General features: G+C 49.7%; 110 protein-coding genes, 2 tRNA genes and 4 pseudogenes (1 of these 116 cut by a window edge). 54 read left to right on the forward strand and 62 right to left on the reverse strand.

The annotated features are described in order from the left end of the window. The 3 genes and pseudogenes from aztB to R9X49_RS03700 form a co-directional block, all read right to left on the reverse strand. Positions 1 to 658, reverse strand: the 5' portion of a protein-coding gene (gene aztB / locus R9X49_RS03690) for a zinc ABC transporter permease AztB (RefSeq protein WP_319847271.1). It extends 233 nt beyond the left edge of the window; only the first 658 of its 891 coding nucleotides appear in the window; the start codon lies at positions 656 to 658; the stop codon falls past the left edge of the window. Next, positions 658 to 1,383, reverse strand: a complete 726-nt coding sequence (aztA, locus tag R9X49_RS03695; protein WP_319847272.1) for a zinc ABC transporter ATP-binding protein AztA — start codon at positions 1,381 to 1,383, stop codon at positions 658 to 660. Before aztA ends, aztB begins: the two co-directional genes overlap by 1 nt. Positions 1,384 to 1,573: 190 nt before the next feature. Beyond that, positions 1,574 to 2,568, reverse strand: a pseudogene (locus R9X49_RS03700) (IS3 family transposase); the annotation flags it as partial. Between the two features lie 66 nt (positions 2,569 to 2,634). Between R9X49_RS03700 and R9X49_RS03705 the strand changes: the two are divergent. Next, entirely contained in the window at positions 2,635 to 3,657 is a 1,023-nt protein-coding gene (locus R9X49_RS03705) for an IS110 family transposase (protein WP_319847273.1), read from the forward strand. Positions 3,658 to 3,879: 222 nt separating this feature from the next. On the opposite strand, the pseudogene R9X49_RS03710 reads toward R9X49_RS03705, so the two are convergent. Together R9X49_RS03710 and R9X49_RS03715 are read right to left on the reverse strand one after the other, a co-directional pair. Next, positions 3,880 to 3,996 (reverse strand): annotated as a pseudogene (locus R9X49_RS03710) (transposase); the annotation flags it as partial. Between the two features lie 131 nt (positions 3,997 to 4,127). Further along, on the reverse strand, positions 4,128 to 5,222 hold the full coding sequence (locus R9X49_RS03715; protein WP_319847274.1) for a hypothetical protein: 1,095 nt from the start codon (positions 5,220 to 5,222) through the stop codon (positions 4,128 to 4,130). A gap of 284 nt (positions 5,223 to 5,506) precedes the next feature. Here R9X49_RS03715 and R9X49_RS03720 point away from each other — a divergent pair, with 284 nt between their 5' ends. Beyond that, entirely contained in the window at positions 5,507 to 5,743 is a 237-nt protein-coding gene (locus tag R9X49_RS03720; RefSeq protein WP_319847275.1) for a type II toxin-antitoxin system CcdA family antitoxin, read from the forward strand. Positions 5,744 to 5,745: 2 nt separating this feature from the next. After that, on the forward strand, positions 5,746 to 6,060 hold the full coding sequence (locus R9X49_RS03725; protein ID WP_039508990.1) for a CcdB family protein: 315 nt from the start codon (positions 5,746 to 5,748) through the stop codon (positions 6,058 to 6,060). Positions 6,061 to 6,093: 33 nt separating this feature from the next. Here the strand turns inward: R9X49_RS03725 and R9X49_RS03730 are convergent, their stop codons facing one another. Both R9X49_RS03730 and R9X49_RS03735 read right to left on the reverse strand, forming a co-directional pair. Beyond that, positions 6,094 to 6,360: a hypothetical protein gene (locus R9X49_RS03730; RefSeq protein WP_319847276.1), complete on the reverse strand. Its 267-nt coding sequence runs from the start codon at positions 6,358 to 6,360 to the stop codon at positions 6,094 to 6,096. Between the two features lie 568 nt (positions 6,361 to 6,928). Next, the gene (locus R9X49_RS03735) at positions 6,929 to 7,114 is read right to left on the reverse strand and encodes a hypothetical protein (protein WP_319847277.1); all 186 of its coding nucleotides are present in this window, start codon (positions 7,112 to 7,114) and stop codon (positions 6,929 to 6,931) included. A gap of 512 nt (positions 7,115 to 7,626) precedes the next feature. On the opposite strand from R9X49_RS03735, the gene R9X49_RS03740 reads away from it, so the two are divergent. The 4 genes and pseudogenes from R9X49_RS03740 to R9X49_RS03755 form a co-directional block, all read left to right on the forward strand. Continuing rightward, positions 7,627 to 8,853: a DUF2235 domain-containing protein gene (locus R9X49_RS03740; RefSeq protein WP_319847278.1), complete on the forward strand. Its 1,227-nt coding sequence runs from the start codon at positions 7,627 to 7,629 to the stop codon at positions 8,851 to 8,853. Continuing rightward, positions 8,840 to 11,155, forward strand: a complete 2,316-nt coding sequence (locus R9X49_RS03745) for an AAA family ATPase (protein ID WP_319847279.1) — start codon at positions 8,840 to 8,842, stop codon at positions 11,153 to 11,155. The genes R9X49_RS03740 and R9X49_RS03745 overlap by 14 nt, the downstream gene beginning before the upstream one ends. Then, positions 11,152 to 12,081 (forward strand): HNH endonuclease, encoded by a 930-nt coding sequence (locus R9X49_RS03750; protein ID WP_319847280.1) that lies wholly within the window; start codon positions 11,152 to 11,154, stop codon positions 12,079 to 12,081. Before R9X49_RS03745 ends, R9X49_RS03750 begins: the two co-directional genes overlap by 4 nt. 103 nt (positions 12,082 to 12,184) lie before the next feature. After that, positions 12,185 to 12,536, forward strand: a pseudogene (locus R9X49_RS03755) (JAB domain-containing protein); the annotation flags it as partial. Positions 12,537 to 12,560: 24 nt separating this feature from the next. Here R9X49_RS03755 and R9X49_RS03760 read toward each other — a convergent pair. Together R9X49_RS03760 and R9X49_RS03765 are read right to left on the reverse strand one after the other, a co-directional pair. Beyond that, a complete protein-coding gene (locus R9X49_RS03760) occupies positions 12,561 to 15,962 on the reverse strand; it encodes a DEAD/DEAH box helicase (RefSeq protein ID WP_319847281.1) in 3,402 nt (1,133 codons plus the stop codon). Further along, the gene (locus tag R9X49_RS03765; protein ID WP_319847282.1) at positions 15,949 to 16,722 is read right to left on the reverse strand and encodes a Hachiman antiphage defense system protein HamA; all 774 of its coding nucleotides are present in this window, start codon (positions 16,720 to 16,722) and stop codon (positions 15,949 to 15,951) included. Before R9X49_RS03765 ends, R9X49_RS03760 begins: the two co-directional genes overlap by 14 nt. Before the next feature lie 394 nt (positions 16,723 to 17,116). Here R9X49_RS03765 and R9X49_RS03770 point away from each other — a divergent pair, with 394 nt between their 5' ends. The 8 genes and pseudogenes from R9X49_RS03770 (at position 17,117) to R9X49_RS03800 (ending at position 26,515) form a co-directional block, all read left to right on the forward strand. Next, on the forward strand, positions 17,117 to 18,304 hold the full coding sequence (locus R9X49_RS03770; RefSeq protein ID WP_319847283.1) for an ABC-three component system protein: 1,188 nt from the start codon (positions 17,117 to 17,119) through the stop codon (positions 18,302 to 18,304). Next, positions 18,304 to 18,807: a three component ABC system middle component gene (locus R9X49_RS03775; protein WP_046622944.1), complete on the forward strand. Its 504-nt coding sequence runs from the start codon at positions 18,304 to 18,306 to the stop codon at positions 18,805 to 18,807. The genes R9X49_RS03770 and R9X49_RS03775 overlap by 1 nt, the downstream gene beginning before the upstream one ends. Further along, positions 18,804 to 20,747, forward strand: a complete 1,944-nt coding sequence (locus tag R9X49_RS03780; RefSeq protein WP_319847284.1) for a DUF3732 domain-containing protein — start codon at positions 18,804 to 18,806, stop codon at positions 20,745 to 20,747. The genes R9X49_RS03775 and R9X49_RS03780 overlap by 4 nt, the downstream gene beginning before the upstream one ends. Positions 20,748 to 21,279: 532 nt before the next feature. After that, a complete protein-coding gene (locus R9X49_RS03785) occupies positions 21,280 to 23,097 on the forward strand; it encodes a hypothetical protein (protein ID WP_319847285.1) in 1,818 nt (605 codons plus the stop codon). A 491-nt stretch (positions 23,098 to 23,588) separates the two neighbouring features. After that, entirely contained in the window at positions 23,589 to 23,777 is a 189-nt protein-coding gene (locus tag R9X49_RS23120) for an IS66 family transposase (RefSeq protein ID WP_354532089.1), read from the forward strand. A 582-nt stretch (positions 23,778 to 24,359) separates the two neighbouring features. Further along, positions 24,360 to 24,431, forward strand: a pseudogene (locus R9X49_RS23125) (hypothetical protein); the annotation flags it as partial. An 80-nt stretch (positions 24,432 to 24,511) separates the two neighbouring features. Continuing rightward, positions 24,512 to 25,623, forward strand: a protein-coding gene (locus R9X49_RS03795) for an IS3 family transposase (protein ID WP_319847286.1) whose coding sequence is annotated in 2 segments (ribosomal slippage) — positions 24,512 to 24,773 and positions 24,773 to 25,623 — 1,113 coding nt in all. Because the reading frame shifts where the segments join, the coding sequence is not laid out codon by codon here. Then, positions 25,610 to 26,515 carry an ArdC family protein gene (locus R9X49_RS03800; protein WP_319847287.1) on the forward strand — a complete coding sequence of 302 codons (906 nt, stop codon included), beginning with the start codon at positions 25,610 to 25,612 and terminating at the stop codon, positions 26,513 to 26,515. Before R9X49_RS03795 ends, R9X49_RS03800 begins: the two co-directional genes overlap by 14 nt. A gap of 162 nt (positions 26,516 to 26,677) precedes the next feature. Here the strand turns inward: R9X49_RS03800 and R9X49_RS03805 are convergent, their stop codons facing one another. The 24 genes from R9X49_RS03805 to R9X49_RS03920 form a co-directional block, all read right to left on the reverse strand. Beyond that, on the reverse strand, positions 26,678 to 26,965 hold the full coding sequence (locus R9X49_RS03805) for a hypothetical protein (RefSeq protein WP_319847288.1): 288 nt from the start codon (positions 26,963 to 26,965) through the stop codon (positions 26,678 to 26,680). 99 nt (positions 26,966 to 27,064) lie between these two features. After that, positions 27,065 to 27,811, reverse strand: a complete 747-nt coding sequence (gene mobC / locus R9X49_RS03810; RefSeq protein ID WP_319847289.1) for a MobC family replication-relaxation protein — start codon at positions 27,809 to 27,811, stop codon at positions 27,065 to 27,067. Positions 27,812 to 27,822: 11 nt separating this feature from the next. Further along, positions 27,823 to 29,697: a type IV secretory system conjugative DNA transfer family protein gene (locus tag R9X49_RS03815; RefSeq protein WP_319847290.1), complete on the reverse strand. Its 1,875-nt coding sequence runs from the start codon at positions 29,695 to 29,697 to the stop codon at positions 27,823 to 27,825. Further along, positions 29,694 to 29,894 (reverse strand): hypothetical protein, encoded by a 201-nt coding sequence (locus R9X49_RS03820; RefSeq protein ID WP_319847291.1) that lies wholly within the window; start codon positions 29,892 to 29,894, stop codon positions 29,694 to 29,696. Before R9X49_RS03820 ends, R9X49_RS03815 begins: the two co-directional genes overlap by 4 nt. 550 nt (positions 29,895 to 30,444) lie before the next feature. Then, positions 30,445 to 30,750: a hypothetical protein gene (locus R9X49_RS03825; protein WP_319847292.1), complete on the reverse strand. Its 306-nt coding sequence runs from the start codon at positions 30,748 to 30,750 to the stop codon at positions 30,445 to 30,447. Between the two features lie 18 nt (positions 30,751 to 30,768). Next, positions 30,769 to 31,071: a TrbM/KikA/MpfK family conjugal transfer protein gene (locus R9X49_RS03830; RefSeq protein WP_319847293.1), complete on the reverse strand. Its 303-nt coding sequence runs from the start codon at positions 31,069 to 31,071 to the stop codon at positions 30,769 to 30,771. Between the two features lie 49 nt (positions 31,072 to 31,120). Next, positions 31,121 to 32,149 carry a P-type DNA transfer ATPase VirB11 gene (gene virB11, locus R9X49_RS03835; protein ID WP_048284485.1) on the reverse strand — a complete coding sequence of 343 codons (1,029 nt, stop codon included), beginning with the start codon at positions 32,147 to 32,149 and terminating at the stop codon, positions 31,121 to 31,123. Continuing rightward, a complete protein-coding gene (gene virB10, locus R9X49_RS03840; protein ID WP_048284486.1) occupies positions 32,139 to 33,443 on the reverse strand; it encodes a VirB10/TraB/TrbI family type IV secretion system protein in 1,305 nt (434 codons plus the stop codon). The genes virB11 and virB10 overlap by 11 nt, the downstream gene beginning before the upstream one ends. After that, positions 33,440 to 34,327: a P-type conjugative transfer protein VirB9 gene (virB9, locus tag R9X49_RS03845; RefSeq protein WP_064367704.1), complete on the reverse strand. Its 888-nt coding sequence runs from the start codon at positions 34,325 to 34,327 to the stop codon at positions 33,440 to 33,442. Before virB9 ends, virB10 begins: the two co-directional genes overlap by 4 nt. Further along, complete coding sequence (locus tag R9X49_RS03850) at positions 34,327 to 35,010, reverse strand: virB8 family protein (protein WP_064367705.1); 684 nt, start codon at positions 35,008 to 35,010, stop codon at positions 34,327 to 34,329. Before R9X49_RS03850 ends, virB9 begins: the two co-directional genes overlap by 1 nt. Beyond that, positions 35,003 to 35,143 carry a hypothetical protein gene (locus R9X49_RS03855; RefSeq protein WP_015696803.1) on the reverse strand — a complete coding sequence of 47 codons (141 nt, stop codon included), beginning with the start codon at positions 35,141 to 35,143 and terminating at the stop codon, positions 35,003 to 35,005. Before R9X49_RS03855 ends, R9X49_RS03850 begins: the two co-directional genes overlap by 8 nt. Before the next feature lie 89 nt (positions 35,144 to 35,232). Then, on the reverse strand, positions 35,233 to 36,264 hold the full coding sequence (locus R9X49_RS03860) for a type IV secretion system protein (protein ID WP_064367706.1): 1,032 nt from the start codon (positions 36,262 to 36,264) through the stop codon (positions 35,233 to 35,235). Between the two features lie 73 nt (positions 36,265 to 36,337). After that, positions 36,338 to 36,613 (reverse strand): EexN family lipoprotein, encoded by a 276-nt coding sequence (locus tag R9X49_RS03865; RefSeq protein ID WP_064360497.1) that lies wholly within the window; start codon positions 36,611 to 36,613, stop codon positions 36,338 to 36,340. A gap of 10 nt (positions 36,614 to 36,623) precedes the next feature. Further along, positions 36,624 to 37,343 carry a type IV secretion system protein gene (locus R9X49_RS03870; protein ID WP_064367771.1) on the reverse strand — a complete coding sequence of 240 codons (720 nt, stop codon included), beginning with the start codon at positions 37,341 to 37,343 and terminating at the stop codon, positions 36,624 to 36,626. A gap of 23 nt (positions 37,344 to 37,366) precedes the next feature. After that, a complete protein-coding gene (locus R9X49_RS03875) occupies positions 37,367 to 40,114 on the reverse strand; it encodes a VirB3 family type IV secretion system protein (protein ID WP_048284492.1) in 2,748 nt (915 codons plus the stop codon). A gap of 11 nt (positions 40,115 to 40,125) precedes the next feature. Then, a complete protein-coding gene (locus R9X49_RS03880; RefSeq protein WP_048284493.1) occupies positions 40,126 to 40,404 on the reverse strand; it encodes a TrbC/VirB2 family protein in 279 nt (92 codons plus the stop codon). Further along, positions 40,404 to 41,051, reverse strand: a complete 648-nt coding sequence (locus R9X49_RS03885) for a lytic transglycosylase domain-containing protein (protein ID WP_048284494.1) — start codon at positions 41,049 to 41,051, stop codon at positions 40,404 to 40,406. The genes R9X49_RS03880 and R9X49_RS03885 overlap by 1 nt, the downstream gene beginning before the upstream one ends. Before the next feature lie 68 nt (positions 41,052 to 41,119). Continuing rightward, the gene (locus R9X49_RS03890; protein ID WP_024359933.1) at positions 41,120 to 41,341 is read right to left on the reverse strand and encodes a hypothetical protein; all 222 of its coding nucleotides are present in this window, start codon (positions 41,339 to 41,341) and stop codon (positions 41,120 to 41,122) included. A 394-nt stretch (positions 41,342 to 41,735) separates the two neighbouring features. After that, positions 41,736 to 41,945, reverse strand: a complete 210-nt coding sequence (locus R9X49_RS03895) for a TraR/DksA family transcriptional regulator (RefSeq protein ID WP_032693551.1) — start codon at positions 41,943 to 41,945, stop codon at positions 41,736 to 41,738. Next, positions 41,935 to 42,522, reverse strand: coding sequence for a DUF2857 domain-containing protein (locus R9X49_RS03900; RefSeq protein WP_048284495.1), 588 nt, complete (start codon positions 42,520 to 42,522; stop codon positions 41,935 to 41,937). Before R9X49_RS03900 ends, R9X49_RS03895 begins: the two co-directional genes overlap by 11 nt. 14 nt (positions 42,523 to 42,536) lie before the next feature. Continuing rightward, positions 42,537 to 42,731: an AlpA family transcriptional regulator gene (locus R9X49_RS03905; protein ID WP_009635172.1), complete on the reverse strand. Its 195-nt coding sequence runs from the start codon at positions 42,729 to 42,731 to the stop codon at positions 42,537 to 42,539. Between the two features lie 138 nt (positions 42,732 to 42,869). After that, on the reverse strand, positions 42,870 to 43,796 hold the full coding sequence (locus tag R9X49_RS03910; RefSeq protein WP_064367709.1) for a hypothetical protein: 927 nt from the start codon (positions 43,794 to 43,796) through the stop codon (positions 42,870 to 42,872). Between the two features lie 219 nt (positions 43,797 to 44,015). Further along, positions 44,016 to 45,209, reverse strand: a complete 1,194-nt coding sequence (locus tag R9X49_RS03915) for an MFS transporter (RefSeq protein ID WP_064367710.1) — start codon at positions 45,207 to 45,209, stop codon at positions 44,016 to 44,018. 3 nt (positions 45,210 to 45,212) lie between these two features. Continuing rightward, positions 45,213 to 45,917, reverse strand: a complete 705-nt coding sequence (locus R9X49_RS03920; protein ID WP_048284456.1) for a type 1 glutamine amidotransferase domain-containing protein — start codon at positions 45,915 to 45,917, stop codon at positions 45,213 to 45,215. Between the two features lie 142 nt (positions 45,918 to 46,059). On the opposite strand from R9X49_RS03920, the gene R9X49_RS03925 reads away from it, so the two are divergent. Together R9X49_RS03925 and R9X49_RS03930 are read left to right on the forward strand one after the other, a co-directional pair. Continuing rightward, on the forward strand, positions 46,060 to 46,977 hold the full coding sequence (locus R9X49_RS03925; protein ID WP_048284455.1) for a LysR family transcriptional regulator: 918 nt from the start codon (positions 46,060 to 46,062) through the stop codon (positions 46,975 to 46,977). Positions 46,978 to 47,401: 424 nt separating this feature from the next. After that, entirely contained in the window at positions 47,402 to 48,304 is a 903-nt protein-coding gene (locus tag R9X49_RS03930; protein ID WP_015689822.1) for a LysR family transcriptional regulator, read from the forward strand. Positions 48,305 to 48,342: 38 nt separating this feature from the next. Here the strand turns inward: R9X49_RS03930 and R9X49_RS03935 are convergent, their stop codons facing one another. From R9X49_RS03935 to R9X49_RS03950, 4 genes are read right to left on the reverse strand one after another with little or no spacing between them, the layout of a single operon-like run. Beyond that, positions 48,343 to 49,224, reverse strand: a complete 882-nt coding sequence (locus tag R9X49_RS03935) for a polysaccharide deacetylase (protein ID WP_319847294.1) — start codon at positions 49,222 to 49,224, stop codon at positions 48,343 to 48,345. Positions 49,225 to 49,267: 43 nt separating this feature from the next. After that, a complete protein-coding gene (locus R9X49_RS03940; RefSeq protein WP_232689076.1) occupies positions 49,268 to 49,945 on the reverse strand; it encodes an HAD family hydrolase in 678 nt (225 codons plus the stop codon). 58 nt (positions 49,946 to 50,003) lie between these two features. Then, on the reverse strand, positions 50,004 to 50,579 hold the full coding sequence (locus tag R9X49_RS03945) for a DJ-1/PfpI family protein (RefSeq protein WP_024359927.1): 576 nt from the start codon (positions 50,577 to 50,579) through the stop codon (positions 50,004 to 50,006). A 21-nt stretch (positions 50,580 to 50,600) separates the two neighbouring features. Beyond that, a complete protein-coding gene (locus R9X49_RS03950) occupies positions 50,601 to 51,320 on the reverse strand; it encodes a cupin domain-containing protein (protein ID WP_024359926.1) in 720 nt (239 codons plus the stop codon). Positions 51,321 to 51,780: 460 nt separating this feature from the next. Between R9X49_RS03950 and R9X49_RS03955 the strand changes: the two genes are divergently transcribed. From R9X49_RS03955 to R9X49_RS03965, 3 genes are all read left to right on the forward strand, one after another. Further along, on the forward strand, positions 51,781 to 52,338 hold the full coding sequence (locus R9X49_RS03955; protein ID WP_048284453.1) for an OsmC family protein: 558 nt from the start codon (positions 51,781 to 51,783) through the stop codon (positions 52,336 to 52,338). Between the two features lie 183 nt (positions 52,339 to 52,521). Beyond that, positions 52,522 to 53,091, forward strand: a complete 570-nt coding sequence (locus R9X49_RS03960; RefSeq protein ID WP_024359925.1) for a TetR/AcrR family transcriptional regulator — start codon at positions 52,522 to 52,524, stop codon at positions 53,089 to 53,091. 16 nt (positions 53,092 to 53,107) lie between these two features. After that, a complete protein-coding gene (locus R9X49_RS03965) occupies positions 53,108 to 53,449 on the forward strand; it encodes a carboxymuconolactone decarboxylase family protein (protein WP_032693558.1) in 342 nt (113 codons plus the stop codon). A 127-nt stretch (positions 53,450 to 53,576) separates the two neighbouring features. Here R9X49_RS03965 and R9X49_RS03970 read toward each other — a convergent pair whose 3' ends face one another. Next, a complete protein-coding gene (locus tag R9X49_RS03970) occupies positions 53,577 to 54,479 on the reverse strand; it encodes a LysR substrate-binding domain-containing protein (protein WP_032693559.1) in 903 nt (300 codons plus the stop codon). Between the two features lie 142 nt (positions 54,480 to 54,621). Between R9X49_RS03970 and R9X49_RS03975 the strand changes: the two genes are divergently transcribed. Continuing rightward, the gene (locus tag R9X49_RS03975) at positions 54,622 to 55,941 is read left to right on the forward strand and encodes a 6-phospho-beta-glucosidase (protein ID WP_319847295.1); all 1,320 of its coding nucleotides are present in this window, start codon (positions 54,622 to 54,624) and stop codon (positions 55,939 to 55,941) included. Between the two features lie 121 nt (positions 55,942 to 56,062). On the opposite strand, the gene R9X49_RS03980 is transcribed toward R9X49_RS03975, so the two are convergent. Continuing rightward, a complete protein-coding gene (locus R9X49_RS03980; protein WP_319848575.1) occupies positions 56,063 to 56,392 on the reverse strand; it encodes a thioredoxin family protein in 330 nt (109 codons plus the stop codon). A 288-nt stretch (positions 56,393 to 56,680) separates the two neighbouring features. On the opposite strand from R9X49_RS03980, the gene R9X49_RS03985 reads away from it, so the two are divergent. Next, positions 56,681 to 57,526, forward strand: a complete 846-nt coding sequence (locus R9X49_RS03985; RefSeq protein ID WP_051597164.1) for a helix-turn-helix transcriptional regulator — start codon at positions 56,681 to 56,683, stop codon at positions 57,524 to 57,526. Here R9X49_RS03985 and R9X49_RS03990 read toward each other — a convergent pair. Beyond that, positions 57,510 to 58,073, reverse strand: a complete 564-nt coding sequence (locus tag R9X49_RS03990; RefSeq protein WP_032693561.1) for a YbhB/YbcL family Raf kinase inhibitor-like protein — start codon at positions 58,071 to 58,073, stop codon at positions 57,510 to 57,512. The two genes, R9X49_RS03985 and R9X49_RS03990, sit on opposite strands and share 17 nt — an antisense overlap. A gap of 368 nt (positions 58,074 to 58,441) precedes the next feature. On the opposite strand from R9X49_RS03990, the gene R9X49_RS03995 reads away from it, so the two are divergent. From R9X49_RS03995 to R9X49_RS04010, 4 genes are all read left to right on the forward strand, one after another. Next, positions 58,442 to 59,548, forward strand: coding sequence for an alkene reductase (locus R9X49_RS03995; RefSeq protein WP_048284449.1), 1,107 nt, complete (start codon positions 58,442 to 58,444; stop codon positions 59,546 to 59,548). Positions 59,549 to 59,629: 81 nt separating this feature from the next. Beyond that, on the forward strand, positions 59,630 to 60,331 hold the full coding sequence (locus R9X49_RS04000) for a DsbA family oxidoreductase (RefSeq protein ID WP_032693563.1): 702 nt from the start codon (positions 59,630 to 59,632) through the stop codon (positions 60,329 to 60,331). 62 nt (positions 60,332 to 60,393) lie between these two features. Further along, a complete protein-coding gene (locus tag R9X49_RS04005) occupies positions 60,394 to 61,167 on the forward strand; it encodes an SDR family NAD(P)-dependent oxidoreductase (protein WP_044265962.1) in 774 nt (257 codons plus the stop codon). Positions 61,168 to 61,252: 85 nt separating this feature from the next. Then, a complete protein-coding gene (locus R9X49_RS04010) occupies positions 61,253 to 62,005 on the forward strand; it encodes an alpha/beta hydrolase family protein (protein WP_007374395.1) in 753 nt (250 codons plus the stop codon). A gap of 244 nt (positions 62,006 to 62,249) precedes the next feature. Here R9X49_RS04010 and R9X49_RS04015 read toward each other — a convergent pair whose 3' ends face one another. Continuing rightward, positions 62,250 to 62,744: a thioredoxin family protein gene (locus R9X49_RS04015; RefSeq protein WP_032693565.1), complete on the reverse strand. Its 495-nt coding sequence runs from the start codon at positions 62,742 to 62,744 to the stop codon at positions 62,250 to 62,252. A gap of 187 nt (positions 62,745 to 62,931) precedes the next feature. Between R9X49_RS04015 and R9X49_RS04020 the strand changes: the two genes are divergently transcribed. The 12 genes from R9X49_RS04020 to hxlB all read left to right on the forward strand — a co-directional run bounded on the left by R9X49_RS04020 (position 62,932) and on the right by hxlB (position 73,641). Next, complete coding sequence (locus tag R9X49_RS04020; RefSeq protein WP_048284448.1) at positions 62,932 to 63,780, forward strand: DMT family transporter; 849 nt, start codon at positions 62,932 to 62,934, stop codon at positions 63,778 to 63,780. Positions 63,781 to 63,910: 130 nt separating this feature from the next. After that, entirely contained in the window at positions 63,911 to 65,134 is a 1,224-nt protein-coding gene (locus tag R9X49_RS04025) for a PatB family C-S lyase (protein WP_319847296.1), read from the forward strand. 34 nt (positions 65,135 to 65,168) lie between these two features. Further along, positions 65,169 to 66,521: a glutathione-disulfide reductase gene (gorA, locus tag R9X49_RS04030; protein ID WP_032693568.1), complete on the forward strand. Its 1,353-nt coding sequence runs from the start codon at positions 65,169 to 65,171 to the stop codon at positions 66,519 to 66,521. Between the two features lie 90 nt (positions 66,522 to 66,611). Continuing rightward, complete coding sequence (gene dsbG / locus R9X49_RS04035) at positions 66,612 to 67,373, forward strand: thiol:disulfide interchange protein DsbG (RefSeq protein ID WP_032693652.1); 762 nt, start codon at positions 66,612 to 66,614, stop codon at positions 67,371 to 67,373. A gap of 223 nt (positions 67,374 to 67,596) precedes the next feature. Next, positions 67,597 to 67,908, forward strand: a complete 312-nt coding sequence (locus R9X49_RS04040; protein ID WP_046373124.1) for a hypothetical protein — start codon at positions 67,597 to 67,599, stop codon at positions 67,906 to 67,908. 198 nt (positions 67,909 to 68,106) lie between these two features. Beyond that, positions 68,107 to 69,075 (forward strand): sugar-binding transcriptional regulator, encoded by a 969-nt coding sequence (locus R9X49_RS04045; RefSeq protein WP_015697025.1) that lies wholly within the window; start codon positions 68,107 to 68,109, stop codon positions 69,073 to 69,075. A 419-nt stretch (positions 69,076 to 69,494) separates the two neighbouring features. Then, the gene (gene gatA / locus R9X49_RS04050) at positions 69,495 to 69,944 is read left to right on the forward strand and encodes a PTS galactitol transporter subunit IIA (protein WP_020439342.1); all 450 of its coding nucleotides are present in this window, start codon (positions 69,495 to 69,497) and stop codon (positions 69,942 to 69,944) included. Positions 69,945 to 69,962: 18 nt separating this feature from the next. Further along, positions 69,963 to 70,256 (forward strand): PTS sugar transporter subunit IIB, encoded by a 294-nt coding sequence (locus R9X49_RS04055; protein WP_024359913.1) that lies wholly within the window; start codon positions 69,963 to 69,965, stop codon positions 70,254 to 70,256. Between the two features lie 24 nt (positions 70,257 to 70,280). Then, complete coding sequence (locus tag R9X49_RS04060) at positions 70,281 to 71,534, forward strand: PTS transporter subunit IIC (RefSeq protein WP_020439340.1); 1,254 nt, start codon at positions 70,281 to 70,283, stop codon at positions 71,532 to 71,534. Between the two features lie 24 nt (positions 71,535 to 71,558). Then, positions 71,559 to 72,203, forward strand: a complete 645-nt coding sequence (gene rpe, locus R9X49_RS04065; protein ID WP_048284445.1) for a ribulose-phosphate 3-epimerase — start codon at positions 71,559 to 71,561, stop codon at positions 72,201 to 72,203. A 109-nt stretch (positions 72,204 to 72,312) separates the two neighbouring features. Beyond that, positions 72,313 to 73,065 (forward strand): SDR family NAD(P)-dependent oxidoreductase, encoded by a 753-nt coding sequence (locus R9X49_RS04070; protein ID WP_032693571.1) that lies wholly within the window; start codon positions 72,313 to 72,315, stop codon positions 73,063 to 73,065. Between the two features lie 15 nt (positions 73,066 to 73,080). Continuing rightward, positions 73,081 to 73,641: a 6-phospho-3-hexuloisomerase gene (gene hxlB / locus R9X49_RS04075; protein WP_024359910.1), complete on the forward strand. Its 561-nt coding sequence runs from the start codon at positions 73,081 to 73,083 to the stop codon at positions 73,639 to 73,641. Positions 73,642 to 73,861: 220 nt separating this feature from the next. On the opposite strand, the gene R9X49_RS04080 is transcribed toward hxlB, so the two are convergent. From R9X49_RS04080 to mtfA, 7 genes are all read right to left on the reverse strand, one after another. Then, on the reverse strand, positions 73,862 to 75,370 hold the full coding sequence (locus R9X49_RS04080; RefSeq protein WP_020439335.1) for a sugar ABC transporter ATP-binding protein: 1,509 nt from the start codon (positions 75,368 to 75,370) through the stop codon (positions 73,862 to 73,864). Positions 75,371 to 75,392: 22 nt separating this feature from the next. Beyond that, positions 75,393 to 76,373: a substrate-binding domain-containing protein gene (locus R9X49_RS04085; RefSeq protein ID WP_024359909.1), complete on the reverse strand. Its 981-nt coding sequence runs from the start codon at positions 76,371 to 76,373 to the stop codon at positions 75,393 to 75,395. A gap of 41 nt (positions 76,374 to 76,414) precedes the next feature. Next, the gene (locus R9X49_RS04090; protein WP_032693575.1) at positions 76,415 to 77,440 is read right to left on the reverse strand and encodes an ABC transporter permease; all 1,026 of its coding nucleotides are present in this window, start codon (positions 77,438 to 77,440) and stop codon (positions 76,415 to 76,417) included. Then, entirely contained in the window at positions 77,437 to 78,885 is a 1,449-nt protein-coding gene (xylB, locus tag R9X49_RS04095; protein ID WP_038423128.1) for a xylulokinase, read from the reverse strand. Before xylB ends, R9X49_RS04090 begins: the two co-directional genes overlap by 4 nt. Positions 78,886 to 79,643: 758 nt before the next feature. Continuing rightward, positions 79,644 to 80,894 carry a tyrosine-type recombinase/integrase gene (locus R9X49_RS04100; RefSeq protein ID WP_032693577.1) on the reverse strand — a complete coding sequence of 417 codons (1,251 nt, stop codon included), beginning with the start codon at positions 80,892 to 80,894 and terminating at the stop codon, positions 79,644 to 79,646. A gap of 161 nt (positions 80,895 to 81,055) precedes the next feature. Further along, positions 81,056 to 81,131: transfer RNA gene (locus R9X49_RS04105), tRNA-Asn, on the reverse strand. A 110-nt stretch (positions 81,132 to 81,241) separates the two neighbouring features. Then, positions 81,242 to 82,039, reverse strand: a complete 798-nt coding sequence (mtfA, locus tag R9X49_RS04110) for a DgsA anti-repressor MtfA (RefSeq protein WP_319847297.1) — start codon at positions 82,037 to 82,039, stop codon at positions 81,242 to 81,244. 110 nt (positions 82,040 to 82,149) lie between these two features. Here mtfA and R9X49_RS04115 point away from each other — a divergent pair. Further along, positions 82,150 to 82,241: transfer RNA gene (locus R9X49_RS04115), tRNA-Ser, on the forward strand. A 57-nt stretch (positions 82,242 to 82,298) separates the two neighbouring features. Here R9X49_RS04115 and R9X49_RS04120 read toward each other — a convergent pair. Continuing rightward, on the reverse strand, positions 82,299 to 82,685 hold the full coding sequence (locus R9X49_RS04120) for a lysozyme inhibitor LprI family protein (RefSeq protein ID WP_319847298.1): 387 nt from the start codon (positions 82,683 to 82,685) through the stop codon (positions 82,299 to 82,301). A gap of 242 nt (positions 82,686 to 82,927) precedes the next feature. Here R9X49_RS04120 and R9X49_RS04125 point away from each other — a divergent pair, with 242 nt between their 5' ends. Beyond that, a complete protein-coding gene (locus tag R9X49_RS04125; RefSeq protein ID WP_319847299.1) occupies positions 82,928 to 83,407 on the forward strand; it encodes a hypothetical protein in 480 nt (159 codons plus the stop codon). Between the two features lie 68 nt (positions 83,408 to 83,475). Here R9X49_RS04125 and R9X49_RS04130 read toward each other — a convergent pair whose 3' ends face one another. Next, entirely contained in the window at positions 83,476 to 84,072 is a 597-nt protein-coding gene (locus R9X49_RS04130) for a YolA family protein (RefSeq protein ID WP_319847300.1), read from the reverse strand. Positions 84,073 to 84,505: 433 nt separating this feature from the next. Here R9X49_RS04130 and R9X49_RS04135 point away from each other — a divergent pair, with 433 nt between their 5' ends. Next, positions 84,506 to 84,673 (forward strand): YqaE/Pmp3 family membrane protein, encoded by a 168-nt coding sequence (locus R9X49_RS04135; protein ID WP_319847301.1) that lies wholly within the window; start codon positions 84,506 to 84,508, stop codon positions 84,671 to 84,673. An 89-nt stretch (positions 84,674 to 84,762) separates the two neighbouring features. Here the strand turns inward: R9X49_RS04135 and R9X49_RS04140 are convergent, their stop codons facing one another. Both R9X49_RS04140 and pcaB read right to left on the reverse strand, forming a co-directional pair. Next, positions 84,763 to 86,184: a DASS family sodium-coupled anion symporter gene (locus tag R9X49_RS04140; RefSeq protein ID WP_319847302.1), complete on the reverse strand. Its 1,422-nt coding sequence runs from the start codon at positions 86,182 to 86,184 to the stop codon at positions 84,763 to 84,765. Between the two features lie 144 nt (positions 86,185 to 86,328). Beyond that, on the reverse strand, positions 86,329 to 87,681 hold the full coding sequence (gene pcaB / locus R9X49_RS04145) for a 3-carboxy-cis,cis-muconate cycloisomerase (RefSeq protein ID WP_319847303.1): 1,353 nt from the start codon (positions 87,679 to 87,681) through the stop codon (positions 86,329 to 86,331). A gap of 226 nt (positions 87,682 to 87,907) precedes the next feature. On the opposite strand from pcaB, the gene R9X49_RS04150 reads away from it, so the two are divergent. Continuing rightward, entirely contained in the window at positions 87,908 to 88,642 is a 735-nt protein-coding gene (locus tag R9X49_RS04150; RefSeq protein ID WP_319847304.1) for a GntR family transcriptional regulator, read from the forward strand. An 85-nt stretch (positions 88,643 to 88,727) separates the two neighbouring features. Here the strand turns inward: R9X49_RS04150 and R9X49_RS04155 are convergent, their stop codons facing one another. Continuing rightward, on the reverse strand, positions 88,728 to 90,200 hold the full coding sequence (locus tag R9X49_RS04155; protein WP_319847305.1) for a sensor domain-containing diguanylate cyclase: 1,473 nt from the start codon (positions 90,198 to 90,200) through the stop codon (positions 88,728 to 88,730). 273 nt (positions 90,201 to 90,473) lie between these two features. On the opposite strand from R9X49_RS04155, the gene R9X49_RS04160 reads away from it, so the two are divergent. Continuing rightward, positions 90,474 to 91,388 carry a lipid kinase gene (locus R9X49_RS04160; RefSeq protein ID WP_319847306.1) on the forward strand — a complete coding sequence of 305 codons (915 nt, stop codon included), beginning with the start codon at positions 90,474 to 90,476 and terminating at the stop codon, positions 91,386 to 91,388. 70 nt (positions 91,389 to 91,458) lie between these two features. Here R9X49_RS04160 and R9X49_RS04165 read toward each other — a convergent pair whose 3' ends face one another. The 3 genes from R9X49_RS04165 to moeA form a co-directional block, all read right to left on the reverse strand. After that, the gene (locus R9X49_RS04165; protein WP_180777101.1) at positions 91,459 to 92,058 is read right to left on the reverse strand and encodes a nitroreductase family protein; all 600 of its coding nucleotides are present in this window, start codon (positions 92,056 to 92,058) and stop codon (positions 91,459 to 91,461) included. A 105-nt stretch (positions 92,059 to 92,163) separates the two neighbouring features. Beyond that, on the reverse strand, positions 92,164 to 92,916 hold the full coding sequence (gene moeB, locus R9X49_RS04170; RefSeq protein ID WP_319847307.1) for a molybdopterin-synthase adenylyltransferase MoeB: 753 nt from the start codon (positions 92,914 to 92,916) through the stop codon (positions 92,164 to 92,166). Positions 92,917 to 92,918: 2 nt separating this feature from the next. Further along, positions 92,919 to 94,154: a molybdopterin molybdotransferase MoeA gene (gene moeA / locus R9X49_RS04175; protein WP_319847308.1), complete on the reverse strand. Its 1,236-nt coding sequence runs from the start codon at positions 94,152 to 94,154 to the stop codon at positions 92,919 to 92,921. 759 nt (positions 94,155 to 94,913) lie between these two features. Here moeA and R9X49_RS04180 point away from each other — a divergent pair. The 4 genes from R9X49_RS04180 (at position 94,914) to gsiD (ending at position 100,329) form a co-directional block, all read left to right on the forward strand. Next, positions 94,914 to 96,815 (forward strand): dipeptide ABC transporter ATP-binding protein, encoded by a 1,902-nt coding sequence (locus tag R9X49_RS04180; RefSeq protein ID WP_319847309.1) that lies wholly within the window; start codon positions 94,914 to 94,916, stop codon positions 96,813 to 96,815. A gap of 25 nt (positions 96,816 to 96,840) precedes the next feature. After that, positions 96,841 to 98,385, forward strand: coding sequence for a glutathione ABC transporter substrate-binding protein GsiB (gsiB, locus tag R9X49_RS04185; RefSeq protein WP_319847310.1), 1,545 nt, complete (start codon positions 96,841 to 96,843; stop codon positions 98,383 to 98,385). Positions 98,386 to 98,493: 108 nt separating this feature from the next. Next, the gene (gene gsiC / locus R9X49_RS04190; RefSeq protein ID WP_319847311.1) at positions 98,494 to 99,414 is read left to right on the forward strand and encodes a glutathione ABC transporter permease GsiC; all 921 of its coding nucleotides are present in this window, start codon (positions 98,494 to 98,496) and stop codon (positions 99,412 to 99,414) included. A gap of 9 nt (positions 99,415 to 99,423) precedes the next feature. Then, a complete protein-coding gene (gene gsiD / locus R9X49_RS04195) occupies positions 99,424 to 100,329 on the forward strand; it encodes a glutathione ABC transporter permease GsiD (protein ID WP_319847312.1) in 906 nt (301 codons plus the stop codon). Positions 100,330 to 100,376: 47 nt separating this feature from the next. Here the strand turns inward: gsiD and R9X49_RS04200 are convergent, their stop codons facing one another. The 6 genes from R9X49_RS04200 to bioA form a co-directional block, all read right to left on the reverse strand. Next, a complete protein-coding gene (locus R9X49_RS04200) occupies positions 100,377 to 102,074 on the reverse strand; it encodes an NAD-dependent malic enzyme (protein WP_319847313.1) in 1,698 nt (565 codons plus the stop codon). 208 nt (positions 102,075 to 102,282) lie between these two features. Continuing rightward, the gene (gene cdd, locus R9X49_RS04205; RefSeq protein WP_319847314.1) at positions 102,283 to 103,173 is read right to left on the reverse strand and encodes a cytidine deaminase; all 891 of its coding nucleotides are present in this window, start codon (positions 103,171 to 103,173) and stop codon (positions 102,283 to 102,285) included. A gap of 172 nt (positions 103,174 to 103,345) precedes the next feature. Then, positions 103,346 to 104,041, reverse strand: a complete 696-nt coding sequence (locus R9X49_RS04210; RefSeq protein ID WP_319847315.1) for a CidB/LrgB family autolysis modulator — start codon at positions 104,039 to 104,041, stop codon at positions 103,346 to 103,348. After that, positions 104,041 to 104,448 (reverse strand): CidA/LrgA family protein, encoded by a 408-nt coding sequence (locus tag R9X49_RS04215; RefSeq protein WP_015839768.1) that lies wholly within the window; start codon positions 104,446 to 104,448, stop codon positions 104,041 to 104,043. The genes R9X49_RS04210 and R9X49_RS04215 overlap by 1 nt, the downstream gene beginning before the upstream one ends. A gap of 227 nt (positions 104,449 to 104,675) precedes the next feature. Further along, complete coding sequence (locus R9X49_RS04220) at positions 104,676 to 105,470, reverse strand: GH12 family glycosyl hydrolase domain-containing protein (protein WP_319847316.1); 795 nt, start codon at positions 105,468 to 105,470, stop codon at positions 104,676 to 104,678. A 400-nt stretch (positions 105,471 to 105,870) separates the two neighbouring features. Beyond that, positions 105,871 to 107,175 (reverse strand): adenosylmethionine--8-amino-7-oxononanoate transaminase, encoded by a 1,305-nt coding sequence (bioA, locus tag R9X49_RS04225; RefSeq protein WP_319847317.1) that lies wholly within the window; start codon positions 107,173 to 107,175, stop codon positions 105,871 to 105,873. A 95-nt stretch (positions 107,176 to 107,270) separates the two neighbouring features. Between bioA and bioB the strand changes: the two genes are divergently transcribed. From bioB to R9X49_RS04260, 7 genes are all read left to right on the forward strand, one after another. Further along, positions 107,271 to 108,308, forward strand: a complete 1,038-nt coding sequence (gene bioB, locus R9X49_RS04230; RefSeq protein ID WP_263059316.1) for a biotin synthase BioB — start codon at positions 107,271 to 107,273, stop codon at positions 108,306 to 108,308. 39 nt (positions 108,309 to 108,347) lie between these two features. Beyond that, a complete protein-coding gene (gene bioF / locus R9X49_RS04235) occupies positions 108,348 to 109,505 on the forward strand; it encodes an 8-amino-7-oxononanoate synthase (protein WP_319847318.1) in 1,158 nt (385 codons plus the stop codon). Further along, positions 109,486 to 110,247, forward strand: coding sequence for a malonyl-ACP O-methyltransferase BioC (gene bioC, locus R9X49_RS04240; protein WP_319847319.1), 762 nt, complete (start codon positions 109,486 to 109,488; stop codon positions 110,245 to 110,247). Before bioF ends, bioC begins: the two co-directional genes overlap by 20 nt. Further along, a complete protein-coding gene (gene bioD / locus R9X49_RS04245; protein ID WP_319847320.1) occupies positions 110,240 to 110,923 on the forward strand; it encodes a dethiobiotin synthase in 684 nt (227 codons plus the stop codon). Before bioC ends, bioD begins: the two co-directional genes overlap by 8 nt. A gap of 473 nt (positions 110,924 to 111,396) precedes the next feature. Further along, positions 111,397 to 111,801: an aegerolysin family protein gene (locus R9X49_RS04250; RefSeq protein ID WP_319847321.1), complete on the forward strand. Its 405-nt coding sequence runs from the start codon at positions 111,397 to 111,399 to the stop codon at positions 111,799 to 111,801. A 65-nt stretch (positions 111,802 to 111,866) separates the two neighbouring features. Continuing rightward, positions 111,867 to 114,026, forward strand: coding sequence for a hypothetical protein (locus R9X49_RS04255; protein ID WP_319847322.1), 2,160 nt, complete (start codon positions 111,867 to 111,869; stop codon positions 114,024 to 114,026). A gap of 106 nt (positions 114,027 to 114,132) precedes the next feature. Beyond that, a complete protein-coding gene (locus R9X49_RS04260; RefSeq protein ID WP_319847323.1) occupies positions 114,133 to 114,372 on the forward strand; it encodes a hypothetical protein in 240 nt (79 codons plus the stop codon). The last annotated feature ends 971 nt before the right edge of the window (positions 114,373 to 115,343 follow it).

Raw genomic sequence — 115,343 nt, forward strand, 5'->3', positions numbered from 1 at the left:
GAGCGGTGACGGCTGGGAGAATCATCAAACCAACCGACAGCAGCGTACCCAGCGCCTGATATCCTGCCACAAGGTTTATCACCACCAGCGTGAGGAACAGGAAATGAACCGGCGAACTAAGCCGGGACACGGTACGTAGGAACAGTGGGTCCAGACACTCAGCAATCAGCGCGCGCCACAAGAGTACCAGTGCCAGCAAAGAGGCGGCGGAAACGCCGGCGATGAGGGTCAGTGCCTGCACATTCAGCGCCAGAACGGAGCCGAAGAGCACATGCATCAAGTCTACGCTCGATCCGCGCAGCGAAACGATAAGCACCCCGAGCGCCAGTGAAATAAGGTAAAACGCCGCCATGGAGGCATCTTCCTTTTGTACCGTTAGCCGTGACACGACCCCGGAACCTATCGCCACGACCAGCCCGGCAACCATGCCGCCGAGTGTCATTGGAATGATTTCTAGTCCATAGAGCAAAAAACCAAAGGCGGCACCGGGTAGCACGGCGTGGGACATGGCATCCCCGACCAGACTCATGCGGCGTAGGGTCAGGAACACACCCACCGGACATGCGCTGAGCGATAGCAGCAACGCCCCCATAAGGGCGCGGCGCATAAAGTTAAATTCGACAAACGGATTGATGAGTAGATCGTAAAGCCAGGCCATTACCGGTCTCCAGCCACGTACAGCGTGGTGTCATGCCGACAGAATGCTGGTGGGATTGGGCTGTGTTTCATCACCCACGAGGTTTCTCCCCAGGCGACCACGGTGCCATTGACCATTAACGTTTCTGGGAAATGACGGCTCACAAGTTCAGGGTCGTGTATCACCACAACGACGGTACGTTGCTGTGAGTGCCAGTTTTTGATCAGGGCCAGCATATCCTGCGTGGTCGCCGTATCAATGGCATTGAAGGGCTCGTCGAGTAAAATGATACTGGCGTCCTGAACAATCACTCGGGCAAATAGGGCGCGTTGAAACTGACCTCCAGAGAGTGCGCTGAGTGATTTATTTTTAAAACCCGCCAGTCCAACAGCCGCAAGCGCCTGAACGACGCGCATCCGATCCTGGCGGCGATGCCAGCCCATCAAACCTCTGTCTTGCCAGAGGCCTAGCGATACCAGATCGCTGACAGTGGCTGGAAAGCTGCGATCAAGCTCCGAGAGCTGGGGCAGATAAGCGATCCGTGCACCTGATGCGATACGGCAGATACCTGACTGAGGTTGCAGTATTCCGGCAATACCCTTCAGTAGCGTCGATTTACCCGAGCCGTTCGGGCCGACTACCGCAGTCAGAGAACCTCTGCGAACTGAACCCGTGATAGTGCTCAATACGGGATTTCCATCGTAGCCGAGCGTCAGCTCTTCGACCTGTACTGCAAAATCCGTCATCTCATTAATGTTCCATTATTTCGCTAATTTTGTGATGTTATAACATATCATTAATGGGTGTAAATATTTAAGACAGTTTTTACTGCAAAGTGAAGTTCTGTATGAAAATCAACCTAATCATAAGTGCCAGGCTGTACTGAACCCAATAATGGCGTCGTACAGGGCTTAACGTATTGTAAGTAGACCGCTTTTAGTTCCACACACTTTTTGAGATTTCCGGTTTCTCGGCCATCAGCCGGTATTCTTCCGACGTCAGGTTATTCAGCGATTCATGAGGCCGCTCGCTGTTGTATTCCGTCAGCCAGCGCTCTGTGGTTTCCCTCGCTTCATTCAGTGTTCTGAACAGATAAAAATCCAGTATTTCTGTCCGGTACGTTCGGTTAAAACGTTCGATGAAGGCATTCTGCGTTGGTTTTCCCGGTTTAATAAACTCCAGCATCACGCCATGCTCTTCAGCCCACTGCGCCAAAGTCAGCGAGATTAGCTCCGGACCATTGTCCATCCGCAGTTTCAGCGGATAAGCACGGTTTGCCACGATCCTGTCCAGTACTCTGACCACCCGCTGCGCCGGGATATTCAGATCGATTTCTATTGCGAGAGCCTCGCGGTTAAAATCATCCACTACATTGAAGGTCCGAAAGCGTCTGCCGCAGACCAGCGCATCATGCATAAAATCTATCGACCAGCTCTGGTTAAGTGCTTCCGGCGTCGCCAACGGAGTCGGATTGCGTACCGGCAGACGTTGCTTTCCCTTATGGCGAAAATTCAGTTTAAGCAGGCAGTAAATCCTGTGAACGCGTTTATGATTCCAGGCATTGCCTTGCCTGCGCAGCACCTGAAACAGCTTCTTGAAGCCGTAACGGGGATAGCGTTTAGCCACCTCCGACAGAGCCTGGATCACCGGTTCATCACGACAGGTGTCCGGCTGATAAAAATACACCGTCCTGCTCAGTGATAACGTCCTGCATGCCTGGCGTATGCTCATCGTAAACTGCGCGGTCAGGTAACTGACGAGCTCACGCTTTATCGCTGGTTTTAAAGCTATTTTTCGATGACATCTTTCAGAGCACGACACTCAAGACTCAAATCGGCAAACATCTGTTTGAGACGACGATTTTCGTCCTCCAGATCTTTCATCTTTTTGATATCAGAGGCTTCCATGCCGCCAAATTTCTTCTTCCAGTTAATGGGATGGACTACCTCCCCCCTCTGCGGTTAACTATTCGAAATATGCGCACCAGGAGAATCACCATGGGTATCGTATTTCTGGGTATCGATCTGGCTAAAAATATCTTTCAGCTCTGCGGATTAAATCAGGCCGGTAAGCAGGTTTATACAAAACGCACTGGACGAAAAGAATTACTCCAGACTGTGGCGAATATTCCGGCATGTCTGATTGGTGTCGAGGCATCCACTGGGGCATTTTACTGGCAACGTGAATTTGAGAAACTGGGACATAAAGTAAAAGTTATTAGCCCTCAGTATGTAAAACCTTTTGTCCGTGGCCAAAAAAATGACGGCAATGATGCGCAGGCGATAGCTGTGGCTCTGATGCAACCTACGATGCAGTTTGTTCCACCGAAAAGCCCTGAACAGCAGGATATTCAGGCTCTGCACCGCGCAAGACAGCGTATTGTCAATCATCGTACTGCAACAGTCTGCCAAATCCGAGGACTGCTGCTTGACCGGGGAATAACAATCGGCGCGGCAGTTTCAAGAGTTCGTCGTGCCGTTCCGCTTATCCTTGAAGATGCTGAAAATGGTCTCAGCGCCAGAATGCGGAGGACAATTGCAGAACTCTATGATCTCTTTAACGATCTTGGTCGTCGTATAAACTTTTTTGATAAAGAAATTGATGTTGTGTTCAGGCAATCAGAAGCCTGTCAGCGCATTGCCAAAGTTAAAGGCATTGGTCCTAAAACAGCCACGGCTGTTGTTGCCGCGATTGGCAGAGGAACCGAATTTAAAAATGGTCGTCACTTTGCCGCATGGCTTGGTCTGGTTCCACGACAACACTCGAGTGGCGACAAGCAGGTGTTGATGAATATGACGAAAAAAGGCGACAAGCATTTGCGGACACTTTTTATTCATGGTGCCCGCGCTGTCGTCAGAGTTGCCACAAATAACAATGATGGCTGCCTGTATCAGTGGGTTAACCAGTTGAAGGAACGGCGCGGGTTTAATAAAACGACCGTGGCGGTCGCTAACAAGAACGCGAGAATAATTTGGTCGATGCTGAGAAATGATAGCGAGTATCAGGCAGTTGGAAGTTAGTACCCAGCCAGAAGAGTTGCAGTGTACTGAAAAATGATGACAGGTTGCACCTGCACAATCGGAACCTGACTATTATATTGGCCTCAGAGGCCGTCCAGTTGTTGAGGCGATTGTGTGCGGATTACCCATTTGGGCACAGGTTAGTATTCCTGATGCCGGATAGATGTAAGCAACAACCCAAAACCAGATTCAGTACTTGCAAAACGGAGGTAGTCCATAGATGTAGTACGAGGCCTCGGATATTCCCGCTTCGCGGCAGACGTCTTTCACGGAACGTCCGGCTTCAACGGACTTCAACACGGCGATGATCTGGTGCTCGGTAAATCGGGCTTTGCGCATAGCGATCTCCTCAGGGAACATACTCAGTATGTCGGAAGATCTCTAAAAGTGAATGGTTCAGTTAAGCGGGATACTTACAATTATTGTATCCAGATATCTAAACATTTCTCTGGATACAATAACCTCAAGATCTAACAATCCTGAATTAACGCCTTCAAATCCTCTACAAAATCATTATATTCTGGATTTGTATCTTGTATTGGTTTTATATCCCCATGCTGCAACAGATATGATATGTAAATTAAAAAAACTAAAAAAATATCCGCGTAGTAAATGTTACAGTTATCCACTTTCTCTTGGTATTTTAATATTACAGACAAGGTCTTATGGACGTCCAACTCTTTAATTGCGCTATTAATGTCATGTAAAGTTTTAAAACCAAGTAATTTTAAATCGCTAACGTTATCTTTATAGTGTTCGCCGAAGCTTGCATTAGGAAGGGGTTCTCTTGTTGAAAAATTAATTCCTTTTGCTTTTTCAACATAGCTTTCATATACTTCATTTAGCAAACGATCAACTTCAATAAAAATAGCTAAAGAGCGTTCATTTATCGAGGTGTTATTTGTTTTGTTTTTCTTTATGTTTTGTCTTGTTACTTCATCATAGTTTATTATTTGGTTTTTTATATTTATAAATTCTTTATCTACTAACTCAAGTGTCCCTGACAATATGGAAAATGATCTACGTATCTCATCAGGCATAGAGTTACTTGATTTATAACCAAGTTTATGCTCTATCTCTGCCCATCCATGTTGTAATATTGTCCGAATTTGCACTTCAAACTTAAAATTTTTGAATCCTTCATATTCAGGTAAATTTGTCCTTCCTTCTTTTAAAGAAACAATATAGTGGAGAGACATATATCCAAACCTATCTGGCTCAATAGATTTTCTTTTATCAATAGAGTTTTCCTTATCGACTTCAAACTCTTCTCTTATTAATTTTTCAATCTCATCAATGTCTGTTGAGTAGAATGTTACTATTCTGAACCCTAGGATGTCAGTTATATCTCTTAGTGAAGTGTATTTATTCTTTTTATCAATTTTTTTTGATAGACTAGTTTTATCTTTTACTCTATAGGATATGGAATGAGATTCTATCCCTCTCTTTCTTAACAAGGAGCTCAATAATGCATGTATTGACAGCCCCATATCTTTGAAAGTTATTTCTTGAGATAAAAACTCGTCAATGAGGCTATCCTTCGATTGCCCAGTCCCACTCTGCATAAAATTTTCCTTCTTATGTTTTTTATGTGAAACATATACTCTCTTTGAAGATGTTAAAAAAAACTATATCAGATAAGAGTCCTCTTTTGAGATGCCTAGTTTTTCAGATGACCATTATTCAGTGACCTCGACCATGAAATCAATCAAAAATTTAGTTGCAGTTTCTGCGATTTCAGTAATGTCTTTCGGTGCTTTCGCACAAAGCATCAGCAGAGCTTGTTTTTGGTGTTATGATAAGTGTATTATGCCGTGTAACACGCACGTATTCATGCGGGAGAGAAACCATGACCGCGAAACAACGCAACACGCAGAGCGTGACCATGACAGTAGAGCGTGCCTTACTGGTAAGAGCGCGTGAGGCGGGTATTAATCTGAGTGCCACCCTGACAACCGCCCTGGATGCAGAGCTTCGCTATCGTGAAGCGAAAAAATGGCAGGAAGAAAACAGGGAGGCTCTCGCAGCACTAAATCGTTTTCATGATGAGCAGGGTTGTTTCAGCGATGAATACAGGACGTTTTAACCATGCAATTCACTGTATACGGTAATACTGGGAAGAGCGTCGTTTACCCGCTGTTGCTCGATGTCACGAGCGATATTATTGGGCAATTGAATCGTCGGATAGTGATCCCATTGCTCCCTATTGAAAAGTATCCGGCAGGCCGCCGACCGGATCGCCTTGTCCCCGTCGTCAGACTGACGGATGGCAAAGAATACGCCGTAATGACTCATGAGCTGGCAAGTATCCCTGTCCAGGCTCTGGGTGCGGTGTTTTGTGATGCGTCGCAGTACCGTTCTCAGGTAAAGGCGGCAATAGATTTCCTCATCGACGGGTTCTGACGTTTCTTTCTATTCTGTTAAACAGGCATGCCTTTAATCGTGGCTGATGGGAGCCTGTTCAAGCTCGTCTATCGTGCGGAAGAGAAACATCTCCCGGTTTTTCGCATCAAACGGAACCGAAATTGCGTTCCTTACTACAGTCCTGATACGGTCAAACATCCTGATAAGAGCGGTTTTGGTTTTGTTGTTCGGCATAACATAAGTAGGTTTAACGTGAAGATACGGACCATGAGAATCGGAAACGTTGAAGGGTTTTGCTGATGGTTTTAAGTTGCGGATTTTTGAGCCGTTAAGAGACATTTGGGGGTCACTCCGTCATCGAACTAACTTGACCCCAAATCTGACCACCAAATTCTCCCGATGCAGGGGGAAAACAGAATGTGTACCGGAAAGACTTTTCACGTGAAAGCATTGAATAAAGTGATAAAAGCAAAAATCCCGCTTAAGTTGCCTTAAGCGGGATTTTTTAAATTTGGCTCCTCTGACTGGGATCGCCTTTGCCATTAACTGGCTAATATTTAAGCTAAACCTGAATTCACTTTCTGTCAAGACCACCAGAATGACCACCAATAGTTATTGGTTATTTAAAGCAGGTTTAAACACTTCGCTTCATGTGATGATCGTTCTATGTGGCTGCAAAGCGAACTCTGGGAAAAGTTGTGTCAGGGGCCACTGTTAATGTTATCACCCTCCACCCAGTCAGGCAGGAAAGCGATCCCCAACAGTTAAACGCGGCCTGACGCATTGCGTCGAAATCGTCACAGCCAAACATGGCTGCAGGGGGGCTCTGGCCGGATGATCAATCACGTTCGACCAGCAGAGCAGATCTGCACCGTGCAATTTGTCGATTAAACGATGGGAAGCTATATCATCCAGTGAGGCAGTTTTCCAGATAGGCCAGGCTGGCACACAGTACGCGCGTTTGTATCGCTATTTTACTGGCAATCAGCGTGCTGTCGGCAATGTCGCCAATGCGAATGACACATCTATCCGCTTTCGACATGAACAGCCCACTCAATAGGCTTCGGGATGCTCTAAGAGCATAAACGGACATTCTTGGCTCCTCTGACTGGGAACGCCTTTTCCATTAACTGGATGATTATTAATATAAAGTTATGCTTTGTGGTGTCAATACCATCAGAATGACCACTAATTTTTTCTAATTTTCCTTTTCTGTACACAAGCCAAGTATTATGCTTTGTATGTCAGGTTTTTTTGTCTTCAAACCAGAAACCCATTCCAGATAACGATCCATTATTTTTCTTAGATTTAGATTCTTTCGTCATACGGTGATGATTGAATATGGCGTTATTCTGGCGAACATCTTTTTCATTGAACCTGATTCGCCTAAAAGCTGTACGAATAAATAATTTCAGCTTAACAATTTATCTCCAATAAATAAAATTTGAGTGATTATTAGGGGGGTAATGTCATTTAACAATTTTACATTGTGCTTAAAAATCATTGAATAAATACCCATAAATTAATTTAACGTGTAGATTAATAATAAAATTATTTATTCAATTCTGTGTGCTACTTTTTTAGGTCAAGCTACCGGAGATAAAAATGGACAGACGGATTGTTATTTGCTGCGATGGGACTGGTAATGAATTAAACCGGACAATGTCAAACGTACTCAAGTTTTATCGCATTCTTGAAAAAAAAACACAGCAGCAAGTTTTCTATACGCCGGGAGTGGGCACGCTGGCGCTGGATAATCCTTGGCAACGGTTTAAACAACAATGTCGTCTGTTATTAGGACTGGGGGCAGGGTATGGTCTGGATAACGACGTGCTCAAGGCATACGATTTTTTGTGTCAGAACTGGCATGAAGGAGACAAAATATATCTGCTTGGGTTCAGCCGCGGTGCTTATACGGTGCGCGTTGTAGCTGCGTTAGTTGAAACTATCGGCATCATTCCACCTGGCCAGCGTAACTTGGCCGAATACGGCCTGACGGCGTATAAAAAGGCCAGTGGCGACCGGTCTGCCACAGCTCCCTCTAATGATCTGGAGGACGCCTGGCTCTTTGGCCGTATTGCGGGCGGGCGACCTGCGAGAATTGAATTTATCGGCGTATGGGATACCGTCTCTTCAGTGATAGTGCCCCGCAGCGATCGCCTGCTGCCAAGCATACAAACGCTTCGTTTCACCCGAACCAACAAGGCGGTGAAGTGCTTTCGACAGGCCATTTCCATGGATGAACGACGGCGCATGTTTCGCCTGAACCGATGGATAGACCCTCAACCCTACCGACCTGTTCCTTACCGGAAAGAGAGCGAAATCTCTCAGGATATCCAGCAGGTCTGGTTCGCAGGAGTTCATGCTGATGTCGGAGGAGGGTATCCTGAAAGTGAAAGCGGACTCTCCAAATATCCTCTGATTTGGATGCTGGAAGAGGCGCAAAAAGCCGGTCTGACCTATGACGAAGAGTGCCGTCGTGCAATCAGCAAGGGAGGAAAACTGACTCGCGGCGGCGAAACCTTCGTTCCCCCGGATGCTACCGGAATACTCCACCGTTCCCTGAGGGGGCTGTGGTGGCTCCTTGAGTACATCCCCAAAAATAAACGCTGGCGCGAGTGGTGCACTTCGCGACCTACTTTTCTGGGACGCTACTTGCCTCTGGGCGAACCGCGCGCTATTCCACCGGGTTCGCTGATACACGCTTCGGTAAGGGAGCGAATGGCGAAGGATCCGCACTACCGTCCTATAAACCTCAACGGTTCTTACCAGTTTACCGATGACGTTGTTTCAGAGCCGCAACTCGAGGAAAGCATCGATGCAGTACATTGACAGACGGCGTGTTCCGCCACCAGAGGAGTTACGGGGCGATAGGCTTTTTAGCAACGGGGAGCGGATGTGGCAGTTTTTGCAGCTTGAACCCAATAGGCGTGCGCAAACTCGAGCCCCACAAAGCAGCGTTCAGTCTGGCAGCTATTCCAGCGTGCTGCCCGCACTTCACTCGCTGTTTCATGGCCGCTGTGCGTTTTGTGAATCCCAAACGTCAGCATTGGACATACATTATTTTCGCCCCGTGAACGGTGCAGAGCCTCATTACGGTTTGGTGGATAGCCATATTTACTATGCCTGGCTGGCAAACGCATGGCAGAACTTCTACCTGGCCTGTGCAGACTGTAACGCGCATGGCCGTAACTATTTTCCGGTGAAAGGGAGGCGGGCGCCGATCCCCACGCAAGAGATGTATATGAAGTATCTGGAAAGTGGTACAGGGCTGTGGCCAGTGTGGCCTCCTAAAGAGAGAGCTCTGTTGTTAGATCCCTGCAAACTCCAAAATTTTTACTCCCATTTTTCGGTAGAAGTTGAAGGTCGATTAGTCGCGCAATCTGAAGCGGGAAATGAAACCATCAACACATTTGGCCTCAATCGCAGCGAACTAGTTAATAAGCGGTCGATACGTTTTGGCAAGTATCTTGAAGGTGTTGCCAGTGCGATTAAGTATTCATCCTCAGGCGAACTCAAAACGTTGTTCAGCTTTTCAGAGATTGAATTTGGCGGTAGCTGGTATCTACTCTTACGGCGTCTAGCAGAAAAAATTGGCACGCGCAAAGGACCAAAACCGAATCTCTCACCCGCAAGGATTATCCGCCTGTTCTTACCGTTGCTTAAAGAGCCACGCGGTTTGGAATGGTTTACTGACGCCATAAATGAGAACCAGCGTAAAGAACCGCTATTCAACGAAGAGTTCAGCGAAGACGATATTTCTGGTGCGAAACCTGCGCGAATAAGCGAAGTTGATTTTGAAAATTTTAAATCGCTGCAAAAAATCGCGCTGAAGGTCACCCCAGTAACGGTAGATCATGATGGTGCACCGATAGCTCCTGCGGTGCTTATCCTTGGAGAAAATGCTACCGGCAAAAGTTCAATCCTTGAAGGTATTGCATTGGCGTTGGCCACCGAGGAAGCAAGAAAAAAACTCACCCTCAACTGGCGTAGCTATGTACTGGATCCGCGGTACATGGGGGGGGAACCGGGACGCGGCTCTGATACCGCTTATGTCAATATTCTCAGTTCAGAACAGCAACGCCTCAAAATGACGCTCAATAAGGGCGGTTATCAGATCAGCCGGGAACAAGGTTTTGATGTTGGACCTGTTTTCGCGTATGGCGCCTTTCGTCATTACCAGCATAAGCAGCGCCGCTATGCCGCCGATCACCCGGTGCGAAATCTTTTTGATGGCAACCTGCTCGGCAATCCACAGACCTGGCTATTGGGGCTTGAAAAAGATCACTTCAATATGGTGATCCGCGCTTTACGTGATGTTCTGGCGATCGAAGGAGAGTTTGACGTTGTAGAGCGCGATGAAGCGGCGGGGGTGTGCTATATCGTAACGCCGCTGTTTCAACAAAACGGCGAGCCTCTTCGTATTCGTACCCCGCTGAATATTGTTTCATCAGGATTTCGTTCCGTGCTGGCGATGGTATGCGACATCATGGCCGGGTTGATGAATCCGGAATATAACCCCACCTTTGGGACGCTGGATAGCGCTCTGGGCGTGGTGTTGATTGACGAGGTTGAAGCGCACCTTCATCCTCGTTGGAAAATGCAGATAATGAAGGGATTGCGTCGGGCGCTGCCTAATATGACCTTTATTGTCACCACTCACGATCCGCTTTGCCTGCGGGGCATGTGCGATGGCGAAGTGGTCGTATTACAAAAAACGGTGAATGATAATTCGGTATTGGACGATGAATTACCCACCACAGTTCAGGCCTTAACCGCTTTACCGAATATCGATACCCTGCGCATCGACCAGCTTCTGACGGCCGACTTCTTCCAGCTCTATTCCACTGTTGAGCCAAAAATAAACCAGCAAATGGCCCATGTGGCCGACCTGCTAGCAAAGGCGCAGCAAGGGGGCTCGCTAAATGACGTGGAAAAACGAGTCCTTTACACGTTCGAGAAAGATATCGCCTCAGCAATGCCCGTCGGGACGTCGGAAGCGCATCGTCTGGTGCAGGAAGCCGTCGCGAGGTATTTGCAGGACCGGCATCGAGAAACGCCGAACTCCCGCGCGGCATTGCGGGAACGCACAAAGGATAAAATTGTCGATATTCTGAAGCAGGTACTGCGATGAGAAAGGTCATCCGCACACAGGAGCAGACGTTACCCCCCGCAGCCTTGAACGCGAAGAATAAAGACGGGACCACCGAACTGGAACGCTCGAGGGCGCATTATGCCGTGGAGCAAGAGAAAAGAGAGAGCTACGACTTTGTTGCTTATAAAGCCGATGAGGTTAAATGGCGACTTAATGCGCTGTTTCATTATAAATGCGCCTATTGTGAGAGTTTCTTTTCGGCCTCCGCACCGGTGGACATTGAACATTATCGCCCCAAAAGTGCCGTCAGTGAAGACGCGTCGCATCCGGGATACTGGTGGCTGGCGATGGACTGGGATAACCTCCTGCCAAGCTGTATTGACTGTAACCGTAAGCGTAAACAGCGGCTTGTTGATGGGGCTACCGAACTAAGCGTACTGCTGGACCGCCAGACGCAATCACGTAATTCGTCAGGTAAGAAGGACAGCTTTCCTGTAGCGCGCGGCGGGCCAAGACTTTTGCCGGAAGATAAAAACTATGTGACCGAGTCGCCGCTGTTGCTCAACCCTTACTATGACAATCCCGACGAGCATATGCGGTTTGTCAGCATCGGCAATCCACCGGTGAGCCTAGCGATCCCGATTGGCGAAGGGCCAAGTGAACGCGGGGTCACCTCAATTCATATCTACGGCCTTAACCGTCTCGGTCTCGTGCAGGAGCGGACGCGCTATCTGCGTCGGCTGGTATTTTTAGGTGAAATGCTGATTTCTCTCGGTGAACTTGTCGAGGCGATTGAGGCTACGCCGCTATCTGATGAGATTAAGGCGAGTATTAATCGCAAGCTGGAATTGCTCATGACGTGGACGGGGGAAGAAATGAAGCAAATGACTTCAGCGGATCAACCCTATTCGGCAATGGCCACGGCCTGGGTGACCGAGTTTACAGCGAAGATGGCGGAGCGCTAAAGCGATGTTAGTCTGGCGTAGCCCGCATACGGGAGCAATGCCGCATTTTGTTTATCTGATTCATAATAACCCTTTGAACCGCAGAAGTAGTTTTCTGTTAGATGCCTTTGACGAATACCTGCGCAACAAGCTGGCAGGCTTTGAGCATGAAGTCTTTGCGGTGCTGTTTCTGGATACGCGCCACCGGCTGATCGAGTACCGGGAGATGTTCCACGGCACCATCGACAGTGCATCGGTGTATCCGCGTGAAGTGGTCAAGGAAGCCCTGCGGCTCAATGCGGCGGTGGTCATCCTCTTGCACAACCATCCGAGCGGGAATCCTGAGCCGTCACAGGCGGACAAGATGCTGACACAGCGGCTCAAGGAAGCGCTGGGGCTAGTTGAGGTGCGTATGCTGGCAGGTCATTGTGGCCGGAGCAGGCTCCGTGTCGTTTTCGGAGCAGTGGCTGATTTGACGTACCATCTACACAAAAAAGCTATCAGTCCTTATCCACCCAACGCGCCTCGCCTTTTCCAATACGGCGGATGGTGACACTCGTTCCGCTCTGTAGAGATTCAACTTCAAGCAGGCTCGGTAGTTCCGCCTGAAGCCTCTGTCTGATTGTTGTGAGCTGTGAAAAATCTGGCGTCGCGATCGACACTTGTCCATCTTGCGGATCAACTTCAATACGCAGAGGCACTGTTGAGTCTGTTGCCCATTGCATCGTCCACTCCTGCGACGCCCACCTGCCATCTACGCTTGACACAACGTCGTGCCGAAACTGCTGCCAGATTGCATGAGTCTCAAGCGTGGGCCATCCAGGAACATGGTCGAAGCCTGCTACTTCTTCCGATTGTAACCAGGTTTTCATTTCCGCGCGATTCGTGAAGGCGGGCGCGAGTTGCTCCACGGCTATCTTGGCGGCCACCCGCGAGGGCAGTCCGGCCCGAACAAGCATGGCCATGGCGTTGGACGGTAGTCCAGCTTCCAGGCAGGCGGCAGCAGCTCCTTCGACGGGTAGTTCTGATTCGCCTCCATTGATGCGCCGATTCATCCGGATGGCTTCAATCGCCCAAACCAGGCGATAGACAAATGCGTCGTCCACGAAGCGCATTCCCTCTTGGCCGATGGCCCCTACGTCTTGCCCTCGCACCCAAGCTCCCAGCAAGTCTCTCCAGTTCGCCGGCAGTGGGTCATCTGGAACGAAGGGACGGATCGCAAGAAGCCGCTCTCCCATTCCAATGAGAGCAGCGATCAGGGCATCTGCGTCACTGGCGAGAGCGGCTGCATCGCCACGGTCAAGAAGCTCAGTCAGCTCGACAGCCAACGCGTCGATGGCAAGGCCCGATTCTAGGCCCACTCCCATCGCGAACTGACCTTTGCGTTGCTCGACCGTTGTTTTGTTCCAAATGAGCTGTGCTCTACTGAGGAGAATCCACACTTGCTTCTGCTTTTCGGCGCCGTCAAGGTGAGCGATTTGCCTTGCCCAAAGTGAACCCGCAAGGGCTTCATCGAGCAGCCTTGGTAGATCCGCACTTTGCGCGTCAAGCGCTTCGACGAGCCCAAGGACGGTTGTATCCAACCGCTCGATGAGGCTCTCCATTGAGTCTGACTCCATCTCACCATCTACAGCATCCGGGAACCAAGCATCTTGCGTGCTAGACAGGTAATCCATGGCATCCCCACGCGCAAAAACACCCGACGTCGCGAGGCGCCGTATGACCTCGTTGACCACGACAATGATGCCGCTTGAGAGTGACCGAGCCTTGGCCGACGTGACCAACTCTCTCCATCGCTGGTGGCGCCAATTTTCTGGCTGATGCATTACGTGGATCACGAGTCCTTCGAGATCCACGAATGCGCGCCCGGCGCGGCCCGCAACGTTGGCAAACTCCTCACCCGTGATCAGAGTGCCCGCCCTGTACAGATTTGGGATCAGGAGTACCGCTGCATTGAGGTTCAGTCCCTGCGCCAAGGTGGGTGACGCCACGGTAACGCGTAGAACGCCTGCGGCAAGTAGTGTCTCCACTTCCCGCAGGAAGGGGCCGGGAAGACGACCATGATGAATCGCAACGCCGATGGCCAGACAGCGTACTGCAGGATGTTCCGCGCCTAGCCACTCCCTACCTACGGCCATGGCACGTTCAACCTCTTGGGCGTTGGCAAGCAGAGATGGCAGAAAGCCTCGTCGCTGCAGGTCCAGGGCCGTCTCGGCAAATCCTTCAACATGATCTCGTTGGGTGCAAAATACGAGAGCTCTCTTTCCTTGCTCAGAGAACTTCCATGCCGCTGCGAGAGTTAGCTCCTTGTTGTCCTTTGGAAACGCCTTTCGACGAGGGCGAATGGGTGGGACCTCTGGCACAAAGTGTCGAATGAAAGGGCCATCTGGCTCAAGGTCGAAGCTCAGCCGCGCAGAATTTCCGAGCCAAGATAGAGTGCCAAAGCGCTGACGCGTAGGGCGCCAACTGGACTGGATCGGATCGCCAGGCGCATCACTGCGAATCCACGCAGTCAGATCGTTGAGCTGATCGCCTGCCGGCAGAATTGCCGAAAGACAAACGATCCGTCGGTCGCCATGGTCAGTGCGCCGCAGCAACCGTTGCACCAGATTCTCATAGCGGATCTCGCGTTCACTTGGACCAATCAGATGTCCTTCGTCTAGGACGATCAAGCCGACATCATTGATGATGTCGGGGTCGTTCCGCAAAGCAAAATCCAACTTTTCTGGGGTGGCTATGACGATGTTCTGTTCCCGCAGCGCATCCTCGTCATTTCCTGCTACACCGCTGCTTCCATACAGCGACGAGACGGAAAATCCAAGAGGTGTGAATGTCTTGCGGAAGGATCGCTCGGTCTGAGCGGACAGAGCCCTGAGTGGCGTGACTATCAAAACGCGTTTACCACACGCCAGGGCCATCAACGCAGCGATCTCTGCAATCCGTGTCTTGCCCGCGCTCGTGGGGAGCGCGACCACTAGGTCGTCGGAGACATCGACGGCTCGCTGTGCCGCCAGAAGTTGAGAAGGCCACAATTCGACCTCAGATGACCTCCTGCAGTACAACTCAGAGACAAAAAGCTTCCGAAGTTGTGTGTAGTCTTGCGAGCCAGGTGGCCCTTCGGAGGGCAGAACCTTGTGCAGACTGCTTGCCCAAAGATCATCTATCAGGTTCACGGTGATTCGAAGAATCCACCAGAGTGACACCGCGCTGGCCGCTCCGGTCAACGAAATCGCCCGTTTCAGCAGGTTGCGAGCTTCTACAACGAGGGACTCTTGGCCGGTTTGCAGGGCAAACTCAAAGAACACCAATGCTCTGAACATAGTCGACGTCGCTACACGCGAAACGATATCGTCGGGGTCAAGCGCTCCCTCGGCCGCAGCTCTGGCGATTCCCTCATCTCGGTTCGCTGGGCTGCTAAGCCACTCCCTCGCACGTTGAACCAGGCCTTGAAGATCACGCACGATTAGGAGCGCGAGCGCATCCTCGGCAGGCGAACGATTCTGATCGGCCTGTAATTGCGACAGAAGCGAAAATGCCAGCGCAGAGTAGTTGGCCAAGTGATAGGAAGCAGCCCCCATTGTTCGATAGAACCCTCGAGATGCGTCGGCCTGTGACCCGTTCTGAACCAATGCCTCAAAAGCCCCACCTGCCTGTACGAAGCCTTTTCGCCAAGTCACTGCATCGCCTCCAAGCTCGCGTAGCGCCAAGGAAACACGTAGTACTGAGAAGCCATAGTCCGCAAGATCGGAGTCGAGCCCTTCGCTGAAGGCTGGAGCGTCTGGTGGCAAGTTTCCTTCATGGCGAATAAGAGCCCTTGCTTGACCCCGGGCCTGCAGGCGACCTCGATATCCGTCTTGTGTGATGTCGAGCAGGAATGCAGTCAGTTCTTCAGTCGTTTCCAAGTGCCAGAGCCCTCTCGTAGCAGGCCAGAATGAAGGCCTGATGGTCTTCTATGCGCAAATTTGCAGAAATATGGGGACGAACCAGATCCGCCGCTGCGAGATCGTCGTACAGTGCCTGAGGCGTGGCGTTGCCCGACAAGGTGAACAGCATGTGACTGGTTCGCCCTTGGGGCGCAGCTCGACTGGCGACTTCATTACGAATCCGTCTACCCATCTGCCGTCGTTCGCCTTCACCCTCCATGAGTCGATCCGCGACGAAGAGAAGGGATGTTGCCGTAGGTCTGCCATCGTCTCTGGACAGTGCTTTTCGCGCCTCAGAGATGGTGGCGTTGGCAAGGTTTGCACGACTCTTAGACTCGCCTTTTAAGTAGTGCAAATTTTGTTGGTCATCGAGCTTTAGACCGACGAAATCGTCGCCGCGCAGCGCCATCTCTCGACCATCCTTGTATCGCAGGCGACGGATCGGAACCTCGAATTCAAGATGTTCTTCGACCAACTCGGTCGCGAGGATCTCGCCAAGCTCTCCCGAACGTGCTCGGGTGGAGCGCGGCATGCGCTCAGCCAAAATTGCAGCCGCGCCTGGATATCCCAACTCACGGACGTCTTCAGCTATTTCGTCCAAATTGTCGTAGTGAGCTCGGATCCGAGTAGTTAGGGTAGCTTCGATAGCAGCCCTTCCTCCATCGCGTTCGGACAAGCGCCATAGCTGCTTGTTGTCTTGCTCTTGGATAGTTCTGTCGCACCAACGTGGATATAGCATTCAAAAGCTCCGTATTCTTATGCCAGGTCTTTCTGAGAGAGGTGGATTAAACCCTCAGTGCGACGGCCGCAAGCTGCAATTTTCTTCCAACCCAAAAGTTGCCTCACGTCATCACTTTAAGTTCTTCGACGTTACCCCGGCTTCAGCCTCGCGGAGAATACTAAGGATCTGTTGGTCGGAAAACGCTTCTTCATGGGGATGTCCTCATGTGGCTTATAAAGACATTACTAACATCGGGGTGTACTAATCAACGGGGAGCAGGTCAGTACTTGGACTGATTAGGCTATCTAGGGTTCCCCTCATAAAATATTTTTCAGAATCTTGGATGTTGACAGTAGTAAATTGATTGTATTTCAGTTAGAAAATATTATCGATAAATTAACGGAGTGACGGGATGAGTAACGCGCATGAGGCCAGCGCGTCGGCCACTGGCTATCTGTATCAGTGTCGCTACGCATTGCTAAAAGGACTGGAAGCTACTCTGGATTCACCAGAGTTCAGGATTTCAATTGAAAAGTTTGATGATATAGCTTTTGAGGCAAACGGCTTACCGATTCATCTTATCCAGACCAAACATCATAAAGCCAAAACTGGAAAGCTGACTGACAGCAGCGCTGACCTTTGGAAAACGCTACTCATCTGGATAAAAAGTGTAGCCACCGATAGTGGCGGTTTCTCAAGAACTCGTCACTTCCTAATAACAACTGGTTTGGCACCTTCGAATTCGGCGTCTTTTCTATTACGGACAGAAAGTCGTAACGAGGCTCAAGCCGATTTTTTGTTACTCACGACTGCAAACAGTTCAAATAACCGCGCGCTACAAGAAGCTTTCAACGCCTATAAGATCTTACCGGAGGAGGCTCGATTTGCTCTGTTAAGATCAATATATGTACTTGATAGATCTCCCTCGATTACTGATGTTAAAGAAGATATTTACCGGCAATTGCACCGTGCTGTAGGAAGACAGCATATCGAAATTTTCACCGAGCGTTTAGAAGGCTGGTGGTTCGACCAAGTGATACGTATGCTCAGCGGCAATGAGGTGGGCAGCATCCCAGTGCTGGCTATTGAATCCCGCATTGATGAACTGCGAGAGGAGTTTCGACGTTCCTCATTACCTGTAGATTTTCGGTCATTTTCTCCTCCTCAAGAAGTGATCGCTCAGCTAGATAGTCGACCCTTTGTCAATCAATTGCGTAAGATAAATCTCGGGTCGGCCCGTATTGAGTATGCCATCCGTGATTATTATCGAGCTTCAGAGCAACGCTCAAAATGGGTAAGAGAAGAATTATTGCTTAATGATGAGCTTAAAACGTTCGAGCAAGACCTGATAGAGGCTTGGCAGCCACGATTCGCCGCACAGAAAGACGATTTATTACCTGATAGCGATGAGTCCGATCGTATACGTTCTGGAAAGGACCTGTTCACATGGGCAGAACAGCAGGCATGTTTTCCTCTCCGCAGCCTACGAGAGCGGTTTCTTACCCACGGAAGCTACCATATTTTGGCTAACCGATACGCAGTGGGGTGGCACCCTGACTACATGCAGAATAATAGTGATGAACAGAAAGGAGAGGATTGATGATGGAGCCTTGGTCTTCCCGTCCCATCGAGGAGAGCTACCTCTTCAACCCAGCTTTCTGCGTATTGCTTATAGCCAATACATCGTCAGAATTCAATAAAAAGACCGGTTGCTCTTTACCCTTTGCACTAGCCTTTATAATCCTTCCGATAATTCTTCATCAGAAAACACGCAAGGCTCTGCCTGCTACAACCGTAACGTCACTAATGGCATGGTGCCAGGACAACCGAGATACGATGATTAATTTCCCCGACAGAGTCAGGCGGCTAAACGGTATTACCCGTGAGAGCATATTATTTGGCACAAGGCAAAGCGCTCTTTGCTTGGATGAAAATGGTGATTTAAAGAAAGGAGCTAAACTGCTCTCACCTACAGAAAAACGAACGCCGCTGTTTACTCAGGAAGCCGGAGAATGCATTGAGCGTGCGGCATTTCTGGGGCGTTGGCTCGCAGCAGCTGGTACAACAGCGACTATTTATGCTGCATGGGGGATAGCGCCATGAGTCTTCAGATAGCCAGCCTTGTGATTTACAACCACGGGGGAGAACGTCGTGAAATCACCCTTCATCCCGGTCAACTGAACATCTTGACCGGCGCATCCAAAACGGGTAAATCAGCAATAATTGATATTATTGATTACGTTACCGGGCGAAGCGAATGTTACGTAGCCGATGGCGTTATCCGCAAATGTACGCAATGGTATGGGATCCTTTTTCAACTGAATGATAGCCAAATCTTTATCGCGCGACGCAATCCAGATGCCGGTACACAGTCTCACGGCGACATCTATATTGCCCGCGGGAGCTCCCTGTCGATTCCCGATGGCGCAACTCTCCACAAAAACACTACAGTCAACGCTGTGGAGAAATTTCTGGGAACGGCAATCGGCATTAATGAAAACGAACACCGTCCCCCGAGTCCTACGCGACCCTCTCTGGAGGCAAATTTCCGCCACTCGCTTCTTTTTTGTTTCCAGGATCAGAACGATATTGATAACAAACAGCGTCTGTTTCATCGCCAAGATGATGGTTTTATAGCGCAGGCTATCCGGGACACCTTTCCTTATTTTCTTGGCGCAATGGATGAAGAGCGGCTCTTACAGCAAGCCCAATTGGACGATGCGCGAAAACTACTGCGTCAGCTTGAAAGGTTGGTACGGGAAGCTGAATCGCTGGATGACGCCACATTTCCGCGTGCAAAAGCTCTTCTTGAAGAAGCTAAAATGGCAGGGCTTACCGACGATCGAACCGTAGTTGTAAACTATGAGGCCTGCATGACTCTGCTCCAAAGCTTGAGCGAGCGAGGAGTATTTTCAGATGCAGTTGTAGTAAGTGATCATGATGACATATTGATGCGACTGCGCTCAGAACGTCAAGGGATGCGTACTGAGCTTGAGAGACTGAATAGCGAGATTCGTGAAACGCGGGCGTTTACCTCAGAATCAACCGGCTATGAGCGAGAGGCGCGGGAGCAGCGTGCAAGACTCAGCGTAGTGAATTTGATAAAGTCCTCAGAGGTATCGCAGCTTTGTCCTCTTTGCGAAAGTCACCTCGAAAACGTTCCTCCTTCTGTTGCTCAACTCAACCATTCACTCAATGAATTGAGCCGACAACTTGAGGCGGTAGAAGCAGAAAATCCAAGGCTCCAGAAGCGCTTAGCAGCCCTCCAAATACAGGAAAATACTCTCCTCAGTAATCTTCGAGAGAATCAGAAAAAAATCAGTGATTGCATCCAACAAGCTGAATATCTGCGAGTACAGCAGGAAAACTTTATGCTGCAGGCGCGGACTCTGGGGAAAATCGCACAGTATCTTGAAACTGTCAGCGATGCAGAGCAGTATTCGGGTCTTCGCACCCGGTTAGAAAATCAGCAATTAACTGTAAGTTTCCTTGAAAAAAAATTGGATCCGACTGCTGTACGAGAGAAACTTGCGGCCTTCCTCAATATAATCGGCCGTTATATGACTGAATATTCGGAACTTCTCGATCTAGAACATCAGGGAAGCAACCTGCGTCTAGATATCCGCAAACTCACCGTTGTGGCAGATACCTTGGACGGACCGGTACCACTTTTCCGTATGGGCAGTGGGGAAAATTGGGTCGGCTACCATATTTTGGCTCATCTGGCCCTTCATCGCTGGTTCCGTCAAAAAAAACGCCCCGTGCCAGGATTTCTAATTCTCGACCAGCCATCGCAGGCGCATTATCCACCTGAAAAAGATAATGATGGGTCTATTGACTCTCTGAAGAATGAAGATCAGAACGCTGTAAATCGGCTGTTCAGCCTAATCAACCACGCTGCTAAAACGCTCGCCCCTGATTTACAGATAATAGTTATGGACCATGCAGACCTTAAAGATGACTGGTTTCAGGCTGCAGTCTCTGATCGCTGGCGTAATGGCGTAAAACTTATTCCAACAAGCTGGATAACACCCCAGAAATAATGGCAAGACGCAAATTTGAGCCTACAGCGCACTTATTTCTGAGCGTAAGAACACTGTGCTATGTTGGCGGGGATAGCTACTATCCGGTGACTGAAGTAATGAAGGTTTAACTGGAACAACGACGTCTAGGCAGGCGAAAGATTTGTAAGTAGGTCTGGAGAAGATTAGGTTTGGCTCTGCATGAGAATGTGAACGCTGGAACATAAATCCAATTGAGGCATTAACTATAACTTGCTGCAGTGCTGTGCCAATGCAATAAATTTAGTAAAAATATGATGGCTAGATTTGATAGGTTGATTTATAGGGGTTGTTATGTGTTTTGCAAATTTAGAGATACTCAACTTTCGTGATTTTGAGACAGTTAATATCCCTCTGACGGGCAACATAGTCTTGTTGGGCGAGAACCTCGTCGGTAAGAGTAATCTTCCATTAGCGATTCGCCTGTTCAACCTTATGATAGATAGATATTAATGGTGTGATTTATAAGGGAATGTACAATCATGAAAATGTGCCAAATACTAACAGGAGTTTTATGATGATTGATAGATTAGAACTTACAAAAAACATTCAATTCTATAACTTAATAATACCAGAAGACAATCGAAACAGAACAATAACAGACGTTGAAATAACTAATATTTTGGATGCTGCAGATGACAATATTGAACCTGGTAGTGATTACCTATTAGAGGAGTTTAGAATTGACAAAAGATTAATTGAAAATAATATCCCTTATAAATATTCATTGCGAATCTTCCCAACACTCAAGCCAGTGTATTTTATTGGGGAGATCGAGGGCGGAGAGAACTACCAAGATAAAATTTATGCTTTTATATTAATTCTTGAGTTTGATAATAGTGTGGCAATAATAAAGAAAAGCTGTGCAAATATTTCAGATGATATTGAAAGAAGTTTTAATTTAGTATCGAGTAATTTATTGGCTAGCACCTTTAATGATTCTGATGTTTTATTCCAAAAAATATCCACAAGAACAATAACTAATTCAGATAAGGCAATCAGAAATAGATCTGCAGAATCAGCAGATCTTAAAGGTTCTTACTCTACTCATGCTGCTGGCAGGTCAATACCTTACTACTTAAAACTTAGGCAAGGTGCAATAATTAAGACAATCTCTGGTTCAGGACGATTGGTAGAGGCGTCACAGAGAGTTAATTTCGATGAAATTGCGACATGGTCTTATAATCAACTTTGTCTGATAAGGCAAGGTGGAGGGGTTAAGGACTTCCTCAATTCTTTTGCAAAACAAAAAGATTTAAATGATGTTTTAAGCTCTACTGTGCCAAGTGCCTTATTAATAGAAAGTACTTCATTATATGAAAAGTTAAAATCGGAAGGTGCCATACTAAAATACAAATTGCCTGATGGATCCGATTGCATTCTAAATGAAATACAAGTAAATCGGTTGCTTCGTAAACTTGAAAAAGTTTATGAAATAAAATCTGACTTGACTATTCAAGTGCCGCTTGGTAAGGCTAAGATACGAAAAAACAACAAAACACTAACGATTGACTCTACTGTTCTAAAAAAAATAAAAGTTTCGTACAACTCTAAAGATATAACTTTGCAAAGTTTTATCTTTAAAAATGGTTTCTACAGCATTACGTTTACTGACCCATGCTATATGTATTTTATGGGTAATTGTTTCGAAGACTCTTCAGGTATATCGGAAATCAATAGCATATTAGAAATGCTTGTCCCTAAAGCTAATATAAAAAACGTCTTAAGTGAGAAAGGTTTGCTTTTAAAAGGAATGGATAAGTTCTCTAATGATTCCATGTTTGATGTGGTGGAAAACATTCATAGTGGGGATGATTACATCTTTTGCGATGACTTAGGGAATGAATGGGCAGACCATATCACATTTAATAAAGCGGATTCATGCATTTGTTTCATTCATTCAAAGCATGGTGACAAAAGCACATCAGCAAGTAAACTTCATGACGTTGTTGGTCAGGGTATAAAAAATCTTGGATATATGTATTTTAATACTGCTGATTTTACTGTTAAATTAAAAACAAAATTTAATAAAAACTATACTGGAGTTTACAATAAAAAGTCAGTATCAACTAAGATAAAAAAGGTAAGAAAAGGTGACACTAAAAACATTAAAAAATACCTTGACGACCTTTTTAAGGATGTTAAATTGCATAGAAAATGCATTCTTAGCTGTTCATTTTTATCCAAAAAAGAGATAGAGCGCGAGTTCATTAATTTGCGAAGAAAAAAACCGGTTAAGCCTCATGTGATTCAACTGCTATGGATCTTGTCTTCTTTTTCTCATGCTGTAAAAGAGGCTAATGCTGTTCCAATTATTTATTGCGATAACTAGAAAATATTTTGAGAGGGGTAATAAACCTCTCAAAACAATACCGATGAATATTCCTAATTTATACTATCGATTGGAGGTTTGGAATTTGTCTGAAAGGTACATCAAACTCTATGTATTCAATCTCAATAGATTAAATTTCAAGCTCTATACAGCATGCTTTATTTAGAAGGAGACAATTGATACTACTCTTTTGATCAGGTATCAATCGCAGAGCTATAAGAATAAATAATAAAAAACTCATAAGCTGAGTTGATGAGCTTTAAGTTACGCGCCAACAGGAAGGCAACTGATCCTATAGGATAATCCCTTGAAAAGTCAGCACTTGAATATGTGGGATTTTATCATGACCTTAAATAAGGCTGAGGCCAGAAATACGCGGGCTCCCGGCATCAGAGCGCCTAGCTGCCAGGCAATCCCCGAGCAAACCGCAATTGGCTTCGCTGCATAAGTGGTTGATAGAGAAAAGCGCGACACTGTCGTAGAAATCCCGGTTGGGGGTGGCGTTCGCTTATGCGCTCAATCAGTGGGGTGCTCTGTGTTATTACTGCGATGACGGGCCGGTGGAACCTGATAATGATGATGCGGAGCGGGCGCTGAGAGAGGTCTGTCTGGGGAAAAGAATTATATATTCTTCGGTAGTGACAATGGCGGTGAGCGCGGCGCACTGCTTTATGGGCTGATAGGCACATGCAAACTCAATGTATTGACCCTGAGGCTTATCTGCACCATATCCTGGCGTACTGCCGAAGGCGTCTACAAATAAAGTGGCCGAATTGCTGCCATGGAACGTGGTTCTCACCGATAAATAACCGTCAAGACGGCGTTCACTTAACGCTTATCGATATAGTCATTCCATTTTTCTTCAAGAGATATACCCTTTTGGCGTAGCTTTATGCCTAGTGTGTACTCTCTAACGTCCGCTTTCGTTAAAGATGAGTGTCAGACTTGAGTGTGTTCTACCTCAGAACACTGCTACATCAGGTCTGAAGTTATACAGTGAAATTCAATTTCTAAATCACAACCTTCAACCCATTTCACCGCTGCGAACCAAGGGGCGCTACGCCCGGCTATGTAGGTCATATCTTTTCCTTCCGTGTGCTTTTCGTTCCCGTATCAGCTTCCGGCTAATCGTTTCCCAACACAACCCGTCCCGCAAGGGTAAATAGCACGCATTCTGCGCCCTTGCGGGCCGGAACGATGTCGGGAAAGCGAACCGTCAGGCGATTCGAAGACGAAAATCACACACTGACGGAGAAAAAACGATGACTATTTCCCTGCATACCCAGACTAGCGCCCCTAACACCGCAGCGGCGACCAGCGTATCCTCGCTGGAGCTGTAAGTATCCCACCAAAACGGCCCGTTCATTTTTAGAGATCTTCCGACATACTGATTATGTCCCCTGAGGAGATCGCTATGCGTAAGATCCGATTCACTGAGCACCAGATCATCGCCGTCCTGAAATCAGTCGAGGCTGGCAGGACCGTCAAAGATGTGTGCCGCGAGGCTGCTATTTCTGAAGCCAGCTATTACAACTGGAAAGCAAAATATGGCGGGATGGAAGCCGCTGATATTAAAAAAATCAAAGACCTTGAGGACGAGAATCGTCGTCTGAAGCAAATGTTTGCCGATCTGAGTTTGGAATGCCGGGCGCTGAAAGACGTCATCGAAAAAAAGCTTTAAAACCAGCGATAAAGCGTGAGCTCGTCAACTATCTGACCACGCAATTTACGATGAGCATACGCCAGGCATGCAGGACGTTATCGCTAAGCAGGACGGTGTTTCGTTATCAACCGGATACGCGACGTGATGAAGCGGTGATCCAGAGGCTGACCGAGGTCGCTGAGCGCTATCCCCGCTACGGTTTTAAGAAGCTTTTTCAGGTACTTCGCAGGCAGGGGCGCGTCTGGAACCACAAACGCGTTCACCGGATTTACTGCCTGCTGAAACTGAATTTTCGCCGTAAGGGAAAGCAACGTCTGCCGGTGCGCAATCCGGCTCCGCTGGCGACGCCGGAAGCACTTAACCAGAGCTGGTCGATAGATTTTATGCATGATGCGCTGGTGTGTGGTAGACGCTTCCGGACCTTCAATGTGGTGGATGATTTTAACCGTGAAGCGCTGGCGATAGAAATTGACCTGAATATCCCGGCGCAACGCGTCGTGAGAGTGCTAGACAGGATAGTGGCAAACCGCGGCTATCCGCTGAAGATGCGGATGGATAACGGGCCAGAACTGGTCTCACTGGCACTGGCGCAATGGGCCGAAGAACATGGTGTGATGCTGGAATTTATCAAGCCGGGTAAGCCAACACAGAACGCGTTTATAGAACGGTTTAACCGAACATACCGGACAGAAATACTGGATTTTTACCTGTTCAGAACACTGAATGAAGTACGAGAAATAACGGAGCGCTGGCTGGCTGAATATAACAACGAGCGGCCTCATGAATCCCTGAACAACCTGACGCCGGAAGAGTACCGGCTGATGGCCGAAAACCCGGAAGTCTCAAAAAGTGCGTGGAACTAAAACAGGTGTGCTTACAGAGCAGTCAGGCTCCTCAAAAACGAAATTATCAAGAACCAAAACAGATATTTATCAAACCGTCACCGACAACATTATCTCGGCACTTGAAGCCGGAGTTAAGCCATGGTCTTGCCCGTGGCAGCGCGTACCGGGCATATCAGGATTACCTTCAAATTATGCGACTGGCGCTGCTTACAGCGGGGTGAATATCATGTTGTTGTGGATCAGTGCGTCAGAACAGGGATTCAATGATTCGCGGTGGATGACCTACAAACAGGCAAAAGTGGAAGGTGGTCAGGTACGCAAGGGAGAACACGGCACAACAGCCATTTTCTATACCATGCTGGAAAGGGAAAATGACGAAGGAGAAACTGACTATATTCCGATGCTTAAGACTTTCACCGTGTTTAATGTTGAGCAAATTGACGGTTTGCCTCTGAGTGATGAAGCCGTTTTCCCGGCAGAGACCTTTGAGCCGTTACCGCAGGCGGAAGCGCTTTTCCGTAACAGTAGTGCAACCATCATTGAGAAGGGGCAGAACGCCTATTTCGCACCATCAACCGACGAAATCCATTTACCGGAACGCCGTCTTTTTAGCGATGCTGCCAATTTCTACGCTACGGGTCTGCATGAGCTGGTTCACTGGAGTGGAGCCAAAAGTCGGCTGAATCGTGAAATGAAAGGGGAGTTTGGCAGTGAGGATTATGCTTTTGAGGAGTTGATCGCCGAGCTTGGAAGCGCGTTCCTGATGGCGGACCTGGGGATTGTCGGAGAGGTTCAGCATGAAAGTTATATTGCTTCCTGGCTGAAAGCACTGAAGAACGACAAACGCTATATTTTCAAGGCCGCCAGCGCGGCATCCAAAGCGCATCGTTATTTGGTGGATAAAATCTGAGCAGGAAGGAGTCGCAACGGAATGCGGCTTTGCGTGTAGGGCCGCTTAAAACAGTAACGCTGTAGAGACATGAGTGAGGCGGAGCGCAGCCAGGCGAGCACCGAACAGTCATGTCGCTACAGTGGAATAAAGCAAATCACGCGGACAGGGCTGAATGGGCAGCTATTCCCGGTTATCAGCAACTACCTGAAGCGCAAGTAGCCGCTGTTCCAGGTTATTCAGTCTTTCTTCGAGGTCATGGCTCTTCTGCTCAATATCTTCCAGCGTTTCTGACAGAACATCACGCAGCAGCACAAAATTTGCTTGTAGGGCATACACAAAATCGTTGCCGCGTTCCAGTAATGCTTCGCGCGGTATGTCCTGCAATACGGAATGTGTCATCCATGTGACCAGCGCTTTTGCGCTCATTTCGGTCAGTACGTCCGAAAGTCGGTCAGTTTCTCTGTTCATTCTGGTGTCCTGTATGTTCTGATGTCGGGGGAGTATTTAGGAAGGGTATTACTCTCGGTTATTGCGCTGCGGGTTGGGGCAGTAGGTGATACAGAAGAACTATATGCAGTGGCCTACATCAAGCTGTTGTAGCTCGTCGAGCGTGTAGATGCGGAAGACATTCCGGTGACGGGTTTCCAACGGGATGTGCTGATGGTTAACGATAACGTGCCTGATGCTGTCAAACAGCCTTTCAAGACCGCGCTTTTTCTGCGGGTCTGGCACGATATAAAAAACGTAAATCCAGTCTTTACGGGTCCGGGCCAGTAAATGGCTGGCGATGATTGACTGGTATCGGGCTCTGGTTTTCAGACGACGCTCGGTCTCAATGGCGATCACGGTGCCGCTGGGCAGGGTGATCAACCCGTCCGGGCGATGACTGACCTGATACCGGCTGAGGAAGGTTGTGCGGTCGCCATTTATCCACCCGGATGCGCCTTTTTGCTCAAGGATGATGCGGGCTGCCTGATTATCAAGGTGATGCTCCAACGTCCAGCCGGTGATTTTTGAAGGCTCAAACCGCGCCGGGAAAAGCGCATCGTCTGGTGTTAATACAACGGCCAGTCCGTCACTGGTTATGCCCCATAATGAAATTTTCATCGTCCGCGATATCAAGACGTGCTTGTGGATTAAGCCCATGCCCTCGACTTTTGAAAGCAGGGAATACAGTGATTTATGATCTCGGAATCCGAACAGCAGCATCAGCGTTTTAAAGTCACTGTACGTTTCTTCCTTCAGAAAATTCAGCAGTCGTTGTATTTTTTCGCGGTGTCGCGTCTGGCGTTCGCTGTATGCGGTGATAAGCATCATTCCACCCTTTAAAAATCCAGCAATGACGGGTTTTCCTCTTGATCGGCATTCGGTATTGTCGTGTCTTTTTCGTCCGTATTATCAAAATAAAGATCGGATCGAGTTGTTGAGATATTCGGCGTTGATTCGGGGTCGGGGGATGTTTCCTCCTCGCTAAAATCCAGGGTGATGTTTACCGTTGCGGCGGTGGCGGCAATCGCGGGCGACACGGCACAGATCTCCAGTTCGCGTTTTTTCACCCTGATGGGCGAAATCAGCGAAGCAGACGGGAGTGCTTTTGTCGTGAAGATGAAGCTGACAAAATCGGGTAGGTTCAGGATCATATTGCTGTCGGTAAAGAAACGCTCGGCCTGCCTGATGGTGCGTTCACTGTCGATAGTCTCTGTCAGCACGGCGTTGGTTTTCGCTTTGCGGACCTCATCATCGACTAATATGGTGCCTGACATCCTGGCTACCCATTCAGCGGTGTCCGGATCCATGACACGATAAACCAGTTTGAATTTAGCGTTCTCAACGACCGCGCCGACAACGGCGTCACCTTTCAAATCTGCCGGACAGTCTTTTAAATCGGCAATCGACTGATGGTCCATAATAATATGCACACCTTTATCGCGTGCCGCGCCTAAACCCTCCAGCGCGGGCCTGGATAAATGGTATTTCAGTTCGGAAAGATAAATAGCAATGGGGCGGGGCACGTTTTTCACTCGCTCGCGCCTTTCTGCCAGCTGGTACAGGCGAACCAGCAACATACGTTGAGCGGTAATGATTTTGCTGTTGCGCATTGAGCCAATCACATAACAGCAACCGCCTTCCTCAAATATCGTATTAAGCGAAAATCCGGTGGGGGCATTAATGGCATTGAGCAAGGCCAGCTCTTCAATTTTCCCGAAGAAGGCTTTTATCTTATCGGCAATAGCCTGAACGTAGTCTCCGTTATACACATCCCGAATGGTTGAGGCAGTATTAAGGGTGACAAATTGTGCGGCTATCCGGGCAGCTTTCCGGTCGTCAATGCGATAAAAATCTGACTCCTGATCTTTCTCTGCCAGACTGAAACCGGCAACAAAAAGCTCTTCCAGTTCATCGGCATTAATCTCTTCAATCAGGTTTAACTGGTACTGGGGTTTTCGCAGGTCAATCAGGGCAAAGGGCTTCCCGGCATCTTCACAAGCTTTTCGGTAAAGGTGGGGTGCCCATTCATCATCCTTGGGGTCCATCACAAATACGCCTTCACCGGCCAGAATACTTTGGTAAAGCAATAACCCGGTGGCCACCCCTTTACCGGCGCCGGTGGTGCCGATGATATCCGCGTGTTGTTTTTGCCAGTCTTTTAACGGCAGGTACATCGGCTGAATATCGCGGTCCATGCCAATAAATAACCCTTTGTTCAGGTCGATATAATCCAGCGGGTCATAATGCAGTGTTTCAGGTAGCAGTGATTTCACCGTGCGGACATCGGTGCGTAATTCCCGTTCAAGCGTTGTTTTTCTGACGAGGCATTTCTTTATTTTGTCTAATTCAGGGGTTAATACTCTGCGCAGCAGAATATGAAAAATAAACCCTGCTACGGTGAAAGTAATTAATGTTGACCATTCCAGAACTGGAACGCGGGTAACTATTCGACCCTGATAAAGCCACTGGAAAATCCAGATAACAACCGGGGCCATCGAGCCGGAAAGAAAACACAGCATGGAAAAAGCAATAATCAGCCTTTGCCACAACGGGGCTTTTTGCCGCTCATCGCTTTTCATCGACGCGAAAAGCGGCATTGTCAGCCCCGATAACAGCGCCAGCATCAGCTGATGCTGTTGCATAAAAGCCATGAAGCTCAGCACGCCATTCACTATCGGCGTCAGTGAAACGGCCAGCTTATTCAAAATCACGATGCCTCCTTCGTCAGCGGTTCGCCCCATGACATCGCCCCATCTGTTCGCCCCACGGTGTCGGGCGAAAAGGCGGGGCGAACGTCAGGGACGAAGAAGGTGGCCGCGTTGCGGCCATGTACCGGGAAGCATGCTTCCCTGCACCAAACGGCGTGCGCCAGTTCATGCGGGCTGGACGCCCTTATGATATGTCGCATGGGGGTAATGTCGCGGCTGGACGCCGCGCCAAAACCCCCAACGTCAACGGCGGCCCACCGTCGCCCGCTACGCGCGACCACCCCCTTTAAGACGGTCGCTTTCGCCTTTTTATTCCCTTTGCTCGTTCCTCGCAGCGGGAATAAAAGGGAAGCTGACCTTTAAAGAGGGTGGTCGCGCCACGCTACCGGCTTTTGGCCGGAGACTTAGCCGCGACGGTGTGCGGGGCTATGCCCCCCAAATAAACCGCTGTCGTGGGCGACAGCTTTTCGCTCGCTGGGGCGGCGAAATTTATTCGGCTCCCCCCGGCTGGCAAAATCCGCGTGGGCGCGGCTGTTTGCCGGTGAGGCGCGGCGCCTGAACTATTTTCGCTCCTTAACCCGCGAAAATAATTCTGTCCGCTGCCTCATTTTTACGGCCCGCATTTTTCACTCCTTAATTCGCGAAAAATGTGCCGGGCCGTAAAAACCTGAAAACCGCCACGCCTTAAGCCGGACTCGGCTAAAATATTTTGGCACTATAGGAGACCTGCGAATAAAACTAAGGCAGGGATTAATAGTGGCTCTCACGGATTTCCCTGATGATGTCGGAATAACACTGACGACTTTCTTTAATGCTGGTTTCATCAAGCGTAAATCCACGTAGGTTAGCTTCTTCTGTCAGCGTTACTCTGTCGGTAGCGTTCAGCGTTTGCAGTAATTGCAATAACCGGCATATAACCCGGTAGTGATAAATTTCATAATAAATGCCGTATCCACGCATCGCCTCATTTTCAATGTACTCAATAACGCAGGCTGCGCGCATGGAATCCCCACGCTGATGTGTCCAGGGATGCTGAATAAAACCCGGTTTGGTCATAAAGATAACCTCCGCTAATTAACCATGCACGCGGCCGAATTTATTGATAATCTGGCTGATAATTGCCGGGGCTGCCGAGTCACATTCAAGTAAAAATGATTTTCTGGCATCGGCGGTATGGTCCGGCAGAAAACCGTGCTTGTTCTTTTTGACGATATTAAAGAATGTGCGTTCAGCAGAATGGCATTCATTGCCGCCGCCGTTACCGGTGGCTTTACCGTACATGCATAACACCACTTCACAGGCGTCAGCGGCCATGACGGAGGTTGAATATGACGCCATAATGCAGAGTAATAATGCGGAGGGTATAACTTTTTTCATTTCGGTCACCTTGATATTTAAACGAGGGTTGTGTATTTCGATAAGTTATTTATTGGAGTCCTTTACTGAATACACCTCTCATGTCATTGAGATGAAGGGGTTTAAAATAAACATCACTCATCCGGCGTATGTCACCGTGAATATCAATGCTGACTATCACATCAATGCTCTTAAGCACCTTGCGTAACAGCACGTCGAAAGGCATGTTCCTGCAGTCGGGGTTTTCATAGCAGCGGTCAATTAACCCTTCAATACATTCTTCCGGGCTGCCCGCATGCAGGGAAGTCATTAATCCCTCATGCCCGGAACCGACGATTTTCAGTGCATCCCAGGCTTCTTGTCCGCGAATTTCAGCCAGTAATATCCGGTCAGGGTTCATACGATAATTGGCGCGTATCAGTCTGCCGGGCGTGATAATGGCATTATCCCCGGCATCCGCCGGATAAAAGAGATGGACATAATTGGTGTGGTGATAGAACCGGATTTCGGGATTATCCTCAATGGTGGTCAGCCTGAGGTGCCGGGGAATCGAGTGCAGCAGCGTTTTCATATAGGTGGTTTTACCGGAGCCGGTTTCACCGACGATAAAAATCGTCTTGCCGTATTCCACCGCTTTTTCCATAAAGCGGGGCATATCCTCACTCTGATAGTAGCGGGTCAGTTCAACATCTTTGCCTTCCGTTCGCTCCTTACCGGTCACCCGGTTATAAAATCCCGCATCAATCCATGACTGATGCGTTTTCTGCCCGAATGAGGGCTTGCGCAGCGTAATAGACACGGTATTACGCTCACAGGCCGGGGGAATAATGGCCTGAATGCGCTCGCCTGATTCAAGCGTGGCGGAAAGGATCGGCGAGGTGTCGTCGATATTATCTTCCTGCCAGGACGCCAGCGCTCTGGCAAAGGCGTAACACTGGCGCAGCGTAATCGGGGCTTCATGTCTTCGCCATTTCCCCCGGATTTTGGTATGCAGTTCACCCGGCCGGTTAACGGCAATTTCCGTCAGGCCGTCCTGCGCAATAAAATCAACAAACAGCTGGTTTTTCATAAAATCCAGCGACAGGTTTTCAGCGTTCATACCACCTCTTTTTCAGTCGTAGCTGCCAGACGGATGAGAAATCAATGTCGGTGCCGGTCATGATCCCGATGACATCACCCTGATTCAGGTAAAGGGTGGGCGGGATATTGATGCTGTTGTCCAGCGTCGTTTCCGCCATTTCCGCCGTGGCGGCGCGGGTGTTTTCGGTGTAGTCGGTATTGCGGTCTTTCCCCGGGGCAGCATCCGACGCCGCCGCAGCCACGTCCTGCACGGTACTGAGCATCAGGGCATTGCCGAAGCGCTCCCAGAAGTGATTGTCGATCCAACCTGAGATCCCCGCCTCGCCGAGCGGGCCGCTGGCCTGCGTATCAGTTAGCGGGATTTGCAGGCTGCCGGGCTCAGGCGTACGCAGCTCCGTCCACAGCACAAACATCCGGCTGCGTCCGTGTTGCAGCGCCCCGGTGCGGTAGATGCCACGGGCGACCGTTCCCGCAGGGATCAGCGTCACATGGTTGCTGGCGCTGTAAACATCTTCACTGACCAGGCAGGAAATATGCCCCCCGACATCGGACACGAAGCGCCACATCATCGAACACGGGATATAGCGGTCCACCGGGATATAGAGATCAGGATCGAGGCCCAGCCGTCTGACGCCGGTGACACGGGCGACGCCCGGATTGTCGTTGTTACCCGTTTCCGGCGCGGCAGTCTCCGGGCAGCGCAGGTTGCCATCCTTTCCCCTTGACAGTACTGATGGACAGGATGTGTATGTCGTGGATGATGACGGACTGTTGGACGTTTCTGCGTTGCTACGCGTTTCACCCGGGGACGTGCGTGCATTATCACCCGGCATTGTTCGGGCGTTGTTCAGCCCGTCAGCCAGTGCGGCTGCCTTGTTCAGGGCGGGTGGGGCTGGTGGCAGGGTGGGTGCGGGAGTGACGGCCTGGCGGGCAGGGTCTGTTTTGTCCTGTGTGCGCGGCCCGAACAGGCCAAACGGGCTACTGTCCATGCCCAGATTTTGACGCTCATGCAGCGTCTTCCCGGCGGAGGGCGGCGGCGCGGTGTCGGCTTCTTTCTCATTACCCCCTTTCAATGCACTGAAAAGACGATCGCCGCCGGATGCCAGGGCGATCACCAGCGTCAGACTCAGCAGGCTGACGATCAGCGTGCGGCGACCGGATACCTTACGAAAACGGGTCACTTCCGGCTGGCCGGGCGGTGTTTTCTGCTCCGGCTCCTGATACGCCATTGCCGCCCGGGCGCGTTCGCGGGCTTCCGCTTCCCGCTCTGCGGTGGTTTTTTCCGGTTCGTCCGGGACAGGTTTATCGGTCATTTCGCCTCCAGCGTAACGGACGGTGAAACGGTGTCGCTGCGGGTTATCGGGATGCGCCCGAATCCGTCGTTTTCGATCCCCACCACCGAGGTGCCGTAACGCAACACCAGTTGTGGCGCTGCCGGAACCACCATCACAATGTAATTACCCTGCTTAACTGTCCGGGGCGTAAGCGCCTGCTCCCGTCCGTTAACCACCCGGAAAACGGAAGGCAGGGTTCTGATGGGGGAAAAACCGATATAAGCAAAACGACCATCGTCCCAGGCAAAATCCGGCGCGATGGAGGTCGAACCCGCGGCGACCCGTTTGGTGTAGCGCCAGTTGCGTGGCATGCTGGCCTCTCCGAATGCTGCTGCTATTTGCTGCTTCTCCTGTCTTTCACGCTGCTGCGTCTGACGCGCGGCGCTGGCGGCGGCGGATTGCTGGCGAACCTCGGCCGGATAGTGGTAACGGATAACGAACGCCTGCGCGGGGGAATCGTGGTCCAGCACGTTCAGCTCCAGGCTGTAATCACGCTTTGAGGTCACCACGAAGAGGTTGGTCTTCCAGTCCTTTGCCGTGGGCAGGAACACCTGGCTGACGTTGTTGCCGCTGGCGTCCGTCACCGGCTGGGTAATGGGGTTCGGGCTGATGCCTACCCGGTTATCACTCTTCGTCACCGTCCAGCCTTTGGGAAAGCCCGCTTGCGCATCAATCACAGCTTCATCGTCGTCAAACAGCAGCGTGGTGACGTAGCCAGGGCGGGTATTGACGACCGTGGCGTTCTGGCTGTTATACGATACGTTCTGCATCCGGCCGTCATAACCGCTGCCGCGCGGGGTGGCGGCACTCCATGCCGCGCATGACGCGAGTAAGCCCGTCAGGAGCAGGATGTTTTTCAGCATCATTCGCTCCTCAGTTCTTTATCGCGCTGGTAGCTGGTGACGATAAAGCCCAGCGGGTTCACTTCACGCTGACTGTCGGTCAGTTGCTGATGCGGGACATAACGATAAGTCAGGCGGATATTCCAGAAGTCCGTTTTCACTGAATTATCAGAAATACGGCGGAGGGTGCGCTTAATACGCAGTGTTGCCAGGCTATCCGGCCCGGTGGCAGGCGCATGCACATTAGAAATAATGTCGATATAGACGACGTATTCGGCTTTATTAAAAATAACGTCCGGTGCCTGGTCGCCGTTAAACCCGTCCAGATAATCCCGGTTCACGCTGTCGCTGTTAAATAACTGTACGTCGTCGTAATCACGCTGGAGGGAGAAATAATTATATCCCTCACGGAGTCTGACATAGTGTGCCGCCAGTGAATGCGCCAGCGCTTTTTCAGACGCAATATCCCGCTCTTTAATGCGGGTCATATACTCATAACGACCGGTCTGTTTATCCACCGACCACAATTCAATGTCAGTGGTTTTCAGCGGCAGCAGAATAATCATGGCCGTAATTGCCAGTGCAGCCAGAATCAGCCCGGCAGCGGCCACCCGCCAGGCGGTTTTGCGGGAACGCTCTTCCTTTTCCAGCAGGATGGATTCAAAAGAGCGCGAGACATTAATGATGCGCTGAATATCAGACATGGTGAGTCAGCTCCTGAATTATGGCGGGGGAATTAACCGGCTGGGGATCGCCGGACACCGGCGGGAGGTCGCCCTGATGCTGCGCGCAGCCCGTAAGCGCGCACAACACCAGAAGCAAGATGCTGAATTTCATGGAAGCCTCTTATCGGATAAATGCAGGAAGGCCGCACCGCTGGCAGAGGCCACGGCGTGACGGAGAAAAGAAATTAGCGATCGGGAGGATTAACGGTGACGCTGCTGATTCTGGCGTTTCATGCTTTCGATGGCGGTGGCACGTTTCTGCCAGGCGTTCACGGCTTTGCCCGCACCTGCGGCAATGAACCTGCCGGTTGTCGCGGCTGCTGCCATGCCACCTTTGGCGGTCAGTCGGCCCCCTGCCTTTATGCCGGGTCTGGCGACGTCGGCAGATTTGCTGACCAGCCCGCTCAGTCCGCTCATGGCGGCACCCTGTAACACGGCCTGTACGGCGGCACCGCTCAGCGCAGTGGCTATTTTCGCTGAAAAATACACCACGACGCCTGCGGCAATCCCGGCCAGCAAACATTGCGCCGCCAGGGTCACCATATTGCTTTCAGCAGACGTTGCTGTGGCGGCATCCAGTATTTTACTCAGGTAGTTGATGGCGATCCGGACAGACAGGGCAGAGAACATGATCGTTAAGATTGCGGTAAATATTGTTTTCAGCCAGTTATCAAACATGGGTTTAAGAAAACCGTACAGCAGGCAGAAAATAAAGAGTGGGGCGGTGGTGGTCATTAACAGAATGGTGATTTCGGCGAGCAGGTTGACAAAGGTTGCAGCCAATAACAGAAAGATTGCACCGCCCCAGACCAGCACCTCGGAAAAGCCGCCATTCACTTTAACGTAGGTAGAAGTGTCCAAATTGAACAGCGTTTGCCCCAGCGCTTGTGCCTTTTCCCACACCGTATCGAGCAGCGCCCAGACATTATCATCGCCACTGATGCCGTCCTTAAGCCCTTCAATGGCCGCAATGATGGCATTCAGCCAGCCATCGCGGTTTAAAACAAAGGTGGTGATCAGCAACATGCGGCCCACATCCCAGACAACATCTTCAACCGGTGTCTGGAGTTTGCCGCCAAGCGTCTGATACCCGCGATACGTAATAAATAGGGTGAAGGAACTGACGATAATCACACTGATTAGGGTGCCGTAGGTAGAAGACTGACCTTCTAACACGGCATTGAGTCCATCCATGATGTTTTTGTCCATACCAACAAAAATACCACCGGACATGGTGCCTCTCATTAGTCAGGAACAGACAGGGGATAAAAACAGGGAGGGATCCCTGTTTTTGTTGGCGGGGATCTTACTGAGTGACGGATTTTCTTTTTTGGGCTTCCTGCTGAAACAGTGTCTCGAATTTTTCCCTGATGCCGGGTTTGCCTGTCTGGGCAAACATGAGTGCTGCCCGGTGCGCAAACTCGCAGTTGTCGCTTGCCTCGCCATCCTTGAGGCATTGCGTATAGACTTTATAGGTTTCATCGGGATGTTCTTTATACCAGGCTTCTGATTTCGTCTCTTTACAACCGGATAAGACGAGAATGCCTGACATGACGCATAAGGTTAATACGGGTTTCAACATGTTAACCTCCCTATAGAGAGTTCAGATCGGCAATGGGCGCAGTTAACTGCTGTTGCTGAAAGGCCTTCTGTTTTTGCTGTTCCAGCAGCACTGTTCGCTGTTCAGTCTGTTTGACTGACATCTCCCACTGGCTGGTCAGCGCATTCAATTGTACGCTTTTGGCCGCGATGGCGTTAGCCAGGTCCTGTGACTCTTTCGAATCCTGCGCATTAGCAATACGGTCTGATAAATCTGATATATCGTCGAGCGTGCCCGTGATCTTATTTTCAACCTCGGACGTATTTTCTATCGCTACGGCCTGATTCAGGATCATCTGTTTGCAGCTGTCCAGATAGCGCTGCGAAGAGCTGGAGGGGTTACAGGTATCGAACGTTTTATATTTGTTATACAAGCTATTCAGTTCAGACGAATATGACCCGCTTTGGTTGCTCAGCAGGTCATCCAGTGAAATACCGTTCTGACGGAGATTATCAATATCGGTTTTCAGACTTTTGGCCTCGCGGAGAAATGCCTGAACGTCCCGCACGCCCGTTGCCGTGGCTAATTGCTGCTTGTAGGCATCAAGTTCACTTCTGTAATGGGTGACGGTTTCCTGCCATTGCTGGAGTTTCTGGATCCACTGATTCATGGATTCGGTATTCTGTACGGCGTCGAATACCGGTATTCCGGCGCTCATCGCCTGGGTGGAAATAAACAACGATAATGCCAGTATGCTATCTCTGAACCGCATTTTCATTACCTCCGTCATGATTATTACAGGGCTTGTTCAAGGAAGGCGGCTTTCCAGTCATCAGGCTGCATTCCTTCCTGATACAGGGTGTCGAACAGTTTCAGGTTGTCTTCACTCCCGCTCAGCATTTTGGTAAGTTTCCCGAGGCCCGCTAAATCCATTTTCGCCATCGCCACAAAAGGCCGGGTTTCACCTGCGCGTAACGGCGTTTTCAGGACCACCATAGAGCGCTCACCCGGATCGAGGTTTCTGACGATGTCGTACATGCTTTCCGGCACTTTCATCTTTTCCACGTAATCCGCCCGGCTGGCCTTCGGGTTGGCGAGAAAAATCTGCGTGCTGCACTGCTCGATAATCGCCGGGGCAATCGGGTGCTTGACGATTTCGTCAGGCGACTGCGTGGCGGGGACGAAGATGCCGTTCAGCTTGCGGATCACCTTCAGCATATTGAGCGAGAAGCGGGAAAATTCGACATCGGCCAGCCATTTCCAGAACTCGTCCATGAACATCACCAGCCGGCGACCGTCCAGCAGGCCGGTGACGCGGTAAAGCAGATAAAATGTGATGGGGCCGCGAATATCGTCATCATCGAGAAATTCCGTACCGTCGATACCCACGTTATCAATGTTGCTGATGTTGAAGGTGTCCTCCTCATTGTCGAATACCCAGCCGAACTCGCCGCCCTGCGCCCACTGTTTAAGGCGAATACGTAGCCCGTTGATGCGGGCGTCGGTGGTTGGCGGCTCCGGCAGGACTTCCAGCAGCCGGGTGATACCGAACTTGCGGTATTCCGGCGGGTAGTCGAGCATAATGGTATCTATGGCGGCACTGATCCGCTCCTCATCGCGCGGATCGAGCGGCTTGCCGTTGCGGCCGCACAGCATGCGTACCAGTCGTTTGATAAAGCTGATATTCCGCCGGGTTGGGGCCAGCGCAAAAGGATTGAACCCGGTAGGCACTCCGGTACGGATACGGAAGTAGCGTCCGCCCATCTGGCGTATTGCCATCTCCGCCGCCCGGTCCTTATCAAAATACACCGTGGTGAACCGCTGGATTGTGGCTGAGGCGGAGAAGGTCGCCGGATTGCGGTACTTCTGCATCAGTTGCTGCATCATGGTCATCAGCATCGTTTTCCCGGAGCCTGTTTTACCGATAATCGCCGTGTTACCCGGCGTTTTTTCGTTGAAGTCATCCCGTCCGCTCTGGCTGTCGTGCAGGTTCAGGTAATACCCGCCACCGCCAGGGGATTTGAGGATGGCGATGGCATCGCCCCAGGGATTGCCGTTTCGTTTATGAGGATGAAAATTGTGCAGGCTCGCCAGGTCGGCAAAGTTCTGGCTGCTGACGGCCACCAGACGGGGGCGCAGCGTATAGATACCCGGCAGTTGCGCCAGGTACGCGGCGGGCAGCGACAGCGTAGACAGCGTCGTCATGATGCCGAGGTCGGCGAAAGGCTGCGCCAGCGCGTTGGTGTCCTTGACCACCTGGTCGGCGCTGTCTGAGGATACGAGCAGGGAAAAGTGGTATTTTCCGCAGGAGACATGCCCGGACTGGAGCAGGTCACGCAACACAATCAGCTCTTCGCGCTGCGAAATGGCGTCGTCATCCGCCGAATTCAGGCGCTTTTCCGCCAGACGGATATGCTTCTGCGCCTCATCGCGGGCCATGCAGGTGAAGGACTGCGTCAGCACATACTCGCTTTCGGCATACAGCAGCGCGTCCAGCAGGCCGGTCGCGGTCTCCGGCGAATAATCTTTGATTTCCAGACTGCGGAAAAAACGGGAGCCGCCGACGGTCTGGCACTCGGCGGTGTCGGTGGTAAAAAAGACATCCGGCGTGCTTAATGTTTCATAAAACGCCGCACGCGTGACCGCCACCTTTTGCCACTGGCCGGTGAGCAGACGGTGATAAAAGGACAACTGGGCGGAATACACCCGCCCGTTGTCTTCATACATCCCCAGCGGCGTCGCCGTATAGCGGGACAGCGCGGAAGCCAGTGCCTCCCGGTATTCCAGCATCACTTTCAGAGCATCATCCAGCGCCGCTTTGCGTTTACCGGACGGCTGCGCCTTCATGGCCTTTTTCTCCAGCGGAGAGAAGGGCGCGTAGCAGAGGGTGAAAAACAGCCGGTGCCGCCAGAACGGTTTTTCGTTGATCGGCTGGTAATACAGCCGGGTCACTTCATCAGAAAAGGGAATGCCTGAATTCGCGTCAAAGACATCGTGGTACTTTTCCCGGATACGGTGAAGATAAAAGGTAACCGGCAGGCCTTCATACGCACGAATAACGTTATTGAGATGCGTCGCCATTAACGTCAGGTGATGTTCATCCTCGCATTCAAAAACGGTGCCCTCCAGTTCCCAGCTGGCAACCAAATCACCCTGGCGGTTTCTGATGACGTGCGGATGAATATGGGAGGAATACGGAATATATTTATCCAGCGTAACGCGCTCGTTTAATTTCATTTTTTCAATAAACTCCGAGACGTCGACAGCGTCATAGCGCTTTGCCAGCAGGGCGTTGGCACCAAAATGTTTATTGGTGCCAAACCGGCCACGGGTTTTAAAGGCCAGCCAGAGCAGCCCGAAATAGTGAATATCGGTCCTGGCCTTTGCCTTCATCTCCAGCCAGGCGGGAATAAGCAGTAATATCAGGTAATAGCTGACATAGACCGCCAGCAGGACGATGGCCCCGCTGACCATCACGAACGGCACGAGGGGAATGCCAGCTATGGCGGCAGGCCGCGTCAGTGCTTTGTTCAGCGTAGCCATCGTTACCTCCCTTATGACGCCCAGTAGGCACCGAAACCTGACGCACCGACGATAAGGATGGCGCCAATGATGACGTTGCGCATGTCATGGAGGCTCTTGCCGTCAAACAAGACTTTGTATCCCACCCACATGGTGGCCAGCGTGATGGTGACGGCGGCCAGTCCGAGCAGGCCGGTAGAGGTGTTGCTCAGCGTCTCATTGGCTTTATTAAATCCGCTGTCTGCTGCCAGCACCGGGCTTGCTATTAACAAGGAAGAGAGGACGGGCCAGTCATACTGTTTTCGTTTCATCATTGTTCCTCTAGGGGGCCGGGAATGGGTAACGCGCCGCGTATCACGGCATTGGGGTAGCGCAGGGATGTCAGAACTGGCGTGGCGTTATCGGTAAGCTCGCCACGCATGACGGCGGCGGGGTAACGGATTGCCGGCACGAGCTTTTCGGCGGGAGGTCGCTGCCGGTCTTCCCGCGTTGACGGTACGGCGTAGCCGATGCGCTGGATGTAGCTGGTCCGGTTAAACGCGGATTCCGGCTGTTGGCCGGTCGTGAAATTTCCCGAGTAGTAGCAACTGAGCGCACGTTTCAGGGAACCGCCGCGGCGGTAGCAGTCGGTGAGGATGTGCTCAAACACGGACAGGTTGGTACAGGGGTCAAGAAGGTCACGGGCGCTCACGCCGTAATGACGGAAATTTGTGCTGGTGATTTGCATCAGCCCGACCGAATAGCGTCGGCCCTGTGCCGCCAGCCGCCCGGTGAGGCTGACGGCCTCATCCCTGCTGGCGGGGAAATGTGAAATCACACCTTTGCCACCGGGCAGAATTTCAGCGATGGCATACGGATTCAAACCGGATTCGACCCGCGCCACATCAAGTGCCGTCGACGGGTGAACGCTGGCGGCGCACTGCATCGACAGCGTAAGAAAGGCTGTGGTGGATAGCATGGTGGTCTCTTAACAGTCAGCCCGGCGGGTGTATACCAAGCCCCTGCCGGAGGAAGGTCAAAAGCGGATTAAGCAGAGGCGGTATCCTGCGAAATGCCGCTATCTTCTCTGGGTTCAAGCAGCACCAGCTTGCCGGAGACAGCAATACCGGGTGTCAGCATAATATTCAGGCCAGACTTACCGTTATGAGCGAACGCCACGCCAACCCTGGTCCAATACGTGTTTATTTCGCCCTGTGCATCGGGTTGACTTTCCTGGGTGACAAATACGTGATAAATGGGTTTTCGCATGTGGCCTCCTCTACTAAAAACAACGATGAGTTAAATAAATGTCACATCCCAATTCTGCATTCCGGTTTTAACGGGTCAGCGAGAACATTCAGCGGCACCCTGAATTGTGGTTATGTGACAGCCCGAACCTTATTTTTAAAGAACAATACCCGTTCCAAGCGAATTAACGTCAATACGGGTAACTATTATGTAATGACGTCTTCATGATCAGATATCCGGGGCGGTATATAAACGATAAATTCAAAGTTAAAATGAGAGATAAATTAACGGTGGAGAGGCTAAAACTCTGCGAGGAATAAAAGGAAGTGAAATAGTTAATAAAGACGGCTGTGGATTTATAGTTAATGATAGAGACATGCAGGGGAAATATTCCTGCATGTCTCTGTGACCATTATTAACGTCTTCGGCGTTCAAGTTTTTCCTGACATTCCGTGCAGGTGGTTATGCCCGGCAGTGCCTGCCGTCGCTTTTCAGGAATGGGCTTTCCGCACACACGACAATGGAATAATGATGGTGTAGACCCTGGCTTAAAACGACTCTGTTCAATCATCTCTTCCAGTCGTTGCTCATTAAATTCCTGATCGCGGTCGATCTCATCCGGCATGTGTGGCCCTCCGGTCTGACGCCTCCCGTTCGCAAAGTGCGATACGCTTCCAGACGATGGTCAGTGACAGCCCTTCGACTTTCGGCAGCAGGGTTTGCGTTACCTGCATCATGGCGGCCAGCGCATCGGTCGATTCCAGGTTGGCCACCCGGCATTGTTGCCATTGCCGCCAGATGTCCGCATCCGTCTCTTCGTCCGGCTCTGGCGTCCGGCCATAAGGCACACGGACGCCCAGTAACCGGCGGCGAAGGCAAACTTCGTTGGAGGTGAGGCCAAAATACTTGTTGAGTAGCGCAATTGACCCCCCGAGCCGGATGGCATGATCGATACGTTGCTGCTGCAGAACCTCCTCACGGGATTTAGCCAGAAGCAGGTGTAATGCGTCGTGATGAACCGTCACAGCCAAAAACTGCGCAGACTCCCGACTGATGATAAACAGCTCGTCTAGTGATAATTGGTTGAGGGCATTCATTTCCTCGAAAGTGAATCCTAGCGATTCACAGTAACGAATGTTGCCATCCTTCAATGCATGCAGGGCATCGGTTAATACGGCGTAATTAAGTGATGGGATAATCATGGTATTTTCTCCCTTCAGCCTATTGAGCGGCGGACTAATTTAATATTGATCCATTCGTCAATTTCCGATTCGAGCCAGGCGACACTGGCCGGGCCAATCTTGATTGAGCGGGGGAAGGTACCGTCTTTCATATACAGATAGATTTGAGAGCGCTTCAGACCCGTTTTTTCTTCAACCTGTTTCAGACGTAATAACTGATGAGATGTCACGGTATTCTCCTGTGGCAGATATAGCGCTAGCCGGGAGATAACACGACAACACAAAGTCGTGGTGTGGAGAAAGCTGATGAGCCCGTATTACGGAAAATACAATCCTTAATACGGGTTTTCATAGCGAAGGGCATCATCTTACTTTTGTGTTGGCAGGGAAGGGGGCGAGCCGCGCTCAAGCGCAGCCTTGAGCGTGTCGCCACTGAATCGATCGGTAATGCCTTCCTCTGATGCCCATTGTTCAAAAATGGACAATAGTTTATACGGTTGCATGATTAGCGGACTGATAGTTTCATTATTTTTGCAGGCAAGCCAGAAGAGGCGTGATAGAGGGGTGGATATCCGAGTTGGAGAGGGTGGAAGTATTTCTTTTTCGATCGGTTTGTTGATCAACTTATCAAGTTCACTTTTTCTGAGGACAAAGCAGGCATCACTCGGTAATTCATGCATAGGAAAATAACATTTATTAAAATCTTTTTTTAGGTCGTTTAGTGCTATTTTTTCGTAATCATCCGATGAAATATCTTTAGGTAGCCTTTTTACTTGTCGTTCGATTCTTTCATGCCATGTCATCTTTTCGAAAACTTGAAACGCTTCCCCCAATAAAGAAACGGTAATGCCATAATTATTCGACCTTGCTCCAGTTACAGGTGGTGGAATCTTTAATGATTGTGCAAGTAAACGCTGTATAAGGACATATTCATAGCCGAGCAATGTTGTGTCGATGACTCTCTGTACAGGGTGGATATATCTTCCTTCAGTACTGAAAGTTAAATTGTTTTCGCTGACAAAGGAACTTTCGGCAAGCATGAATGATTTCATCGTTGACGAACTTTTTATTGGTCTTAGCTTTAATTTATGATTTCGTGATTTAATTTTCCTCAATATTACTGGGGATTGAAAATATATTGAAAGACGAATTTTACCTTGTAGCGCGAATCGATAAAAATCACTTTTTTTTATTTTACACCCATTCAATCCGTTGAAGAGTCTAACAGCCTCCCTGATAGTTATCCAATCTGGAATTCCATCTCTAATGTTTGGGTAAGTGGGCTTTTCTGACATAGTACATCTCCTTTCACACAATGATATTGCTGATGAATGTCGCTGTGTTTTTGAAAGGTGTTTAAAATTACGATTGATACTAAACAGGCCAGAATAATAGAGGCTGAATTTGTAAAATAAACACTACTTGTATCTGGTTGTGATATTTTTCAAAGAGGTAAAATAAAATGGCTCAGTGATTTGGTGTTCACTGAGCCATTTTAAATGCTATGTGTACTATCAGGAGTAATCGGAGGTGGTGCGTCTTTTATTTGAATTTATTTGTAATAACATCCACAAAATACCAACTATTACAACTCCGCCTCCAACCCAAGTAGGGCTTGTAAGACCAGTAACATCCAGTGCTACACCTCCCAATAGAGACCCTAATGCAATACCTCCGTTAAAACCGGCAATATTCAGTCCTGCTGCCACCGCTGGAGCTTCAGGTGCATGTATGTGAGATAGTCCGATCACTCTTGCTTGCATTGAAGGAACCGCTGCGTATGTCAATGCTCCAAGCAAGCCAATAAACAATGCCATTAACATTAAGGATGAGACAGAGAACCACATAGCAAAGAGGACGATCGCCAGACCAATAAGAACTGTCATCACTGCACGGTCTGCACCTTGCTTGTCAGTCAGGCGGCCACCCCAGACATTCCCGATAGCGGCCATCACGCCGTATACCAACATAAGCAAACTACTCGTACGCTCGTCTACATGCGTTACCTGAAGTAGAATCGGGGAAATATACGTATACAGGGCAAAAGATCCTGCATAAGCCAAAACTGTAATTCCTGCTCCCGCAAGCAGTAGTGGATTGAACATGGCTTTTAAACCGTCCATGGCATTTGCTTGCAAGGATGGATCATTTTGATCCGTGGGCATCAGCATTGCCAATCCAATGAAACCGATCGCTCCACTTGCCGTTACTGCCATGAATATAGACTGCCAACTCAACAGACTACCGATGTAGGTACCAAGTGGTACGCCTAATGCCAACGCAATTGTAAGACCGCCAAAAACGACCGAAACAGCGGCGCCGGCACGATGTCGCCCGGCCAGTTGGGTTGCCACACTTGAAGCAACAGCAAGAAACACTCCGTGCCCTAAACCGGAAGCAAATCGTGCAATCAACATAGGCGTTAGGGACTCAGACGCACTGACGATACCATTGCCAACTGTAAACAGGCCCATAGCAACAAGTAATAATCTTTTACGAGGCCATCGTGTTGCCAACGCAGTTAATCCCGGAGCACCAATTACGGCACCGAGGGCGTAGGCTGTCACCGCTGTACCTACATGACTGACACTGACGTTTAAATCAACTGATATCCTGGAAACCAAGCCGATCGTGACAAATTCAGTGAATCCCAAAGCAAAAGCGCAGAGTGCAAAGACATATATAACAAAAGGCATGCGTTCTTTCATAACTCAGGCTCTTCTATTTTCAATAGAAGCCAACAAAGGCAGCATTGCCTCAGCGACTCCTTTTGCGGAAGCGGGATTCTGTCCGGTCACTAATCTCTCGCTGACAATCACCTGTGGCTGAAAATTTGCGGCTGCAAGATGCTCAGCACCTCTTTGCTTCAGCGTGTCTTCAAGTAAGAATGGAACAATGTCGTACAACCCTACGGCACGTTCTTCATCGTTGGTAAAAGCTGACACCTTTTTGCCTGCAACCAGATATTCATTATCGGAAAGCCGAATATTCACCAATCCGGCGGGGCCATGACAAACCGCAGCGACAACGCCACCCTTTTCATAAATTCGTGATGAAACACCCGCCAACTCTATATTGTCAGGGAGATCCCACATCGTCGCATGCCCTCCTGCATAGAAGACGGCGTCATAGACGTCAGGATCAATCTGCGAGGGTTTTAATGTGGTTTTAGTTGCCTCGCGTAAGGAATCATTATTCCAAAAGGAGGCGTTAACCGGATCGCTGAGGTCTAAACCGTCAACATGTGTCTTGCCCCCCTTGGGACTCACGAAATCAATTTCATATCCTTCTTTTGTGAGTACATCGTAGGGGTGAGACACCTCAGAAAGATAGAAACCACTGGGTGCGGCATCTTTACTCTCGGCTTGACCTTTACGGTCATGGCTGGTCAATACAAACAGGATACGTTTAGGCATTTTAACTTCCTCTATATGGGGGGACTTAAAGCAAAATTCTTCTGACTGCATGCGACATAACAGACTTGTCATATTGAGTCTTATTGTGGAACAATCTATTTATCCTTTAAATAGACCTAAACGGACAAACACTTACCCCAAAATGAACAAAATAAACTTGAGAAATGACGACCTTGAAGTGTTTTTACACGTCGTCGACAGAAACAATTTCTCTGCCGCAGCACGAGACCTACAGATACTCCCCAAGATGGTGAGCAAGCAGATAGCCAGGCTGGAAACTGCACTTGGCACTACACTTTTTGAAAGAAACACCCGTAATCTACGTATTACAGACGAGGGCAGAGCTATAGCTGAGAGGGCTCGTGTAGCGTTGGCCGTTCTGGATGAGATGAAGGAACTTTCCCGAGGGGATAGTGAGGAGTTAAGCGGAAATATTCGTTTGACTGCGCCCGCTCCGTTTGGCCGAAAATATGTTGCTCCTGCGATCGCTGCATTCTGCCAAGTACATCCGAGGGTGGGCTTTGATTTAAGGTTATCTGACCAAATCCAGGATCTTTACAGTGGTGATTTCGATCTGGCTATTCGTATGGGGGATCTGGCTGATTCTCGCCTTCTGGCCAGAAAAATAGCAAATAATAGACGTATTCTCATCGCATCGTCCGAATACCTGAAGAATCATCCACCCATTGAGCGACCAGAAGATCTTTTAAATCACAACTGCTTAGTATTCGCTTACCCGGGTTTTTTACACAATTCATGGACGTTACGTAAAGACGGTCATGAAAGAAGCATCAGCGTTACTGGCAACCTTATCAGTGACAACGGAGACGTATTGCATGCCTGGAGTTTGGCGGGGCTTGGCATATCTCTTCGAGAAACTTGGGATATTCATGATGAATTGAGAGCTGGGAAACTTTGCCGAGTTCTGCCTGATTGGGAAGCAAACACATCTCAGATCAGTGTTGTCCGGGCGCGGCGAGAACCAATACCCCGTAGGCTAAGTGTATTTATTGATTTCATGACTGAAAAATGGAAACGGGCACCATGGGATGATGATTAATGTTCCGAGAGGTAGTCCGAACCGGTCTAAAAGAAGCTACCGCTTCGCTGACCAAAGGAATTTGTGATAACTCGATTTGAGTTGAGGTTGTCAACGTTAATAGATAAAAATACAATGATTGTTTAGTCAATTTAAAGGTTTAGCGACTATCACTCCCCAGGGTATGTAATAGAAGACAACACGCCAATCCGAATCTCATGGCATGCTTGAAACCTTAATGCCAACCAGTATAACGCACGTTAAATATAGCTATATCAATGGGTTATCTTGATATGTTCTATCCTTGCCCTATAAAATCCTTTAATTGTTAAAATAAGTTAATATGTATAGAAGCATTAACGGAACATGTTTATAACATAATACTGTGCAGGCTTTCGATTTTATGTCGTAATCGGAGAGCTTCAGGCTCTTAAGGATGCGCAGTATGAGCTATCTGGTTCAGTTACGAAGTTTTGTTGAAGTATACAAAGCTGGTTCGATTTCAAAAGCGGCAATGCGGTTGGGCATAAGCCAGCCTGCAATGTCTGCCCACATTCATTCACTTGAGGCTTTTACCGGATGTGTTCTCTTTACTCGTCGTTCACATGGTGTGGTGGCTACAGTGGATGGGGAGGAATTGGCGAGATTGGTGGCTTCAGATTTAGAAACGATTGAACTGAAGTTGTCGATGCTTAGATCACGTACAAGAAAGTCCTCGGGGACAGTATCTTTCATCGGGCCAGCAGAATTAATGTGGTCAAAATTACCGTACTTGGTGAAAATATTATTCAATGAAGGTATTAAATTTAAAGTTTTGACAGGAAATAGGAAGCGCATATACAGCTGTCTTCTGGACGGAAGTTGTCAACTAGGTTTCACAACTTCTATGCCGGATAAACAAAAATTTGGATATGCTGAAATTGGAATGGAAAAGTTAATAGTTGTGGTAGCGTCACTCATAGCAGACAACTTCAAAGAAAACGAGGACGTGATTGATACGCTGTCGAAGCTTCCTCTAATAGCTTACGATGAACAGTTACCCTTGATAAGGGAAGTTTTCCAGGATTCTTCGCGATTTTTTGCACTGCTTCGTCCGTCTATTACTGTACCGGATTTGCGGATTTTAGAAAGAATGATCCGAGAAAATATTGGTTGGACTGTGATGCCTGAGTATTTATGCGCCCAAAGCATAGCAGGAGGTCAGATCGTTGAAGTGAATGTCCATGAGAGACTCCCTATAAATTCAATCTATTTGGTATGGATTGATAGCTCATTACGTAACCCACTCGTTTCAGGAATAAGAGACAGAATTCTCGAACTATCAAAAAATAGCGGATTTATGGTTTGAGATACATAAAACAGGCAGCCTCATCGGCTGCCGTGTCATTATTTTATCCGTGGAGATCGCTTGGCAAAGTCATCTGCAATGTCATTCAATTTTAGGAATTTCACCCCTGGATGACCAAGCATATGAGTTAAGAGGCGTTCGAGCATCATTAATACGTGCGGGCGTCCAGATACGTCCGGGTGAATCGTAAAAGTAAAGATCGCATATTCATGCTCACGGTAGACCCAATCGAATTGATCTCTCCACAACTCTTCGATGTCCCTGGGATTCATGAAACCTTGGCTGTTGGGTTTTGTTTTCATGAACATGAAAGGAGGAATATCGTCGATTGTCCAACTGGCGGGTAATTCAATAAGGTCCGTCTCTTCTCCGCGTACCAGCGGTTTCATCCATTCGGTCGGTGTCTTGGAATAATCTATCTTGGTCCAGGAATCACCTTTCCTGACATAATAAGGCTGATGATCATGATGCATTAGTGAATGGTCATATTTGATGCCATTTTCTAATAGAAGATCTGTGGTTACAGGAGAAAATTCCCACCATGGAGCGACATACCCAGTAGGTCTCTTCCCTGTTAATTTTGTGACTATGTCAATGCCTTTTAGAAGGACTTCTCTTTCTTGGTCAGGCGACATAGATATTGGGTTTTCATGACTGTAATTATGAACCCCTACCTCATGTCCAGCATTGACAACTGCTTCCATTTGCCGAGGAAAGGTTTCGATGGAATGACCAGGCATAAACCAGGTGGTGGGGATATTAAACTGGTCAAATAGATTCAGAAGACGTGGAGTACCTACTTCGCCAGCGAACATACCGCGAGATATATCGCTTGGAGAATCTTCTCCCCCATAAGAAGATAGCCAGCCTGCAACGGCATCTACACCCACTCCAAAACCACATAGTATTTCTTTCGCCATGAGTTATTACTCCTCATACAGAAAAAATTGAAATAATATTGCGTTAAGAGGTTTTCTTGACTAATTTCAAGAGATCCTCGGTATCTAATTCATTAATTCCTTTTTGAAGTGCCATTAATTTATGCTCAGGGATGTTGTATCCCCAATTAGCCCAAAATGATTGAATGCCATGATCTAATGCATCAATAACATTTTGGATATTGTCATCAATAAATAGAATATCCTCGTTTTTATCGAAGGCTATTGATTTTAGCAAGGTAAGAGTCTTGTTTTTGTCAGTCATCCTTCCATATATTTTATTCGCGGGTATGTTTAAACCATATTTACTTAGAATGTATAATATAGACTCTTCATCCTTTCCTGATACAATATAGATATCATTAGCTGTTTCAAATAAATTTGAAACATCCAATAGCGGACGGTGTAGTTCAGCCCAAAAATCAGGGTAGAGACTTCTTGCCAGCTTCCTATAATGGATGAACTTATCCCTGAATATTTTCTTATCTTCAGTTGGAATTGATTCATATATAGCAGTGAATCTGTCATTATCTATAGCTTCATTACCAAATTCAGTGAATGAGGCAATAAAGTGACCGTCATGGCGTACAAAATTCCTTAATTTCCTGAATCGTTTAGCCATCAGGCGTGGGATGTTTTGAAGTACATCTTGGTTAAAATCACTGAGAGGTCTGTCATGTAATACATTCCATGTAATTAGCATGCATTCGTCTACTCCATCAACCACGACCCCGTCGAAATCCATTGCTATTAACATCGAATTATACCACCAGCGGTTCTTTAAGAGTTTCGCCGCGCTTCCATCTATCTATTGCATCGAATGTCTGACGCATAAATTTTCCACATTCAGCGTAATAGGAGCAAGTTATGATATTCCCGTCGACAACTACATCTGCTTCAATTACATTGGCGCCGGAATTAACCATATCGTCTTTCAGACCAACATAAGCGCAGGTGAGTTTGTCTCTTAGAATACCGGCAGAAATCATAATCCAGGGACCATGGCAGAGCCCAGCCACAACTTTCCCCTGTATTACCATCTGCTTTAGAAAATCTTTAACTCTCTGATCTTGGCGAACTCTATCAGGCGCTTCATGACCGCCAGTGAGAATAACAGCATCAAAATCAGTGGCGTTGAGTTGATCAAAATTAATATTGTCTTTGGATCTTTTATCCATAGGAACAGTGATGCCATATTTCCCTGTCACTGCACTTCCATCCTTTGTTGCAATAGATATATCGTATCCTTCCTCTTTAGAACGATAGTAAGTATAAACTACATCGTGATCCTGAAAACCTGGACCAGTTATTATCACTACTCGTGTCGGATTAGACATGTTATTTTCCTTCTTATTGCGTTACGGGACGTTAATTAAAAATACATTCTGACCACAGTACATTTCTGAGATGGCATCTTTAGCTCGTAGGATATGAATCTTTCCCATTAGATGGCTTTTTACATCTAATGAAATAAAAATAAAATCATCCTCGTCATTCAACATTTTTCTATCAAGATTTTTGACGGAAAAGTATGCTAATTTGTGTAGGTCATGTTCTCTGATCAATGTGCCTGCAGCTATCTGTTGCAAAGGAGGTAAAAGATCATGTTCCTGTGATTTCTTTTCATATGCCATATTTTGCCGGCCATAATTATCTTTAAGTCTGAGTAAGTCGAATTTGTTTCTTGGATTTTCAACTTCGATTAATTCGATGCCTGATTTTCCCGAAATAGTCTGATGGAATACACCTTTTGCAATATATATGCTGTCCCCAGATTTTAACGCCTGATGTGTACCATCAAGAAATCTGGTCTCGCCATCACCATGTAGGCATATAAGGACGGTGTCTTTGAGTATATGACAATGCATTGAAGTGGATTGATTCTTTGATATATGAAGGCGCCATACATCAAAAATAGAATCACAATAAACTCTATACTCATATCCCCATGGTTTTTCTATGAATCCATTGAGATGTAAGTCTTTCTCAAATGACTCACCATTATTTGAAGTTGAAAGTAGGATTTTGTTTATTTCAAGCAAGTCATATACATTTGGAGTCCGGTTGTGGATTTCCATATGGTCGCTCCCCCGCTAATTGAATTGCTGAATGTTGATTTCACTTCGGTCAATCGTTCTGTGATTTCAGTCTATAACGGTTATTTAGTACGAGAGAAATAACTTTTATGATGATTGCCTATATTGTTTCTTTTGATCAGTCCTTCATACTCAATAATTACTGAAAACTATGCTTCTATACTTGGGTACTGTTAAAGATGCATAGATTCTATGCCGTCAGGAGGTCATAGCTCACAAGCGATTAAGATGCTTAGCAAGATGCCGAACTCGGACGTCAGCACGATACATCGCATAATGTAGATATCGCAGCGTTTACGTCCCTGTTTGTAGCTCTATCTTAAGAAGTTGCCCCCATAGTGGTAGACAACACCTCAATCTTAAAGTAATCTACCATCTAGTAGGTTGATTGCGTTTGGCACCAACCTTATCTTTGAGATCACTCGACACTTCAGGAGTTGTCATGACTAATTCAAAAAAACCTTTTGCTGACGCTAATGTTATTCGCGGTACACGAGAAGCTATTCGCCAGCAGCCAGAGCTGGGCAATCTCACCTTTAACATGAAGAGTAAATCCAACGGTGGGGTATCCGTCCGTGTGGAAACTCATGCGACTATCCAGAACGGCCAGGTTGATACCAGTCGCGCCGGAAAATTTGCTAATGTTGGCGATGAACCTGCTGATTTATCGGGTACTGATAGCGGTATGGGCCCAGCTGAGTACATTTTGCAGGCACTTGCCGGCTGTTATACCGCGACTCTGACTGTGATGGCGGCAGAAAAGGGCATTGAGCTTGATGGTATTGAACTTGACCTGAACTTCGACATTAATCTGAACGGTTTCCTGGGTCTTGACGAAAAAGTTCGCAACGGGGCGAAAGCGATCCGTGTTGGCGTTAAGCTCTCCAGTCCGACCGCCAGCCGTGAACAGCTTGAAGAAATGGTTCGTGCACTGCCAGAAAGCTCGCCGATCCACGATACGTTGGCGAACCCGGTCAATATTGATACTCGGTTGGTGTAGGTAAAGCTCAGAGAGGGAAATGCCTGAACACTGTCATTTCCCTACTGCCTGATGGCTATTAACTCCGACCAAAACGCGTTATCAGAGAAGGTTAAATTACTGTTGTGAACTGATGTCCCCTTGCAGGGAACAACAGGCGCAGATAATATCTACCAACTAGTAGATTATAATTGTGAGGATTATATGTCAGTCATGACACGAGAAAGGCTTCTGAATGAAGCGGACCATCTGATGCGCGAACGGGGTTACTCTGCATTCAGCTATGCTGATTTGTCAAAGAGCATTGGTATCACTAAGGCCAGTATTCATCACCACTTCCCAACCAAAGACGTTTTGGGCGAACAAGTGGTGATTCAGGCCCATACCGATACCAAAAACCGATTTGAACAGATTGAAGCGACGGAGAATACGGTTGCGCAGATGCTTACCGCCTACGTAGAGCTTTTCATCGAAAGCTATCGCACGTCGCGTATGCCGCTGTGCTGTGCTTTGTCTTCGGAAATGGCCAATCTGCCACCGAATATCAGAGTACAGGCGACCGAATATTTCGATATGCAGATTGCCTGGTTGACCAAGATTGTCAGCCGTGGTGTTGATGCAGGGGAGCTGACTGCTGACCTGCTGCCATCAAAAATGGCTCTGCTTATTTTGAATTTATGCGAGGGCGCTAGCGTTGTTTCCCGGGCGATTAATAAGCCTGAGCTTTTCAACGATACGCTTGAACAGATCCTAATGATTGTTAAAAGAAAATAATTCTGGAGATGACCCCATGTTAGATTGGAATGAATACCGCTCAGAAGTGATGCAACGTGTTGGTGATCTGGGTAAGTTGACCCCGGAAACACTAAAAGGCGTCATGGCTTTGGGCAACGCCGGCAATAAGACCAACCTCCTGGGCGCGAAAGTGCGTGAACTGATTGCACTGGCTTGTGCGGTGACGACTCGCTGTGATGGTTGCATCGCCGTCCATGCCGAAGCTGCCGTTAAAGCTGGCGCCACAGAAGAAGAAATTGCTGAAGCCCTGGGTGTGGCAATCAACCTGAATGCAGGCGCTGCCGTTGTCTATTCCGCACGTACGCTGGATGCGATTAAGCAACTGAAAGCGCAATAGTTATCGCGTTGAAAATATAAAAGGGCATGACTGCCCTTTTTTCACTTCTGACATACATTTTCATCATGCTCTCTGGCATTAGGTCTGATATGGCTTACATTGCCCTTTATCAGAACGAAAACAGACTTTATTCCTCGTTAAACACATTTCTTACCCATTCGGCCAAAGCCTGAACGCCCGGTCGGTTAAGGTTTTCTCGTGGCATAATGAGGTCATATCCTCGCCCGGCGGGTATTTCTATTTCAAAAGGGGCAATCAGTCGGCCCTCATCGAGGTAATGTCGAATGAGTCGTTTTCTGCCCATGATGATACCGCCGCCATTGAGTGCCGCTTCAATAGACATCTGACAATTGTTGAAGCTCAAAAAATTATCTTCAACAGGCAGGTTTTTGCCAGACTCCCTGCACCATTCTCGCCATTCGGAAAAAACATTCTGGGAGTCAACGGATTCAGACGTATGAATGAATGGGACTTCAGCTAACCAATGGTTTGCTTGCCTGATTTTTTTTGCAAGAGATGGAATACAGACGGGAACCAGCGTCTCTTCAGATAACCGTTCGCAGTAGAGATCGGGGTATTTCAGATTACTGTAGTAGATAGCGACATCTACTCGTTCGAGATTAAAATCTACCAGACCGGCTCTCACTCTGAAATTGATATTCAGCCCCGGCCACCGTTCGGTAAATACCGGTAAGCGCGGCATCAGCCAGAGAAAAGCGAAGGTAGGTGGAAGGCCGACAGACAAGGTTCCTCTCAGCCCCTGCACGCGAATATCTTCTATTTCATCACTGATGCGTTTAAGTGAAAACGCGAGTACGCCAAGTAAACGCTCCCCTTCATCGGTCAACTGAAGCTTTCTGGTCATTCTAATAAACAGTCTGAATCCGAGCATGGATTCAAGAGAACGAATGCGTTGGCTAACGGCCCCTTGCGTCAGATTGAGAGTAGTCGCCGCCTTAGTAAAGCTCATATGCAGTGCTGCCGTTTCAAACGTATGCAATAGTGCCAGTATGTTCTGTTGAGCGAGCATTCATCATTTTCCTTCTTAATTTTCTCTTATGCATTATTTACAGTAATGCTTACCCCGGAATTGATCGTTTGTCCACTAAGCCCCTTGTCCTCTTTAATTGGCCCAACAGACGTCCTGACAACAACGATGAGGGGAATATCTAATGAAGGGTCTTAAGTTAGTGGTTATTGGAGCGGGTTCAAGCTACACACCTGAACTGATGGAAGGCATTATCAAGCGTCAAAATGAATTTCCGATCCGCGAGTTATGGCTGGTTGATATTGAGGATGGCCGTGAAAAAATGTCGATTATCGCGGGCCTCACCCGACGGATGCTGGAAAAAAATGGGCTGGATATACCGGTTTATGAAACCCTTGACCGCACAGAAGCACTGCTCGGTGCCGATTTTGTTTGTTCTCAGTTCAGGGCCGGCTGCCTGGACGCACGGATCAGCGACGAAAGGATATCGCTGAAATACGACATGATCGGTCAGGAGACCAATGGTCTGGGTGGATTTGCCAATGCATGCCGCACTATCCCGATTGCATTGGCTATAGCGAAAGAAATGGAACAACTGTGCCCGGATGCCTGGTTGCTGAACTTCACCAACCCGTCGGGAATGGTCACTGAAGCGATACTGAAACACAGCACAGTCAAAACCGTAGGGCTGTGCAACGTGCCTGTTATTATGCAAAAGGGTATTGCCAGTGCTTTAGGTGTCAGCGATATCAATGAATTTATCATGCAGGTCGCGGGACTTAATCACTTCATTTTTGCGCGCCATATTTATCATGAGGGTAAGGATAAGCTTCCTCAGGTCATTGAGCTGATTTCAGAGGGGAATGATCCGTTGGTGCCTAAAAATATTCCTCCTTTCAAATGGCCGGATCGGTTGTTGGCGAATATGGGAATGATACCTTGCCCCTACCTGCGTTATTACTACATGAGCGACGACATGTACCGTCAGGAGCTTGGCGAAGCACAAGGGGAAGGGACTCGTGGTGAGATCGTAAAGGAGCTCGAAAGAGAACTATTCGAAATTTATCGAAACCCGGAACTCGCCGAGAAACCGAAAGCGCTGGAAGGTCGGGGAGGGCAGTACTATTCGGATGCGGCATGTGAATTGATGAGCGCAATATATAACGACAAACGCATCATCATGCATGTCAATACGCGAAACGATGGTGCGATTGCGGGCCTGCCGGATGACTGTGCGGTTGAGGTCAGTTCAATGATCACCCGTTCTGGACCGATACCACTGAATGTCGAACCTTTCCCGGAAGATGTACTTCGTCTGATTCAACTGATGAAAAGCTTTGAGCAATTGACCATTGAGGCAGCCATCAGTGGTAATCGGTATACGGCATGGCGTGCCTTGGTTATTAATCCCCTAGTCAAAAGCGGTCAACTGCTTGAAAATGCATTGGATGAAGTGATCGAACATAACAAAGCGTTGATGCCGGCCTTCCAACGCAATAAATAACGCTAAGCAGACTGGTCGGTTATTTTATAACAAAGCGGTTATCACTCTGAACGAGAGGTAACCGCTTGCCGATGATGCATCAGACCGCTAAGAGACTTTTTTAAACATAGATAAAATGGCATCACTGCCCTTTTTTCAGCTCTGACAATGCTTGCTGATAAAACCCTGCCGATTTAACACCCGGTATACGCTGGACCAACTGCCCATCCTTGAACATCAGTACGGAAGGCAGTCCCCAAATTTCATATTTGGTGGTCAGTACCGGTGCCAGATCCACATTCACTTTGCCGACTTTGACGTCTCTTTCTATCTGCTCGGCAAAATGGTTAAAAATGTCTTCGCTCATCTGACAAGGTGGGCACCAGGGGGCAGAGAAGCGCACCACCGCAACCCCTTCATGCCTCTCGATTTCTCTAAAATTATCTTCATTGTAAAGGGTTAATTCACGCATCATTCACTCCTGCAGGATGTAACTTGATAGTAATTCTACCTACTAGTTGGTTTGTTTAATTAACATAAAAAGCTATCATCGATAGAAAGGTGCTTAAGCGAAGATAATGCCATGTTTTATCAATGGATAAGCGTCATCTTATGTGGACGGCGTGCTGAGGATTATGATATTTCACTCCATCTGAATGAGAAAACTGACGTATTGTAAAATCGGGATTACTTTATAAAAAAGCAAGCCCATCCATAAAGTGTCGGCCTACAGGGCAGGCCTATTCCTTTTCGTAAGGCGATGATGGAAAGAACATTATCCAGTCGTATTAATGTGGGGAGTACAGCGCATGTGCTGCATACGCAGCCCCTGATGATGTGCCATATCACTATAGATGAACCCACAATCATCCTGGTCCGCCATGGCAGGAAAATAATCCGCTGGGCGCAAGAGGAGATAACGCTGGAAGCGGGGGACGCGGTGGTCATCGGGGAGGGGCACTCTTTTGATATCATCAATACACCATCACCTTTAACGGGTACGTACGAAGCATCATGGCTGAGTTTTTGTGCCGATTTCGTCCAAAACTACTGCTTCATGCATGCCCCACGTATGAGCATGAACGAAGCAAATAAAATGGCAGAGCCAGGCAACAGTTTTCGCCAGGCCTTTTATCACACTGCGGAGGCCATTACAGATACTGAAAACATACCTGAAAGTATCGTGGCCAGGCGTATGGAAGAGATGCTGAGTTGGCTGGATGAATACCGAATTTTCTTCGCGCTGAAACAACATACCGGACTGGCGATAAAAATCCGCAAACTCGTTGCAGCAGACATATCACAAGACTGGAATACTGCGCAGGTGGCGGCTGAATTGGGTATGTCGGCCACCACCCTGAGACGCCATCTGCATGCCGAAAATACGTCATTCACCCATCTGGTGACTGACATTCGCATGTGCCGCGCCCTGACACTTTTGCAGGTGACCGATCTTTCAGTCACCCGCATATCCCTGGAAGTCGGCTATGAAAATCCGTCTAAGTTCGCCGCCAGATTTCGAACTCGCTTCGGATTCAGCCCCAGCCTGGTCCGGGTTTCCGGCCAGGCTATCGGCAACCTGGCTGCGGTTAGCGGCCCTGCGTAATCTGAAGATGGGCTTCGCCCAGTGAGTTCGCTTTTGCCATAAAGCCGACCAGGGCGGGCGTCGAGTCCGCCGTTATTCCCGGAAGTTTGTCGACACGAAGTGCCGTCAGCGTAATCTCATAACGGTGCGTTTCACCCTTCGGCGGGCAAGGGCCGCCATAACCCGGGATACCGAAATCAGTCCGGGTCTGAAGAGCCCCTTGCGGGAGATTTTTGTTATCCGCCGTTATCCCAGCCGGTAACGAGTGAAGAGATGAGGGAATATTCACCACCTGCCAGTGGATCCAACCGAGGCCTGTCGGCGCATCCCTATCATAAATTTTGAGAGCGAAGCTTTGAGTTCCTGCCGGCGCGCCACTCCAGTTAAAAGAGGGGGCAAGGTTTCCACCGCTGCACCCAAATCCATAAGGTGAACTCAGGGTCTGAGCTGCGGGGAAACGGTTTTTTTCAAGCTCATGACTTGTCAGCGTAAAACTGGCTGAAAAAGCGACCTGGCTCGACAACGCCAGGCATAATGTACTGATAACAGTAAGGTGAAGTTTGGACATTTACTCTTCTCCATCGGGGTGATTAATATCCCAATGATAAGGGGAGAGAAAGACTCCTCGCCGCCCTGAACCGGCCAGTCTTAGCTCCATAACGCCCAATAATGATATTTGTAATTCCCTGATTTCACAGGATGACGACCATCTCACCGACGGGAGCTCACCTTACACAGCATTCCCTGTGCCTGTCTCCGGTGACAAAAGGACAGCATGATTTGTTCTTTTACCTATTGACCAATCAACTAGTAGGTAGGTATAGTGCAGCCATACGCTTAACCGGCATCAGGAAGCGATCGTCAGCTCCCCGGCCCGCTAAGTATTAACTCCGGCCCCAGCGGGGCTTTTCTCACTTTCGCCTTGCGAGGTATACGATGAGTAAGTTGTTCACCCCCTACAATCTGTCAGGCATGCAGTTAAAAAACCGCGTGGTCATGGCCCCGATGACCCGCACCCGCACAATGAACGACGTGCCGGATGACGTCGTTGCACTTTACTACGCCCAGCGCGCCTCTGCGGGGCTGCTTATCACCGAAGGCATGCCTGTTTCTGAAGAAGGGCGCGGCTATCTGTATACCCCGGGGATCTACAACGCTGCACACGTTCAGGGCTGGCGCAAAGTGACCGATGCGGTACATGCGAAGGGTGGTCGTATTTTTGCTCAGTTGTGGCATGTGGGCCGGATGTCTCATCTCTCAATTCAGCCGGGCAACATCGCGCCAGTTTCCGCCGGTACCGTACAAGCGGTTAACACCACCGTCTTTGCACTGAACGAGTCTGGCGAACCGGGGCCTGTCGTTCCAAGCCAGCCGCGTGCGCTTGAAACCGCAGAAGTTCGACGCGTTACCGCTGACTTTGTCCATTCAGCGCGTCTGGCAATGGAGGCCGGGTTTGACGGCGTGGAAATCATGGCGGCTAACGGCTTCATTTTCGACCAGTTCCTCAGCAGTGAACTGAACCCTCGCACTGATGAATACGGTGGCTCTGTGGAAAACCGTCAGCGGTTCCTGCTGGAAACGGTTGATGCCATCTCTGCGGCTATTGGTAGCAATAAGGTGGGCTTGCGCATTTCACCGTTCGGGCGGATTTACGACCTGGCGCCTTATGAAGGTGAAGAAGAGATTTGGGCCAGTATCGCTGCGGCCCTCGGCCAACGTGAGCTGGCTTATGTGCACCTCTATTATCAACCTGTTTATACCCAGGCACCGGTACCTGCCGGTTTCAAAGCCGCGTTCCGTAAAACTCTGGGGGGCACCGTTATTGCCGCCGGCGGCTTCACCCGCGAGATTGCCGAAACCGCACTTGAGGCAGACGAACTGGATCTTGTTGCGTTTGGCGTGCCGTACATCGCCAACCCTGATCTGGTCGAAAGAATGCAGAACGGCTGGCCGCTGGCTGAAAGCGATCGCACGACGTATTACGGCGTGACGGGGTCGCCGGAAAAAGGCTACACCGATTATCCCGCCTGGGAAGCCAACTAACGCCACGTAGCTGGTGGTATTTGCGGTGCCCACATAAAGAGGCACCGCCAGACGACATTAATGGGGTATTCAGGAGCCAATATGCAAACCCTTAAGCCGATTATTACGATAGATATCTGGTCAGATCTGGTCTGCCCCTGGTGTTGGATTGCCAAAAAGCGTTTCGAACAGGGCCTTGCCGCCTTTGAACACAAGGAACAGGTCGTGGTCCGCCACCACAGTTTCCGTATTTCCGGCGACCGGCCTGCCGTGCCGTTCCGCAAAGCCCTTTACAAGAAGTTTGGCGGGGAACATGGGGCGGAACTGATGATGAATCAGGTGGGCACGGCCGGTAAGGCAGAAGGGCTCCAGTATAACTTTGACACCATGCTCTTTGGCGATACCGAAGATGCCCATACGCTGCTCGCGGCTGCACGTCACGCCAATATGGGCGACGCCATGGCAGAACGGTTTTATCGGGCCAGTGTGACTGAGGGGCGTTCCATTTTCGATCCGCAGGAGCTCATTGCGTTAGCTACCGAAGTGGGCATGTCCAGAGCCGACGCTGAAAGTGCCCTTGCCAATGAGGCCTTCCGAGCATCGGTGGCTGAAGATGAAGCCCATGCCCGGTCGATCGGGGTCAGCGGTGTCCCGCTGTTCCTGCTCAATGAAAAATATGCCATCAGCGGCGCGCAATCTGCGGACAACTTCCTGAACGCGTTGAAGCAAGTCTGGGAAGAAAAAGCGGCTGAATTGGCAAAAACCGACGGCCAGACCTGCGGCGCTGACGGTTGCAGCATCTGAAATCTGAACGAGCCGGCTGCTTGACTGCCGGCAAATCTACCCTGCAAATAACGGAGTTCAAAATGAGCGATTACTTTAAAGGCAAAAAACTGCTTGTCGTGGGTGGCACCAGCGGCATGGGTCTGGAAACGGCGCGTATGGTGCTGAAAGCCGGTGGCAGCGTGGTACTGACGGGCAATAAAAAAGACAAGGCAGAAGCGGTTCAGAAAGAGCTGAGCCCACTGGGTTCCGTGTCCGTGATTGCGGCAAACCTGATGACCGAAGAGGGCATGAACGCCATTCGTCAGGAGATTAATGCTAATCATCGCGATATTAGCCTGATGGTCAATGCGGCCGGGATCTTCATGCCGAAAGGCTTTACCGAGCATTTGGAAGCCGATTACGACATGTACCTGATGTTGAACCGGGCAACCTTCTTCATCACACAGGACGTGGTGAAGAACATGCTGGCCGACGGCCGTGAAGGGGCGATTGTGAACGTGGGCTCCATTGGCGCGCAAGCCGCACTCGGCGACTCACCGGCTTCCGCGTACTCCATGGCCAAAGCCGGTCTCCACGCCTTGACACGCAACCTGGCCATTGAGCTGGCCAGTGCGGGTATCCGCGTGAACGCGGTCTCGCCAGGGATCGTGCATACCCCGATTTATGAAGGCTTCATGGCGAAAGAAGACATTGCCGGCGCAATGCAATCGCTGAACGCTTTCCATCCGCTGGGGCGTGTCGGTACGCCGGAAGATGTGGCCAATACCATCTTCTTCCTGTTGTCCGACAAAGCCTCTTGGGTGACTGGCGCCATCTGGGATGTCGATGCCGGTATCATGGCCGTTCGCAGATAAGCTCGTCGTAACCTATCAGCCGCCCCATGATGGGGCGGCTGATAGGTATCTTGCTTGTAATTCAACCATTCTGAAAGTTAACATAATGAAAAAATTGAAATTTACCTTCAAAAATGCAGAAGGTGAGGAACTTGCCGGGTTGCTTGAATTGCCAGAAAATCCAAAAGCCTTTGCCCTGTTGGCGCACTGCTTTACCTGCGGGAAGGATCTGAAAGGTGCTGCACGCATTGCCAGGAAACTGACAGAAAATTCAATTGCGGTGCTTCGCTTTGATTTCACCGGGTTAGGCAACAGCGAAGGCGATTTTTCCAATACCAATTTTTCCTCGAATATTTCTGACCTGCTGTGCGCGGTCGATTATCTTCGTCGGGAATACGAGGCTCCTTCGCTGCTGATTGGTCACAGCCTTGGCGGTTCGGCAATCCTCTCTATTGCAGCCAAAGTGCCTGAAGCCAGAGCGGTCGTAACCATCGGTTCGCCAGGCGAATTGACGCATGTACAGCGGTTGTTCAAAGACAATATCGAAGATATCAGGAACCATGGCGCTTTCCCGGTAGAGCTTGCAGGCCGGGTATTCACGCTCAAAAAGCAAATGCTGGATAACATTCAGGAGCATAAAATAGCGGAGAAGGTATTTACCATGAATAAGCCGCTGCTGATTTTTCATGCTCCCAATGATGATACCGTGCTGATTGAACAGGCAGAGAAAATTTTTAAAGCCGCCAGACACCCCAAAAGCTTTATCTCACTGGGTGAAGCAGATCATCTTCTGACGCATCCTCAGGATGCGGAATATGTTGCCGGGATTATCGTTGCCTGGAGTTCTGCTTACATTTAAAGGGCGTGTAAAGCTTCGTGAAGCTGCAGGTGCTATCGTTGGCCACTGAATAAACGGGCGTAGCATTTTGGTTGCACATACAAGACTGCGTAGCATGCTTTCTTTACGCGAAAAAAGCCCTGCTTAGATGCAGGGCTAAGGGCATTGTTGCTATGGTTTATTTTTATTATTTCCCTGGCATTGCTCAACTTCCAGGTTTATTACCTTCAAGTTGAGATTCAATTAATTTAACTTTAACGCTCTCTTATTTTCTTGGAAAAATTGAAGTCACTTCGCGGGCGGTATCGACCAGAAGCTCACCGTTTTTGTACCTCTCGCTCACTTCTCCATTCTTGCCGGTAGCATTTTCAGGTCGTTCAATAAACTGCCCCAGCGGAGTCGCGTTCTCATCCAGTACCACGGCAAACGGAATTTTGACTTTATCGACACCAAAGTGTGCCTTAAAGACGGCTTCAGCCTTGTCGCGGGTGATAATACCCAGACGTATTGCTGGCGCTGACGCGGCAATGGCATGGATTACAGGCAAGTTTTTATGGCAGTCGGGGCACCACATTTCAGCAGCTACCAGAATGCTGTACGAACCCGGAAGTTGCGAGAGCTTACTAATGACATCGTCAGGTAATGCCTCGTTGGCAAGCCCCTCAAAATGCCGCAATGCGTTGCGGTCTTCTTCTGCTCCGCTGCCAACAAATTCGTTATAATCTGATGCTGCTTCGAGCAGTACGTTGAAATCTTGCATATGTTCTCCTTTGTTAGTAGCGGGTCTACGGCTTCACATAAATCTGGCAATGATAAAGGTCAATGCTCCAGGCATGACCTGAAAAGGGGTACCATTTTAGTGTCTGGCTACCATAAGTAGATATTGCCATCCTACCTACTAATTGATAGATTATCACGTAATTTATTAATTTTGAGGCGTCACGCTGATGGGGCGGTCTGTTGGATTCAAGATAGTGATAGCAATGATGGCATTCGCAGCCAATTCTGTGCTCTGTCGGATTGCGTTGAAAGGCGAACATATTGACCCGGTGACGTTCAGTGACCTTCGCCTGATGAGCGGGGCGGTGGTCTTGTTACCACTGTTGTTGAGACGTGAGGGGAAAAAGCAGGGCGTCTGGAGCTTGAAAAGCGGGTTCTTTCTTATGGCCTACGCCCTGTGTTTCTCCCTTGCCTATATCCATTTGGATACAGGAACAGGTGCTTTGCTCTTGTTTGGCGTTGTGCAACTGGCGATGGTGGCTCATGGCCTTTTCCATGGGGAAAGGCTGTCTTTTTCCAGAGCAACGGGGCTTGGGCTGGCTGTAGCCGGCATGGCTGCTCTTCTCTTACCTGGTGCCAAAGCGCCCCCGTTGGGCAGCGCTGTTCTGATGGCGCTTTCAGGCCTTGCCTGGGCGGCTTATACCCTTTGCGGAAAGCGCTCTCCCAGCGCAGCGCAGGCCACTGCGGCAAATTTCATCCTTGCTGTACCTTTTGCCCTGGTGTTGTCGCCGTTCATTAGCCAGGGAGCGCACTTCGACGGTATCGGAATTGTCCTGGCAATACTCTCTGGTGCCGGTGCTTCTGCCGGAGCCTATGTACTCTGGTATTCACTTTTACCTCGTCTTGAGTCTGTTGCAGCCAGTACGGTTCAGTTGAGTGTGCCCTGTCTGGCGATGCTGGGAGGCGTAACATTTTTGGGCGAGTCACTGAGCCTCAGAATGGCATTTTCAACGCTGGCAGTCCTTGCGGGCATTCTGTTGGTGATCAAGGCACCGGGTCAGAAAATACGACACTGATATCAACGTGCCAGTGATGACTTGATCACTCTGCAAATGGTTTTTTAGGTTTTAAAGCAAAGGAATATCTAATCGTTAGCAAAATCAGTGACGCTGTGACCTCTTTGGATAAACTAATCGGGTAACCTCTATGAAATACGATTTTGATGAAGCAGTGGACAGAGCAGGGACAGACAGCTTAACCGTCGACGGCTGGCGTGAATATATGTTTGGTGCCCATGAAGGCCCCGCGCCGGAAGTACCGGCGAATGGTTTTATAAACCTCTGGGTAGCAGATATGGCTTTTTCCACACCCGAGCCGGTGCTTGAAGCCATACGTTCCCGGTTAGATAAAAAAATTCTTGGCTACACCCGCGTTTATGACAGGGACTACTATGAGATTTTTGGGGCCTGGTGTGAAAGGCATTACGGATACCGGTTTCAGGAAGAAAGCATTGTTTTCTCCCCCGGTATTATCCCTGCGCTTAACCGATTGGTGCCGTTACTCACCCACGAAGAAGATAGCATCCTCATCCTGACCCCTTCTTACGCACCGTTTAAAAAAGCCGGGGACTATAGCGGTCGTCGCGTCGTCGATTGCCCGCTTAGAAATAACGAAGGCCACTGGGCGGTAGATTTTGAGGCAATGGAACAAGCCCTGAGCGATGACCAGCAGCGAATTAAAGCCTTCTTTCTCTGTAACCCGCATAATCCCACCGGGCGAGTTTGGCGACGTGATGAGTTGCAGAAAATGATAGCGTTATGCCTTAAACATGATGTGTGGGTTATTTCTGATGAAATCCACTGTGATTTATCCCGCTCGGGCGTCACGCATATCCCCGCCGCGTCAATTTTTCCTGAAAATCATAAAATTATCACCTGCATGTCGACCAGCAAAACGTTCAACCTGGCGGGTAACCTGCTTGCAAACATCATGATCCCTGATGCCTCAGTGAGAGCCGAATGGCTTCGCCTGCATGATGATTTTATCTCTCCGCTGAGCCTGGTGGCTAACAAGGCCGCCTGGTCCGAGTGCGATGAGTGGTTGACTCAGGTCTGGCACTACATTGACGAGAACTTCCGTTTTCTGCAGGACTACCTAGGGACATATCATCCGCTGGCCCGTTTTATCATTCCGGAAGGGACTTATCTTGCCTGGATTGATATCTCTCGTCTGGTAGATGACAGTAATCAGGAAGAAGTAACCCTCTTTTTTGCCAGACATGCGGGTGTATTGCTTGAAGGGGGGCAAATGTTTGTCAGTAACGGCGACGGGCACATCCGCCTTAATCTGGCTTGTCCACGCGCTATGCTTGCTGAGGGGCTCAACCGTATAAGCAAGGCATTGAGTGCGAGTTCTGGCGATGCTACCTGAACGATGACCGCAGCGATGCTGCCTGGAGAACAAAATGACGAAACACTATGACTATATCGCGATTGGTGGTGGTAGCGGTGGTATCGCCTCAATCAACCGTGCGGCGATGTATGGGCAGAAATGCGCTTTGATAGAAGCGCGGGAGTTGGGCGGGACTTGCGTCAATGTGGGGTGTGTACCGAAAAAAATAATGTGGCACGCTGCGCAAATCGCAGAGGCCATTCATCTTTATGGCCCAGACTATGGCTTCGATACCACATTAAACCGCCTCGACTGGACTAACTTGCTAAAAAACCGCAGTGCCTATATCGATCGTATTCATACTTCATACGAAAATGTGTTAGGTAAAAACAAGGTAGATGTCATCAAAGGTTTTGCCCGGTTTGTGGACGGACATACGGTGGAGGTCAACGGGGAAACGATTACCGCTGACCATATATTGATAGCCACCGGTGGTCGCCCTAGCCATCCCTCTATTCCGGGGGCGGAATACGGAATTGATTCAGATGGTTTTTTTGCGCTTGAGGCGCTACCGGAGCGCACTGCAGTTGTTGGTGCAGGCTACATTGCTGTTGAACTGGCAGGTGTTCTCAATGCATTGGGGTCAAAAACCCATTTGTTCGTACGTAAGCATGCGCCTTTGCGCAGTTTTGACCCGTTGCTCACAGAAACACTGGTTGAAGTCATGAACGTCGAAGGCCCAACGTTGCACACCCAAGCGATCCCCACTGCAGTGGTCAAAAACCAGGACGGCAGCCTGACACTGAAGCTGGAAGATGGTCGTGAACAAACGGTTGACTGTTTGATCTGGGCGATTGGCCGTGAGCCAGCCAATGACAAGTTGAACGTTGAGATGGCGGGTGTTGAACTCGATGAAAAAGGGTACGTCAAAGTTGATAAATATCAGAATACCAACGTGCCGGGTGTTTACGCGGTGGGTGATAATACCGGTGCGGTTGAGTTAACACCGGCAGCTGTTGCTGCGGGCCGTCGCCTTTCAGAACGCTTGTTTAACAACAAGCCGGATGAGTATCTGGATTACAACAATATCCCCACAGTCGTCTTTAGCCACCCAACAATAGGTACCGTTGGCCTGACTGAACCCCAGGCGCGTGAGGAATATGGTGATGATCAGGTGAAAGTTTATCAGTCATCTTTTACCGCCATGTACACCGGCGTGACGCGTCATCGCCAGCCATCCCGCATGAAGCTGGTATGTGTGGGGTTGGAAGAGAAAATCGTCGGTATCCACGGTATCGGTTTAGGCATGGATGAAATACTGCAAGGCTTTGCTGTTGCGCTGAAAATGGGAGCAACGAAGAGAGACTTCGACAATACCGTGGCAATTCACCCAACTGCGGCAGAAGAATTTGTCACGATGAGATAAGGGTGAGTAGTGCCATTTAGCACGTGACGGGAGGGCCGGAGGTTTGTTAAACAACGGCCCGTAATGAGTACGTATTATATTGAGATAAGAATGAACAAATACATCCTCGCGTTATCTGCTGCACTTATCGGCTCGCAGGTTCAGGCAGCAACGCCCGCAGCGCTTCCCGCACCGGTCAAGCAGTTGGAAAAACAAGGTATAGAAATAATCAAACCCTTCACGGCTCCAGGCGGGGTCCAGGGCTGGTTGGGAAAATATCAGGGAACGGGGGTGACAATTTATCTGACCCCCGATAAAAAACATGCCATATCAGGTTATATGTACGATGAGAATGGAAGTAACCTCAGCGAACAGGTCATAAAAGAGGAGATTTACATCCCTGCTGGCCGCGAGATGTGGAAAACACTGTCCAAAGCTGCCGGTATCACGGAAGGCAGTAATAATGCAAATTGCCAGATTGTTGTGTTTGCCGATCCCTTCTGTCCTTACTGTACAAAATTCAGACAGGACGTGCAGCCCTATATTAAGGACAATAAAATCGCTTTGAAAACGCAGTTAGTGGGTGTCATGCAGCCCGACAGTGGCCGTTACGCGGCTGCGATATTGTCTTCTGAAAACCCCGCGAAGGTCTGGCAGGATTTCGAGTTGTCGGGTGGCAAAAACAAGCCTGCACTTTTGGAGAAAACGCCGCAGCCGATTTTCTCGCAGATCCAATACAACCAGAAATTGATGGAAGATGTGGGGGCAAGCGGTACGCCAGCAATTTATTATCTTAACCACGCCAACATGCTTCAACAGATCGTCGGTCTGCCGGACCAGGAACAGATGGCCAATCTTATAGCGTGTAAATAGTTTCTGAGTCACTGGCTGCGAAATGGGTAAATTCACACATGGATGTGGGGATTTTATGAGTACACCCCTTAAAATCCTATTTTTATCTTGTGCTTATGTGGCTATCAGATCTTTTCGCTATGTGTTTTGTACTGCTTTAGAATGGCGCAGCGCAAAGTGAACGGATTGAAATGTAAATCAGCTACCCTAACTAACGAAACCCGATGCAACCTGGAGAAAAGACATGAACAGAGCTCAATTGTTTTCTTATCTTTTTTTAACGGGATTTTCCGTTATAGCGTTTGCCTGTCAGGGAGGTGAAGGCGGGAAAGGCGGAACTGGAGGAAAAGGGGGATCCGTGGTAATCGTTAATCAAAACGGTGGGGCTGGTCTTAATGGAAAAAACGGAAAATCTGGGATGAATGGTTGTCCCGGTGGAACTCAGGCCGCACCCGATGGGCATTTTTATCTGCGAGGAACACATGAGCAATGTAACCCGTTTCACGCCAAAAAACAGAAATCACAGGCCACAGCGTCACTGATTGAGAGCACATAATGTAAAGCCTTGCCACCGTCTAAAAAACTCTGGTCTCTTCACCCATTATCATCAGATGTGTCAGCTATCACACCGCCAAAAGATAAGACTCATTTGCTCATGTCAAAAGAGCAGGTAAAAGTGTACTCTTATGAGTAAATTGCAGGGGTAACAGTTTAACTCAGCTGATATTGTCTTTGGATGAAGATGGAATGCTCTATGCCTAAACGTATAAAAAACAGCCGCTGGTCAGGTTACGATCCCCGCTATATCTATTCTCTCGTCGTCCGACGTTACTTTGTTGAGATGAAGACCAAAACTGAGATTGCTGAAGAACTCGAGATTTCGAGATTTAAAGCGGCGCGTCTTATCGATGAGGCAATAAAGGAAGAGTATGTGAAGTTTCTCTTTCCAAAGCAGCAACTGCTTGACGAAGAGATCGCACTTAATCTCTGCGGAAAGTATGGTCTGCAGAAGGCAATCGTGCTTTCCGTGTCAGAATCCTGGTCCAATCAGGAAGAACTGAATGAGAAGCTGGGGGGTATCACTGCAAGTTATCTCAACAATAATCTCGCTGAGGGAATGAAGGTTGGTATTGCCTGGGGACGCGTTTTATCCAGCACAGTGAGTCAACTCACCAGCTTGCCGGCATTAGATGTTGTTCAGCTATCTGGCGTTCATCCGGGCATTGAATTTAGCCAGGGCCCGATCGACCTTATCCACAGACTGTCGACTATCTCTCAGGGCAAGGCACATCCTATGTATGTGCCGATGTGGGTGGATGATGAAAGCCTGGCCCAAAAACTGGCCAGTGATCCGGCTGTGGTGGATACCCAACAATATTATTCTCAGCTGGATGTTGTCATCACCGGTATTGGCGCCTGGAAAACGGGCTCATCCAGTTTGTGTGATATTTTTCCCGAGTCGTGGCAAAAAAATCTGTTTGAGAAAGATATCGCTGCGGATGTCTGCATTACTCTCGTTAACAGTAAAGGCGAGATCCTTGATAGCCCGATGAGCCGTCTTGGGTTTGGTATTTCAACCGAACAATTGCGTAACACGAAAACCGTGATTGGTGTGGCGGGGGGAGAACAGAAGTATGAAGGCATCGTCGCTTCACTGAAGTCAGGCCTTTTAGATGTGTTAATCACTGACTTCGATACTGCGGTGAAGCTTGTCAATTCCTGATTGAAATAGATCCCGGAACATCAGCAACAGGGGCGTAGCCCGCGCCCTTGATCACCTTCCTCTCAGGCATGCATTAGGCACTGCTATCAGTCATTCTGTAAACCCTCATGACTTAGATCAGAGCATTGCCAAATCCTCTGACATAGGTCAGTCCGCATATATAAACCTTCAAAAAATCCATCATCCCTTTGATTTATAATAAAAATTTTACTTCCCCTCTCCGGTTGACTTGATTGATCTAAACGATGAATTACTCGATATTGCTCATATGAGCAATTATTTGCGTGCACTTATGCATTTATTTTGTGATCAGCTTATAACTTTTGCATGTTTTCTGTTTGCGCGGAAAATTGGCATGCTATAAATGCTCATGTGATCGATTATATTTGCTCTAATGAGCAAAAAGGCGAGGTGAAAAGGTGAGTACAGTCACTATTAATGTTGCAGATGGTGCAGCATTCAAAAATTACGATGAGGTGCTGCAGCACATCCATGAAAAGCTGTATTCAGAAGGGATAGTGAAAAAGACCTATCTGGCAGCACTGCGCGAACGCGAAGCCATGTATCCAACCGGTATTTTGCTTGATGGTTATTCTGTGGCGATCCCTCATTGCGACAGCAACCAGGCCAACAGCCCGTCGATTTATATTATTCGCTTACCTGAACCGGTTCAGGTTGATCAGGCTGATGGCGACGATAAATTGTGGGTCAAACTCATTATCAATTTGGTCGTTACCGATCCGGCTAATCAGCTGCAACTGCTGAAGGCCCTTTTTAGTAATCTTCAAATGGAAGACTTTTATCAAAATTTACTTGAGCTTCCTTCCGAGAAAGCGCAGGCACTTTTTATTTCCACCGTCATGCAATAAGAGTTCAGGAGCATAATGATGATTAATATCCTCGTAGCCTGCGGGAGCGGTGTCGCAACGTCAACTATCGCTGCTGATGAAGTGAAATCCGTGTGTACAGAATATGGCATTACTCAGTTCAAAATAAATAAATGCAGCATGTCAGAACTTCCTTCTGAATTACAGAATGCTGATGTGATTTTAACCACGAATAACTACAAAGGTGATATCGGAAAACCGCATATGAGTGTGGCCGGGTTTATCACCGGGATTAATGAAGCTGTGTTACGAAAAAAACTAGGGGATTTATTAACAGAGCTGGCTAAAAACTAATAAGAAAACACAGGGGATGACAAGATGGACATGTTAAAAAACATAATGCTAACGATAACAAGCATGGGGGCAACGGCAATCCTACCACTTGTCATCTTCATTTTGGGTTTGGTTTTCCGCATGAAAGTCGGTGCTGCCATTAAGTCTGGTATCACCGTGGGTATCGGTTTTATTGGTTTAGGTTTGGTTGTTAATCTGTTGAGTACATCCCTGCAGCCGGCAATTGCCTACTATTCAAAACTGGGAAGCGGATTCACTGTGGCTGATATCGGATGGCCTGCGGTGGGCGCGGCTGCATGGGTGGCACCCTTTGCCGCTTTAGTTGTTCCAGTGGGTATTATTCTTAATTTGCTACTTGTTCGTCTTAAATTAACCAAAACGCTGAACGTTGATATCTGGAATTATATGCACTTCCTGGTTCCCGGCGCGCTGGCCTATTTCGTGTTTGACAGCTTCTTTATCGGTTTTGGCGTGGCAGTCGCACTTAGCGTTATCGCTCTGTTTATTGGCGATTTAATTGCTCCCCGTTGGCAGAAATATTATGGCCTGGAAGGGACGACCTGTACCACCATGATCCATATAGGCTGGACATTACCTTTTGCACTGCTGGTCAATAAAATTATCGACCTGATCCCCGGCCTGAACAAGCTCGACGTTGATTTGGAGAGCGTACAGAAACGTCTGGGTGTGTTTGGTGAACCCGCTATCATCGGTGTCATTGTAGGTTGTCTGCTTGGACTGCTGACGAAACAGCCTGTGACCACTATTGTCCCGATGGCAATGGGGGTGGCTGCGGTAATGGTGCTCCTGCCTAAAGTGGTGGGTGTCCTGATGGAAGGACTGTCTCCAATTGGGAAAAGTGCCAAAGAGATTATGCAAAAGCAGATGGGTAAAGACGCCGAACTGAACATCGGTATGGACTGTGCCCTGGCACTGGGCGACCCAGCGACCATCACCGTCACCGTTATCACCATTCCGTTGACCATGCTTTGCGCACTGATTTTACCGGGGATCATGATTTTCCCCATCGGCGTTCTGATGTCAATCATCTATATGACAACCATGACCGTAATGGCCAGCAACGGAAACGTCATCCGCTCAATTATTTCAACCTTACTGTTCAGTATTGTCGTGATGTATTTAGGAGGGTATGTGGCTCCGGGTGCAACCCAATTCCTGCATGGCGCAGGTGTCGGCTTGCAGGGGCAGGGTACTGACTTTGTACTGACTGGCCCGTGGGAAGTATTGACGTATTGGTTGAGCACTGTATTCCATTGATTTTAAAAATGAGGTTTGCTTACCATGGCACAGATTTTACCATCAATTTTTGGCGCGAATATCTTAAGTCTGCAAGATGAGCTCCGTTTTTTAGAAGAAGAGAACACTGAAATATTGCATGTTGATTTAATGGATGGAACCTTCGTAAATAATATTGCCTTTGGGCCGAATCAAATCTCTGCAATGAAAAAAGCCAGCAAAATGACTTTCGACGTACACATGATGCTGGCTAATCCTGAAAGACATATTGATGATGTTATTAATACCGGCGCAGAAATGATCTCAGTGCATTATGAATCAACGCCGCATGTGCATTTTATTTTACAGAAAATAAAAAAGGCCGGGCGAAAAGCCGGTGTGGTCATCAATCCGGGTACGCCTGAAAGTGTTCTGGAATATTTGTTGGACGATATTGATTACATCCTGATTATGACCATTAACCCGGGGCAACCCGGGCAGACTTTCATCGAGAAAAGCCTCGAGAAAATTAAGAAAACCAGAGAAATGATTGCTGGCCGACACATTCAAATTGAAGTCGACGGTGGCGTTAATCTGGAAATAGCGGAAAAAGTACAGGAGGCGGGTGCTGATTTAATTGTTGTCGGTGGCGCATTATTTAATGACAACCCTAAAGCAAGCTATCAGGCCTTAAAGTCTGTCATGCATTAAGTATCCAACATACATTCACGCGCTCTTAATTGAGCGCGTAATCATTATGTAGACCGCAGACGTGGGGGATTTCTCTCACGTTAAGTACAAAGATTCAGGAGAACAACCGATGAGTCATTTTGAAGGTAAAGTTGCGCTAATTACCGGTGGTGCGCATGGGATTGGTAAAGGAATTGCAAAACAATTCGCCGAACGCGGTGCGCATACCGTCATTGTCGATTATAACGAGGCTAATGGCATCAAAACTGCGGAAGAACTGACCTTTGGCAATGTTAAATCGCTCTTTGTCAAAACGGACGTCTCTGATCCGCAGGCACTGGCTGAAGTGCGCAGAAAAGTTATCGAAACTTATGGCCGTATCGACATTCTGGTTTTGAACGCAGGTGTCGCTTTTGCCAATAAAGTCAAAGACATTACTTTCGAAGAGTGGAACAAAACACTCTCAATCAACCTGACGGGTTTATTCAATACGGTCAAAGCATTTTACGATGACTTCTTAACTAACCAGGGTTCAATCGTTTACATCTCCTCCGGTTCTGCGCTGTCAGGTACTGGCGGGGGGGTGAGCTATCCGGCCAGTAAAGCGGGGGGTGAAGGTCTTATTCGTGGTCTGGCGAAGGAGTTGGGTCCAAAAGGTGTTAACGTCAACGCTATTGCGCCGCGTCTTATCGACACCGGCGAAATGATGCGTGTTAATTACCCGACGCAGGCAGATTTAGACGCAGTACTGGAGAAAATTCCGGTCCGTCGTCTGGGCACAATCGATGATGTCGCAAACCTGGCCATCTTCCTTGCTGATAAGTCAAACTCTTACATCCAGGGACAGACGATCCTCATGGATGGTGGCCGTACAATTGCCTGACCGGAGGAAAAGAAAATGGGTGTTCAGGAAAATACTGTCAGTATTCTCAGGGAACTGGAGCAAAACGCGCTCAATATCGACAATGATCAGGCACAGCATTTTATCGGGAAGATCCGTAATGCGAAGCATATTTTCCTGCAAGGTGCAGGGCGCAGCGGTATTGCCATCCGCGCGTTCGCTAACCGTTTATTGCATTTAGGCTTCTCGGTCAGCGTAGTTGGGGAAATTTCATCACCTCATACGAAAGCGGGTGATTTGTTAATTATTGGTTCAGGCAGTGGCGAAACAGGCAGTCTCAAGAGCCTTGCGCAGAAAGCCGTTGAGTGTGGTGTCGACGTGGCGCTGGTCACCATGAAGAAAGACTCTGCGATTGGCCAGTTGGCCAACTGCGTACTGGTATTACCGGGAACGGTCAAAACTGAAAACGATCGCACTCCGGGCCAGTTTTCGCAGCCAATGGGTTCCTCTTTCGAGCAACTCTGCTTTATCACCTACGATGCCATCGTGCTTGAACTCATGGACCAACTGCGTGAAACCAGTGAAACCATGTTTAAACGACACGCTGATTTTGAGTAATGACACTGAGCGCTTCGCCGGAAGCGCTCATTCGTTTATAACATCACATCATTAAAATTAACGTGCTGAATGTGTTGCCCTGCATTGTCTCTGCGTATACCTGAGATGTAAAAGTCTGCCATTTTTTTTGCCCTCTCGCCGCTGGCACGTTAATTAAACGCTGAAACAAAAACGGCCAGCTTAGCTGGCCGTTGGATGCGTTCTGTTCGGAATGAGTGCCCTAAGCCTGGGCTTCAGCATGCTCCCATGCGGCTTTGCGAAGATCTGCGGGTTTAAGGTCGCGTGCAGGAATGATCACACCATCGCATTTACCCTGTCGGAACACCGTAATGGTATCTGCCACGTCCAGCAATTCCTCTTCCTCACTCGATACCACGATGACGCAGCAGCCTTTATCCGCCAGCTGATGGATGATGCGATAAATATCCGCTTTTGCCCCAATGTCGACGCCTTTGGTCGGCTCATCCAGCAATACCAGATTGGCGTTTTGCGCAATGACCCTGGCGAGCAGAACTTTTTGCTGATTGCCTCCGGAAAGCGATTTAATCGGTCCGCTCAGCGTTCCCAGCGTATTCATCTTGCTCAGCAACTCAGCGGCGGCCTGCCGCGCAGCGCTGTGACTGACAAATCCGCCAGAACGGAATTTTTTCAGAACCGGCAGCATGGCGTTGGCATAGCTCGACATCTGAGGAATGAAGCCATCTTTTTTACGTTCTTCTGTCAGGTAAGCAATCCCCTTATCAATGGCTTTTGCCGGTGAAGAAGGATGGTATTCTTTGTGACCCAGCCGGATGTCACCACCGGTAACGGTTTCCAACCCAAACAGCGTCTGGCACAAGCGCGTCCGGCCTGCGCCGGCCAGCCCGTATATACCCAAAATTTCCCCGCGATATGCCTCAAGGTTGATGCCTTTCAGGCGATCAGTCTGCAGGTTGGTGACCGAGAGCCAGGGTTTGCCCATCGCGCCGCGGATCAGACTACGGCTGTTAGACGGCGCCTGATAAGCATTTGCATCGCCCACAATAGCGTCAATGATGGCGCTTTTGCTCAGCGTTTTTTTGCCTTCGTTATAAATCACTCGGCCGCCGCACATGACGGTTGCTTCATCACAAACACCCAACACTTCGTCTAATTTATGAGAGACCAGCACTACGCCAATCTGCTTTTCGCGTGCGATACGTTGTACTGCCTGCAGCAGTTCTTCTGCCTGCGCACCTTCCAGCGCGGTCGTCGGTTCATCGAGGAATAGAAAACGGGCGTCGCGATCAAGGTTAGAAACCACTTCCAGCATCTGCTTTTCAGGATGTGACAGATTTTTGACCAGCGCGGTAGCGCTGAAACTCAGATGGTAATCATTTAGTACTTTCTCGGTATGCGCGATCATACTTGCATCATCTATAAAGCCACTGCCTTTACGACATTCACGTCCGAGAAAAAGGTTTTGCCAGACGCTCATGCCGGGAATGAGACGGAGTTCCTGATACACACAAGCAATACCTTTGTTGAGTGCATCCCGTGGCGAAGCAAGGTGCACCGGCGTTTCGCCGATCATCAGCTCTCCACTATCCTGCGTGTTAACGCCCGCCAGGATTTTCAGTAGCGTTGATTTACCCGCCCCATTATGGCCAAAGAGGCCGTGGATCTCGCCAGGCTTTACGCTGAAATCCACACCGTGGAGAACCTGCACACCCGAAAAACCGATTTTGACCTGCTTCGCCACATAATTCATCATTCTTCGCCTTTCACTTAAGTCAGTATGCTGAACCCATTACCGATGCTGCGTTGTCTTTGGTGACCAGCAGCGGTGGGTTGTTGATCATGGCTGGAACCTGTTCACCGTTCAGACTCTTCCTGGCATTTTCAACCAGCAACTGAGCCAGTTTAACCGGCTCCTGAATCGCACCGGCTTTCAATATGCTGTTGTTCTGAACGGCTTTGACGCCTTCTTTATCCACAAACGCATACAGCTTCACTTTGTCACTGACCCCCAGTTGCTGGATTGCCGCCAGTGACCCGAGCGCGGAAGGTTCGGTGTCTGAGTACACGACGTTAATTTCTGGCCTGCCCTGCAGCATTTCAGTGGTGACTTTCAGGGAGGTTGTTTCTTCTACTTTGCCATTGACCAGCGCGACGAACTTAATGTTTTTGTTGGATGCCACGGCTTCCTTGAAGCCTTCATCACGTGCATTTGCGGCAATGGATGTTGGTTCTCCCACGATACCCACTGTCGCAGTGCCATTTTCACCAATGTCTTTCAACAGCTGCTGGCCAATGAGCTTGCCGCCTTCACGCTGATCGGTCTGAACACCTTGAACCAGCGTGACGTTTTGCTGCTTCATCCCCTCGGTATCCGGAAGGATGTTGATGGCAAACGCCGGAATTTTTGCCTGATTAAGCTGGTTTATGATCGACACGCACGGGCCTGAGGAGACGCAGTTCACTGCGACCGCATCCACTTTCTGTTCAATGAAGTTCTGCACCTGCGAAAGTTGCTTGGCGTCGTCATTATCAGCAATCGAAATTTTTACGTTCAAGCCCTGTGCCGCTGCATTGTCTTCAAAGCTTTTTTTCATGGCAACGTAATAAGGGTTGGTGAGGTTCGGCAGCGTAACGCCCAATGTTTTTTTGCCGGCACCCACGGTGCTTTCAGTATCCTCACGGTTACAGCCGGCGAGCATGCAAGACAGTGCGACTATCGCTGCACCTGCGGTGATTGTGGTACGGAGTTTCATGTTTATCTCCTGGATATACGTAGGTCAGGGTTTAAGAAGCGTTATTGTTGTGTTTTGCGTGACTTCCTGACTTTGAGCCAGGGGATCACGATTTTTTTCGAGGTACGTAAGGTATCGAAGGTGACGCCGAACAGAATGATCAGGCCGATGACCAGCGGCTGCCAGTAAGCACTGACGTTCAGCACGTTCATCAGATTCGATATTGAGGCAATAAGCATGGCGCCAATCATCGCGCCGATAAGGCTGCCAGTGCCGCCAAACAGACTGACGCCACCGACCACCGCACCCGCGATTGAGAAGAACAGTTCGTCACCACGGCCCGCCGTCGGATAGCCTGTCATCAGACGCGATCCATAAATCAGGCCGCCGCATGCCGCACAAAGTCCGGAAATTGCATACACCAACAGGGTGATGCGTGGAATGCTGATCCCCGATAAGCGTGCAGCATCTGCGTTACCGCCTACCGCATAGATGTGAGTCCCGGTGATGGTGCGGCGCAGGAAGATGACACCAATAACAATGGCCAGCAGCAGCGCTATGACAGGGAACGGAATACCCAGCGGTTTTGACTGACCGATGAGGCTGTAACCAATTTGCGTCACGCGTATCGATTCGGCGCCGGTGATAATTTGTGGTATGGATGCCGCAACCCCCATCATCGCAAAGGTGACAATGAATGGCGGCACGCCGGTGCGTTCGATTATCAGACCATTTACCAGCCCACTCAGCGCACCCACCGCCAACACGATGGGTACGGCAAGCTGCCACGGAATGCCAAATTTCTCCATCAGCAACGCCGCAACCACGCAGGTCATCGCCACGATGGAGCCGCAGGAGAGGTCGATACCCCCGGTCAGCAGGACAAAGGATTGTCCCAGGCAAAGGAAGCCGATGACCGCGCCGTTCAGAAGCAACACCATCATGTTCGAAACAGTCAGGAAGTTAGGTGTGGCGATAAACCCGCCCAGCATGACCAGTAAGAAAACCACGGCGATACCCGCTTCTGCAGGGACTTTGAGCGGCTGCTTAGGCGGTTTGATTTTTGCAGGGGTAGTTATTGAACTCATTGCAGCTCTCCTGATAATGCATTGGCATAGGTAACGTAAGCGTCCAGGACATGGCGCGCATCTTGTTGTGGCTCGGCCACTTTCTCGAGCGGCACACTCCAGCGATCGGCCATTTCAATATTTGTACATCCCAGCACGGCAGCGGCAGCCTGAATGGCTGCACCCGCGGCTGCCGTTTCACCCACCGGAGAAATCCAAACGGGCTTGCCCGTCAGGTCAGCCAGAATCTGACGATAGGCGCGTGACTTTGCGCCGCCGCCGGTGACAACAATGCGACCGTCGTCAGTGAAGCCATGTTGTTTCAGTACCAGACCGCCCGCCAGCAGGCCGCACAGTACGCCTTCCACGGTGGCGCGAGCCATATCCTGCATCGTTGTGGTGGTACGTAATCCGCGCATGTGTCCCGTGGCGTCAGGAAGGTTGGGGGTGCGCTCGCCGTCCAGCCACGGAACAAGCTGAAGACCGTTGGCGCCGGGTGGCGAACTCAGCGCGAGCTCGTCGAATTCGTCAGGGGTAACGCGCAGCATTTTGCGAAATGTATCGGTGACTTTGGCGGCGTTCAGCGTAGTAATCATGGGGATAAAGCGATCGGCCGCATCGGCATAACCGTTGATGGTGCCGGTGCTGTCGGTAATCCCTTTCCTGGTGATGCCATATAACGTACCGCTGGTCCCGATAGAGATACCGGTATCACCGGTTTTCAGGTTCATACCCAATGCGGCAGACATGTTATCGCCGGTCCCGACACCCACGATTGCACCCGCCAGTTCCTCCAGCTCAGGCATCAACTTCACCACGCCTGCAGGTTGATGCGACGGGATGATAGTGGGCCAGCGGGAAATCCAGTCAATTTGACTGTTAACCACCGCTGCCAGCTGTGGTTCCCAGCGATTGGTGAAGGGGTTGAAGTAACCCGTACCGGATGCCCCGCCGCGCTCGCACACAAAGCTACCGCTCAGACGGTAAACCAGATAATCAAACGGCAGCATGATGCGGTGGGCTTTTTCCAGCAGCCCCGGATAATTTTGTTCTGTCCAGGCCAGTTTAGAAATGGTCATTGCTGGCCCCGGAACAGAGCCCGTCAGGCGTGCCCATTCTTCCGGAGCAATCTTCTCGCACAATTCACGCGCTTGCGGTGCAGACTCCGTGTCATTCCACAGCTTCGCAGGACGCAGCGGGCGATCGTGATTATCAAGCATGACGAGGCCGTGCCCCTGGCCACCGACAGCCAGACCTGCAATACGTGGCCACCATTGTTTTAATTCAGTGAGCGCGGAGACTAATGCATCCCACCAGGCTTGCGGATCCTGCTCGCTACACGGCGGTGTGGTCGGTGGATGCAACTTACGAGCCTGTGCGATCACCTTGCCATTTTCAAGACTACGCAGCATGACGGTACAAGACTGGGTGGAGGAATCTATACCCGCAACAAGGTCCTGTTTCATTGAACTACCTCTGAACTATCGTTAAGAAATGACAGAGCTGAAAGCGATAACTGAATGACAAGCAAACTGGGTTATGGTTTTAGATACTCAGTTTTTTGCTCATATGATCAGTTTTGTTTGCTCGTTTGTAAGATATAAACAATACCCACCGTAATAAATTCGTCAATTGTCGTGTTAAGGGAACGTTACGTAGCTCTCACTTTTAGTTTCACCTGGCAGCTCTGATGGTATGTTCGTTTGAACAGTGAAATAACCTTGATTTTTTGCGGTCTGGTAGAAATTAGCTCTGAGCTTGATCTTCTGTATGGAGTTTAAGATTGTTTATTTTGGCAAGGGCAGTTATTTGAAGGGGTTTTATTTGCAAATAATCAAGTGAGATGAACGTGCTGGGGATGTGATACAGAAAGCTCATAATAAATGGTCTCAATGTTTAAGAGACGGTTAATAAAAGCAATTTCCCGCATACATTGGCAGTATGCCATGGTTTATCCGAAATCAAACGGCACTATGATAATAACCTCAGGGGGATTGTTGAGTTAAATGAACTTTTCGCCTCAACCAGATCTTGTTTCCACATTTCTGATGTTACCGAGATATCCTGCGGCAAAAAATGCGTGGTGAGAATGCCTATCTGGCTATGAGAAATGACTGTGGACCGATCATTTCTATGGCTGTTTATGCAAATTAAAACAGGGTCCATTAGCTGAACCCTTTTTCAAAATTACCAATTAGTCACATCCTAAGGTTCATACCATCTGCTACTGGCGGCCCCTGACATAGGGTGGCACGAATTCCTCTCTGCATCTGTCCAAATAATCTGACCACCATTGCATCATCGCTTTACGGGCATCGAGATATTCTGCTTTATGGATGTAAGCCGCTCGAACGCTGTTACGCTCCTGGTGACTCATCTGCCGTTCAACCGCATCCTGCGCCCATAGGCCAGACTCCATCAGGGCACTACATGCCATTGCCCGAAATCCGTGGCCGCAGATTTCATCTTTTGTGTCATAGCCCATCAGGCGTAGCGCCTTATTGACCGTGTTTTCGCACATCGGTTTATACGGATTATGATCGCCGGGGAATATAAGTTCCTGATGTCCGGATATTTCCCGTATCTGTTTCAGAATAGCAATAGACTGACAGGAGAGTGGAACGATATGTGGAGTACGCATTTTTGCACCACGGCCAGAGTAGCGGACGCCGGGGATGGACTCGCGAGTGGCAGGAATGGTCCAGATTCTATTTTTGAAATCGATCTCAAACCAACGGGCGAAACGCAGTTCGCTGGAACGGATGAATAGGTGAAGGGTGAGTGAGACAGCCAGGCGGGTTAACTCTCGTCCTTGCTTGTAGTCCTCAATGCGAGTCAACAGTTCCGGTAGTCGCTCCAACTGAAGGGCGGGGTAATGACGTTTAACTGGCGGGGCGATGATACCCTCCAGATTTGCCGCGGGATTGTGCTCTATCAACTCCTGATGCACAGCATGACGCATTATGTTGCACATATGCTGCCGGGTACGTGCTGCGACTTCCAGCAGACCTTTTTTCTCAATGCTTTTCAGCAGGTCGATAAAGTGACGAGGTTTCAGTTCAGCTACCGGCAAGTGTCCAATCACAGGGAATATATGATTGTTCATGCTGGCAAGCAGGCGGGATGCGTGGTTCTCAGACCATGTTCGGTTGCTGTTATGCCACTCCAGTGCCACATGTTTGAAGGTTTTTTCTGGTGTGGAAGTGGTTCTTTCAGCAGAGCGCTGTTGTGCTGGATTGATATTTTGCGCGAGGAGTTTACGGATACCATCACGCTGTTGACGAGCATTAGCTAAAGACACGTCAGGGTAGGCGCCTAAGCCAAGGCGAGATTCTTTTCTATTGATACGATATTTGAGATACCAGAGACGTGAACCGCCTGGATTAACCAACAGGTACAGACCATGGGAATCGGAAATTTTGAAGGGTTTAGCGGATGGTTTTAAGTTGCGGATTTTTGTGTCGTTAAGAGACATTTGGGGGTCACTCCGTCATCGAACCAACATGACCCCAAATCTGACCACCAAATTCTCCCGATGCGGAGGAAAAACTAAAAATGCATCGGGAAGATTTTTCGCGCTAACTTATTGAATCTAAATCACATAAGGATTCGCAAAGAGGCATGAAAACAAGAATTTGGCTCCTCTGACTGGACTCGAACCAGTGACATACGGATTAACAGTCCGCCGTTCTACCGACTGAACTACAGAGGAATCGTGTGAACGGGGCGCATGATATCCGCCACCCGCGGTACTGTCAACGGCAAAATCAGCTTTATCGTCTGACTGTTTAGGCTATGTACAATTCGCTGTTTTTTTATGAGTTAGTAAATGGATGGCGCACGGTAATTCGTGCTGCTTTGCCAGCTTTTTAGACGGGCGAGCGGATCCTGCCGATAGAATTTTTGGAAGCAGCGGTATAGCTCGGGGAAACGCTCGTCGAGAAGTTCGGGGGCGCTGAAGAAGTATTCCGACAGCACCGCAAAGCACTCTGCCGGATCGTGGACGGCGTAGGGATCCATGCTGGCGGCCTCTTCGCCGACCAGATCGATTTCTTCCTGCAAGGCATCCATCGCGCCATGCAGATGCTGTTCCCAGACGGCAATCTCACGCAGCGGAATCAGGGGGACGCCCGTTGCTTCGCCGCTGCTGCGAATGTCCAGCTTGTGCGCGACTTCATGAATGATGAGGTTGAAACCGGAGAGATCGAAAGAGTCTTGTACTTCCTGCCAGTTGAGGACAATCGGTCCCTGATCCCAGCTTTGCCCAGACTGGACTATTTTTCCCGTATGCACGAGTCCGATGTCGTCTTGCCACTCTTCTTCAACAATAAACGGGCCGGGGTAAACCAGAACTTCGTGGAAGCCATCTAACGCATCCATTCCCAGCGACAACACCGGCAGGGAAAATAACAGAGCGATGCGCTGCTGCATGATTTCCGTTAACGCCAGTTCCTGCAACGGAATCAGGCGCTTTTGCTTCAGAAACTGATCGGCAAGAGTGACCAGTTGCTGAAGCTCTTCATCGCTTAAGGGCGCGAGAAGCGGGATGGAAATCGCAGCTTGCCAGTGTTCAAGCGTCTGCACCTGAGGTTGAGTGTTTTTCCACGGCCATTTAATCATTGTTATTGCTCGTTAAGTCGTCACTTGAATTTAAAGGCGAGGGCGTGTGTTGTTAAAATAACACAGCTGTTAAAATGCCGTAAAAGCGGGCATCATGGCAACTGCTAAACGGAGAGATGCCGGAGCGGCTGAACGGACCAGTCTCGAAAACTGGAGTAGGGGCAACTCTACCGGGGGTTCAAATCCCCCCCTCTCTCCGCCACTATTCAAACACTTACCGCGCGTTTAGTCTGTGACGCTTTCCACACTTGGCAGTGGCTTAAAGCGGGCAGCTCAAATCCCCTTCTTTACAACTGAGCATGCTTTTGAATTCTTTTACGCGCTCGGCGGTTTTCTGCGTCAGGCACTGGGAATACAGCATGCCATGGAGCGATCCCCCTTCTGTCGGGAAGGTCTGAAACTCACAGTCAGCATCGCGATAGGCAATCCATTTTCTCTGGGCTGACTTAAGCAATGCCTTGTGCTCTTCAATCACCAGACGTTTGACGACATCCTGATAGAGCCGATTAAGCTCGCCATCCACTTTTTTATACTCATCAGCCGCACACTGGCTCATGTCTAGCTGTGTGCTGGCGTTGCCACAGTCTGCTGCCGCGACTTGAGTTAGGGGCAGTAGAGCAAAGAGGGCAATCGCGAATTTTTTCATTTTTTATCCTTTATAAACAGCACTACGCATGAATCTCGATTATACCCAGCCAGGCTGTTAGCTGCACATAAGCTGAGCGGGGAGGACGCTGCGGTATCGCTTAACATTTGAGCAGGCTGACGTTTACGGCGCTATTCCTCCAATCAAATAGGGATATTTTCATCGAAAATCCTATACTGAATGCGCTGACATATCGTTTGCTTGGATGCATTGCATATTCATAACGACTGGGAGGGAAGAATATGAAAATTGAGACTGGAGAGAATAGCCTTTTTGCGCATCGTGCCTCGATCGCTAACTCAACGGCTCAGGCTGGTAATCAAGCCTCGTTTGCTGCTGTTTTAGCTGAAAAAACGCAGGAAACGAGTGCAAATAACGCTGCTGCCTCAGCTGCTCAGATTAAGAAATACGACTTCACGAATATGACGCCACAAGCGTTGACCGAAGCTGTAAATGGCCTGATCCAAAGTGGACAGATGGATCTCGACGAATCGTCACCATTGTTGGGGTTCATGGCTCCTACCGCGCTGTCTAAAGTCGTTTACGATGGCACCGCGCCCGCTTCATCGCACCAGCCTATGAACGTGTTCTCCAAAATTCAGGAAGGGATTGATGGCGCGCTATCACGTAATGAAAGGGCGAGCGCAGAAAGCTTGCAACGCGCTGCTGATGCGTTGCTTCGTTTTCAGGATAAAGCCGTAAAGGTTAATATGTTCGCGTAATGAAAAAGGCCAAGTGTGAATTGGCCTTTATTTATTGATGGGGACGTATTGATGGGAACGGAAAGAGATTATTGAATGCTGATCTGAGTGTACAGTGTATTCCAAGGAGCGTTGATTGAGGTGTCCTGGAATTTAAATATACCGTTCTGCGAGCCGTCAAGGTTGTAATATTTCATCCAGCCAACCACCGTGCCACCAACGGGACAAGGGAAAACGTAAGATGTCCCTACCACACAAATAGAATCATTCTGGTAATTCTTAGAATTTGCTAATTGGCCAGAGTTCATCCAGGCAATGGCATTACCGCCATAGCCAATTTCCTGTACGGCAACGCGAAGCTGTGCCCCTCCGTGATCGCACGTTGTTGAAAATTGGCCAACAGTAGTCATATATTCCCAATTGCAGTTTGATGAACCGACAGCATAGATAGCAATCCGACTCAGCGGTGGCGCAGGTGCCCGCAGCGCACCGTTTTGTGCAGGTGCCTCTCTTGTTTCTGAAATGGATAATACGCTGTTGCTTCCATCAAGTTGGGCGAAGGCTGTTTCGGCGAATTTAACTGGCGGGCCTTCTTTATCATTAAGACTGGATGTTTCTGAATAAGCATACGCGCTGAAAATCGTAGTCAGTGACAATAATAAAGGGAATGCGAATTTCTTTTTCATAACAATCTCCAATGTTAATCGCTGTTTTTAGATGCAAGTCCTTGCATCGCGATTAAGTTTAGAAAGTTAAATCGATTTTGCAAGGCACTCAGGAAATATAAATCCAGAGCGAGTTTAGTTATTTTGGGAGTTGTTTTTTCTCTGCTATGTATTTCAAATAATATGTTTTAACGGTTTTTCTTATTATTATAAATAATTAATTGAATTAATAATGAGGAGGGGTAATACGTGGCGTAACGCGTTCGGTCATCTTATCCATGGACTCAGGCATGAGTAAGTATCATGCGATATGCTCTGATAGATGGCAGTGTGGTTCTGAAACACCGGCTTTCATTTTCTCAGCAAAGATTAATCCCAATTGTTTTGATGAATACTGACAAATCCCGGACCCTGAGCTAGTTTCATAAGTAATCATCATGTTACGGAGGTTGATATGGGATTTTGGCGCATCGTTTTTACTATTCTTCTGCCACCGCTGGGTGTGTTACTGGGGAAAGGCCTCGGTGGAGCATTTATTCTGAATATTATTCTGACGCTGTTAGGTTATTTTCCTGGGCTGGTGCATGCGTTTTGGGTACAGACGAAAGACGATGGCCTGTAATGGCTGAGCGGTCTGACCGACGATTATGATGAAATAACGGGGAGGCAACGGGCCTCCCCTGACTTTTTGCGTATGGGGAGGACAGGCGATTAATAATAGCCAATCAATTTCCACCACATTAAGCCGACGATAAAAATCAGGGCGACGTTAAACGTGACGATGCAGAAATTGATTTTATAAAAACGGTGCCGTTCAAAATATCCCTGAGCAAAATAGATGGGGCCAGGGCCGCCGCCATACTCGGTATTCCCCCACATCAGGTTGCTAAAAATACCAAAACAGATGGCGACCATCATGGGCGGGGCACCTGCGGCTATCGCGGTGGCGGCGAAGGGCGCATAGAGTGCGGCCACGTGGCCAGAGGCGGTAGCAAACAGGTAGTGCACATAAATATACAGGATGCCGAGAATAACGAAGGTTTCCATCGCGCCGAAACCCTGTATGGAGTTACCCAGCTTAACGGTCATCCATTTAATGAAACCAAGGTCAGACAGCCCTGCGGCGAGGCTGATAATGACGCTAAACCAGATGACGGTATCCCAGGCTGCGCGATCGTTAAGTACCTCTTTCCACTGTACGGCTTGCGTAACGAACAGGTAGGCGACCAATGCCAACCCGACGGACGTGGCAGAGAAACCGGTGATCAGACTGGTACCCCAGCCAAGCAGTGCGAGAACAAAGCCAAAGGCCACTTTTTTCTCTGCCGGTTTCATGCTCCCCAATTCTGCCAGCGACCGACGTCCCATCTCTTTGGCTTCTGGCGTTTTTTTCAGTTCCGGATTCAGTATTTTGTAAACCAGCAGCGGCATCAGGCAGAAACAGCACATGGCGGGGACGACGGCGGCAATAAACCAGCCGCCCCAGGTAATATCCACACCTAATGAGGTTTTCGCCAGGCTGCCAACGAGTGGGTTGGCGGCCATGCCGGTGAGGAAAATGGCACCGGTGATTGGGGTAAACTGAAAGCAGACCATGATCAGAAAGTCGCCGATCTTTTTACCGCTGACGCCGGGTGTTGAGCCTAATACTTCATTAATCGAACGTGCGATGGGAAAGATAATTCCCCCTGATCGCGCGGTGACGGAGGGCATGGCAGGTGCCATGATGAGATCGGAAACGCCCAGTGAATACGCGATTCCCAGGCTGCTTCCGCCGAATAGCGACAGCATTTTGTAGGCAATACGTTTTCCCAATCCGGATGTCACAAAACCCAGAGAGAGAATGTAGGCACAGAAGATGAGCCAGACAGTGCCGCTGGAAAAACCGGCCAGCGCTTTGGCTTCGGTTAAGGTGCCGGTGAAGATGGTCACGCAAAGGACAAGCAGCATGATTGCGCCCGACGGCAACGGCTGCGTCAGTATCGCTGCGATGGTGGCGGCAAAAATCGCGAACATATGCCAGGCTTGCGGCGTAAGGCCACTGGGGACCGGAGAAAACCAGATAATCAATCCCAGCAGGAGAGGAATAATAACCGCGACTATTTTTTTCTTGGTGGATGATTCGGATGACATAGCGCCTCCTTAATCGTGCAAATAATGGTTATCCGCCATCATTTCCGGCAACAGAGAGCCTGCCCAGACGCGTTATTATTCTGCGTCTGGGAATGTATTGAGCTCAGTCTGTTAATAAGGGTGATGCGGGATAATCACCGGTGATTAATAGTTTCTTTCCGTTTTATTTAATACCTGATCCACCATTTCAGGGGCGCTCCCCAAATAATTGACGGGGTTGGTCAGGTCGTTGATTAATTTAGGGTCGAGTCGGCTGGCGACGCTTGGCATGGCATTGAGCACGTCGGCCAGCGTACCGCCTTTCTCATTTACGATGCGGCAGGCATCGTAGACGATGTCGTGCGCTTCCTGACGGCCAATATAGGGTGCCAGCCCCATCATCACGGCTTCTGCCACAATCAGGCCGTTGGTCATGTTGAGGTTTTTCAGCATCATTTTCTCATCGACAATGAGGCCGTTTAGCATGAATTTGGCTTGATGAAGTGCGCCAGCGGAGAGAATGAAACTTTCCGGGATGGCAATCCACTCTGCGTGCCAGGGGCCTGTGGCACGTTCCAGATCCTGTACCATTGCATCCAGCATCAATCCTGCCTGTTGGCGAACGCCTTTAGCGCAGGCCAGCATCAGTTCGCTGGAGATCGGATTACGCTTTTGCGGCATGGTGCTGCTGGCTCCACGGCCTTTGACAAACGGTTCATACAGTTCGCCGAATTCGTTGGAGGCCATCAGCATGACGTCATAGCCAATCTTCCCTAATGAGCCCGTTATTACCGCCAGCAGGTTGACGGCTTCGGCAAACCCATCACGGGCAACATGCCAGGTTGAGGTGGGGACGCCCAGACCGAGTTCCGCCATCAGCGCTTTTTGTACCGCGAGTCCTTTATCTCCCAACGAGGCCAGTGTGCCGGCTGCGCCTGCAAATTCGCCTACCAGCACGCGCGGGCGCAGCTGTGCAAGGCGCTCCGCATGGCGGTCGAACATATCCAGCCAGATGGCGGCTTTGTAGCCGAACGTAATCGGCAGCGCCTGTTGCAAATGGGTTCGTCCCGCCATTGGCGTATTGCGGTAACGTGCAGCCAGTCCGGCCAAAATAGAACGTAGCGTATCGATATCCGCTTCAATTAACGCGAAGGCATCACGGATTTGCAGTACGACGGCCGTATCCATGATGTCCTGTGTTGTGGCGCCCCAGTGGACATAACCGCCAGATTGACCCGCCTGTTTGGAAATCTGATGCACCAGCGGCAGGATCGGGTAGCCCACAATTTCTGTTTCGTGGCGCAGCAGTTCAAAATCGAGCGTGTCGGCATTGCAACTGGCCGTGATTTCTGCGGCGGCCTCCTCGGGGATGACGCCACAGTGTGCCTGCGCATTGGCGAGTGCGATTTCGACTTCCACATACTTACGGATGAGTTCACGATCGTCGAAGATTGCCCGCATTTCCGGGGTACCAAATGAATCACGGAAGAGAACTGAATCAAGCACATTCGAAGCCATAATGCCTCCTGAAGCAAATGTATTAGTGATAAGATGCAGGCCGTATCCGCGATAAGATTAAGCGTGCTTACCCTGATAGCGACATGGCCTGAAAAGGTTATATGTGCAGACATGCTTACTTGTCCGTACATGTTGTGTTTATAACAGCATGTACGGACAAGTTAGGGAAGTGGTTGAATGTCATTTTGTGATGCAGGGCATCAATATTGATTAAGAGCGTGAGCCGATGAAAGAACCCTTGTATAAGCGCATTGCCCGTGAACTCAGCCAAAACATTACATTAGGCAAGTATCCGGCGGGGTCGTTGATCCCCTCCGAGCTGGAGCTCTGTGAGCAGTATCAGGTGAGCCGACATACCGTCAGGGAGGCACTGCGCGATCTGACGGAGGCGGGGTTGGTCTCTCGTCGCAAGGGCGTGGGTTCAGTCGTTGTCGATAATGATGAAAAGCGCGAACGCAATCATCCTCTGGCCAGCCTTGAAGATCTGTTCGTGCTGGCAAAAACCAACCTGCGCGTAGTGAAGAAGATTGATGAAGTCGTGGCGGATGTGGAACTGGCGCAGATTATCGGCGGCAAACCAGGCGATCGCTGGTTGCATATTGCCAGCATTCGTGAAGACAGCCAGAAAAAAGACGCCCCGATATGCTGGACTGATAGCTACGTTAGCCCGGATTATGCCAAGGTCAAAAGTCTGGTACGCAGCGATCCATTTGCTCTGATTAGCGATTTGATTGAAAAGCATTATGGCGTGCAGGGGGAAGAAGTACGCCAGACGATTTCTGCCGTTGGCGTACCGGCCAAAATATCGAAAACGCTGGGCGTTGACGCAGGCTATCCGGCATTAAAGATTGTCCGTCACTATCTGGATCGTTCGGGGAACGTGTTTGAAACCACGGTATCGATTCATCCGGCGGACCGATATACCTGCTCTATTACGCTGAAACGCCAAACGGGAAACTGAACATAATCCGGTTGATACCTGATTGAAGACGGCGGTTTCCTGTGGAAATGTGCCTGCATAATGAAAGCAGGCACATGCCTTGTGGTTATTGTGTGCTTACCACCTGATTACGCCCTTGCTGTTTTGCCTGATAAAGTGCGATATCGGCGCGGTTAATCAGCATGCTGAGCGTCTCGCCTGCCCGATATTCCGCAACGCCGCAGCTAGCTGTTACCTGAATGAGGCCTTCACGATAGGGAAGGGGGGCGATCTCAATGCTGTGGCGTAGGGCTTCGGCCCGTTGCTGCGCGGCGTTGAGATCGCAATCGTCGAGCAAAATGACGAACTCTTCTCCTCCCCAACGGCAGGATTGATCGCTGGAGCGGGTATTGGTCGACAAAATAGCGGAAACCTCTTTTAAAACCATATCCCCCACGTTGTGGCCGTACTTGTCATTGATTTTTTTGAAGTGGTCAATATCAATGAGAATAATGGAGAGCGATTTGTGCTGTAAGGCATTTTTCGTCCCAAGGCGACGGAATAGGTAATCAAATGCCTGACGGTTCATGAGGCCCGTTAATTTATCGGTTGTTGCCATCTGTTCCAGACGGCGTTGGTAGCCGCCAATGGTCAACCACAGTAGGAAGAGGAAGAGAACGCTGACAAACGTGCTGATTCCCAGGTTTTTTAGCAGCGTGGCGAATAGCCGTTTTTCACTGGGATGACTGGTTTGCTCCACCATCAAATACCAGCCGAATTCAGGGATGAGCCGGGTGTTAAGGAAAATATGCTCCCCGTTTGACTGATATTCATAAGCCCCGCCGGGAGAGGTCAAAATCGTGGTTGCGATCCGGTTCAGCCCCTGCTGCTGTTGAATTTGCAACGGGCGGGTATAGCTTTCCCCGTGTAGCGTAATATCGCCTTCTTTATCAACGAAATAGATTGTCCGGTTATAGCGCTGTTCGTATTTTTCAATGAGGTGTTTAACGCGCTCAACCGGAATGCCCACGCCGGTAATGCCAATAAAGTTGTCTTCATAATCCATAACGGTATGGTTGATGAAAATGTCCAGACGCGTGCGGTCTTCAGGATCGACGCGGAGATCGACAACATAAGGCATGTCATCCGATAGGGTCTTGTGCTGGAAATACCATTGATCGTCGGGGGATGACTCCGAGACGGTTTTCAGGATGCGTTGCTGATCGTAGTAGAGCTTGGTTTTATCCGAAATGAAAAAAGAGAATACGGTGTTGAAGCGGCGATCGATCTCCTTCAGATAGCGGAATATGGCCTGCGGATCGCTTTCGTCTTTGAGTGCCCAGTCGCGTAAAAACGTATCGTGTGCCATCAGCGATGAAATAAAGATGGGCTTTAACAAGTCCTGCTGGATTTCAGAATAGACGTTGTCACTGGTCAGCGGCAGGGTGTTTTCTTCGATTTCTTCTTCCAGTGATTCTTTCGCCACTTCATAGCTGGTCCAACTGATCACTAAAAATGCGGCGAGCAGCATGGAGCCGAGTATTACGATTGCGCGTGTTTTATCCAGCCAGCGTGAGTGATTGATGAATCCGGTCTGCAAAATGATCTCCCCAGAGAAGCATTGATGGGATAGGTGAATAAGCCTCTGTTTTCACCTAAAAATAGTGGTGCACGTGCTACTGGAATAACTGTGTAACAAAGCGGACAAAGGAATCACTGACTCGTAGGGTTCAGTATAGTGGTTTCAGTGTGGAAGTATTAGCGCAGATTGTCGGAACGTAATGTTTTGTATTTTATTGTGGGCTTGTTAAAGCTCTCTTGTCGGTTTGATTATCCCTATGGTTAGATTTAATCAAACAGTGACGTTGGGTAGATGACCATGAGCCATTATTCAGCAGTGAAGGAATCAGGCCCAACAGCGCTTTTATTGATTAATAAGCAGGCGCGAAACGGCGATTCCTCTGCGCGCTATGTGAAACAGCTATTACAGGAAAGCCGGATTAACATCGTCGAACCGGATGAAAACGCGTCGGGTTCGTGCAGCGATATGATACGCACGTATGCGGATCGGGTGGATTTTGTCATTATCGGCGGTGGCGATGGTACGTTAAATTCAGCCGCACCCGGTCTGGTGGATACCGGCTTGCCGCTGGGCGTGCTGCCGTTAGGGACGGCGAATGACTTTGCCCGTACGGTGGGGATCCCCAGAGAGATCCGGCAGGCGGTTCAGGTTATTGCCAACGGACAGCGGCGCGCCGTTGATTTAGGCGAGGTCAACGGGCATCTGTTTTTTAACGTTTCCAGTATTGGGTTTTCTGCGGCATTGGCGCGCGGGCTGTCGGCGAAGTCTAAGAAACGTTGGGGAACATTAGGCTATGCGCTGGCGGCCTTTAAGCTCTTGAAGCAAAGCCGTCCTTTCCGGGTTGAAATCGATCATGACGGCATGAAAGAACGGGTGAGAACCGTGCAGGTGTCAGTGGGCAACGGCCGTTTCTACGGCGGCGGCATGGCGGTAGCAGACAGCGCCGCGCCTGATGATGGTCGGCTGGATGTGTATAGCCTGGAGGTGTCCCACTGGTGGGAAATGGTGGCACTGATTCCCTTTATCCGCCGGGGAACGCACGGTCGCTGGCGCAAGGTACGCGCCTTTTCTGCCAGACAGCTGACGTTAAGTACCCCGAAGCCGCACGATATCAATGCGGATGGCGAGCTGATTGGTAAAACGCCGGCGGTGTTTGGGATCAGAGAGAAGGCGATTCAGGTTTTCGCGCCACCGGTGCCTGATTAAAATCTGAACCTAAAACTAACAGGGGCACCGTGCGGCGCCCCTGTTAGTTTATAAAGAAGGGTTCAGCGGATTATTTAAATACGCGGAAACGTTCTTCAAAGGAAATATAGGTTTTTTCACCGGCTGGTTGCTCAATTGAGCCAAATGGCATTTGAGCACGCAGCTTCCAGCTGGCTGGCAGATTCCACTGTGCTTTCACATCATCGTCAATCAGCGGATTGTAGTGCTGGAGCGAGGCGCCAATTTTTTCCTGCGCTAGCGTAGACCACACGGCAAACTGGGCGATACCGGTTGAATGTTCAGACCAGACCGGGAAGTTATCGGCATAAAGCGCGAATTTTTCCTGTAGCGCTTCAATCACCGCAGTGTCTTCAAAGAACAGAACGGTACCTGCGCCAGCGGCAAAGGAGGCCAGTTTATTTTCTGTCGGAGCAAAGGCGTCCGCAGGCACAATTTTCTTCAACTGCTGCTTAACAATATCCCACAGTTTGTGATGCTGCTCGCCGAACAGAATCACAACGCGTGAGCTTTGTGAATTAAAAGAGGAGGGGCTTTCATTAACGGCTTCGGTAATGAGGGCGGTAACCTGATCTTCTGATATCGGTAATTTATTGCCGATGGCATAGATTGAACGACGGGCCTTGATTGACTGCAAAAAAGCATTACTCATGGTGTGTTCCTCAGTTTACGTGATGACTTACCTTGATACTGTGTCACTGATTTTCGCCGTATTCAATGGCTTATCGTGCCGGATACCAATCTTTCCTCGGCTCCTTTATCCGCCACAGACGTCGCAGTGCGGGTTTTTCGGCAGCATCATTTCGCGAAATTGCAGCGTCATTGCATCAAACATCAGCAATCGCCCAGTGGTCAGCTTGCCGTAGCCGGTCACCAGCTTAATGGCTTCCATTGCCTGCAAACTTCCGATGGTGCCCACCAGCGGCGACATCACGCCTGCTTCGACGCAGGTTAGCGCATTGGCGCCGAACAGACGGCTGAGACACTGGTAGCAAGGTTCATCGGGCTGATAGGTAAAGACGCTTATTTGGCCTTCCATCCGAATCGCCGCGCCGGAAATCAGCGGCTTCTTGAGCTGAAAGCCAATGCGGTTTAGGCGATTGCGAATGGCGACATTGTCGGTGCAGTCCAGCACTGCGTCGTGTTTGCTGACGAGTTGGTTCAACGTCTCGTCATCGAGATCGCCATCAACCGTATCGAGCGAAAGGTGCGGATTCATATCGGATAACGTCAGGCGCGCGGATTCGACCTTCGCCATGCCGATACGCGCGTCGCGATGCAGAACCTGGCGTTGCAGGTTAGACAGCGACACGGTATCAAAATCCAGCAGTGTCAAATGGCCGACGCCGGCGGCGGCCAGATACTGCGCGGCGGCACAGCCTAGCCCACCCAGTCCGACAATCAGCAGGCGTGATGCCTTCAGTTTTTCCTGTCCGTCAAAATCAAAGCCGCGCAGCACAATCTGTCGATTGTAGCGCAGCATCTCTTCATCGCTCAGTTCCGGCAACATACTCAGTGTCCCAGCAGCGCATTGAAGGGCTCGATTTCGACCCATTCGCCTGCGGCGACATGGCCACGATCCTGCTCAAGTACGATGAAACAGTTACCGAGGCTGAAAGAGCTGAAAACGTGCGAACCTTGATGTCCGGTGGTTCTCACTTCCAGCTCACCCTGCGCGTTGCGGCTGAAAATGCCGCGTTGGAAATCGGTGCGCCCCGGCGTCTTTTTCAGGGCGCTGGTGGTTTTGACGCGTACACGCGGCGGCTGGTGCCATTGCGTATAACCGGACAGACGCGCCAGCAGCGGCTGAACCAATTGATAGAACGTTAGCGCAGCGGAAACGGGGTTTCCCGGCAGGCCACAGAACCAGGCGTGTTGTAATTTGCCGAAGGCGAAGGGTTTACCGGGTTTGATCGCCAGCTTCCAGAAATGAATATCGCCCAGCTCATCCAGCATTTGCTTGGTGTAATCCGCCTCACCAACGGAAACGCCGCCGCTGCTAATCACCAGATCGGCAAGCTGGTCAGCCTCATGGAACGCGGCACGCAGGGCTGCCGGATCGTCGCGGATAATCCCGAGGTCGTGCACCTCGCAGCCTAGCTGTTCCAGCATCAAACGGACGGCGAAACGGTTGGTGTCATAAATCTGGCCGTCTTCCAGCGGCTTGCCAACGGGTTGCAGTTCATCCCCGGTAGAAAACACCGCGACTTTCAGACGGCGTACCACGTCAATCTGCGCAATTCCCAGCGAAGCCAGCAGCGGCAGCTCCGCTACGCCCAGTTTGCAGCCCGCGGGCAGCACGCTGGCACCCGCCTGAATATCCTCTCCCGCCAGACGAATATTTTGACCGGGTTTTACCGCATGAAGGAAACGGATGCCGTCCTCGCTGACGTCAGCCTGTTCCTGCATGATCACCGCATCGGCACCTGCGGGAATCGGCGCACCGGTCATGATGCGAATGCAAGTCCCGACAGGCCATTCACCGGTGAAGGGGGCGCCAGCAAAGGCTTTACCGGCCAGCGGCAGCGTTGTGGAAACGGATAAATCGGCACAGCGTACGGCATAGCCATCCATCGCGGAATTGGCGAAAGGTGGGACATTAATCGGGGAAGCAATGGCATGGGCGGCGATCCGGCCTGCGGCGTCGAACAGGGATACACACTCTGTCTCGGTGAGGGAAGGAACCTGAGAAAACATGTTTTCCAGGGCTTGTTCAAGAGTCAGTAAACCTGAGGTAACGCTTTCCATCTTCACTCCACCGTTTTTTCATCAATACAGTTTGTTTTATCAATAAGGCTGGTTTCATTAATGAGTCTGGTTTCACTAATAAAAAGTGTCCCGCCACTACGTCGTTCATGGGCGAAAACGTGTTTCCTATGCCAGTATTAATTATGTCAGAGTTCGTAACGTGGGTGAATGTATGCAGGTCAAGGAATAGGTTTTTATACCCGTCATACTTCAAGTTGCATGCGCGTTGGCTGCGCTACTCGGCCCACTTACGTGGACCTCGCCCGTTGGGGCCGCTGCAAGCAGCGTTCAAATCTGCTCTGGCAGATTTGTCAGTCACCCGAATCACTTACCTGAGTAAGCTCATCGGGATTCCTTCTCTTGCCGCGTTACAAGGCTTATAAATAAGCCTCGCCCTGACGGGCCAACGCTCTGCGTTGTTCAAACGTTAACGTTTGTCCTGAAACTCGAATTATTTAGGGTATGCGCATGAATCCTCGTTAGGCACGGAACGGCAGGGTCATGGTGAAAAACAGAGGCCTTCTGCCCACAACTCGAACCATTTCGGGCAAAAATGGGGGAATTTGCATGGGATATTGCATCTGATAGCGCGTCTTTATTGCAATTAACCTAATGTTATAAAAGAAATTTTTCACTGTGCTGATTTCAGTTTCCGCTTTACATCATACCTTGCGCTAAATATAGTCGAAAATCGCTGATAATTTGTCCCTGATCGCGTTGCGCTGATTCCAGCCGCATTTATATGGAGATTCGCCGTTCATGTCGCCCACACAGGATCATTATGCCTCGCTGTCTTCCCCCGTCCCGGGGCTTGTTTTGCCTGAAAAACGGGTGGTGGAAGTACGCAACCTGAGTGTGTATTTCGAGCAGCAGGAACAGCGGACGGACGCGGTGCGTAATTTGACGTTCTCTGTCGATCGGGGCGAAACGCTGGCCATCGTCGGAGAATCCGGATCGGGTAAGTCAGTGACGTCGTTGGCACTGATGCGACTGGTTGAACATGCGGGCGGCGTGATTCATCAGGGGGATATGCTGTTCCGCCGTCGCGATGGGCAAGTGCTGGATCTCCGTGGAGCCCGTCAGCGTGTGATGCGCACATTGCGTGGGGCAGATTTGGCGATGATTTTTCAGGAGCCGATGACGTCGCTGAATCCCGTTTTCCCCGTCGGTGAACAGATAGCCGAGTCGATTCGTTTGCATCAGGGGATGGACAGGCGCGCGGCGCGTGCAGAAACATTACGCATGCTGGATCTGGTCAGAATACCGGAAGCGCGCAACGTGCTGGATCGCTACCCGCATCAGCTGTCCGGCGGCATGCGCCAGCGGGTGATGATTGCGATGGCGCTCTCCTGTAAGCCGTCGCTGCTGATTGCCGATGAACCGACGACCGCACTGGATGTCACCATTCAGGCGCAAATTCTGCAACTGATCCGCGTGCTACAGCGTGAAATGGAAATGGCCGTGATTTTCATCACCCATGACATGGGCGTGGTGGCGGAAGTGGCTGAACGCGTATTGGTGATGCACCGTGGAGAAAGCGTCGAAGCGGGAAGCGTTGGACAGATCTTTACTGCACCACAGCACCCGTATACGCAGGGGCTGTTGGCAGCGGTACCGGCGTTAGGGTCAATGCGCGGTCAGCCGTTCCCGGAAAAATTTCCGCTGCTGGATCAAAACGCAGTCCGTATTGCGGACAGCGTACCGCAGGATACCGTTCCCGCGCAGGCGGAGCCGATCTTACAGGTTAGCCATCTGGTGACGCGTTTTCCGATTCGTAGCGGTTTATTGAATCGCGTAACCCGACAGGTACACGCGGTGGAAAACGTCAGTTTCGATCTCTGGCCGGGCGAAACGCTTTCGCTGGTTGGCGAATCAGGGTGTGGTAAGTCTACGACCGGTCGCGCGTTGCTCCAACTGGTTGAAAGCCAGAAGGGCGACATTACCTTTAACGGCCAGCGTATCCATCAGTTAAAAGGTGCTGCGTTACAGCGCCTACGGCGTGATATTCAGCTGATTTTTCAGGATCCGTATGCGTCACTGGATCCCCGCCTGACGGTCGGGTTCTCGATCATGGAACCGCTGCTGGTGCACAACATCTGCAATCGGCAGGAGGCGGAAAAACGCGTGGAATGGCTGTTATCACGCGTAGGGTTGGAGCCGGAACACGCCCGGCGCTATCCGCATGAGTTTTCCGGCGGCCAGCGCCAGCGCATTTGCATTGCCAGAGCGCTGGCGTTGAACCCTAAAGTAGTGATTGCGGATGAGGCGGTATCCGCGCTGGACGTGTCGATTCAGGCACAAATCATCAATCTGATGCTGGAACTACAACGTGAGTTCGGCATCGCGTTTTTGTTTATTTCACATGATATGGCGGTGGTCGAGCGTATCAGCCATCGCGTGGCGGTGATGTACATGGGGCAGATTGTTGAGATTGGCTCACGGCAAGACGTATTCGAGCGGCCTCGGCATCCTTATACCCGCAAGCTGATGTCGGCAGTCCCGATTGCCGATCCCTCATGCCGCCAGCGTGAGCAGGTGCTGCTGGTTGATGAAATACCCAGCCCGATTCGCGCGCTTGGCGACGAACCGATCACGGCGCCTCTGGTGCAGGTGGGGGAGCGACACTTTGTTGCGCACCATCCGATAGCTGGCGCTTACTGACAGGGATTCACAAGGAGAACGTAGCATGAGCGTAATGACGATAAAACGGCGCTGGTTAGTCGCCGCAGGGGTAACCGCTGTCATGGCGGCTTCGCCCGTCTGGGCAGCCAAAGATGCGGTTATCGCCGTGGGTTCCACTTTTACCAGCCTGGATCCGTACGATGCCAACGATTCGCTATCGCAGACGGTAGCTAAGTCCTTCTATCAGGGGCTATTTGGCTTCGATAAAGATATGAAGCTGGTGAACGTGCTGGCGGACAGTTATGACGTGAGTCCGGATGGCCTGACGTATACCGTTAAGCTGCATCCTGGCGTCAAATTTCACGATGGATCGGCGTTTAACGCCGCCGCGGTGAAAGTGAATCTGGATCGCGCCAGTAATCCAGATAACCGCCTGAAGCGATATAACCTGTTCAAGATGATCGAAAAAACCGACGTGGTTGACGATCTGACGGTAAAAATCACACTGAAGACGCCATTCTCGGCGTTCGTTAACAATCTGGCGCATCCAGCGGCAGTGATGATCTCTCCGGCGGCATTAAAGCAGTACGGCAAGGATATTGGCTTCCATCCGGTAGGCACCGGCCCATACCGCTTTGTGGCCTGGAATCAGACCGATTTTGTCAAAGTCGAGAAATTCAGCGGCTACTGGAAGGCGGGTTTGCCGAAACTGGACAGCATTACCTGGCGTCCGGTCGTGGATAACAACACGCGCGCGGCACTGCTGCAAACCGGCGAAGCTCAGTTTGCTTATCCCATACCGTTCGAGCAGGCCAAGGTGTTGGAGAAAAATGACAAGCTGGCTCTGGTGGCGTCGCCGTCGATTCTGCACCGTTACATCAGCATGAACGTGACGCAGAAACCGTTTGATAACCCGAAAGTTCGGCAGGCGCTGAACTACGCGATCAACAAAGAGGCGCTGATTAAAGTCGCGTTCTCCGGCTATGCGACGCCCGCCGAAGGGCCACTGCCGGGCAGCATTGATTATTCAGTAAAATATCAGCCGTGGCCTTACGATCCGGCGAAGGCGCGCGAGCTGCTGAAAGAAGCTGGCTACCCTGACGGCTTTACCACCACGCTCTGGTCGTCACATAACCACAGTACGGCGCAGAAAGTCTTGCAGTTCACACAGCAACAGCTGGCGCAGGTCGGCGTGAAAGTGCAGGTGACCGCTATGGATGCGGGGCAGCGCGCTGCGGAAGTGGAAGGTAAAGGCGTGAAAGAAACGGGCGTTCGCCTGTTCTACACCGGCTGGTCAGCTTCTACGGGTGAGGCGGATTGGGCGCTGTCGCCGCTGTTTGCGACGGCTTCCTGGCCACCTGCGCAGTTCAACACGGCGTTTTACAGCAACCCACAGGTTGATGCGGATCTGGCGAATGCCCTGAAAACCACGGATCGGACGGAAAAACAGAAACTGTATCAGGATGCACAGGACAAAATCTGGGCGGATGCGCCGTGGATTTTCCTGGCGACAGAGCGTTTAGTCTCGGCCAACAGCAAAAAACTGACCGGGTTTTACGTGATGCCGGATACCTTGTTCAGTTTTGAAGAAGCCGACCTGAAGGAATAATTCACCGCAAAAGAATGACCAGGGAGTCGGGTGGCCGTAAGGCTGCCCGCAGTGGTCAACACACGTCCACTTATAGGGAGTCTGACGCATGTCTGTGGAAAACCGTTCATGCTGAATTATTTTATTAAACGACTACTGGGACTGATTCCCACGCTCCTGATTGTGATGGTGCTGGTGTTCCTGTTCGTTCACCTGTTACCCGGCGATCCGGCGCGTTTAGCCGCCGGGCGGGAAGCGGATGCTGCCGTCATCGAGATGGTTCGGCAGGATCTGGGGCTGGATAAACCGCTGCCGCACCAGTTCTGGCACTTCCTTACCAATATCCTGCAAGGGGATTTGGGGACGTCGATGGTGTCGAAGCGTCCGGTCACGGAAGAGATCGCCATGCGTTTTATGCCGACCTTTTGGCTGACGGTGTGCAGCATGGTGTGGGCGGTGATTTTTGGTATGGCGATCGGCATCGTATCGGCCGTGTGGCGCAATGGCTGGCCGGACAGGATCGGAATGACGCTGGCGGTATCCGGCCTCTCTTTCCCTGCCTTTGCGCTCGGTATGCTGTTAATGCAGATTTTTTCTGTCGAACTGGGGTGGCTGCCGACGGTGGGGGCGGACACCTGGCTGCACTACATTTTGCCCTCGCTGACGCTGGGCGCGGCGGTGGCGGCGGTGATGGCGCGTTTTACCCGAGCGTCGTTTGTCGATGTGTTGCAGGAAGACTATATGCGCACGGCGCGGGCAAAAGGCGTGCGTGAATCGCTGGTTGTGGTGAAGCACGGACTGCGTAATGCGCTGATTCCCGTGGTGACGATGATGGGGCTGCAATTTGGTTTCTTGCTCGGCGGCTCAATCGTTGTGGAGAAGGTTTTCAACTGGCCGGGGCTGGGGCGGCTGCTGGTGGATGCGGTGGAGATGCGTGACTATCCGGTGATTCAGGCCGAGGTACTGCTGTTTTCGCTAGAGTTTATTCTGATCAATCTGCTGGTGGATATGCTGTATGCCGCGATTAATCCAGCCATTCGTTATAAATAAGGAAAGGGAATGAGACACTGGCGACGTAAAGCTATGCTGGCGACGCTCCCTGTCATTAGGGATAAGCCGGTTCGTACGCCGTGGCGTGAATTCTGGCGGCGGTTTCTTCGGCAGCACGTTGCGGTCACCGCTGGCGTGTTTGTGCTGCTGCTGGTTGCGATCGCGTTTCTGGCACCGTATCTGATGCCCTATGACGCCGAGAACTATTTCGATTATGAACGTCTGAATGAAGGTCCGTCTGCGGCACACTGGCTGGGGGTGGATTCATTAGGGCGAGATATTTTCAGCCGGATCCTGATGGGAACGCGTATTTCACTGGCGGCGGGCATTCTCTCGGTGCTGGTCGGGATGATTATCGGCACGACACTGGGTCTGCTGGCGGGTTACTACGAAGGATGGGCGGACAGAATCATCATGCGCATATGCGATGTGCTGTTTGCCTTTCCGGGGATATTGCTGGCGATTGCTGTTGTAGCGATTATGGGCAGTGGGATGGCGAATGTGGTTGTCGCAGTCGCGATTTTCAGCATTCCGGCGTTCGCCCGTCTGGTACGGGGCAACACGCTGGTGCTGAAACAGCTGACCTACATTGAATCTGCCCGCAGTATTGGCGCCAGTGATGCGACGATCCTCTTTCGGCATATTCTGCCCGGCTCGGTGTCTTCCATCGTGGTGTTCTTCTCGATGCGCATTGGGATGTCGATCATCACGGCAGCCAGCCTGTCATTTTTAGGGCTTGGCGCACAGCCGCCGATGCCGGAGTGGGGGGCGATGCTGAATGAAGCGCGATCGGACATGGTTATTGCACCGCATGTTGCAATTTTCCCCAGTCTGGCGATCTTTCTGACGGTACTGGCGTTTAATTTATTGGGTGACGGCCTGCGCGATGCGCTCGACCCGAAGCTGAAAAGCTGAATAAAAAAAGCGCGGCAAATGCCGCGCTTTTTAGCGGTAACACACCATTAGAATGAGGTGCGTTTGTAGCTACGGTACTGCGGCTGCCAGAAGTTGTGCTCAATCGCCTTTTGCAGCGCATCCGACGAGGTCACCACGGCGGCGCCCTGCAGCTGTGCGGCTTTACCCACTTCCAGTGCAATACGCTTAGACACCTGCTGGATATCGGCCAGATCCGGCAGCAGAGCGCCTTCACCGTTATTCGCCAGCGGCGAGCAGTCAGCCAGCGCGCGGCTGGCGGCCATCAGCATTCCGTCAGTGATACGCTTCGCACCCGACGCCAGTACCCCTAACCCGATACCTGGGAAAATGTAGGAGTTGTTGCACTGCGCGATAGGGAAGACCTTATCCTGATAGTTCACCGGGGAGAACGGGCTACCGGTCGCAACCAGCGCGGAGCCTTCCGTCCAGCGAATGATGTCTTCCGGACGAGCTTCCACGCGGGAGGTCGGGTTAGACAGCGGCATCACGATAGGACGAGCACAGTGTTTGTGCATTTCACGGATAATTTCTTCCGTGAACAGACCCGGTTGGCCGGATACGCCGATCAGGATGGTTGGTTTGGCATTGCGTACCACTTCCAGCAGGGAGATGGCATCGCTGTTGCAGTCCCAGCCAGCCAGCAGTTCGCTTTTCTGCACCAGTTTGCTCTGGAAATCGAGCAGGTTCGGCAGTTTGTCCGTCAGCAGACCGAAGCGGTCAACCATGAAGACGCGTGCGCGTGCTTCTTCTTCGCTCAGCCCTTCGGATTTCATCTGTGCGATGATTTGTTCAGCGATACCGCAGCCTGCGGAACCGGCGCCCAGGAAGGCTACGGTCTGGTCGCGTAACTGCGTGCCTGCTGCACGGCTGGCGGCAATCAGGCTGCCGATAGCGACGGCGGCAGTGCCCTGAATGTCATCGTTAAAGCTACAAATTTCGTCACGATAGCGGTTCAGCAGCGGTGTCGCATTTTTCTGTGCGAAGTCTTCAAACTGCAACAGCACGTTCGGCCAGCGGCGTTTCACAGCCTGAATGAATTCGTCAACAAATTCATAATATTCGTCATCCGTGATACGCGGATGGCGCCAGCCCATGTACAGCGGATCGTTCAGGCGCTGCGGGTTGTTGGTGCCGACATCCAGAACGACGGGCAGGGTGTAGGCTGGGCTGATACCGCCACACGCGGTGTACAGCGACAGCTTACCGATTGGAATCCCCATGCCGCCGATGCCCTGATCGCCCAGACCCAGAATACGCTCACCGTCGGTCACAACGATGACTTTCACGTTCTGTTTGGTGGCGTTTTGCAGCATATCATCGATATGTGCGCGGTTAGGGTAGGAGATAAACAGGCCACGGGCGCGGCGATAGATATCGGAGAAGTGCTCACAGGCTTCGCCAACGGTCGGGGTGTAGATGATAGGCATCATCTCACTGAGGTGACCGTCCAACAGGCGGTAGAACAGGGTTTCGTTGGTATCCTGAATATTGCGCAGGTAAACGTGTTTTTCAATATCGTGTTTGAATTCCTGATACTGACGCCAGGCGCGTTCTGCCTGTTCTTCGATGGTTTCGACGGCTTCAGGCAGCAGACCATGCAGGTTAAAGTTAGCGCGTTCTTCTTCGGTAAACGCGCTGCCTTTATTCAGCAGGGGAAATTCAAGCAAGATTGGGCCAGCGTAGGGAATATGGAGAGGACGTTTGCTTTCGTATTCTAATTCCATGACTTTTTACTCTTCGGATAACAGAAAAAAACTCAGGTGTTGTCGATAAAAACTGTTGCGGATCTTAAATTACCCAGAGAATATGTACAGAAATTGTTAATTAAAATAGTTACAGATGGCTTGCATCTTAGTCGAAATGCAGGCTTTATCGATTCACCTCTCGTTTTTCACACTTCCCTTTGCTGAAATCCTGCACATACCTCCGCTGTTATTCCTCAATAAAGTGGTGTTCAACGTCGGTGCAGCCCAACTCGGCCAGCATAATTTGCGAAATTGCCCAGTGGCTGACAACCGCATTGCGACGTTCAACGACAACGGCATGTTTCACCGTGCACAGATCTTCACCGGCAAGGTTCATCAGATTTAATGCGGCTTGCAAAGGTGGCAGGCTAGGGTTGAATGCCGCATTTTCTGCGTAGCGCCCGGTATAGGTATTGCCACTTGAGGTTTCCAACGCGATGCCGCTAATGGCGTTGCTATAGGGAGCATGACTACGGTTGGCGGCATCCAGCGCCTGACGTGCAAGTGCATTCACATTCTGCAAGGTTGCACCGTGGTTGACGTCATCCATCAGTAAGGTATCAATTTGCAGATCGACGGGGCCAAAGGAGTCCGGCAGATAGTGGCTGAGCACGGCAGGCTGGCGACCCGGTAGTTGAATACGCAGCGATGCCGCATTGCGCAATTCGTTCATAAACTGGCGGCAGTGGCCGCATGGCGTGTAGTTCACAGTGACGGCCTGCAATCCCCGCTCATTGCGCAGCCAGGCATGACTGACGGCGCTCTGCTCGGCGTGTACCGTTTGCTGAAGCTGAACGGCACTGAACTCCATGTTGGCACCAAAGTAGAAATTACCGCTAAGCCCTTGTGCAATCGCGCCAACCTGAAAATTCGAGATAGGTGCCTGTGCGCAGGCGGCGGCCAGCGGCAATAACGCAAAGGCCAATGCATCGGTGTCTAACTGGCTGGCTTCACAGACGGCATTCACTTCGTCCGCGGTTAGCATGGCGGCGAAATCCGGTTTATCGAGCAGTGGGCGGATCGCGGCTTGCAGACTGGCAGGTAATTGCTGGAAGGCGTTTTCAAATCGTAGATGCATAGTGGCTTACTCTTTTTACCCGTCAATGACGTCATGTTAGGTAGCAGAGTAGCAATAAATTGTGATCAAAATCTCTTTGTTGAATGAAATGACTGCAAATTAACTTCTAAATGCGAGATGTATCTCAATTTTATAGTGGACGATGCGAGATACACACCGTCCCTCTCTGGCCTCAACTAGCGATGTGCAGTAGTACGGGGAAGACAAACGGAGCAATCAGCGACGTGATGATCCCGCAGATGACCAGCGCCAGTGAGCTGAATGCGCCCTCCTGATAATCAACCTCCGCACAGCGCGCCGTACCGAGGGCGTGGGAGGCGGTGCCCATTGACAACCCGCGTGCGGCTTTGGTTTTTATACCCACGCGGTTGAACAGGCTGTGGCCTAATACGGCACCGAGAATACCGACAAAAATTACGCAGACGGCGCTGATAGCCGGAATACCGCCAATAGAACTGGCGACGGCCATCGCAATTGGTGTGGTGACGGATTTAGGCAGCACTGAGGCCGCAATTTCTGGCGAAGCGCCCATCCACAGCGCCACCAGCGTGCCGGAGATAATGGCTGTCAGGCTGCCGATGAAGCACACGCTGATGATCGACTTCCAGCGGGCGCGAATTTGGTGTAACTGCTCATAAAGCGGGAACGCCAGCGCGACCACCGCCGGTTGCAGCAGGTCGTTAAGGACCTTACTGCCTTGAAAATAGTGCTCGTAGGGAATCTTCAACACCAGCAGCAGCGGAATAATAATCGCCATCGACACCAGCAGCGGGTTCAACAGGGAGAGCCTGGTCAGCACGGCCAGTTTACGTGCGGCGAAAAAGACAATCAGGGTGAGGGGCAGAGACCACCACAAATAGCTGAACATTATTCGTTATCCTTCGGCGGCGTGCGATCGCCAGCCATGGCTCGTTCACGCTGCATTATCTGGGTACTGAAACCCACAACCAACATCACAATAAAGGTACTGATCAGGCAGGAAACCACGATGGGGCCAAACTGTTGGCTGACCAGATCGTAATAATTCATGACGCCGACGCCGATAGGGACGAACAGCAGCGCCATATGACGAATAAGAAGGTGGCAGCCCGGTTTCACCCACTGCGCGGGCAGAATTTGCGAGGCGAGAAGGGTGAACAAGACCAGCATGCCGATGATACTGCCGGGGATAGTGAACGGAAGTAACGCGGATACCGCATTGCCTGCCAGCAGGCAGAGATAAATCAATGCGAAAGCGCGTAAATACTGCCAGCAAACGATGAACGTATTACGCATGGGAAATTCCTGATTAGCTGAGGGGGTTATCATAACGCTAATGGAATTGACGTGCCACAGCTCACGAATCTTGTTGAGGAAGGGAAGGTACGCTTGCTTAAAGGGTGAACAAGACCGTCCAGACTGAAAATGAAAAAGCGTGCTGGGTGGGATAAATTCGGTTCAGCCCCCGGCGATCGCATGGGGACGGGGCTGAACCGAAAGGAATGAAGGCGATGACTTAATCGTTATTTGACGTCTACGCTCCACTTGGTGATGTCGATCTGTCCGTCACCGCCAAAGATCTCGGTGCCAAACTCAACGCTACTGATATATTTTGTGTTGCTCATCCAGTTCTTGGTTCCCACCAGATAGTTGGTGAAATGGCGAATATTGAGCGAGGCGTTATTGGTATTGGACGTACGAACAAAAGAAAAGACATTCCAGCCTTTACCATTACCCGCATTGATCCAACCTTTGAATACGTTCCAGCTGCTGCCGCCGAGGAAAACCGTTTCAATATAATCACCAGCAGGGCCAGCATTGGTATTATTTAGCCAGATCATCAATTCATCAGTAGGGGCCGTGTCCCAACTGGCTTTATCGGTAGTGTGGAACCAAATATCATAAGCCGCGTTGTACGTCCCCGTGGCTTTGATGGAATAGGTGACGTTGCTGGTGATGCTCTTATTGCTGGATAATCTTATCGGCAATCCGCTATTTGCCGTATAGCCCGCAGTCCAGTGCCAGCCGCTCACCAGTGACGGATAGGCTTTGACGCTGGAGCTGCTGCTTGGCCAGTGCCAGTTCCACCCCATGCTGGTTGGGCTATTATAGAAAACGGTTTGCTGCCATCCTTTTACTTCATCTTTTCCCCAGACGTTATTGAATACATAATATTTATTATTTTCAAAATAGAGTTTATCTGCGTCTTTTGAGGAACTGGCGGCAGAAACTGTTAATGGCGAGAGTAATAAAGCAGACAAGAGTACGGGGAGCAATGTGCGGAAAGTACGCGGCGGATGAGTATTCATAATAAGCATAATAAATCTCCTTTTAATATATGCTTGGGATGTTTCACTCTGAAATTTAGCACGTATTTAGTCAGTGTCTATGGCTGATTAAATATAAACTGTGGTGTGCTTAACAGTTTATTGTTATTTCATTCGATACCAGCATAATTCAACGCGTTACTCATGAATAAAATGAAAATCTTATTCATGAAATAATTATAAGAGCGGTAATGAATATACCCTAAATAATTCGAGTTGCGTGAAGGCGGCAATCGCACGAATCCCCAGGAGCTTACACAAGTAAGTGACTGGGGTGAGTAAGGGCAGCCAACGCACAAGCAGCTTGAAGTATGACGGGTATAGTGGTGATACGAAATAAAATAGGGAAGTGATGTTAAGGCGCATGGGAGTGTGCGCCTTGAGCTGGCGATTAGTTAAATAGCTGTTCGTCACGGATAGCGGCACAGACGGCGTCGGTCAGCTTACGCAGTTCATCAGGCTGAATGATAAACGGTGGCATCAGATAAATGAGCCGACCAAAGGGGCGAATCCAGACGCCGCGCTCGACGAAGAAACGCTGTAGTCGCGCCATATTAACCGGACGCTGTGTTTCCACTACGCCGATAGCGCCTAGCACGCGAACGTTCGCCACCAGCGGAGAATCTGCGCAGGGCTGTAGCGCTGCTCGCAACTGCCGCTCAATCTGCTGTACCTGTTGCTGCCAGCGGTTCTCCGCCAGCAGCGATAGGCTGGCGTTGGCCGCCGCGCACGCGAGCGGATTACCCATAAATGTGGGGCCGTGCATAAAACAGCCTGCTTCACCGTTGCTGATGGTTTCCGCTACCGTCCGGGTGGCCAGCGTGGCTGAGAGCGTCATATAACCGCCGGTAAGCGCTTTTCCCAGACACATAATGTCGGGTGAAATTCCCGCGTGTTCGCAGGCAAACAGTTTGCCGGTGCGGCCAAATCCGGTCGCGATCTCATCGGCAATCAGCAAGATCCCCCATTGGTCGCACAATTCCCGTACCCGACGCAGGTAGGTCGGATGGTAAAAGCGCATGCCGCCTGCGCCCTGCACGATGGGCTCCAGAATCACGGCAGCGACCTCATGGGCATGCGCCGACAGCATCGCCTGTAGCGGCATGATATCGGCTTCCTGCCACTCGTCGGCAAAAGCGCCTGCGTTGATAGCGCCACATGGCGGCACATCGACAAACAGGTGGGTGGGCAGATAGCCCTGATACAGACTGTGCATCGAATTTTGCGGATCGCACACAGACATCGCACCGAAGGTGTCGCCGTGATAGCCATGACGCAGGGTGAGAAAGCGCTGACGGGTTTCACCACGTGCCTGCCAATATTGCAGCGCCATTTTCATCGCGACTTCGACGGCCACTGAGCCGGAGTCCGCCAGAAACACGCATTCCAGCGCATCCGGCGTAATGTCCACCAACTGACGACACAGCGCGACTGCTGCCGGATGTGTGATGCCGCCGAACATCACGTGCGACATCTGGCTGAGCTGGGTCTGCACCGCCTGATTGATCGTCGGATGGTTGTAACCGTGAATCGCTGCCCACCACGATGACATACCGTCGATCAGGCGACGTCCGTCATCCAGATGGAGTTCGACGCCGCTGGCCGCGACCACCGGATAGCAGGGCAGCGGTTCGGTCATCGAGGTATAGGGATGCCAAATGTGGCGCTGGTCAAAAGCAATGTCTTCCGGGCTCATGATGATCTTTTGTAAACCAAAATGGATTCTATTTGGTTGACAGTATATCGGGTTAATTTACACTGGCGAAACGTTTTTAGTTTGGAGATGCCGAGATGGCTGACCGCATTTACTGGACGCTTGAGCAAGCGCAAGACTTATTTAATAAACCTTTTCTGGAACTGATGTTTGAAGCGCAGCAGGTCCACCGCCAGCATTTTGACCCCCGTCAGGTACAGGTAAGCACGCTACTGTCGATAAAAACCGGCGCCTGTCCCGAAGATTGCAAGTATTGCCCGCAAAGCTCCCGCTATCGTACCGGGATTGACACCGAGCGCCTGATGCAGGTTGAACAGGTGCTGGAGTCGGCCCGTCAGGCAAAAGCGGCAGGATCGACGCGTTTTTGTATGGGCGCGGCGTGGAAAAATCCGCACGAGCGCGACATGCCGTATCTGGAACAGATGGTAAAAGGCGTCAAAGAGATGGGGATGGAAACCTGCATGACGCTGGGAACGCTGCATAACGATCAGGCCGAGCGTCTGGCCTCCGCCGGACTGGATTTCTATAACCATAACCTCGATACCTCGCCGGAATTTTACGGCAGCATCATCACCACTCGTACCTATCAGGAACGCCTGGATACGCTGGATAAAGTGCGCGGGGCGGGCATTAAAGTCTGTTCCGGCGGCATCGTTGGGCTGGGGGAAACCGTGCGTGACCGCGCTGGGCTGTTGGTGCAACTGGCTAACTTGCCGACGCCGCCGGAAAGCGTGCCGATCAACATGCTGGTTAAGGTAAAAGGAACGCCGCTGGCGGAGAACGAGGACGTCGATCCATTTGATTTTATTCGTACTATAGCCGTGGCACGCATCATGATGCCAGCTTCCTATGTGCGTTTGTCCGCCGGACGCGAGCAGATGAGTGAACAAACGCAGGCGATGTGTTTTATGGCCGGGGCGAACTCTATTTTCTACGGCTGCAAGCTGTTAACGACGCCAAACCCGAAAGAAGACAAGGATCTGGCACTGTTCCTCAAATTAGGTTTGAACCCGCAGCAGACGGCGACCGAATACGGGGATAACCAACAGCAACAGCGGTTAGCAGAACAGCTGATTAATGCCGATAGCGAGCAGTTTTATAATGCTGCGGTATAACGCCCTGCGAGTGCGCCGTCTGGTAAGGCGTGTTGCATCATGAGCTGGCAGCAACGTATTGACGCCGCGCTGGCACAGCGCCAGCGTGATGATGCTTACCGTGTGAGGCTGGCTAATCAAGGCGGCAGCGGGCGCTGGCTGATGCAGGGCGATCGCTGCTACCTGAATTTTTCCAGCAACGACTATCTGGGGTTGAGCCACCACCCGGAAATTGTGCGTGCCTGGCAGCAGGGCGCTGAGCAATACGGGATTGGCAGCGGCGGTTCCGGACATGTGACCGGGTATACCGATGCCCATGCCACGCTGGAAAGTCAGCTTGCCGACTGGCTGGGCTATCCGCGTGCGCTGCTGTTTATTTCCGGCTATGCCGCGAATCAGGCCGTGGTGGCCGCGCTGGCACAGGCGGAAGACCGTATTTTGGCCGATAAGCTCAGCCATGCGTCGCTGCTGGAAGCGGCGGCACAGTCCCCCGCGACCCTGCGACGCTTTAAACACAATCAGGCCGATAGCCTGCAAGCGCTGCTGGAAAAGCCTACGGACGGCCAGACGCTGGTGGTGACCGAAGGCGTTTTCAGCATGGATGGTGATACCGCACCGTTATCAGCGCTACAGGCTCAGTGCCGGGCGCACGATGCCTGGCTGATGGTGGACGATGCTCACGGGATTGGCGTGCTGGGTGATGAAGGTCGTGGGAGCAGCTGGCAGCAAGGCATTAAACCTGAGCTGCTGATTGTCACGTTCGGCAAAGCGTTTGGTGTGAGCGGCGCGGCGGTGCTGTGCGCTGAACCGCTGGCCGAATACTTTCTGCAATTTGCCCGTCATTTGATTTACAGCACCTCGATGCCCGCGGCGCAGGCCTGTGCGCTGAGCGCGGCACTCAACTGTGTCCGTCAGGGCGATGCGCGGCGTGATGCGCTGCGGCGCAACGTTGAGCAGTTCCGCGCGGGCTTTTCCAACTCGTCCTATCAACTGATGGATTCACAGAGTGCGATTCAGCCGCTGATTGTCGGCGAGAACGTACGCGCGCTGGCGCTAACGAACCACCTGCGTGAACAGGGCGTGTGGGTCAGTGCCATGCGACCACCGACGGTGCCGCCCGGTAGCGCGCGCCTGCGGATTACGCTGACGGCGGAACATCAGCCGGAAGATATCAGACGCTTGCTTACGGTATTACACCATGCTGACAGAAAACTATAACAAGCAGGCGATAGCGCAGGCGTTTGGACGTGCTGCAGGAGGTTATGACCGCTTTGCCGAACTGCAGCGCACCAGCGGAGAACGCCTGCTGACGCTGATGCCGCCGCACGCTGGTTTACTGGTATTGGATGCGGGATGTGGAACCGGGCACTTTAGCCGCCGCTGGCGTCAACGGGGAAAAACGGTGATCGCGCTGGATTTATCGACGGCCATGCTCGCACAGGCGCGTGAGCAGCACGTTGCGGATCGTTATCAGGAAGGGGATATCGAAAACCTGCCGCTGGCGGATTGCAGTGTGGATATCAGCTATAGCAATCTGGCCGTGCAGTGGTGCGACTCGTTACCGCGCGCGTTGGCAGAGCTGTATCGGGTCACGCGGCCGGGAGGCGTGATTGCGTTTGCGACACTGGCAGACGGTTCCTTAAGCGAACTGTCGCAGGCGTGGCAGAGGCTGGATGGCACGCAGCGGACGAATCGCTTTCTGCCGCTCTCCGCCATCGACGCGGCCTGTCAGCCTTACCGGCATCATCTGGTGCAAGAACGTGAGGTCTGCCTTTTCCCTGATGTATTAGCGTTAATGAAATCGCTGAAAGGGATTGGGGCGACCTGGCTGCACGAAGGGCGCACGCCGGGGCTATTGAGCCGGGCACGTTTGGCGGCGCTGTCTGCCCACTATCCGCAAGAGCAGGGTGGCTACCCGCTCAGCTATCAACTGGTTTATGGAGTGATTTATCGTGATTGAGCGCTGGTTTGTGACGGGCACGGATACCGAAGTCGGGAAAACGGTCGCGAGTACGGCGCTGCTTCAGGCGGCGAGTCAGGCCGGATACCGTACCGCAGGCTATAAGCCCGTGGCATCCGGCTGTGAAATGACGGCCGATGGCATTCGCAACAGTGATGCGCTGGCGCTTCAGGCGAATAGCAGCGTCCGGCTGGATTATGAGGCCGTGAACCCGCTGGCATTTATGGAACCAACTTCACCGCATATTATCAGCGCGGTAGAGCAGCGGCCTATCCATCTTTCGGCGCTATCCGCAGGGCTGCGGGCATTAGAAACGCAGGCGGATTGGCTGCTGGTCGAAGGGGCGGGCGGGTGGTTTACGCCGCTGTCGGCGCAGGATACGTTTGCTGACTGGGTGGTACAGGAACAGCTTCCGGTGATTTTGGTCGTCGGCATTAAGCTAGGGTGCATTAATCACGCGATGCTCACTGCCCAAGCGATTCAACACGCTGGGTTGCGACTTGGCGGCTGGATTGCTAACGACATCACGCCACCCGGAAAATGGCATCAGCCGTATCTGCAAACGCTGCAACAGCGCCTGCCCGCGCCAATGCTGGGCGAAATTCCTTATGTATCGGATCTTCAGCAGCATAACCTAGGGGCATATTTGGATATTGAACCATTAGCCTATCCGTAGGCCTCTTAGTGAGAATATTGCCGCTAATATAGAATTTCTAATAAACTATTTTTTGCTCATTTCGCCACTATAGTGGCGAAATTGTGGTGATTAATGCCAATAGAATATAAGCATTAAAATTATTTCAAAAAAAACAATACAAATCTCTATTATTCTAATGATTATTTTTCATTTTAATATAAATTCAATGATTATTTAATTTAAATAAACCCCTCAAAATAATATCTTATTTAAGATGTATTTCCGATATTTTTATCTATTTTGGTTAATGGATTTGTTTTTAAATTTCGCTCTCTTTTGCTATATTTCATATATAACATGATGTTGCGGTTTTTTATTCTACTCATTTGACTTTTATTTTTATTAGAAAATGCAACTTTTTATGCTTTAATAAAAATATAGCGCTTTAGCTATTGGTAAACTCGTGCTTCATCGATTATTTTCTCTTAATTTATTTGCTTATAAGGAATGCTATGGCTTACGCTCAATGGGTGGAAATAAGAATATATTCTGAAAATATGACATTAACAGTAAAAAATGTAGTCCAGAGTTGGGGCAAGTTCTATAAAAAAGGAAATAAAGATGATGAAATATCAAAAGACAAGATTGAAGGGTTAAAAATAGATTATGACTCCAATGTGACCATTTGCTCATGCGGTCGTTCAAATTCCTGGTCTGGAACCGAAGGTAGCTTTGAGCTATACGATGGTAGTGTACTCGTCGGGAAGTATTATTGGGATTGTCCATGGGGTTCCAAAGATAATAAATCAGAATGGACTAAAGGAGATAGTAAAAATTATGAGACGTCGATAGAAGGGGGCAACCTAGATTCAGGTGCTATAGGAAATGTTTATCTTACCTGTATCAAGATAAATTAAATAAATCTATCTTATCGGTTACTGACCCTCTTTCTACTGAAATTATATTAATCTAAGGATTTGAAATGGAAAGTAATAAGTCTTTTAATAACCCACTGATTGGGGTTAGGATTGGTTCTACAATATCAGGTAATGAAGGGAAATTCAGTCCCTCTATTATTGTTGAAAATATAACCCGCATGATTCCAGAAAAAGAAGTTGTAAAATCTATGACGGGGAAAAGTTTATATGTTTATACGGATGAGCTTAATCAGGGGTCCTTGGGCGTCGCTGGAGGCTATGGTGTCTCTGGGGCATCGAAACTGACATCCTCTCTCTCCACCTATGTTGGGAATGCGACTGCATCAAGCAGTAAATCGATTAATGTTAATTATAACGTTACGATGCTCTCTGGCATGGAATATATTGATTTTGACGACCTCAAAGCCGAAGATATTATAAATTCATTAAAATCAGGACCAAAACATCTTGCTCTGGATGTATTGAATAAATTCAATGCGGTTAGAGGGCAGTCTGATAGCTCTGATACCCTGATGTTAGAGTGGGTTAATTCTTTACAAAAATTTGTGAAGCAATATGGTGATGGGGTTGTCGTGGGCGTCATCTGGGGAGGATTAGGTACAGTCTCAATGAGTATGTCCAGCTCAGAAGAAATGAGTGATTGGAAGTATGGTGGGAACGCCGACTTTTCTTATTCTAGCGTGGGCACGGCTGTATCCGTTAAGGCCACTTATGATGGCGGTAATTCAAAAAGTGAGTCAAAAGTTAATGTTGGCTGCACTTCCTGGTCTAGTGGGGGGTGTGTTGCAGAGCAGGTGGATGAGTGGTTTAGGGTTGTCGAAAATAAAGCTTTTACAGACATTGCAGAGATCAAGCTACTAGAAAAAGCGCCGACAATAAACACCGTTGCACCTCCGCCTACCATTCCAGATTTTCAAAAACCGGAAAGCGATCCTGAAGTTACCGATGAAGTAAAAAAAATAGAAAATCTGGACGATCTTGATACGTTTTCTGTCGCATCGGGCTATGAGAAAGCTAAAGAAATTGATAAGGATTTGACGCTAGAGGAGTTTATTAAAAAAGCAAATGAAAGCGCTGATACTAAGAATGTAGAAGAGTTAAATAAAGACGTTAAAAATAACGATGTAGATGTCTTACAGCCGGTTAACAAAAGTATTAAGGTTCTGGCTGAAATGGCAGTTATCCTGGATGAGCAGGTATCAGAGTTTAGCGATGATGACTTTTTCTTGAAAGATAAAGCTGATGCTTCACTCGAAGGGGATTATACCGTCCTTGGTGCTTGGATCGCTAATTGGTCAGATATTTTTCCCTGGATGTCGACGGGATATCTCAATGAAATATCGAATACCTTGATGGCACAAGAACTGTTGAAAAAACAGTGCATGATTCAGGATTTGTTAGCATTAAGTAATCTTTATTATGTCCTGGAGTCGTGCAAAGTCGATCTTTCATTCTGTAAAATAAAGTCCGCTTTACAAATTGCAGACTCATTTGGGCAAAGTTTGAGTTATCTTAAATCTGTATTAGATAAAGATGATGCAATAGAAAAAACGTTCAAAATGTTGAGTAATGAAGCGAAAATTATTTATAAAAAATGGAATGATATAAAATTTCTACGTAGCGCAGAGTTAGGGTTAGGGTTATTATCAAAAAATGAAAACTCCATTACCGATCACGTGTTGCGTGTAGAGTCTCATCCTTACAGACAGGTTGTTTATAAAGCTGAATACTGCTCATACGGCACGGGGAATTATAGTGCGTTTAGTGCCTTTCTGAAACTGTTTCCACTCATTGGTGTTGATGGGGAAATTTATGCATTCGGGCCATCATCCATGCTTTTAAGAAGTGTGAAAGAGGGTGAAATTACTTTCACTAAAGGTGGAGCTGCCGCAATGCGTTTTCAGATAAATGCAGATGAAAAAATATTGGAAAATAGTTATGGCAAACTCATACCTCTTCCTTTCACTGCTGCTGATAATGTCCGCTGGCGTGGACAGGGTTTTAGTACAAATCTGTCATCTATTAGCACGGTCAACGAACATTTAGATAAAATTCTCAAGGAGTTGGGAGAACTAAATGTTTGCACGTTTAGTAGCGAAGGATGGGATAAAGACTGGAATTATACGAAATCATATAATCTACGTGCATTGAAAACACAGTACGTTGGTTTAGTTGAAGAGGTTAAGAATGTATTTGGTCATTGATGTAATTTTATTTCGGCGTGGTTGAATTATTGTCACCTTAGAAATATTTGGTGATTTTACCTGCCATGATCTAATAATTTCTATATTATATTTTGAGGATAATACTATGACATACTATTGCTGGTTGGTTTATTATGATAAAAATCTATCAAAGCAAATAAAAAGTGATGAGGTGAAATATTACACTGGCCATCAACATGGCGTGCAACCAACGGATAAAGACTGGCGTGAGTGCAGAAAAACATTATTAATTAATGTGAATGCTGAAAGAAGAAAGAAAAAGTTACCTGAACTGCCCAGCATACCCGATTCAGAAACAGAGAAAAAAACGCGTTCTGAACATTAATATCTTAAGTAAAATCAATGGTTAATTTATTGTTTCTTGATGTAAACGCGTGATACATTGCATGCTATATACGTTGGCTTCCTCTGCTGCTCGCCCCATTATTGGGTTTGCCTTGGAAGGCCAACGTTTTTCGTTTCTAAAACGATAACGTTATATCACTGTTCCCACTCATGCTTATCAGGGGGATTGGATATCTTCCAAAGTTAGGATGAACCGTTCTTCACCTTTTCATCTCATTCTCTTTCGATTTTTACTCAATCGTACTGTAGTAGTACGACATGCTGTCATCAACAAACAGATGTCTGCGACAGCACATCATTTCTTGTAAAGGGGCTAATCGCATTTTTTCCTGAAAACAGGTATGGATTAATAGCTAAAACCTTCTTGAATTTTCCCCTAACTCCCCGCCATGCCTGAATTGTTGCGATTTAGCTCTCTGCTGTTTTTAGTCTTTTTCCGTCTAATACTTATGCGATAAATCACAGAAAGAGTGTGAAGAAAATCCATATCAGAGGGAATCACGAATGAAGCGGGTATTTCTCTAACTCAGTGCTGATGCGGGGTTGTGGGAGTTATCCACCATTTCTGTGGATAACTATGTGTATTATGGATAGACAACGCGTTCTAACCGAGAGCTGGCGCGGGTTGTCGCCAGGTTGGCGCTATTCTCCACGGTTTTGCTAATCTATTTATTATCATATGCTTAAGTAAAATCAAGCGTCTTAAGCAGCAATGGTGCGTAGTTGCATAAATTAACGTCACCACGTGTCCCTGCATGTTACATTTTTACCAAGTCTGGGGATAAATCATGATGATTTTATCTGGTAGATTGAAGATGGATGTGCTAGCAAATTCATTTGTTGATTAATCATCCAATCCAGCGATAATTCTCTTGATGCTGTTTTTATATCCAGTATCATTGCGGTGGCGGATTTCGCAATTGGCATTCAAAATAAAGCTCGTATGTCGCA

The sequence above is a fragment of the Pectobacterium carotovorum genome (genome assembly GCF_033898505.1).
Classification (GTDB): Bacteria; Pseudomonadota; Gammaproteobacteria; order Enterobacterales; family Enterobacteriaceae; genus Pectobacterium; species Pectobacterium carotovorum_J.

Bases quoted from the DNA above. Each gene is read 5' to 3' on its own strand.
- R9X49_RS03865 (WP_064360497.1), bottom strand. From the start codon at position 36,613: ATGTTGAAACCCGTATTAACCTTATGCGTCATGTCAGGCATTCTCGTC.
- R9X49_RS04180 (WP_319847309.1), top strand. From the start codon at position 94,914: ATGTCGCCCACACAGGATCATTATGCCTCGCTGTCTTCCCCCGTCCCG.
- gorA (WP_032693568.1), top strand. From the start codon at position 65,169: ATGACGAAACACTATGACTATATCGCGATTGGTGGTGGTAGCGGTGGT.
- R9X49_RS03745 (WP_319847279.1), top strand. From the start codon at position 8,840: ATGCAGTACATTGACAGACGGCGTGTTCCGCCACCAGAGGAGTTACGG.
- R9X49_RS04025 (WP_319847296.1), top strand. From the start codon at position 63,911: ATGAAATACGATTTTGATGAAGCAGTGGACAGAGCAGGGACAGACAGC.
- virB10 (WP_048284486.1), bottom strand. From the start codon at position 33,443: ATGACCGATAAACCTGTCCCGGACGAACCGGAAAAAACCACCGCAGAG.
- R9X49_RS04040 (WP_046373124.1), top strand. From the start codon at position 67,597: ATGAACAGAGCTCAATTGTTTTCTTATCTTTTTTTAACGGGATTTTCC.
- R9X49_RS04210 (WP_319847315.1), bottom strand. From the start codon at position 104,041: ATGTTCAGCTATTTGTGGTGGTCTCTGCCCCTCACCCTGATTGTCTTT.
- R9X49_RS03805 (WP_319847288.1), bottom strand. From the start codon at position 26,965: ATGAACAGAGAAACTGACCGACTTTCGGACGTACTGACCGAAATGAGC.
- R9X49_RS04140 (WP_319847302.1), bottom strand. From the start codon at position 86,184: ATGTCATCCGAATCATCCACCAAGAAAAAAATAGTCGCGGTTATTATT.
- R9X49_RS03870 (WP_064367771.1), bottom strand. From the start codon at position 37,343: ATGCGGTTCAGAGATAGCATACTGGCATTATCGTTGTTTATTTCCACC.
- R9X49_RS04135 (WP_319847301.1), top strand. From the start codon at position 84,506: ATGGGATTTTGGCGCATCGTTTTTACTATTCTTCTGCCACCGCTGGGT.
- R9X49_RS03910 (WP_064367709.1), bottom strand. From the start codon at position 43,796: ATGTCAGAAAAGCCCACTTACCCAAACATTAGAGATGGAATTCCAGAT.
- R9X49_RS03930 (WP_015689822.1), top strand. From the start codon at position 47,402: ATGAGCTATCTGGTTCAGTTACGAAGTTTTGTTGAAGTATACAAAGCT.
- R9X49_RS03915 (WP_064367710.1), bottom strand. From the start codon at position 45,209: ATGAAAGAACGCATGCCTTTTGTTATATATGTCTTTGCACTCTGCGCT.
- R9X49_RS04100 (WP_032693577.1), bottom strand. From the start codon at position 80,894: ATGTCTCTTAACGACACAAAAATCCGCAACTTAAAACCATCCGCTAAA.
- virB9 (WP_064367704.1), bottom strand. From the start codon at position 34,327: ATGCTGAAAAACATCCTGCTCCTGACGGGCTTACTCGCGTCATGCGCG.
- R9X49_RS03850 (WP_064367705.1), bottom strand. From the start codon at position 35,010: ATGTCTGATATTCAGCGCATCATTAATGTCTCGCGCTCTTTTGAATCC.
- R9X49_RS03860 (WP_064367706.1), bottom strand. From the start codon at position 36,264: ATGTCCGGTGGTATTTTTGTTGGTATGGACAAAAACATCATGGATGGA.
- R9X49_RS03830 (WP_319847293.1), bottom strand. From the start codon at position 31,071: ATGAAAAAAGTTATACCCTCCGCATTATTACTCTGCATTATGGCGTCA.
- R9X49_RS04130 (WP_319847300.1), bottom strand. From the start codon at position 84,072: ATGAAAAAGAAATTCGCATTCCCTTTATTATTGTCACTGACTACGATT.
- R9X49_RS04015 (WP_032693565.1), bottom strand. From the start codon at position 62,744: ATGCAAGATTTCAACGTACTGCTCGAAGCAGCATCAGATTATAACGAA.
- R9X49_RS03950 (WP_024359926.1), bottom strand. From the start codon at position 51,320: ATGGAAATCCACAACCGGACTCCAAATGTATATGACTTGCTTGAAATA.
- R9X49_RS03920 (WP_048284456.1), bottom strand. From the start codon at position 45,917: ATGCCTAAACGTATCCTGTTTGTATTGACCAGCCATGACCGTAAAGGT.
- R9X49_RS03900 (WP_048284495.1), bottom strand. From the start codon at position 42,522: ATGATTATCCCATCACTTAATTACGCCGTATTAACCGATGCCCTGCAT.
- R9X49_RS04085 (WP_024359909.1), bottom strand. From the start codon at position 76,373: ATGAAACTCCGTACCACAATCACCGCAGGTGCAGCGATAGTCGCACTG.
- R9X49_RS03940 (WP_232689076.1), bottom strand. From the start codon at position 49,945: ATGCTAATTACATGGAATGTATTACATGACAGACCTCTCAGTGATTTT.
- R9X49_RS04260 (WP_319847323.1), top strand. From the start codon at position 114,133: ATGACATACTATTGCTGGTTGGTTTATTATGATAAAAATCTATCAAAG.
- aztA (WP_319847272.1), bottom strand. From the start codon at position 1,383: ATGACGGATTTTGCAGTACAGGTCGAAGAGCTGACGCTCGGCTACGAT.
- R9X49_RS03880 (WP_048284493.1), bottom strand. From the start codon at position 40,404: ATGAAACGAAAACAGTATGACTGGCCCGTCCTCTCTTCCTTGTTAATA.
- virB11 (WP_048284485.1), bottom strand. From the start codon at position 32,149: ATGAACGCTGAAAACCTGTCGCTGGATTTTATGAAAAACCAGCTGTTT.
- R9X49_RS04165 (WP_180777101.1), bottom strand. From the start codon at position 92,058: ATGAGTAATGCTTTTTTGCAGTCAATCAAGGCCCGTCGTTCAATCTAT.
- mobC (WP_319847289.1), bottom strand. From the start codon at position 27,811: ATGCTTATCACCGCATACAGCGAACGCCAGACGCGACACCGCGAAAAA.
- bioB (WP_263059316.1), top strand. From the start codon at position 107,271: ATGGCTGACCGCATTTACTGGACGCTTGAGCAAGCGCAAGACTTATTT.
- R9X49_RS03955 (WP_048284453.1), top strand. From the start codon at position 51,781: ATGACTAATTCAAAAAAACCTTTTGCTGACGCTAATGTTATTCGCGGT.
- R9X49_RS04045 (WP_015697025.1), top strand. From the start codon at position 68,107: ATGCCTAAACGTATAAAAAACAGCCGCTGGTCAGGTTACGATCCCCGC.
- R9X49_RS03730 (WP_319847276.1), bottom strand. From the start codon at position 6,360: ATGTCTCTTAACGGCTCAAAAATCCGCAACTTAAAACCATCAGCAAAA.
- R9X49_RS03935 (WP_319847294.1), bottom strand. From the start codon at position 49,224: ATGGCGAAAGAAATACTATGTGGTTTTGGAGTGGGTGTAGATGCCGTT.
- R9X49_RS03895 (WP_032693551.1), bottom strand. From the start codon at position 41,945: ATGCCGGATGAGATCGACCGCGATCAGGAATTTAATGAGCAACGACTG.
- bioC (WP_319847319.1), top strand. From the start codon at position 109,486: ATGCTGACAGAAAACTATAACAAGCAGGCGATAGCGCAGGCGTTTGGA.
- xylB (WP_038423128.1), bottom strand. From the start codon at position 78,885: ATGAAACAGGACCTTGTTGCGGGTATAGATTCCTCCACCCAGTCTTGT.
- R9X49_RS03995 (WP_048284449.1), top strand. From the start codon at position 58,442: ATGAGTAAGTTGTTCACCCCCTACAATCTGTCAGGCATGCAGTTAAAA.
- R9X49_RS03720 (WP_319847275.1), top strand. From the start codon at position 5,507: ATGACCGCGAAACAACGCAACACGCAGAGCGTGACCATGACAGTAGAG.
- R9X49_RS04255 (WP_319847322.1), top strand. From the start codon at position 111,867: ATGGAAAGTAATAAGTCTTTTAATAACCCACTGATTGGGGTTAGGATT.
- R9X49_RS03975 (WP_319847295.1), top strand. From the start codon at position 54,622: ATGAAGGGTCTTAAGTTAGTGGTTATTGGAGCGGGTTCAAGCTACACA.
- R9X49_RS03875 (WP_048284492.1), bottom strand. From the start codon at position 40,114: ATGGCTACGCTGAACAAAGCACTGACGCGGCCTGCCGCCATAGCTGGC.
- R9X49_RS04220 (WP_319847316.1), bottom strand. From the start codon at position 105,470: ATGCTTATTATGAATACTCATCCGCCGCGTACTTTCCGCACATTGCTC.
- R9X49_RS04120 (WP_319847298.1), bottom strand. From the start codon at position 82,685: ATGAAAAAATTCGCGATTGCCCTCTTTGCTCTACTGCCCCTAACTCAA.
- R9X49_RS04160 (WP_319847306.1), top strand. From the start codon at position 90,474: ATGACCATGAGCCATTATTCAGCAGTGAAGGAATCAGGCCCAACAGCG.
- R9X49_RS03750 (WP_319847280.1), top strand. From the start codon at position 11,152: ATGAGAAAGGTCATCCGCACACAGGAGCAGACGTTACCCCCCGCAGCC.
- cdd (WP_319847314.1), bottom strand. From the start codon at position 103,173: ATGCATCTACGATTTGAAAACGCCTTCCAGCAATTACCTGCCAGTCTG.
- R9X49_RS04200 (WP_319847313.1), bottom strand. From the start codon at position 102,074: ATGGAATTAGAATACGAAAGCAAACGTCCTCTCCATATTCCCTACGCT.
- R9X49_RS03960 (WP_024359925.1), top strand. From the start codon at position 52,522: ATGTCAGTCATGACACGAGAAAGGCTTCTGAATGAAGCGGACCATCTG.
- R9X49_RS03785 (WP_319847285.1), top strand. From the start codon at position 21,280: ATGATGATTGATAGATTAGAACTTACAAAAAACATTCAATTCTATAAC.
- R9X49_RS04070 (WP_032693571.1), top strand. From the start codon at position 72,313: ATGAGTCATTTTGAAGGTAAAGTTGCGCTAATTACCGGTGGTGCGCAT.
- R9X49_RS03885 (WP_048284494.1), bottom strand. From the start codon at position 41,051: ATGCTATCCACCACAGCCTTTCTTACGCTGTCGATGCAGTGCGCCGCC.
- R9X49_RS03715 (WP_319847274.1), bottom strand. From the start codon at position 5,222: ATGCAGAGTGGGACTGGGCAATCGAAGGATAGCCTCATTGACGAGTTT.
- R9X49_RS04020 (WP_048284448.1), top strand. From the start codon at position 62,932: ATGGGGCGGTCTGTTGGATTCAAGATAGTGATAGCAATGATGGCATTC.
- R9X49_RS03780 (WP_319847284.1), top strand. From the start codon at position 18,804: ATGAGTCTTCAGATAGCCAGCCTTGTGATTTACAACCACGGGGGAGAA.
- R9X49_RS04080 (WP_020439335.1), bottom strand. From the start codon at position 75,370: ATGAATTATGTGGCGAAGCAGGTCAAAATCGGTTTTTCGGGTGTGCAG.
- moeA (WP_319847308.1), bottom strand. From the start codon at position 94,154: ATGGAAAGCGTTACCTCAGGTTTACTGACTCTTGAACAAGCCCTGGAA.
- dsbG (WP_032693652.1), top strand. From the start codon at position 66,612: ATGAACAAATACATCCTCGCGTTATCTGCTGCACTTATCGGCTCGCAG.
- pcaB (WP_319847303.1), bottom strand. From the start codon at position 87,681: ATGGCTTCGAATGTGCTTGATTCAGTTCTCTTCCGTGATTCATTTGGT.
- R9X49_RS04090 (WP_032693575.1), bottom strand. From the start codon at position 77,440: ATGAGTTCAATAACTACCCCTGCAAAAATCAAACCGCCTAAGCAGCCG.
- R9X49_RS04250 (WP_319847321.1), top strand. From the start codon at position 111,397: ATGGCTTACGCTCAATGGGTGGAAATAAGAATATATTCTGAAAATATG.
- R9X49_RS04060 (WP_020439340.1), top strand. From the start codon at position 70,281: ATGGACATGTTAAAAAACATAATGCTAACGATAACAAGCATGGGGGCA.
- bioA (WP_319847317.1), bottom strand. From the start codon at position 107,175: ATGAGCCCGGAAGACATTGCTTTTGACCAGCGCCACATTTGGCATCCC.
- R9X49_RS03965 (WP_032693558.1), top strand. From the start codon at position 53,108: ATGTTAGATTGGAATGAATACCGCTCAGAAGTGATGCAACGTGTTGGT.
- moeB (WP_319847307.1), bottom strand. From the start codon at position 92,916: ATGTTGCCGGAACTGAGCGATGAAGAGATGCTGCGCTACAATCGACAG.
- R9X49_RS03725 (WP_039508990.1), top strand. From the start codon at position 5,746: ATGCAATTCACTGTATACGGTAATACTGGGAAGAGCGTCGTTTACCCG.
- R9X49_RS03775 (WP_046622944.1), top strand. From the start codon at position 18,304: ATGATGGAGCCTTGGTCTTCCCGTCCCATCGAGGAGAGCTACCTCTTC.
- R9X49_RS03990 (WP_032693561.1), bottom strand. From the start codon at position 58,073: ATGTCCAAACTTCACCTTACTGTTATCAGTACATTATGCCTGGCGTTG.
- R9X49_RS03740 (WP_319847278.1), top strand. From the start codon at position 7,627: ATGGACAGACGGATTGTTATTTGCTGCGATGGGACTGGTAATGAATTA.
- R9X49_RS04010 (WP_007374395.1), top strand. From the start codon at position 61,253: ATGAAAAAATTGAAATTTACCTTCAAAAATGCAGAAGGTGAGGAACTT.
- R9X49_RS04000 (WP_032693563.1), top strand. From the start codon at position 59,630: ATGCAAACCCTTAAGCCGATTATTACGATAGATATCTGGTCAGATCTG.
- rpe (WP_048284445.1), top strand. From the start codon at position 71,559: ATGGCACAGATTTTACCATCAATTTTTGGCGCGAATATCTTAAGTCTG.
- R9X49_RS04150 (WP_319847304.1), top strand. From the start codon at position 87,908: ATGAAAGAACCCTTGTATAAGCGCATTGCCCGTGAACTCAGCCAAAAC.
- R9X49_RS03705 (WP_319847273.1), top strand. From the start codon at position 2,635: ATGGGTATCGTATTTCTGGGTATCGATCTGGCTAAAAATATCTTTCAG.
- mtfA (WP_319847297.1), bottom strand. From the start codon at position 82,039: ATGATTAAATGGCCGTGGAAAAACACTCAACCTCAGGTGCAGACGCTT.
- gsiB (WP_319847310.1), top strand. From the start codon at position 96,841: ATGAGCGTAATGACGATAAAACGGCGCTGGTTAGTCGCCGCAGGGGTA.
- R9X49_RS03770 (WP_319847283.1), top strand. From the start codon at position 17,117: ATGAGTAACGCGCATGAGGCCAGCGCGTCGGCCACTGGCTATCTGTAT.
- R9X49_RS03985 (WP_051597164.1), top strand. From the start codon at position 56,681: ATGATGGAAAGAACATTATCCAGTCGTATTAATGTGGGGAGTACAGCG.
- R9X49_RS04125 (WP_319847299.1), top strand. From the start codon at position 82,928: ATGAAAATTGAGACTGGAGAGAATAGCCTTTTTGCGCATCGTGCCTCG.
- R9X49_RS03820 (WP_319847291.1), bottom strand. From the start codon at position 29,894: ATGCGACATATCATAAGGGCGTCCAGCCCGCATGAACTGGCGCACGCC.
- R9X49_RS03925 (WP_048284455.1), top strand. From the start codon at position 46,060: ATGAACAAAATAAACTTGAGAAATGACGACCTTGAAGTGTTTTTACAC.
- R9X49_RS03945 (WP_024359927.1), bottom strand. From the start codon at position 50,579: ATGTCTAATCCGACACGAGTAGTGATAATAACTGGTCCAGGTTTTCAG.
- R9X49_RS03890 (WP_024359933.1), bottom strand. From the start codon at position 41,341: ATGCGAAAACCCATTTATCACGTATTTGTCACCCAGGAAAGTCAACCC.
- hxlB (WP_024359910.1), top strand. From the start codon at position 73,081: ATGGGTGTTCAGGAAAATACTGTCAGTATTCTCAGGGAACTGGAGCAA.
- R9X49_RS03825 (WP_319847292.1), bottom strand. From the start codon at position 30,750: ATGACCAAACCGGGTTTTATTCAGCATCCCTGGACACATCAGCGTGGG.
- gsiD (WP_319847312.1), top strand. From the start codon at position 99,424: ATGAGACACTGGCGACGTAAAGCTATGCTGGCGACGCTCCCTGTCATT.
- R9X49_RS03765 (WP_319847282.1), bottom strand. From the start codon at position 16,722: ATGCTATATCCACGTTGGTGCGACAGAACTATCCAAGAGCAAGACAAC.
- R9X49_RS03855 (WP_015696803.1), bottom strand. From the start codon at position 35,143: ATGAAATTCAGCATCTTGCTTCTGGTGTTGTGCGCGCTTACGGGCTGC.
- gsiC (WP_319847311.1), top strand. From the start codon at position 98,494: ATGCTGAATTATTTTATTAAACGACTACTGGGACTGATTCCCACGCTC.
- R9X49_RS03980 (WP_319848575.1), bottom strand. From the start codon at position 56,392: ATGCGTGAATTAACCCTTTACAATGAAGATAATTTTAGAGAAATCGAG.
- R9X49_RS04055 (WP_024359913.1), top strand. From the start codon at position 69,963: ATGATTAATATCCTCGTAGCCTGCGGGAGCGGTGTCGCAACGTCAACT.
- R9X49_RS04005 (WP_044265962.1), top strand. From the start codon at position 60,394: ATGAGCGATTACTTTAAAGGCAAAAAACTGCTTGTCGTGGGTGGCACC.
- bioF (WP_319847318.1), top strand. From the start codon at position 108,348: ATGAGCTGGCAGCAACGTATTGACGCCGCGCTGGCACAGCGCCAGCGT.
- R9X49_RS03970 (WP_032693559.1), bottom strand. From the start codon at position 54,479: ATGCTCGCTCAACAGAACATACTGGCACTATTGCATACGTTTGAAACG.
- R9X49_RS03735 (WP_319847277.1), bottom strand. From the start codon at position 7,114: ATGTCCGTTTATGCTCTTAGAGCATCCCGAAGCCTATTGAGTGGGCTG.
- R9X49_RS04215 (WP_015839768.1), bottom strand. From the start codon at position 104,448: ATGCGTAATACGTTCATCGTTTGCTGGCAGTATTTACGCGCTTTCGCA.